This window comes from Micromonospora sp. DT228, assembly GCF_049841595.1.
Lineage (GTDB): Bacteria > Actinomycetota > Actinomycetes > Mycobacteriales > Micromonosporaceae > Micromonospora.
Window position 1 is genome coordinate 105,771 of sequence record NZ_JBNCKO010000006.1, and the last position, 112,871, is coordinate 218,641.

Genomic DNA, 112,871 nt, shown 5'->3' on the forward strand with positions numbered 1-112,871 from the left:
GCGGCACCCCCGCCGGCGGCCGCCCCCCCCCCCCCCCCCGGCCCGCGCGCGCCGTGGCCGCCCCCCGCGCCCGTCTGTTTCCCGCAGGGGGTACGCGGGCCGACCCGATCGGTCGTCGCCGATCGGCTACGGTCACCGGCATGACCTGGGATGATCTCGACGCCCACCTGGACCGGGTGCCCGGCACCGTCTCGGCGTACGTGGGACGGCTCGACGCGCCGCCGACCTGGACCCGCCACCCGGACGCCGCCCACTACGCGGCGAGCACCATGAAGGTGGCGGTGCTCGCCGCGCTGCACCGGGCCGCCGAGGCGGGCACGCTGGACCTGGACGCGCCGGTCCCCCTGGTCAACGAGTTCGACTCCGCGCAGTCCGGCGCGCCCCGGTTCTCCTGCGCGCAGCCCTACGACAACGACGACGCCGTCTGGGACCGGCTGGGTGGCACGGCGTCGCTGCGCTGGCTGGCCGAGCGGATGATCGTGCGGTCCAGCAACCTGGCCACCAACCTGGTCATCGGACACGTCGGGTTGCCCGCCGTGGCCGAGGTGTGGGCGCTGGTCGGTGCCCGCGGCAGCGGCACGGGTCGGGGCATCGAGGACTTCGCCGCCCGCGCGGCCGGCATCACCAACACGGTCACCGCCGCCGACCTGGCCGCCCTGCTCGGCGCGCTGGCCACCGGGGCCGGCGCCCCGGGCCGGCTCGCCTCGCCGGCGGCCTGCTCGGCCATGCTGGACGTCCTGCTCGCGCAGGAGCACCGGGAGGACCTGGCCGCCGGCCTGCCCGAGGGCACCCGCATCGCGCACAAGAGCGGTTGGGTACGCGGTGTGCGCCACGGCGTCGGCGTGGTGCTGCCCGCCGACGCCCCGCCGTACCTGATCGCCGTCTGCACCACCACCGACCTGGCCGGGGGCGACGACCAGGTCGAGGACGACGCCTGCCTGCTGCTCGCGCACGTCTCCGCGCAGGTCTGGGCCGCCCGCCACCAACTCTGACCCTGGATCCGTCCGTCCGGTTACCCTGCTCCCACCCCCACCCCGGAGCCGTCGATGCCCCGCAGTCGCGCCGTGTTGATCGCCTTCCTCGTCGTGACGGCCGCGAACCTGCTGGCCAACGCCACCGGCGGCGGCCTGGCCTTCCTGCTCACCAAGCCGCTGCTGATGCCGCTGCTGGCCGCGTACCTCTGGCGGGCCAGCACCGAACGCGGAGCCCGACCGGACCGGCTGGTGCTCGCCGCGCTGGCCTTCGCCACCGGCGGCGACGTCGCCCTGATGATCGACGGCACCGGCTGGTTCCTCGCCGGCATGGCCTGCTTCCTCGGCACGCACCTCTGCTACGTCGCGGCCTTCACCCGGCACGGCGCCGCGGCCGCGCTGCGCCGTGCGCCGCTGGTCGCGGTTCCCCTGGGGTACGCGGTGCTGACCGTCGCCGCCCTGGCCTGGATGTGGGCGGGGCTGACCGACGTCGGGCTGGCCGTACCGGTGGCCGCCTACGCGATAGCGCTGGCCGCCATGGCCACCACCGCCGCCCCCCAGGGCTGGCGGGTCGGTCTCGGCGCCGCGCTCTTCCTCGGCTCCGACCTGCTGATCGCCGCCGGGGTGGCCGAGGTGGCCCAGCCACCCGGCGCGCCGGTGCTGGTCATGGCGACCTACGCCGCCGGCCAGGCGCTGATCGTCACCGGCCGCGCCGCCCGCACCGGCACGCCCACCGACGCACCTGTCACTCCAGCAACTGCGCCCGCAACGCCCTGAGGTCGGCGTCGGTGAGCCCCAGCCCGTCGCGCAGGTACGCGTCGAACGAGCCGTGCACCCGACGCACCTCGGCGTAACCGGCGTCGAGGTACTCGGCGCGGACCTCCAGCACCGGCACCACCGCGTCGACGTCCAGCTCGGGATTGCGCCGACGCATCGCCTCGACGATCACCGCCCGCAGGCTCTCGGTGAGCTCGTTGTTGCGCAGGTAGTCGGCGCGAATCGCCGCCTCGTCCACCCCGAGCGCCGTCAACAGGATGACGGTGAGCCAGCCGGTGCGGTCCTTGCCGGCGGAGCAGTGGTAGACAATCGGCAGGTTCTCCGGCCGCGTGGCCAGCCGTACCGCCTCGGCGAAGCCGACCCGAGCCGACTCCCCGGTGACGAACCACCGGTAGATGGCCGCCATCGCCCCCGCCGTGCCCTGCCGGGCCAACTCCGCGTACGCGTCCAGGTCGTGGCCCAGCAGCACCGCCGAGACGTACGTGAAGACCGGGTGCTCCGGGTCGTGCACCGGAAGGCACACCACCCGTGGCTCGCCGGCCAGCCGATCCGCCGGGGCGACCGCGATCTCCGCGGGGGCGCGCAGATCCAGCACGCACGCCGGCCCCAGCTTCGCCAGCACCGGCAGGTCCTCGTCGGTCAGCCGACCCAGCGCCGGAGTCCGGATCAGCTGTCCCACCCGGACCCGCCGGCCGCCGGCACCGACGAGCCCGCCCAGGTCACGCGCGTTCGGTGCGCCCACCAGCTCCAAGCCCTGCCCGGTCATCCGGTCCCCCTCCCTACGCTGCTGCCGCGTATAGGGTGCCCTACATGACGATCTCGGAGGTACGCACCCACCGGGTTTCCGCCCCCTTACACACCCCGTTCGTCACGGCGCTGCGACGTACCACCACAGTGGACACACTCGTCGTCGAACTCGTCGACTCCGACGGTCGGTCCGGCTTCGGCGAGGCGCCCCAGGTCTGGCAGGTCACCGGCGCGTCGGTCGCCGGCGCGCGGGCGTGCGTCCGCGAATTGCTCGGTCCGCGGTTGATCGGTCGTGACCCGGACGACCTGGTGACCCGGTGCGCCGAGGTGCAGCGCGCGGTGGCGGGCAACGAGGCGGCGAAGGCGGCGGTGGATGTCGCCCTGCACGACCTCGCCGCCCGGCGGCTGGGCGTACCCCTGGTGCGGTTGCTCGGGGGCACCACGCTGCGGGTGCCGACGGACGTCACCCTGGCGGCGGGCGACGCGGTGGACCTGGCGGCGGCGGCGCGGCAGCGGCAGGCCGACGGGTTCGGCGTGCTCAAGGTGAAGGTGGGCACCGACGCGAGCACCGACCTGGACCGGGTACGCGCCGTCCGCGCGGCCGTCGGCCCCGGAGTTCGGATTCGGCTCGACGCCAACCAGGGCTGGTCGCCCCGGGAGGCGGTCCGGGTGATTCGTGGCATCGAGGACGCCGGGCTCGACGTGGAGTTGGTCGAGCAGCCGGTGCCCCGCTGGGACCTGGACGGGCTGGCCTGGGTCAGCGACCGGGTGTCCGTGCCGATCCTGGCCGACGAGGCGGTCTTCGGGGTCCGCGACCTGGTGGAGGTGATCCGCCGTCGGGCCGCCGACCTGGTAAACGTCAAGCTGGCCAAGTGTGGCGGGCTGCACCCGGCGCGTACCCTCCTCGAACTGGCCTCCGCCCACGGGCTCGGCACGGTTGTCGGTTCGATGATGGAGAGTCAGGTCGGCATCGGGGCGGCGGCGAGCCTGGTCGCCGCGTACGGCACCACAGCGGTCTCCGACCTGGACGCCGCCTGGTGGCTGGCCTGGTCGCCGGTGCAGGGCGGGATACGGTACGACGGGGCTACCGTCGTGCTGCCGAATGCCCCTGGCCTGGGCATCTCCGGGCTGACTGAAGCAAAGGTGCAGGCTCGCGCTTGATGAGTGTTGGTTTCTTTCATAGGGTGCCCCTGGACAACCGACTCGATCTGGGGGTTGACGTGAAGCTGCAACCGGGCCGCGAGGCCGTCGTTCGCGTCGCGGTGGCAACACTGTGGACCTCGCCCGAGGCGGTCCGTCCGGTCGATCGCCCGGCGCTGACCGCCGGCGCCGACATCCCGGCCTGGGTCTCCGGTCTCAGCACCGAGCAGCAGGTCGGCGACTGTGTGCTGAGCCAACTCCTGCTCGGCGAGCGGGTCCTCGTCAGCGAGCTACGACCGGACGGCTGGGCCCGGGTCGTCGCCGTCGAGCAGCCAGCCGCCAAGCTGGACCCGCGCGGCTACCCGGGCTGGCTCCCCGCCGACCAACTGGCCGCGGCCGACCCGGTCACCCGCACCGACGCCCCGGTGGTGGTGGACGCCACGGTCACCGCGCTGCACGCCGCCCCGGGCGGGCCTGTGGTGTTGCCCGGCGTCGTCGTCGGCACCCGCCTGGTGCCGGCCGGCCCCGCCCGCGATGACTGGCGGCCGGTGCACGCCCCGGGGCAGGCCGCGCCGCTCTGGCTGCCCGACAGCCACCTGGTCCCGGCCTCGGCCGCCGCGCCGACCGCCGAGCAGGCGCTCGCGGTGGCGCAGCGGCTGCTGCACGTGGCCTACATCTGGGGTGGTCTCTCCGCACACGGCATCGACTGCTCGGGGCTGGTGCACCTGGCCTGGCGGCGGTTCGGGGTGCTGCTCCCCCGCGACGCCGACGACCAGGCCGTCGCCACCACCCCGCTGGCGTTGGGGGCGGAACGCCCCGGTGACCTCTACTTCTTCGCCCGACCCGGCCGCAAGATCCACCACATCGGCATCGTCACCGCCCCACCCGGGACCGACGGGGAGCGGCGGATGCTGCACGCCTGCTACCGGCGGCGGCGGGTCATCGAGGAACCACTGCCGGCCGATCGGACCGCCACGCTTGTCGGCGCGCACCGGGTCTGACGGCGGGGGCATCCTCGACTGATCGGCCCACACCGGGGTCGAACCGCCAGGGCATCCTCGGCTAAGCAACGCGCACCCGGGTCGGACCGCCAGGGCATCCGCCGCTTGTTGCCGCGCACCGGGTCGGACCGGCCGGGCGCATGGGGCGCCCGGCCGGTCTCCGGTCAGCGACGGGCGTCGGCCAGCTCGCGGCGCCGGTCCCGGGAGGACTTGATCAGGCTGGCGGCGGTGGCGATGCCCAGGGTGCCGAGAATGACCAGCAGCGACAGCCAGATCGGGATGTGCGGCGCCCAGCCGACGTGCTCGCCACCGTTGATGAACGGCAGTTGGTTGTCGGCCAACGCCTCCAGCACCAGCTTGACCCCGATGAAGCCGAGCACGACGGCCAGGCCGTAGCTCAGGTAGATCAGACGGTCGAGCAGGCCACCGAGCAGGAAGTAGAGCTGACGAAGGCCCATCAGCGCGAAGACGTTCGCGGTGAAGACCAGGTACGGCTCCTGGGTGATGCCGAAGATCGCCGGGATCGAGTCCAGTGCGAAGATCAGATCGGTGGTGCCGATCGCGATCATCACGATCAGCATCGGGGTGAACAACCGCTTGCCGGTCGAGTGGGTGGTGAGCTTCGCGCCGTCGTACTCCTTGGAGATCGGCAACGCCTTGCGGCTCCACCTGATCAGCACGTTCTCGGAGAACTCGTCCTCGTCCGGCTCGCCCTGCCGGGCCAGGTTGACAGCGGTGTAGATCAGGAACGCGCCGAAGATGTAGAAGACCCAGGAGAACTGCGAGATCAACGCCGCGCCGGCGGCGATGAAGCCACCGCGCATCACCAGGGCCAGCACTATGCCGACGAGCAGCACCTTCTGCTGGTACTGCCGAGGCACCCCGAAGCGGGCCATGATGATCACGAAGACGAAGAGGTTGTCCACCGAGAGGCTGTACTCGGTGAGCCAGCCGGTGTAGAACTGCCCGGCCGGGCTGGCACCAGCGGTCAACCAGACGCCCGCCCCGAAGAGCAGGGCGAGCCCGACGTAGAAGGCGACCCAGAGGCTCGACTCCCGCACACTCGGCTCGTGCGGGCGCCGGCCAATGATCAACAGGTCAACGAGCAGGACCGCGGTCAGTACGACAAGCGTCCCCGCCCACACTAATCCGGACACGTCCAACGTTCATTCCTCCGGCAGACACGCGGCGTCGGGCACACCGTACGCCCCCGCTCGGGCCGGTGTGCCGCTGTCGCTCACTCTGGTGACTGTCGGAGGTCTCTTCCGCCGCCGCCCGCGAACGGAAACGGCGACCTACGGAGCCGGGTCGGGTCGCCGTGGTTCCGACGATCGACCGTGCTGACGACTCCGTCGCGAAGGAATACTCCCCTCCTCGGTGACCATTGTTGCCCACCACGCCCCGTGATCACACCCCGGGCACCCGGTGTCGCTGAACACCACCCGCCCGGGAATCCCGCCGCACACCCGCTGGGGTGTCCTAGGAGGCTAGTGCAGGTCGGGTGCGGCTATCGGATCGCTGAGCGACCAGCCGCCGGCCAGCAGGTCGTCACACGCGCGCACCGCCCGGGCCAGCCGCTCGGCGTGCGTACCGACCAACTCCACCACCGGCACCCCGCACCCGGCCAACTCGCTCCGGAACCGCTCGGTCATCCAGGCCCGCAGGTGCTCGCCGTCGCGCAGCCCGTCGTCGGTGAAGGGCACGTCCCGGTGATCCGTCAGCAGGTACAGCGCGGGCCTACGGGCCGCCGCCCGCACCTCCGGCGACGTGCTGCCCAGGTAGCGCTCCTCCCACACCGCCGTGGCCCGCGCATCGGTGTCGCAGATGAGCAGCGGACCGCCGATCCGGGCCGCCGCGTCCTCGGCCGCCTGCTGCTCACGCACCACCGCGCGGAAGTCGCCCCGGTCCCAGGTGACGTCGAAGACGGTCGCCCCCGGAACGCGCTCCCGCAACCGGGCCAGCTTGTCGGCGGTCAACTCCCGGCCGTACTCCGGCACCCAAGGCGTGCCGTAGTGCGCCGCCAGCGCCGCGGCCATCGTGGTGGTGCCTGTCGACTCCGCGCCGACCACCACCACCCGCCGAGCGAACCAGGCGCGCACCGGCGGGCTCAGGAACCGCCAGTGACCCGCCGGATCCGCGCGGACGGCGGTGCCGGAGACCGGCACGGTTCGCCGATCCGGATCCACCGACACCCCTACGGCGTCGAAGCGGCGAGCCAACTCCGCCCCGTACGCCTCGGACGAGACGACCACGTCCACCTTCCGGGGACCGACCGCGTCGCGGAACACCGCACAGTGCGCGTCCCAGACGGCCGGGTCGTCGTAGTCGACCGGGTGATCGTCGTACCTGCCGACGAAGCGCACCCACGGGGTGTCCGCGTGCACCTCACGCAACCAGTCGAGCCGCAGCGCGAGCGGGATGGACTCCCGGCGCGAGGGCGCGACGACGACGGTGACCTCGGCGCAGCGGGCCGCGGCGGCCGCGATCAGCGCGTGGTGCCCGGCGTGCGGCGGGTAGAACTTGCCCACCACCAACCCGTGCCCGAACTCTCCGTCGGCGTTCACGCGCTCACCGGCGCCGGGCCGGGCGGGACCGGGGTCGGCCTGTCGACCCGACGCAGATCCGCCCGCCAAGCCCGCAACCCGAGCACGCACAGGGCAAGGAAGACCAGGTAGAGCACGGCGGTCAGGTGCAGTCCCTTGTACGCGTACAAGGGGATGTAGATCAGGTCGGCGGCGATCCAGAGCCACCAGCTCTCCACCCGCTTGCGGGTCTGCCCGTAGGTGGCCAGCAGGGACAGCGCCGTGGTCACCGCGTCCGGCAGGGGCACGGTCGAGTCGGTGGCCCGGTCCAGCAGGGCCCACAGCCCGCCGGTGAGCAGCACCCCGACGATCGCCAGCAGCAGCCACTCTCGGCGCCCGGTCCGGCTCACCGTGAGCCGGCTCCGCCGTTCACCACCGAACAACCAGTGCCACCAGCCATAGCAGCCGAGCGCGACGTAGACCACCTGGAGCCCCGCGTCGGCGTACAGCCCCGCGGTCCAGAACAACAGCATGAGCAGCACCACGTTGGCGATGCCGACCGGCCAGTTGGCGATCCTCTGTCGGGCCACCAGCCACACGTTGAGCACACCTGTCGCGAACCCCAGCAGCTCCGCCCAGGTGGTGGCCGTGCCGGCCACCTCGAATGCGGTACCGGTGAGCCAGTCAATGATCACGACCCCACCCTAGGGGCCCCCTGGGGGCGTCGCCGACACCGGAACGGACCCCGCGACACCGCCGAACCGGCCCCCCGTGAGAGGCTTTCCGACATGGTGCTTGAGGTCGCGCTGATCGACGTACTGCCCGGACACGAGGACGCCTTCGCCGCCGCCTACGCCGAGGGTCACCCGGTGCTCGCCGGGGCGACCGGCTGCCGGTCCGTCCGGATGACACGGGGAATCGAGTCGCCGACGCGCTTCGTGCTGCTCGTCGAATGGGACTCGGTCGAGGCGCACGAGAAGAACTTCCGGGCCACCGAGCGGTTCGCGCAGTGGCGGGCGTTGATCGGGCCACACTTCGCCGGGCCGCCCCTGGTCGAGCACTTCCTCGACGTGCCGGCCTGAGCCTGCTGTCGTACCCCGCGGTTATCGTGCCCTGCGCACGCGCCGGCCGTCGGTCCCGACGGGCTCGGGGGCGCCGGGCCCGGTGGCCGCGCGGCGCGGTTCCTATTCGCCGACGCGGCGCGCCAGCAGGGTGATCGTCTCCTCCGGTGACAGCGCGGCCGCCAGCAACGCCTCGGTCATCCGCTGGTAGCGGTCGACGTCGAGCACGGTGGCCAACCGCACGTCGGTGGTCAACGCCTCCAGCATCACCGTCCGCGGGTCCGCCGGGTCGGGAAAGGCATAGCAGGAGTACGGGGTGAGCGGGTGCAGCCCGCCACCGGCCACCCCGCGGGGCAGCAGCCGCACCGTGACATGGGACAGCCCGGTCACGGCGACCAGATGCCGTAACTGTTCGCGCCAGACCTCGTCCGGCAGGTCGCCCGGGTCGCAGACGGTCTCGGCGAGCACCGCCGTGTAGCGCGGCGGATAGGCCCGCCGCAACACCTCCTGCCGCAGCGCGCGGGCGCGCACCTCGGACTCCACATCGAGCTCCGGCGTGAACCGCGCGCCGGCCTCCACGAACACCCGGGTGTACGCGGGCGTCTGGAGCAGCCCCGGCACGACCGCCGGCTGGTACTCGACGATGTCGGCGGCACCCGCCTCCAACTCGGCGTACGTGCGCTGCCGTTCGCTCATCTCGCCGAGCGTCTTCCACCAGCCGCGGCTGGTCGCCGCGTCCCGGGCGATCACGATCAGCGCGTCCCGGGCGGGCGAGGGCACCTTGTAGATGTCCAACAGATCGAGCACGTCCGCGAGATCCGGACGGCTCTGACCCAGCTCGATGCGGGACAGCTTCGACGTCGAGGCCCAGCCCAGCCGGTCGCAGACCTGCTCCAGGGTCAGCGCCTCGCGCCGACGCAGCTGGCGCAACTCAGCGCCGAGACGTGCACGTCGAATGACAGGACTCGTTGGCAGCGGCATCCCGGCCTCCCCAACGAGGGAGCGTACGCAGGACGATCACCCAGTGCAATAGCTCGCTCGCTCACCGCAATCAGGTCATTCGGCGCGGCCGGCGATCTGGACCGACCGTTCCGGTGTGGACGGCCTGCCCGGCGGACCGCTCCACGAGGCCCACCGACCGACCCGGCCGGGGCTCAGCGCCGACCCGGCCGGGGCTCAGCGCCGACCCGGCCGGGGCTCAGCGCCGACCCGGCCGGGGCTCAGCGCCGACCCGGGCTCAGGGCCGACCCGGGCTCAGGGCCGGTAGGTGCCGAAGGCCCAGACGTTGCCGGCCAGGTCACGGGCGGCGTAGTCACGGGAGCCGTAGTCGGTGTCGAACGGTTCCTGGGTGATCTCGGCCCCGGCCGCACGGGCCTGGGCACAGTGGGCGTCGATGTCCGGCACGGCCACGTACACCGACCAGTGGTCGTGAGCCGGCCTGGGCGTCGCGTCGGCCCGACCGCCCAACATGATCATGCCGCCGTCGAGGACGAGTTCGGCGTGCGCGACAGTGCCGTCCGGTGCGTCGTGCACGGCGTGCACCTGGAAACCGAAGGCAGTGCAGAGCCAGTCGATCGCGGCGCGGGGATCGGGGTAACGGAAGATGGGGTAGACGGTTCGCATGACCACAGTGTGCGGCCGCCAGCCCGTAGCCGGATTGGACGAATGTGACCTCGGCGGGGCGTTCGGCAACCGGGCGGTGCGTCAGCCGGCCAGGGTCGACCGGGCGGTGCGTCAGCCGGCCAGGGTCGACCGGGCGCTGAGCAGCGCGGCCGGGGTCGCCCCCGCGAACTGGTGAAAGTCCCGGATCAGGTGCGACTGGTCGTAGTAGCCGCAGCGCGCCGCCACCGCGGCCCAGTCCACGGCCTGCGCCCTGGCGGATGAGGTCGCGGACGGTCCCGGGCCGGACGGGTCCGCGTCGGCCGCGAACGGGCCGGCGTCGCTCGGCGGTCTGGCACCCGGGGCGAGCACGGCGTGCGACCCCACGTCGCTCAGCGCCGTGCACGCGTGCTGGAAGCGCAGCAACCGCGCAACCATCTTGGGTGGCAGCCCGATCTCCTGCCGGAACCGGGACGCGAGGTGCCGCCGGCTCCAGCCCAGCTCGTCGGCGAGCACACCGACGCCTTCCTGGCCACCGCTGGCCACCAGCCACCGCCACGCCCAGTCGAGCCGGGCGTCCGCCGGCGGCGACGCCGCCAGGCGGCCGGTGAGCACCCGGTCGAGCAGGGCGAAGCGCTCTGGCCAGGTTGCCGCGTCGGCGAGCTGGCCCCGCAGCCGATCCAGCCAACGGCCCGGGAGCTGCCCGACACCCACGGCACGATTTGTCAGCTCGCTCAGCGGCAGACCGAGGAGCCGGCGGGCGGTCAGTGGAGCGAGCAGCAACTCGACGCCCTCCCCCACACCCATCGTGCGCGTGGTGCACCAGCCGTCGAAGGTGCCGGCCACGAACGAGTCGACCCCGCTGGCGCCGCGCTCCGCGCTGCGCGGGTCGGTCACCTCCAGCGGGGCGCCCCAGCCCAGGATCAGCACCACGAAGACGCCCGCCGACTCCCGGCGGACCAGTGGGAGGTCCGCCTGTTCCCGATAGCCGACGTACCTGTCGACGAACGGGCGCAGACTGACCTCGGGCAGCCCGAGGACCATCTCCCCGACCGGTGCCACAGCGGTCATCCTCGCCCCACCCTTCGCCCGCCCGGGTCGGCTGTGCCCGGCGGGATGCCGGTCACGCCCCGCCGCTTGTCGTCACTTCACGCCGGCGGCGTCCATGCCGCGCAGCTCCTTCTTCAGGTCGGAGACCTCGTCACGGATCCGGGCCGCCAGCTCGAACTGCAGCTCGCGGGCGGCGGCCAGCATCTGGTCGCTGAGCTCCTGGATGAGCTGGGCGAGGTCGGCGCGGGCCATCCCCTCCCGCGAGGTGGTCGTGGCGGCGCCCCGGCTCCGGCTCCGGGTTTCCTTGACCGGCGCCTTGCCCCGGGAAAGCTGACGCACCGCGCCACCGACCCGGGAGTTTTCGGTGTCCTCCGCCTCGCGGTAGATGTCGTCCAGGATGTCGTGGATCTTCTTACGCAACGGCTCCGGGCTGATCCCGTGCGCCTCGTTGTGCGCGATCTGCTTGGCCCGACGCCGATCGGTCTCGTCGATCGCCGCCGCCATCGACGGCGTGATCTTGTCGGCGTACATGTGCACCTGACCGGAGACGTTACGGGCGGCCCGCCCGATGGTCTGGATCAGCGACCGGCCGCTGCGCAGGAAGCCCTCCTTGTCGGCGTCGAGGATCGCCACCAACGACACCTCGGGCAGGTCGAGGCCTTCACGGAGCAGGTTGATGCCGACCAGCACGTCGTAGTCGCCCTTGCGCAGCTCGCGCAGCAGCTCCACCCGGCGCAAGGTGTCGACCTCCGAGTGCAGGTAGCGCACCCGGATGCCGTTTTCCAGCAGGTAGTCGGACAGGTCCTCGGCCATCTTCTTGGTCAGGGTGGTGACCAGGACCCGCTCGTCGCGGTCGGTACGCAGTTTGATCTCGTGCATCAGGTCGTCGATCTGGCCCTTGGTCGGCTTGATCACGACCTCCGGGTCGACCAGACCGGTGGGCCGGATGACCTGCTCGACGAACTCGCCCTGCGCCTGCTCCATCTCCCACGTGCCCGGCGTCGCGGACAGGTAGACCATCTGGCCGACCCGCTCCAGGAACTCGTCGAAGCGCAGCGGCCGGTTGTCGGCTGCGCTGGGCAGCCGGAAACCGTGGTCGATGAGCATCCGCTTGCGGGACGCGTCGCCCTCGTACATGCCGCCGATCTGCGGGATGGTGACGTGCGACTCGTCGACCACCGTGAGGAAGTCGTCGGGGAAGTAGTCGAGCAGGGCGTGCGGCGGGCTGCCGGGCAGCCGCCCGTCCATGTGCATCGAGTAGTTCTCGATGCCGGAGCAGAAGCCCACCTGCCGCATCATCTCGATGTCGTAGGTGGTGCGCATGCGCAGCCGCTGCGCCTCCAGCAGCTTGCCCTGCCGTTCCAGCTCGGCGAGGCGGTCGGCCAGCTCCACCTCGATGTCACGGATCGCCCGCTCCATCCGCTCCGGGCCGGCCGCGTAGTGCGTGGCGGGGAAGATCACCAGCTGGTCGACCTCGCGGACCACGTCTCCTGTCAGCGGGTTGAGGTAGTAGAGCTTCTCCACCTCGTCACCGAACAGCTCGATGCGGATCGCCAGCTCCTCGTACGCCGGGATGATCTCCAGCGTGTCGCCGCGGACCCGGAACGTGCCGCGCTGGAAGGCCATGTCGTTGCGGGTGTATTGGATGTCGACGAGCCGGCGCAGCAACTGGTCACGGTCGAGCTCATGCCCGGTCTGCACCTTCACCGCCCGATTGAGGTATTCCTCCGGGGTGCCCAGACCGTAGATCGCCGAGACGGTCGCCACCACGATCACGTCGCGGCGGGTGAGCAGCGACATCGTCGCCGAGTGCCGCAGCCGCTCGACCTCCTCGTTGATCGAGGAGTCCTTCTCGATGTAGGTGTCGGTCTGCGGGATGTAGGCCTCGGGCTGGTAGTAGTCGTAGTACGAGACGAAGTATTCGACAGCGTTGTGCGGCAGCAGCTCGCTGAACTCCTTGGCCAGCTGCGCGCAGAGCGTCTTGTTCGGGGCGAGCACCAGGGTCGGGCGCTGCAACCGCTCGATCAGCCACGCGGTGGTGGCGCTCTTGCCGGTGCCGGTCGCGCCGAGCAGCACTGTGTTGCGGTCGCCGCGCCGAACCCGACGCTCAAGATCGTCGATGGCTGCCGGCTGGTCGCCGGCCGGCTGGAACTCACTGACGACCTGGAAGCGGCTGTCGAGCCGGGGAATGTCGAGCGCCATGCCGTCAACGGTACGCCGGAGGTCCGACAGGTTTGGCCGTCACGCCAGGTACGTGATCAGCTTCAATATTCCCATTGTGTGGCCCATGTCACCCGGACTACCCTCTCCATGTAGGCCGCTCGCGGCGGCCGATCGGGCCGGTGGCCAGGCCGTCATCACGGCCGGCTGCCCCCGGCACTGCGGTCGCAGCACCCGGCTCGTCCGGCGTGCGCACCCGTGTGGTCGCGCTCGAGGCGCAGACCGGCCGCCGCGAGCGCCCCATGCTCGTCACCCCGGCGCCTCCCCGCCCGTTTCACATCCGTGGACACCTCTGCGACCCCGCCGCCCGACACCACCACGGCCACGCCCCGACCGGGCGGCACCGACAGGCGCAGCACCTCCGCGGCGGGCAAGCCCGGCAACCCGGCCGCCGGACGGCCCGGCGCCCGTCGCCGCGGCGCCACCGGCCGGGGCTCCGACAGGCCCCCGAGGACCACCCGGCCCGACGACACCGACTCGGCCGCCGACACCACCGACACCACAGGTCCCGACCCGGCCGGCCGCCGCCGGCGACGTACCGTGCTGATGGTGCTCGGTCTGACCGCGGTGACGTCCGCGACGGCGTTGGTGCTCGGGTTGTTGAGCTGGGCGCCCGACCCACCCGAGCCCGCCCGGCCGCTGACCGCCGCCGAGGGCGAGCGGCTGGCCGCGCTGCGGGTCACCAACCTGCGGGATCTACGCGCCGGGGTCCGCGTCACCGCCGGCGTCGACGCGGCCCGGATCGAGCTGGTGGGCTGGGTGGACTGGTCGCGGTCCCTGCTCTACCTGGACGTGGGCGGGCCCGGCGCGGGTGCCGAGCGCGGGCTGGCGCAGAGGGCCGGGTCGGTGCTGGTGATCCGGCCCGACCCGGCGGCGGTGCCCACCCCCGCCGCGCCTCCGCTGGTGCCTCCGACCGATCGGTGGCGGCTGCACCGCCTGCCGCCCGAGGCGAGCCTGGCGCCGGTGCTCGACCTGCTCCTCGGCCTCGCGGCCGACCGCCCGGACGCGGCACCGGCGGTGCCGCGCGGCGCCGCGCGCTGGATCGCCCGGGACACCATGGCGGGCGGCCCGGTGGACGTCCTCCAGGCACCGCTACCCGCAGGGACACCGGCCGCGGGTAGCGCCCCGGCCGGCAACACCACAGCCGGCGGCACCACGGCGGGCAGCACCACGGCGGGCAGCACCACGGCACAGGAGCCGGGTTCCTCGTCGACGGGCACCGAGCCGGACGGGCAGACCCGGTACTGGCTCGACCAGGACGCTCGGCTGCACAAGCTCGTCACCCGGTTGCCCGGCGTCGGCCCGGTCACGGTGACCCTGCACCGGGCGGACCGGCCGACCCTGCGGCCGGTGGACGCCCTCGGCGGCCGGCCGGGCCTCCCCCGCGCGCTGAGCGACGCCGAACAGCGTCGACTGGACCGGCTGCCGGTCCGGCTACGCGCCCAGGGCGGGGCGGGGGTCACGCTCACCGCGCCGACGGGCACGAACACGAACCTGCGGGGCACCGGCTGGATGAGCTGGACCACGCGTACCGCGTACCTCGCGGTCGCCGACCTGGGCGTACCGGATCGCCGGAGCCTGCTGCGGCGCGACGCCGCCGGTCTGGCCCGAGCGGACCTGCCGGCGGCGGCCGCTGGTGGCGGCACGGCGGAGGCGCCGGGGCGGCCGCCGCTGCCGCCCCCCGCCGGGGCGTGGCGGGTGTCCCGATCCGCCGGCGACGACGTGGGCCTACTTGTCGACGCCGCGCTGGCCGCCGGGTCGGTCGGGCCACGCGGCACGGCCGTGCGGGTACGCGAGGACGTCAGCGCCGGGCGGACCGTGGACGTCGTCGAGGTGGGCGCGGCAGCCGCGCGGCTGCGCTACTGGATCGACCGTGACGGGTCGCTGCGGCGGCTGGAGCTGCGCACCAGCGGCAACGCGTGGGCTCAACTGGATCTTCACCCGGCCGCGGTGCCCCGACTTGCCCCGGCGCCCCGACCGCCTGCCAAACCTCGGCCCTCCCCCGTTCGGCGCGGTGCCCGTTGAGCGGTGCGCTCAGGGCCGCCAGCCGGTCTGCGTGGCCCACTGCTCGGCCCGCAGGTACTCCTCGTCGAACCACGGGTCCCGGGCCGTGCCGGAGTCGCCGGCGGCCGGCGCCGCGTCGACCAGGTCCCGCTTGAGTTGCAGGTACGCGGCCCGCTGATCCGGGTCGGCACGCAGGTGGTCGCGCATCAGCAACGCGTACCGCCAGCCTGGCGACCCCTCCAGCCGCACGTGCAGGCGAACCGGGCGGGCCGGATCGGCGCTGCCGTGCAGCCGCTTCTCCCACCGACCGCTGCCGGCCGGGCGCGGATCGTCCCACCACTGCCCCGGCACCCGCGGGAAACCGGCGTTCGCCAGCCGGTCGGCCAACGCCCCGTCGGCGTCCGTGAGGCTGGACACGGCCACCTGCACGTCGATGACGTCCTGGGCGGCCAGGCCGGGCACCGCGGTCGAGCCGATGTGGTCGATCCGCAGGGCGTCCGAGCCCAGGGTGTGCCGAATCCGGGCGGCCAGCCGCGCGTACTGCTCGGGCCAGCCCGCGTCGATCCCCGTCGGGTCGTCCCCGTCCGGTTGGGCCACCCGCCGCTGACGCAGGTTGTCCTCGTAGGGCCGCAGCCGTTGCCGCCAGAGCGCGTCGACGGCGTCGTGCAGCGCCGCGAGGCTCCGGTCGTTGCCGAGCACCACGTCGGCAGCCGCCCGGCGACGGGCGTCGTCGGTCTGGGCGGCGATCCGCCGCTCGGCCTCCACGCGACCCATCCCCCGGTCGCGCACCAGTCGTTCCAGTCGGGTCGGCACGGCCGTCTGCACCACGATCACCAGGTGGTACGTGGGCGCGAGACCCACCTCGACCAGCAGCGGCACGTCGTTGACGACGATCGCGTCGGGAGGCGCCGCGGCGGCCAACTCCGCGGTGCGGGCCCGCACCCGAGGATGCGTGATCGACTCCAACCGTCGGCGGGCGGCCTCGTCGGCGAACACCACCGCGCCCAGTGCGGCACGGTCCAGCGCGCCGTCGGCGTCCAGCACCGCGTCGGAGAAGGCGGCGACGATCTCGGCCAGCCCGTCGCTGCCCGGTGCGACGACCTCCCGGGCCACCCGGTCGGCGTCGATGAGCACCGCTCCCCGTTCGACGAGCCGCGCCGCCACCGCGCTCTTGCCCGACCCGATCCCGCCGGTCAATCCCACCCTCAGCACCCGACCAGTCAACCGGATCCACAAGCCCGCCGCCAAACCCACCCGCAACCCGGCGGCACCGATCCGCGATCTTGCACTTTCTGTCCCGACACAGGGCGCATATCACCTATACCGACAACCGAAACTGCAAGATCGGCGCGAACTGCGGGCAGCCCGGCCCGCGGCTCGCGCCCGGGGGCGTACGGCGGGTACGGCGAAGGCCCCGCCCCCGACGATCCGGAGATCGCGGGGGCGGGGCCCGTCGTCGTTCAGTCGTTCAGCGGGTCACTTACCGCCGGCGAGCTTCTCCCGCAGTGCGGCGAGCGCCTCGTCGGTGGCCAGGGTGCCGGCCGGCTCCTCGGCCTGCCGGCTCGGGGCCGGGCTGGACGAGGAGGTGGTGCCACCGCCACCGGTGCCGCCCGCGGCCGGAACGACCGGGGTCGGGTTGGCGGCAGCCTCGGCGTCGGCGGCCCGAGAGGTCTGCACCTGCTTGGTGTGGGCCTCCCAGCGCTGACGAGCCTCGGCGTACTGGTTCTCCCAGGTCTCGCGCTGCTTGTCGTACCCCTCGAGCCACTCGCCCGTCTCGGGGTCGAAGCCCTCCGGGTAGATGTAGTTGCCCTCGGTGTCGTACGTCGCGGCCATGCCGTAGAGGGTGGGGTCGAAGTGCTCCTCGCCCTCGACGAAGCCCTCGTTGGCCTGCTTGAGCGACAGCGAGATCCGGCGACGCTCCAGGTCGATGTCGATGACCTTGACCATGACCTCGGAGCCGACCTGGACGACCTGCTCCGGGATCTCCACGTGGCGCTCGGCCAGCTCGGAGATGTGGACCAGGCCCTCGATGCCGTCGTCCACCCGGACGAACGCACCGAACGGCACCAGCTTGGTGACCTTACCCGGCACGATCTGCTGGATCGCGTGGGTGCGGGCGAACTGCCGCCACGGGTCCTCCTGGGTCGCCTTCAGCGACAGCGAGACCCGCTCGCGGTCCAGGTCGACGTCCAGGACCTCGACCTCGACCTCCTGGCCCACCTCGACAACCTCGGACGGGTGGTCGATGTGCTTCCAGGACAGCTCGGAGACGTGCACCAGACCGTCGACGCCGCCAAGGTCGACGAAGGCGCCGAAGTTGACGATCGAGGACACGACGCCCTTGCGGACCTGGCCCTTCTGCAGCTTGTTGAGGAACTCGGTGCGCACCTCGGACTGCGTCTGCTCCAGCCAGGCCCGGCGGGACAGGACCACGTTGTTGCGGTTCTTGTCCAGCTCGATGATCTTGGCCTCGAGCTCCCGCCCGACGTACGGCTGCAGGTCGCGCACACGACGCATCTCGACCAGGGACGCGGGCAGGAAGCCGCGCAGCCCGATGTCGAGGATGAGGCCGCCCTTGACCACCTCGATGACCGAACCGCGGACGACACCGTCCTCGTCCTTGATCTTCTCGATCGTGCCCCAGGCCCGCTCGTACTGTGCCCGCTTCTTGGAGAGGATCAGACGACCCTCCTTGTCCTCCTTCTGGAGGACCAGGGCCTCGATGTGGTCGCCAACCGTCACAACCTCGGCGGGGTCCACGTCGTGCTTGATCGACAACTCCCGAGAGGGGATGACACCCTCGGTCTTGTAGCCGATGTCGAGCAGGACCTCGTCCCGATCGACCTTGACGACGGTGCCTTCGACAATGTCGCCGTCGTTGAAGTACTTGATGGTCTCGTCGATCGCGGCGAGGAATGCCTCCTCGGAACCGAGATCGTCGTGGGTGACCCGGGTGGCGCTCGAGGGGGCCTCGATGCTGCTCGTCATGTGGGCGGTTGCTCCGGTCGGTGGGTTGTCACAGCAGGCTGGTGTCGCAGTGACCTGTTCGCGCCAGCGGATCCGTCGCCGGGCACACCGAACGATCGCCTAGTGAGATCATGATGTGGCTCCGTCGACCGCGTGCCTGCTCCCTGCCGAGGCAACGCGATCCGCGAGCGCATCGTCTAGCCTACCGTGCGCATTACCACAGCGTGCAAGCCCTCCCGGCTTCTCTGTGTGCGGTGACCTGCGAAAGACGAACAATCGCCCGGAAAACACCCCTGCTGTCTCGTGCGTCACAGCAGCCCCAGCGGTCGCCTCGATCTCCTGGAAACCGGCGTGTCCCCACGGTCCGGACACCCCGAGCGCACCGAAACCGAGTCGATCACACGGTGCCGCGCGAGGAGTCGCACAGATCTTGGACGCGCCGCCGCACCCAACGGGTGGGTGGGGCCTAGCGTGAGCGCGTGGATGACGACAGCCGGGTCACCCGGCGCCGGGTGGGTGACGCCGAGGCCCGGCGGGCCAACCGTGGCTGGTGGGACACCGACGCCGACGACTACCAGGCTGAGCACGGCGCGTTCCTCGGCGACGTGGACTTCGTCTGGTGCCCGGAGGGCGTGCGCGAGGCCGACGCCCGACTGCTCGGTGACCTGCCCGGCCGACGAGTGCTCGAGGTCGGCTGCGGTGCGGCCGCCGCCGCCCGCTGGCTGGCCACCCAGGATGCCCGGCCGGTCGCCTTCGACCTGTCCGCCGGCATGTTGCGGCACGCCGCCGAGGCCGCCGACCGCACCGGGGTACGCGTACCGCTGGTGCAGGCCGACGCGCTCGCCCTCCCGTTCGCCGACCAGGCGTTCGACCTCGCCTGCACCGCCTTCGGCGCCATCCCGTTCGTGGACGACTCGGCGGCCCTGCACGCCGAGGTGCACCGGGTGCTGCGCCCCGGCGGGCGGTGGGTGTTCTCGGTGACGCACCCGATGCGCTGGATCTTCCTGGACGACCCCGGCGAGGGCGGGCTGACCGCCGTGCACTCGTACTTCGACCGCTCCCCGTACGTGGAGCAGGACGAGTCCGGCGTCGCCACCTACGTGGAGCAGCACCGCACCCTCGGCGACCGGATCCGGGAGTTGGTCGGCGCGGGGTTCCGGCTGCTGGACCTGGTGGAGCCGGAATGGCCGGAGGGGCACGAGGGCCTCTGGGGGCAGTGGAGCCCGTTACGCGGTCGACTCTTCCCCGGCACCGCCATCTTCGTCACCGAGAAGCCCGCGGAGTGAGCGCGTCGCACCCGCAGTCCGCCCTGTGTCGCATCGACCGCCGGTAGGCTCGTCCCATGAGCGCCGAGCCCATCCCGACATCACCTGGCCCCTGGTGTCCGGACCCGATGCGGCAGCAGCGTGCCGACTACACGCTGGAGGACCTGCGCACCCTGCCGGACGACGCCCCCCGCGTCGAACTCGTCGACGGAGTAATCCAGGTGACGCCCTCCCCCACCCTGGGCCATCAAGACATCTCGTTACTGCTTGCGCACTGGCTGCTGCAACACGTGCCGGCCGACCTTCGGGTCGTGCAGGCCGTCGGAGTCGGGCTGAGTTCCAACACCAGCCGACAGCCCGACGTTCTGCTGCGGCGGGCCGGCGTGTCTCCCTCCCGATCCTCGCTGCGTCCTTCGGACGTGGTCCTCGCTGTGGAGATCGTCTCGCCGGGCACGCGACGGATCGACAGGTTCGCGAAGCCCGGCGAGTACGCCGCCGCCGGCATTCCGTTCTACTGGCGCATCGAGCAAGATCCGGTGCACGTCTACGCGTACCGGATCGGCGACCGGGTGGGACCCGGCGGTGAGCGGCAGTACGAGTTGGTCGCCGACGGCGCCGACGTGATCGAGCTGGCCGAGCCGTTCGACATCAAGCTGCCGATCGCCGAGATCACCCCGTAGCGCCTCCCCGGACCGGCCGTTTCGCCGCGCCGGTGTCGGGTAGCCGAGGAGCATGGCCGAGCAGCGATTCCGCAAGGGCGACCAGGTTTCCTGGTCGGCCCACGGCAGCCGCGCGTACGGCGTGGTGCAGGAGACGATCACCGAGCGGACGCGGATCAGTGGGCGGGCCGTGAACGCGGCTCCCGACGACCCGCAGTACCTGGTCCGCAGTGACGGTACGGGCCGCGACGTGGCCCACCGACCCGAGGCGCTGCGTCATGAGCAGAAGTAACGAAGGCCGGGACACCTATCGGGAGTTCACCGAGGCGGTGAACATGAAGCCCGGTGAGCTGTCCACGTGGCTGGAGACCGACGAGTCCAAGCAGGTTGGCTGGCACAAGGGCGGCCGCTCCGGTGGCGGCGAGTCCGTCGGACACGAATCCGGCCGGAAGATCATCAACCTGCTCCGGCGCAAACGCGGCGACCTGTCCGAGGGCGACTACAAGCACATGCGCAAGGTGGTCGGCTACGTACGCCGGCACATGGCGCAGCGTCCCTCCGGCAACGTCCGCGACACCAGGTGGCGCTGGTCCCTGATGAACTGGGGCCACGACCCCACGAAGTAGCCGGTTAACCGCAGCAAGATCCGCGCAACTTCGGTGAAGGTGGTGCCTCACAACGCCACGACACAGCACTTTCCCCGAAGTTGCGCAGATCTTGGAACGGCGCCCACACCGGCGGGCGAGGACCGCGACCAGGGCGACCCGGTCAGGGGTTCCGGGGCAGCCCGACCCACGCAGGGATCAAGCCTGACCGCCCGGAGTGGGTCGGGCTGCCCCGGAACCCCCACACCGCAACCAACAACGGAAAATCAGTGATCGGCGCTGTTCCAGTCGCGCCCGTCGCCGACCGACACCGACAACGGCACCGACAGCGGGTACGCCCCGCCCATCTCCCGCCGGACCAGTGCCTCCAACGCCTCCCGCTCACCGGGGGCGACCTCGAAGACCAGCTCGTCGTGCACCTGCAACAGCATCCGTGACCGCAGCCCGGCCTCGCTGAGCGCGGTTTCGACGTGCAGCATCGCCACCTTGATGATGTCGGCCGCGGAGCCCTGGATCGGGGCGTTGAGGGCCATCCGCTCGGCGATGTCGCGGCGCTGCCGGTTGTCGCTGACCAGGTCGGGCAGGTAGCGGCGGCGACCCAGGATGGTGGAGGTGTAGCCGTCCTGGCGGGCCCGGGCGACGACCTGGTGCAGGTAGTCGCGCACTCCGCCGAAACCGGCGAAGTAGTTTTCCATCAGCCCACGGGCTTCCTCGGTGTTGATCCCGAGCTGCTGGGACAGACCGAAGGCGCTCAACCCGTACGCCAGGCCGTAGTTCATCGCCTTGATCTTGCGGCGCTGGTCGGGGGTGACCTCGTCGAGCGGCACCCCGAAGACCGACGAGGCGGTCGCGGCGTGGAAGTCGGCGCCGGAGTTGAACGCGTCGATCAGCGCGTCGTCCGAGGACAGGTGCGCCATGATGCGCATCTCGATCTGGCTGTAGTCGGCGGTGAGCAGGCACTCGTAGCCCTGCCCCACCACGAAGGCCCGACGGATCCGCCGGCCCTCCTCGGTGCGGATCGGGATGTTCTGCAGGTTGGGCTCGGTGGACGATAGCCGCCCGGTGGCCGCCACCGTCTGGTTGAAGGTGGTGTGGATCCGGCCGTCGTCGGAGACCGACTTGAGCAGCCCGTCGACTGTCGACTTGAGCTTGGCCACGTCCCGGTGGCGCAACAGGTGGGCCAGCACCGGGTGCGGCTGCTGCGCGTAGAGCCACTGCAGGGCGTCGGCGTCGGTGGTGTAACCGGTCTTGATCTTCTTGGTCTTCGGCAGGCCCAGCTCGGTGAAGAGGATCTCCTGCAACTGCTTGGGCGAGCCGAGGTTGAACTCCCGGCCCACCGCCTCGTACGCGCCCTGCGCTGCGGTCTTGACCTCACCGGCGAAGTGCGCCTCCAACTCGTGGAGGTAGTCGTTGTCGGCCGCGATGCCGGTGCTCTCCATGGTGGCCAGGACCCGCATCAGCGGCAGCTCGACACCGGACATCAGCCGGGCGGACTGCTCGCCGTCGCGGGACAACTCGGCGTCGATGGCGTCGGCCAGGTCGAGCGTGGCGCGGGCCTGGAGCATCAGGTTCTGCTCGGCCACGCCCTCGTCGCCGAGCCCGTCGAGGGTGAGCTGACCGGACTCCGGGACGTCCACCCGCAGCTCCCGGTGCAGGTAGCGCAGCGCCAGGTCGGTCAGGTCGTAGGACCGTTGGTCGGGGCGGGCCAGGTACGCGGCGATCTGGGTGTCGCGGACGATGCCGGCGAGCCGCCAGCCGTGCGCGGCGCAGGCCAGCACCGCCGGCTTGCTGTCGTGCAGCACCTTGGGCCGTTGCGCGTCGGCCAACCAGCCGGCCAGGGCGCCCTCGTCGGTGGCGTCGAGGCCGGTGGGGTCGACCCAGGCCGCCGCGCCGCCGGCGGTGGCCAGCGCCAGACCGGTGATCGAGGCGGTGTGCCGGCGGTTGGGGCCGGTGTCGAGCTTGACCGCCAACCCGACCGGGGTGCCGGCCGGCGCGTGCGTGCTCAGCCAGCCGGCCAGCGCGCCGGGCTCGGTGAGCACCTCGCCGGTGAGGTCGAAGCCCGACTCGGCCTCCGGCTCGACCGCCTCCAGGTACTGGTAGAGGCGGTCGCGCAGGATGCGGAACTCCAGCGTGTCGAAGACCTGGTGCACCGCCTCCCGGTCCCACCCGGTCCACCGGGCGTCCTCCGGGCGCAGCGGCAGCTCCAGGTCGGACACCAGGCAGTTGATCTCGTAGTTGCGGATCACGTCGGCCAGCCGCTCCCGCAGGCTGTCGCCGGCCTTGCCCTTGATCTCGTCGGCGCGGGCGATGACGCCCTCCACACCGCCGTACGTGGTGATCCACTTGGCGGCGGTCTTCGGGCCGACGCCGGGGATGCCGGGCAGGTTGTCGCTGGTCTCGCCGACGAGCGCGGCCAGGTCCCGGTACTGCTGCGGCGGAACGCCGTACTTCGCCTCGATCGCCGCGGGGTCCATCCGGGCCAGGTCGGAGACGCCCTTGCGCGGGTAGAGGACGGTGATCTGGTCGTCGACCAACTGGAACGCGTCGCGGTCGCCGCTGCTGATCAGCACCGTCATGCCCTGGTCACGGGCCTGGCTTGCGAGCGTGGCGATGACGTCGTCGGCCTCGAAGCCCTCCTTCTCCACCACCGGGATCTGGAGTGCGGCCAGGACCTCCTTGACCAGGCTGACCTGACCCTTGAAGTCGGTCGGGGTCTCGCTGCGACCGGCCTTGTACTCCGCGTACCTGTCGGTGCGGAAGGAGTGCCGGGAGACGTCGAAGGCCACCACGATGTGGCTGGGCTGCTCGTCGCGCAGCACGTTGATCAGCATCGAGGTGAAGCCGTACACCGCATTTGTCGGCTGGCCCGTCGTGGTGGAGAAGTTCTCCACGGGCAGGGCGAAGAATGCCCGGTATGCCATGGAATGTCCGTCGACGAGAAGCAGGCGCGGTGTCGTAGCTGTCACGGCAGCGACTCTAGTCCGTACGCCCGACAGAACCGCTCCCCGCCTCGCGCGGGGGACAGCGAGCGGTCGGCGTCGCGCTGGACACGGCCGCCCGGCTCGCCCACGCGCCCGCCCGTCCGAAACGAGACCGGCCGGCGAGGTGATCCTCGCCGGCCGGCCTCGTCGTCACGCGGCCTCAGGCAACGCCGAGGTACGCCTCCTTGACCGACGGATCGTGCAGCAGGTCCTGACCGGACCCCTCCTTCACGATCCGACCGGTCTCCAGCACGTAGCCGCGGTGTGCCCGCGACAACGCCTGCTGGGCGTTCTGCTCCACCAACAGGATCGTCATGCCCTGCTGGTTGATCTCCGTGATGATGTCGAAGATCTGCCGGATCACCAACGGGGCCAGACCCATCGACGGCTCGTCGAGCAGCAGCAGCTTCGGCCGGCTCATCAGCGCCCGTCCGACCGCGAGCATCTGCTGCTCGCCGCCGGAGAGGGTGCCACCGGCCTGCTTGCGCCGCTCGGCCAGCCGCGGAAAGAGGGTCAGCACCCGGTCCAGGTCGGCGGCGACGCCGGCGGAGTCCCGCCGGGTGTACGCCCCCATGTCCAGGTTCTCCAGCACCGTCATGCCGGGGAAGATCTGCCGACCCTCCGGCGACTGGCACAGCCCCCGGACCACCCGCAGGTCGGCGCGGAGCTTGGTGATGTCCTCGCCATTGAACGTGATCTTCCCGTCGGCGAGTGACCGGGTCCCGGAGATGGCCCGCATGGTGGTGGTCTTACCGGCGCCGTTCGCGCCGATCAGGGCCACCACCTCACCCTCGTTGACGGTGAGGTTGATCCCGTGCAACGCCTCGATCCGGCCGTACGCGACGGCGACGTTCTCCAGCTCAAGCAGCGTCATCGGCGGGCTCCCCCAGGTACGCGGCGATCACCTTCGGATCGCGGCTGACCTCCTCGGGCGCACCCTCGGCGATCTTGCGGCCGAACTCCAGCACCACGATCCGGTCGGTGACCCCCATGACCAGGCGCATGTCGTGCTCGATGAGCAGGACGGTCAGGCCCTTGTCACGGATCTGCCGGATCAGGGCGAGAAGCTCCTCCTTCTCCGCCGGGTTGAAGCCGGCGGCCGGCTCGTCCAGGCAGATCAGCTTCGGCTCGGTGGCCAGCGCTCGGGCGATCTCCAGTCGGCGCTGGTAGCCGTACGGCAGGTTGCGCGCCTCGTCGTTGGCCCGGTCGGCGATCCCGACGAAGCGCAGCAACTCGAGCGCCTTGGCCTCGGCCGCCCGCTCCTCCAGGATGTGCCGGGACAGACCGAAGATCTTCGCCGCCGACAGGCGCACCTGCTGCCAGGTCCGGACGATCCCGGACGCGGCGGTGACCTGCGGCAACTCCTCCGGCTTCGGGCGCACCCGGTAGAGCCGGAACAGCGCGCCGGGCACGCTCGTCTTGTGCCGCGAGTCGGTGCCGACCATCACGTTCTCCAGCGCCGTCATCTCCGGGAAGAGACGGATGTTCTGGAACGTGCGGGAGATGCCCAACTGGCTGATCTGGTGCGGCTTGCGGCCGGTCACCCGCTGGCCGCGGAACCGGACGGCCCCCGAGGTCGGCTTGTAGACCCCCGTCATGACGTTGAAGCTGGTGGTCTTACCGGCACCGTTGGGCCCGATGAGGCCGAGGATCTCGCCCTCGTAGATCTGGAAATTAATCTTGTCGAGGGCGACCACACCGCCGAAGCGGAGCGTGACGTCGTCGACTTCGAGCAGCACCGACCGAGGCCCCGGTTGGGTGGGGATCTTCGGCGTCGCGGTGCTGGTGGGCTGGTCAGACATGAGCGGGCGCCTCCTCTGCCTCTGCCGCGCGGTCCTTCAACTCGCGGGCACGCCGCCGACTCGGGACCAGGCCCTGCGGACGCAGGATCATCACCAGGACCATGGCCAGACCGAAGACCAGCCACCGGTAGTCGGCGAAGTCGCGGAACCGCTCCGGCAGGTACGCCAGCAGCACCGCGCCGAGCGAGACGCCGATCATGTTGCCGGATCCACCGACCACGACCATGGCGACGAACAGGATCGAGAGGTTCGCGTTGAACTGGGTCGGGTCGATGAACGCGTTCCGGCTGCCGAACAGGAAGCCGGACAGGCCGCCGAGCGCCGCGCCGATGGCGAACGCCCAGAGCTTGAACTTGAACGGGTACACGCCCATCACCGCGGCGGCGTCCTCGTCCTCCCGGACGGCCAACCAGGCCCGACCGACCCGGCTGTGCTCCAGCCGACGGACCAGGAACACCATGACCAGCACGAAGGTGATCGCCAACCAGTACCAGGGCTTCGCGTCGATCAGACCGAAGACCTTGTTGTCCGGCGACGGCGCGCCCTCCGGGCCGGGGATGGCCGAGATGCCGACCGGGCCGTTGGTCAGGCCGGTGGCGTTGCGGGCCACGATCCGGATGATCTCGCCGAAGCCGAGGGTCACGATGGCCAGGTAGTCACCGCGCAGGCGCAGCGTCGGCCAGCCCAGCAGCACCCCGGAGATCATCGTCAGCACGATCGCGATGAACAGGCAGATCGCCCAGGTCACCGCCCAGGTCGGCGGCAGGTTGAACTCCTGCTGGATCCACTTGACCACGGGCGAGTTCACCGAACCGAACAGCGCAACGCTGTACGCCCCGATGGCGAAGAAGCCGATGTAGCCGAGGTCGAGCAGGCCGGCGAGGCCGACCACCACGTTCAGGCCGATCGCGACCAGCACGTAGATGGCGCAGATGAAGAGCACACCGGCCCAGTTGTTACCGCCCTCGATCGAGTCGGTACGCAACCAGGTCAGGCCCGGGATGCCGAGCAGTGGCAGGTAGTAGAGGATCGCCACGAAGGCGGCGAGCCCGAGGGCCTGCTGCCACTTCGTGAGCGCCCGCCAGCGGTCGCCGATGGAGGTCAGCATGCCGACCCGGCGGCGGTCTGCGGAGCGAATCTTGTCGATCATGCGCGGGCCCTCCCGAGCGACTCACCCAACAGGCCGGTGGGCCGGAACATCAGCACCACGATCAGCACCACGAAGGCGATGACGTCCTCCCAGTTGGACGCGAAGAGCGTGGCGCCGTACACCTCGACGATGCCGAGGAAGAGGCCACCGAGCAGCGCGCCGCGCAGGTTTCCGATGCCGCCCAGGACCGCGGCGGTGAACGCCTTCAGGCCCAGCACGAAGCCGATGCTGTTCTGGGTGAAGCCGAACCGCATGCTCCACAACAGCGCGGCGGCGCCGGCCATGATGCCACCCAGCACGAAGATCAGCATGATCACGCGTTCCTGGTTGACGCCCATCAACGCGGCGGTCTCCGGGTTCTGGGCCACCGCCCGCACACCCCGGCCGTAGCGGGTGCGGTTGATGAACCAGTCCAGCACCGCCATCATCGCCACCGCCGCGACGAAGACGATCAGCTGAATGTTCGTGATCGCCGTGTTGCCGATGGTGAACAGGGTTTCCTGCTGGATGATCGTCGGCATACCGACGATCTGCCGGGGCCGGCCGAACGCCTCCGGCAGCACGCCACCGAGCAGCTTCGGCAGCACCTGCCCGAAGAGCTCCACGAAGACCAGCGACAGACCGATCGCCGTGATCAGGAAGATCAGCGGCGGCGCGTTCTTACGCCGCAGCGGCCGGTACGCGATCCGCTCCAGCGCCAGAGCGGTGCCGCCCGAGGCGACTGCCGCGACGACCAGGCCAAGCACCAGGAGCAGGATCGCCTGGCCGATGGGCGGGTTATTTTGCACCCCGAGCTGGGTCCACAGGATCAGCACCGAGAAGGTGCCGACCATGAAGACCTCGGAGTGCGCAAAGTTGATCAGACGAAGGACGCCATAGACGAGGGTGTAACCAAGGGCGATCAGGGCGTAGATGGCGCCCTTGGACAGGCCATCGACCGTGTGCTGGCCGAGATGGCCGATCAGTTCATCGAAATGCACCGGGGGTCTCCTTGAATCGAGTGCGGCCGGGGTGAGACACCCCGGCCGCACTCCATTTCGTGGGCGTCAGCTGAGCTTGAGCTCCTGCAGCGCCTCGATAGCCGTGCCCTTGATCTGGTAGGCCCAGATGACGACCTTCGAGGGGTCGACGTCGCCCTTGGAGTCGAACTTGATGTACTTCGACACACCCTGCTTGTCGTACGCCTTGACGAACGCCAGGATGTCCGCCCGGGTCTTCTTGCCGGCCTTGAAGGCGTCCAGGAAGATCGTCGCGCCGTCGAAGCCCTCGGCACCGTAGGAGCCCGGCGGGATGCCGAACTTCTTCTGGTAGTCGGCCGAGAAGGTGCCGCCGGCCTTGTCAGCCGGGAGGCACGGGCAGGTGATGATCGCGCCCTCGGCGCCGCCGGAGGCACCCGCCGGGAACGCCGGGTCGTAGAGACCGTCCGGGCCGACGAACTTGGCCTGGACACCTGCGGCACGCATCTGCTTCACCAGCGGAGCGGCCTCACGGGTGTAGCCGCCGTAGAAGACGAAGTCAGCCTGCGCCGACTTGATCTTGGAGATGGTGGCGTCGAACTGCGCCTGCCGCTCCTGGATCTTGTCCTTGTTCACGATCAGCGGGCCGAGCTGCTTGCCCAGCTCCTCGGTGATGCCCGCGCCGTACGCGCTGGCGTCATCGACCAGGAAGACCTTCTGCGCGTTCTGCGTCTTCAGGTAGCTCGCCACCGCGCCGGCCTGCGTGCCGTCGTTGCCGACCACCCGGTAGAAGGACGTGTTGCCCTTCTGGGTCAGGTCCGTGCGGGTCGCCGACGGGCTGACCATCGCCAGGCCAGCGGCCTGGTAGATCGGCATCGTCGCGTCCGACTCACCGGAGAAGTGACCACCGATGACACCGAGGAACGAGTTGTCCCCCGCGATCTGGTTCGCGAACGGCGTCGCCACCGCAGGGTCACCCTGGGTGTCGAACTGCTGCATGGTGACCTTGCAGTTCGGGTTCGCCGCGTTGAACTGCTCCAGGGCGAGATTCGCACCGTTGAGCGACGGGATCACCAGACCCGCGTTGTCACCGGTGAACGCGCCGAAGATCGCGATCTTGCCACCGCAGTCACCGGACGCGGCCTTATCGTCGCCGCCACCAGAATCCTGGCAACCAGCCGAGACCACCAGGGTCGCGGCGAGCGCAACCGCGCCCAGCGCCCGTACATAGCTTCGCCTCACGGCTTCCTGACCTCCTCCAGATGCGGACGCGGCTGACCCGTTGCGACGGCGACAGCAGCAGACCGCAATTCCACCCACCCCGCAGGGACTCCCCCTGCGTTACGGCTCGTGATGGCGGAGCGTACCGACACGACATACCGTCCCGGAAGGCCTGAAGGCTGGGTCTGCGAAACCGTTACGAAGACGTGGGCAATCATGTCGATGCCCGTAACAGGTGAATCCGTCAATCGGTCCTTAAGCCCGCGCCCGGGCGCAGTCCGCCCGCGCTCACGGGGACCCCTGCCCGCCGAAAAAACCCCCGCTGAGCAGCGGAAGCAGCGTCAACTCTGGCGGCCGGGGGTGGCACCTCGGGGCACCGTCGGCTTTCAGACTCCCGGGCCGGCGGCCCACCACAACCCGGCTCGCGTGCCGTCGTCCGCCGCCAACCACCACCGGTCACCCACCGCCACCAGCGTCACGTCCCGATCGACGCCCGCCGGCACGTCGAGCGGCATCGTGACCTCCCGCCACGACCCACCCCGATCCGTCGACACCCACACCGAGTGCCGCGCCCCGTCGGTCACCGCGGCGAACAGCCGATCCCCCGACGACACCAGCGACGCCACCGCCTGCACCCCGGCCCCGGCCCACCGCCCGAACGTCCCACCGGCCACCCAGCCCCCGGCCTCCTGCCGCCACGCGCCGAACGTCCCCCCACGCAGCCCGACCGCCACCGGCACCCCGCCGACGAGCGTCACCCGCTGCAACTCCTCGTACTCCGACCCGCCCGGCAACACCGTGCGCCGCCACGAGCGCCCGTCCGGCGACGACCACACCGCCGGGTCACGGTCGATCCGACCGGCCGGCAGCATTCCCCCCACCGCCAGCCAACCCGCGGACGTCGCCACCGCGTCGAACGCCCAGGTCACCCCCACCGCGTCACTGGCCAACTCCGGCGCGCCCTCGACCAACGCGAACTCCGCCGCGTCCGGCGACGACACCCAGGAGGCCGCACCCGCCGAACGGTTACCGACGATCAACCAGCCCGCCGCACCGGCCGTCAGTCGGGAGACGTTCACCGCCTTCGGCCCGCCGTACGTCTCGAACGACGCCTGCACCTCGACGAACGCGCCATCGGCCACCTGACGCCACGTGCTCACCCGCGGGTTGCCGTGCGCGCCGCCGACCTTGGCGCCGATCAGCGCCGCCCTCCCGTCCCGGCAGGCCGCCGACAGGAACACGTTCTGCCGACCGTAGAAGGAATCCGGCCGCACCGGCCGCACCGTCCAGGTCGCACCGTCCACACTGGTCCACGCCGCCGGTCGGGTGCCGCCCTGGGCGTCGAGCACGCCACCGACCACGAACCAGCGACCCGCGCACGCCGTCGCGTCGCGGATGAGAGGACGGCCCGCGCCACCGGGCGGCGCCGGCAGCGCCAGGGGTTGCCAATCCGGCCGCAGCGCCGGCGCGGCGACCGGCGTCGACTCGGCGTCGCCGGGCGCCCTCGGCCCGTCGCACCCGGCGAGCAGCAGCGCGAAGAGGCCGGACACCGCGATCACCCGTCGGACGGACACCGGCCGATGCTAACCACCGCAGGCCGCGCGCGGTGGCCCGGCGCGGCCGGTTCGCGCGGGTCGGGGACTCAGACAGTCGGCTGCTGCGACACCTCGCCGCCGGCGGTCTCCGCGAGGATCCGCTCGGCGACCTCTTTCATGGTCATCCGGTGGTCCATCGCCGTGCGCTGGATCCACTTGAACGCCTGCGGCTCGGTCATCCCGTACGTGGTCATCAACGCGCCCTTGGCGCGCTCCACCGCCTTGCGGATCTCCAGGCGGTCGGTCAGGCTCGCGACCTCCGCCTCCAGGGCCGCGACCTCGGAGTAGCGCGACAGCGCGATCTCCACCGCCGGGACCAGGTCGCTCTTCTGGAAGGGCTTCACGAGGTACGCCATCGCGCCCGCCGCCCGCGCCCGCTCCACCAGGTCACGCTGGCTGAACGCGGTCAGGATGATCACCGGAGCGATCCGGGCGCCGGCGATCCGCTCGGCGGCGGCCAGCCCATCCATGATCGGCATCTTGATGTCGAGGATGACCAGATCGGGCTTCAGCTCCTCGGCGAGGCGGACGGCTGTCTCGCCGTCACCGGCCTCCCCCACCACCTCGTAACCCTCTTCGACAAGCATCTCGGCGAGGTCCAGCCGGATCAGCGCCTCATCCTCGGCGATCAACACGCGCCTGCGCTCGGCATCCGTCGGCATCTCAGCCACCAGCCCTACCCCCACCAGTTCGAACGCGTCACCCGCCCAGCCGGGTGTCACCGCCCTCAGCGTAGTAGGTAACCTATGGGAGGCCACCACAGCATTCGGCCAAGCGTCCCCGTATTCCAACCGGCAGAGAAGCGGAGCTCAAACCTCCGACAGTGTGGGTTCGAATCCCACCGGGGGCACCAAAAGTGTCGTACGGCTGTTCCAAAATCGTGCTGTGCACCCATCTGAACTGCGCGTACGGGCCCGCGCCCTCCGCGCTCGCGGACACAACATCCACGAAGTAGCTCGCACGCTCTCCCTGCCGTACGCCACGGTCTGGCACTGGTGCGTCGATCGACCCGAACCGGTGAAGCGCGGCACGGAGCTACGGTGCTTCCGATGCCGGCCGGATGTCGAGAATCCGACGGAGCCCGCCGCCTATGCCTACCTGCTCGGTCTCTACCTGGGCGACGGTCATCTGGCCATGTCACCGAAGGTCCCGGTGCTCCGAATCGCTTGCACGGCCATCTATCCGAATCTCACCGACGCGTGCGAGGCCGCCATGCTCGCAGTGCTCGCCGCGCGTGTGCAGAGGATCCCCAAGCAGGGCTGCATCTCGATCGAGAGCAGCGGCACCCACTGGCCGTGCCTGCTCCCGCAGCACGGCCCCGGCAAGAAGCACGAGCGCCCCATCGTCCTGACCGACTGGCAGCGACCAATCCTCGAACGACACCCGGGCGATTTCCTGCGTGGGCTGTTCCACTCCGACGGCTGCCGCACTGCCAACCGAGTCACCACCCGAGGGCGGCATTACGTCTATCCGCGCTACATGTTCGTCAACGAGTCGGCCGACATCATGGCGCTGTGCCAGTGGGCGCTCGACCTGCTGGGCATCGCCTGGCGGATGAACCGGCGCAACTCGCTCTCGGTGGCGCGGCGGGCTGCGGTCGCCGCGCTGGACCGGCACGTCGGCCCGAAGACCTGAGCCGCGCCTCGCGTGGGTCGTGCCGATCGTGGGAGCCTGATCGACGCGCGGGCGGATGGCCGGTTACCGGGTCGACGACAGGGGTGGGAACTGATGCGGGTGGTCATCTTCGGCGCGACAGGCATGGTCGGCCAGGGCGTGTTGCGGGAGTGCCTGCTCGCCGAGGACGTGCGGGAGGTGGTGACCGTCGGCCGGCGGCCGACCGGCCGGCAGGATCCGAAGCTGCGGGAGCTGACGGTCGCGGACGTGGGCGAGCTGGACCCGGTGCGCGGCGAGCTGACCGGCGTGGACGCCTGTTTCTACTGCCTGGGGGTCTCCTCGCTGGGCCTCGACGAGGCGGCGTACACGAAGGTCAGCTACGACTACCCGCTCGCGGCGGCGCGACTGTTGGCCGAGGTGAGCCCGCAGGTCACGTTCGTCTACGTCTCGGGTCAGGGGACCGATTCGTCGGGTCGGGGCCGGGTGATGTGGGCGCGGGTCAAGGGTCGCGCCGAGAACGCGATCATCGAGCTGCTGCCCAACGGCTACGCGGCGCGACCGGGTTTCATCCAGCCGACGTACGGGGCGGTGTCGAAGACCCGGTGGTACCGGTTGGCGTACGCGGTCACGCGCCCACTCGTCCCGGTGCTGCGGCGGTTGCTGCCGAACCAGGTCACCACCACCGACGGGATCGGTCGCGCGATGCTGCGGGTGGCCCGGCAGGGCTCGCCGACGCGGGTGTTGGGCAACCGCGAGCTGCGGTGACCGGCCGCCGGTCAGGCGATCGTGGACCGGCCGCCGGTCAGGCGATCGTGGACCGGCCGCCGGTCAGGCGATCGTGGTGAGGGCCTGGGCGAGGTCGGCGCGCAGGTCCTCGGGGTCTTCCAGGCCGACCGAGAGGCGCAGGAGACCGGCGGCGGGTTTGGCGTCGCCGTCGACGGGGCGGTGGGTGAGCGAGGCGGGGTGCTGGATCAGGGTGTCCACGCCGCCGAGGGACACCGCGTGCGTGATGAGCTGGCAGGCGCCGGCGACGGTGGCCGCGGCGGGTGCGCCGCCGCGTACCTCGAAGGCGAGCAGGCTGCCGGGTCCGGACATCTGACGCCCGACCAGCGCCGCCGGGTCGTTCGCCGAGGGGTGGTGCACCCGGTGTACGGCGGGGTGGCCGGCGAGCCAGCCGGCGAGCTTCTCGGCGCTGGCCTGTTGGGCGCGCACGCGCAGCGGCAGGGTCTGCAGGCCGCGGTGCAGCAGGTAGCCGCCGAGTGGGTGCAGGATCGCGCCGGTGACCGCGCGGACCTGGCGTAGTCGGGTGGCCCAGGTGTCGTCGCAGGCGACGACGCCGGCGAGGACGTCGCCGTGCCCGCCGATGCTCTTGGTGGCGCTGTGCAGGACGAGGGCGGCGCCGTGCCGGGCGGGTTGTTGCAGGACGGGGGTGGCGACGGTGTTGTCGACGAGCAGCGGGACGTCGCCGGCCGCGGCGGCGAGGGCGGCGATGTCGACCAGGTCGAGGGTGGGGTTGGCGGGCGTCTCGGCGATGACGAGCGCGGTGTCGGGTCGGATGGCGGCGGCGACCTCGTCGGGGCGGGCCCAGGTGACGGTGGTGCCGAGCAGGCCGGTGGCGAGGACGTGGTCCGTGCCGCCGTAGAGGGGTCGGACGGCGACGACGTGCCGGCGGTCGTCGCGGGCGGCGGCGAGCAGGGTGGCGGTGAGGGCCGCCATGCCGCTGGCGAAGGCGACAGCCTGTGCGGTGCCTTCCAGCTCGGCGAGGGCGCTTTCGAAGCGGGCGACGGTGGGGTTCCAGAGTCGTTGGTAGACGGCGCCGCCCTCGCTGGGGAGGGTGCCGCCGGTGGCGAGTTGTTCGTACGCGGCGCCGCCGTCGTCGACCGAGGGCAGTGGGTTGGTGGTGGACAGGTCGATGGGCGGTACGTGCACGCCGAGGGTGCGGAGGTCGTCGCGACCGGCGTGTACGGCCCGGGTGTCCATCGTTGTCATGCCGGGTAGCGTCGAACATCTTCCGCCTGCGAAGCAACGGCTCGGCAGATGATTCTGTCGGGCGCGGTGGTTTCAGCGAAGGATTCGGGCGAGGATGGCCGGATGTCTCCTGAGCCGAACGATGTGCGGCCGTATCCGGCCCTCGACGAGGTGGACCGCGCCATCCTGAGCGAGCTGGCCGCCGACGGCCGCCTGCCGAACAACGCCCTCGCCGAGCGGGTGGGGGTGGCGCCGTCGACGTGTCTGACGCGTACCCGGGCGCTGCGCGAGCGTGGTGCGATCCGTGGTTTTCACGCCGAGGTGGATCCGGCGGCGCTCGGCCTGCCGTTGCAGGCGTTGGTGTCGGTGCGGTTGACCGCGCACGAGCGGGCGGCGGTGGATGCCTTCCGGGCCCGGTCGGTGCGGCTGCCGGGGGTGGTGTCGGTGTTCCACGTGGCCGGCGCGGAGGACTACGTGCTGCACGTGCGGGCGGCGTCGGGTGACGCGCTGCGCGACTTCGTGCTGGACCATCTGGCGGTGGATCCGGTGGTGCAGCACACGCAGACCAGTCTGATCTTCGAGCAGGCGCGCGGGATGGGCTGAGCGGCGGGTGAGGTGGCCGACGAAAACCCGCATGCCGGAACAAAGCCGGTCGGTGACGGGTTGGCTGACCGTGTGATCACCGTACCGTTGTCTGTTCTTGATCTTGCCCCGGTCGCCAAGGGCACCACCGTCGGCGCGGCCCTGGAGGCCACCACCGAGTTGGCCCGCCGCACCGAGGAGTTGGGCTACCACCGGTTCTGGGTGGCCGAACACCACAACATGCCGGCGATCGCCAGCTCCGCCCCCGCGGTGCTGTTGGCGCACCTGGCGGCGAACACGTCGACGATCCGCCTCGGGTCGGGTGGGGTGATGCTGCCCAACCACGCGCCCCTGGTGGTCGCCGAGCAGTTCGGCACCCTGGAGGCCCTGCACCCGGGTCGGATCGACCTGGGCATCGGGCGGGCCCCGGGCACCGACCAGGTGACCGCGCTGGCGTTGCGGCGCACCATGGAGGGCCTGTCCGCGGAGGGTTTCCCGCGTGAACTGGCCGACCTGATGAACTACTTCAGCGGGGCTAAGCCGGGGCAGATCGTGGCCACGCCGGGCCGCGGTGAGCAGCCGGCCGTGTGGCTGCTGGGCTCCAGCGGCTTCAGCGCCCAGCTCGCCGGCCTGCTGGGTCTGCCGTTCTCGTTCGCGCACCACTTCAGCTCGGCCAACACCCTGCCGGCGCTGGCGCTGTACCGGCAGAACTTCCGGCCGTCGCAGTGGCTGGACAAGCCGTACGCGATGGTGGCGGTCAACGCGGTGTGCGCGGAGACCGACGAGCGGGCCGAATGGTTGGCCGGGCCGAGCGCCCTGTCGTTCCTGAAGTTGCGCTCCGGGCGGCCGGAGCCGCTGTCGACGCCCGACGAGGCGGCGGCGTACCCGTACTCCGAGATCGAGCGGGAGTTCGTCCTGCAACGCCGCGACGGTCAGGCGATGGGCTCGCCGGAGACGGTGCGCCGGCAGCTCACCGAGCTGGTGGAACGCACCGGCGCGGACGAGCTGATGCTGACCACGCTCGTGTACGACGTCGCCGACCGGGTGCGGTCCTACGAGTTGGTTGCCGAGCAGGTGGCGGGCGGTCTGCACCGGGACGCATGAAACACGATCTTCACGTCAGCGTCACCCTGGCGACCCCGACGCTGCCTAATGTTGGTGCCGGTGGTGGTACGGCATTCCCGGTCGGGACGGGTCGGGAATGCCGCGGTGTGGCGCACCGGGCCGGAGCTGAGCGGATTCCGCGGCTGCGGCCCGGTGCCTGCCACCCTAGGCGACCCCGCTCGGGATCACCAGGGGTCAGATCAACGTAGGTAGATGTTCGGGGTGGGTGGGCTGGCCATCTGGTCGCCGATGAAGAACCCCGGGTGTGGCGGCTGGTTGTAGGCGGTGTTCTGCCACGCGATCGCCACCCGATACTGCGGGTCGTGCATCAGGGTGTGGATCCGGGTGCTTGTCGGCGTGGGCGTGCTGTAGATGCGCAGGGCCCGGCTGTCGGTGGTTCGCCAGATCACCTCCTCCCGCCAGTCACCCAGGATGTCGCCGGAGAGCGCCGGGGTCGACTTGGTGCCGTTGTTGGACGCCACCGAGCTGCCGGTGAGCAGCCGGGTCTCGCCACCGGTGCCGTACTTGTCGATCTTCGTGCCGTCGAGCAGCTCCCGCACCGGGTCACCGTCCCACCAGGCGAGGAAGTTCGCCGACGACGGCTTGCGGCCGATGTTCTGACCTCTGGTGTTCGCCAGACCGGCGACCGCTGACGACCACGACTCCGCACCGGGGCTGCCGGCCCAGATGTCGGCGGAGACCCCCCGGCCGTTGTCACCCGAGGCCGGTGTGGACCAAAGGATCTGACCGGTACGCGCGTCGGCGAACCAGGAGCTGGGCTTGCTGGCGTCCTCGTCGACCTTGAACACCTCCAGGCCGGCGCGGCCCGGGTCGAGGTCACCGACGTGCATCGCGTCGCCGTGCCCGTTTCCGGTCGAGTAGAGCAGTCGACCGTTGTCGTCGATGGTGGCCGCGCCGTAGACGATCTCCTGGCGGCCGTCGGCGTCGACGTCGGCGACGGAGAGCTGGTGGTTGCCCTGGCCGGCGGCGGCGCCGTTGCCGGAGGCGTTCGAGTCGAACGTCCAGCGCTTGGTCAGCGTGCCGCTGCGGAAGTCCCACGCGGCGATGACCGCGCGGGTGTAGTAACCCCGGGCCATGATCAGCGAGGGGCGCTGCCCGTCCAGGTACGCGGTGCCGGCGAGGAACCTGTCCACCCGGTTGCCGTACGAGTCGCCCCAGGACGACACCGTGCCGCGCGGCGGGTCGTAGGAGACGGTCGAGGCGATCGCGCCGGTCTGCCCGTTGAACATGGTCAGGTACTCCGGGCCGGACAGCACGTAGCCGCTGGAGTTGCGGTAGTCCGCCGACGACGAGCCAATGAGCTGGCCGGTGCCGGAGCGGGTGCCGTCGGCGGTCTTCATGGCCACCTCGGCGCGGCCGTCGCCGTCGTAGTCGTACACCTGGAACTGGGTGTAGTGGGCGCCGGCGCGGATGTTGCGGCCCAGGTCGATCCGCCACAACCGGGTGCCGGTCAGTGTGTACGCGTCGACGTAGACGTTTCCGGTGTAGCCGGACTGGGAGTTGTCCTTGGCGTTCGACGGGTCCCACTTGAGCACGATCTCGTAGGTGCCGTCACCGTTGAGGTCACCGACGGAGGCGTCGTTGGCGCTGTAGGTGTATGCCTCCCCGCTGGGGGTGGTGCCGCCGGCCGGGACCTGCAACGGCACGTCCAGGTAGCCCGCGCCGAACTGCAGGGCCGGCGCCGACGCCGCCTGCTCGACGCCGCCGACCACGGCCCGCACGGTGTACGCCGAGCCGGCCGCCGCGCCGCTGTCGAGGTAGCTTGTGGCGCCGGTGATCGGGCTGGCGTTGACCCTGGTCGAGCCCCGGTAGAGGTGGAACGCCACCCCGGAGGTCTCGGTGCCGAGCAGCCGCCAGGAGACCAGGTTGCCACTGCCGGAACGGACGCTGATCAACCCTCGGTCCAGGTTCTCCATCTGCTTCGCCCCGGCCGGCGGCGTGGTGGGCGGTGGAGTGGTGGGCGGTGGCGTGGTCGGGGGTGGCGTGGTGGGCGGTGGCGTGGTCGGCGGCGGGGTGGTCGGTCCGTCGGTGGCCGGGGCGCCGGTGCAGGCGGTGCCGTTGAGCGCGAAGCTGGTCGGCACCGGATTGCTGCCGGTCCACGAAGCGTTGAAGCCGAACGCGGCGGCGCCGTTGGTGGCGATGGCGGCGTTGTAGTCGACGTTACGTGCGGTGACCTGAGCGCCGGACTGGGTGACGGTGGCGCTCCACGCCTGGGCGACCTGCTGCCCGGCGGCGTACGACCAGGTGAGGGCCCACCCGTCGACCGGGTCGCCGAGATTGGTGACGGTGACGTTGGCGCCGAAGCCGCCCTGCCACTGGTTGGTGATCTGATAGTCGACCCGGCAGCCGACGGCGGCGGCCGAGGCGACCACCGTGCCGAGGGTGCCAGCCACGACGGCGGCCGCCGTCGTGCCAGCGAGCAGGATCAGCCGATGTCTGGACGGGTGCATGGACTGCCTCCGAGGATCCGCGGATGATCGCGGCGGCCCACCGGCCCTGCCCAGGACGCGCGATGGACCCGTCCCGCCGCCACGGCGGCGGACGGCGATCTGATCGGGGGTAAGACGCCCTGGAACTCGCGGATCCGACTCACCGCGCATCGTAGGGCAAGCGCTTTCCGGATCGCAACATCGATGACCGTTGTTCGATGCCGTACCGGCCCTGCCTCGCCTTGGCTTGCCTCGCCTTGGCTTGCCTCGCCTTGGCTGCTGCGGGCGCACGCCCGCCCCGGGGTGGCGCTGGCCGACCGGGGCGGGGGGCGGGTGGGGGCGGCTTCAGCGTGGGGTGGGCGTACCCGTGGCGGCGAGATCGGCCTCGACCGCGCCGGCGGAAGCAACGTCGGGCGACTCGGCGGACGCGGTCGCGGCGGGGGAAGCGCTCGCGGCGGCTACGGCAGCCTCGGCGCGGACCCGGCGGGTGCGGCGAAGGGCGCGCACGGCCAGCACCAGGGCGGCCAACCAGCCGGCGGCCAACAGGGCGTACATGACGGGGCGGACCGGGCCGTCGAGTCCGGTGGAGCGGATCAGCGTGCGGGCGTTGGTCAGCACGATCACGCCGCCGATCGTCGCGCCCAGCAGTTGGGCGGGCACGATGCGCACCAACCAGGCGGCCAGGGGGGCGGCGATGAGCCCGCCGATCAGCAGCGCGGCGACGGTCGGGAGCAGGAACCCTTCGGAGCCCAACCCGATCAGGAAGCCGACACTGGCCGCACCGGCCACGACGAACTCCGCGGTGTCCACCGAACCGATCACCTTGCGGGGCTCCATGCGGCCGGAGACCAGCAGCGCCGGGGTGGCCACCGGCCCCCACCCGCCGCCGCCGGTCGCGTCGACGAAGCCGGCAACCAGGCCCAGGGGTCCGAGGAAACGTCCGCGTAGCCGGCTGCCGACCCGGTCGGTACGCAGCGGTCGGGCGAAGCGAACCAGCAGGTACGCGCCCAGCGTGAAGAGGATGCCGGCCATCCACGGGGCGGCTACCTCGGTCGAGATCGAGCTGAGCAGGGTGGCACCGGCGAAGGCACCGATGGCGCCGGGCAGGGCGATGCGGGTCACCACCCGCCAGTCGACGTTGCCGAAGCGCCAGTGCGCCACCCCGGCGGCCAGCGTGGTGCCGATCTCGGCCAGGTGCACCGAGGCCGAGGCGGCAGCCGGGGCGACCCCGGCGACCAGCAGCAGAGTGGACGAGGTCAGCCCGTACGCCATGCCGAGCGAGCCGTCGATCAGCTGCGCGACGAGCCCGACCAGAGCGAGGACCAGTAGCTTGCGCACGAGCGCCCCCTGACTTTTCGGCATCTCCTATCGACTTGGTCGACAATGCGGCACGGGGCGGCCGGGGTCAAGCCTCAGATCGGTGGATGGGACACCACCGGGCGACGCGACCGGGGCGCGGCCTACATTCACGGCCGGCGGCCCACGTGCAGGGCGCTAGCCGTGCGACGGAGCGGCCGACATGACGCTGACAGCGCCGGCCGGGGAGCGGGTCGGCGCTCAGATCCAGGCGCGTGGGTCGGCGACCAGCTCGGTGATCCGCGCGGGCAGGGTGCCCGCGGCCACGTCGGCGACGCTGACCAGTTCCAGGATCTCCCGTTCGCTGGCCCGCAGGGCGATCCAGACCTCTTGGAGCGCGCGGGCGGGGCCGTGGTAACCGAGCTGCTCAGGGCGCTGCCCGCGGACGTGGGCGAGCGGCCCGTCGATCACCCGGATCACCTCGGCGAGCGAGATCTCCTCGGCCGGGCGGGCCAACCAGTAGCCACCCTCCGGGCCGCGCTGGGCGTGCACGATGCCGCCCCGGCGCAGTTGCAACAGGATGCTCTCCAGGAACTTCGGCGGGATCTCCTGGGCACGGGCGATCTGGTCGGCCGTGACGGGCCGGCCGCGCCCAGGACCACTGGCCGTCGCGGCAAGCTCGGCGGCCGCGCGGAGGGCATAGTCGACCCGGGCGGAGAGGCGCATGTCGGCAAGGTTAGCCCCCGGTCAACCGGCCGGGCGGGCCACCCTCGGCCGATCGGATTAGGCATCGATGGGATCCGTGCAATTCGTGCCGGTTGCGGCCGTCGTCGAGGACCAGTCAATGTGCGTCATGATCCATCGTAAGGTGGGGGCCGGAATGGCGGCATGGGACGTCCTTATGCTGGGCGGGGGCGTGACCGGCAGTCCGTTGCGGCGGCGTCGGGCAGCACATTGATATACATCGGGGGGAAGGCAACACGATGACCGATATCGCCACACGCACCTGGGATGGCATGACCATCCCGGTCGCTGGCACCTATCTTCTCGATCAGGCGCACAAGCGGATCGGTTTCCTGTCCCGGCACATGATGGTGAGCCCGGTGCGTGGCGAGTTCGCCGAGGCCACCGCACAGATCTTCGTGGCGGAGGACCCCCTGCTCTCCTCGGTGACGGCGACCATCTCCACGCCGAGCATCACCACCGGCAGCATCGACCGGGACACGCATCTGAAGAGTGCCGACTTCCTCGACGTGGAGCGCTATCCCACCCTCGAATATCGAAGCACCGGCATCAAATGGCAGGGCCAGGAGGATCCCATCTTCCAATGGGCCCGCCTGCGTAGCCACCGGCTCGGTGGGCGCGGCCGGAGTCCGATTGTTCCGCCGCAGTCCGAGGGCGTCCCCGGGCGATTCGTGCTGACCGGTGAGTTGACCGTGAAAGGAATCACCAGGGCCGTCGACCTGGAGGTGAATTTCGGCGGCGCTCGTCGCGATCCGTACGGGCAGAACATCTTCGGGTTCAGCGCGACGGCCGAGATCGACCGCGAGGACTATGGCCTGCTCTGGAATGTCCTCTTGGAGAGCGGCGGGGTCCTGGTCGGCAAGACGGTGCAGATCGAGATCGCTGGCGAGGCCATCCACCAGGCCTGAGCGGTGTGAGCACCGCCCGGGGTCTGGTGGGGAGGCAGCGCAGCGTCAGGCGCGAGCGCAGCGTCAGGCGCCCACGCGGCGCAGCAGGCCCTCCTGGACGGCGCTGGCGATCTGCTGGCCGTCCGTGGTGAACATCCGGCCGGTGGCCAACCCACGAGCGCCGGACGCCGATGGGCTCAGGCAGTCGTAGAGGAACCACTCGTCGGCGCGGAACGGCCGGTGGAACCAGAGCGCGTGGTCCAGGCTCGCGCCGACCAACCCGCCCGGCCCCCACACCTCGCCGTGCGCGGAGAGCACCGAGTCCAGCAGGGTGAGGTCCGAGGCGTAGGTGAGCGCGCAGGCGTGCAGCAGCGGATCGTCGGGCAGTTTGCCGTCGATGCGCATCCAGACGCGCTGGTGCGGGTCGGCCGGCCGGTCGCCGGGACGAACCCAACCGGGCTCGCCGACGTAGCGCACGTCGATCGGCCGCGGGATCTGGCCCCAGATCCCGAGCCGCTCCGGGTAACGGGAGAGCCGGTCGGTCATCGTCGGGACGTCCTGCGGCGGCGGCACGTCCAGGGGGGCCGTGACCTGGTGGTCCAGGCCCTCCTCGGCCCGCTGGAACGACGCCGACATGAAGAAGATCGGCTTGTCGTGCTGGAGGGCGACCGCGCGGCGGACCGAGAAGGACCTGCCGTCGCGGATGTTCTCCACCTGGAACGCGATCGGCTCGGCCGGGTCGCCGGGGCGGACGAAGTAGCCGTGCAGCGAGTGCACGAACCGCTCCGGGTCGACGGTGCGGCCGGCGGCGACCAGGGCCTGGCCGGCGACCTGGCCGCCGTACACCCGTTGTGGGCCGACCGGGGGGCTCATCCCCCGGAAGGCCATGTCCCCGGTCGGGTCGAGGTCCAGCACTTCCAGCAGCTGGTCGACAGCCGCCTGGCCGACCGCGACCCGACCGTCGCTCATTGCAGCGCCCGCGCCGACGCGGCGTCGACAAGCGAGCCGAGCTGGTGTACGCGCAACGTGTTCGTCGAGCCGGGGGTGCCGGGCGGGCTGCCCGCCACGATCACCACGTAGTCACCGGGGTTGGCCCGGTCGAGGCCGAGCAGCGCCTGGTCGACCTGGCGGAACATGTCGTCGGTGTGCTGCACGAACGGCATCAGGAAGGTCTCCACGCCCCAGGTGAGGGCGAGCTGGTCGCGCACCTCGGGGACCGGCGTGAACGCCAGCAGCGGCAGGTCGCAGTGCAGGCGGGACAGCCGTCGGACGGTGTCACCGGTCTGCGAGAAGGCGACCAGGGCCTTGGCGTTGATGGCGCGGGCGATCGACGAGGCGGCGACGGTGAGGGCGCCACCGTGGGTACGCGGGTCGTGCTGCAGCCGGGGCACCCCGATCGAGCCGGACTCGGTGGTCGTCACGATCTTGGCCATGGTGCTGACGGTCAGCACCGGGTACTTGCCGACGCTTGTCTCGCCGGAGAGCATGACCGCGTCCGCGCCGTCGAGCACCGCGTTGGCGACGTCGGAGGCCTCCGCCCGGGTGGGCCGGGAATTCTCGATCATGGAGTCGAGCATCTGGGTGGCCACGATGACCGGCTTGGCGTTCTCCCGGCACAGCTGCACGGCGCGCTTCTGCACCAGGGGGACCTCGTCCAGCGGCATCTCGACACCGAGGTCACCGCGGGCGACCATCACGCCGTCGAAGGCCAGCACGATGGCCTCGAGGTGGTCCACCGCCTCCGGCTTCTCGACCTTGGCCAGCACCGGCCGGTAGACGCCCTCCTCGGCCATGATGTTGTGGACGAGCTTGATGTCCTCGGCCGAGCGGACGAAGGAGAGCGCGACCAGGTCGACGCCCAGGCCCAGGGAGAAGCGCAGGTCCTCGGCGTCCTTCTCCGACATGGCGGGCACGCTGACCGCCACGTTGGGCAGCGAGACGCCCTTGTTGTTGGAGACCGGGCCGCCCTCGGTGACCAGGCAGCGGATGTCGTTGCCGGTGACGTCGGTGACCTCGACGGCGACCCGGCCGTCGTCGATCAGCAGCCGGTCACCGGGCTTCACCTCGTAGGGCAGCTTGCGGTAGGTGCAGGAGACCCGCTCCTTGGTGCCGAGAATGTCGTCGCCGGTGATCACGACCGAGTCTCCGGTGCGCCAGTCGTGGGGGCCGTCGGCGAACTTGCCGAGCCGGATCTTGGGGCCCTGCAGGTCGGCGAGGACCGCCACGGGCTTACCTGCCGCCTCGGACGCCTCCCGGACCAGTCGGTAGACCGCCTCGTGGTCGGCGTGGCTGCCGTGGCTGAAGTTGAGCCTCGCCACGTTCATGCCGGCCTCGACAAGACCCCGGATGCGCTCCGGGGACGAGGTGGCGGGACCCAGGGTGCAGACGATCTTTACGCGGCGTGTCACGCCCATCAGGCTAGTCTCTCCTTCAGGTCGGACTCGGGGCCGACCCATTGCAGGCAGCGGAACATGTGTCCAACAACGCGCGGCGCGCGTCGGGCCGGCGGGCGGAACCGCACCGGGAACGTTGTGGCGACGGGCAACGGCGACCGCGCGCCGGGAATCGTACGCCTCCGTCGGGGTGCGCCGTCGGGGTGCTCCCGAGGAAGGCTCACCGTGGGTGCACCGACGGCGGCAGGGTGGGCACCGCGGTCAGCAGGTCATGAGGGTCGTAGCGGCGCTTTGCCCGGCGTAGCCGCGCCCAGTTCGCGCCGTACGCGAGCCGGACCCGGTCGGTCTCCTCCGGGGCGAGCAGGTTGGGGTAGCCACCGGGCAGGGCGTGCGGGGCGAGCGCCGTCGAGGTGCGCTCGGCCCACTCGCGGTGCGGCCCGGACTGCTCGCCGGGCGGCCAGACCGCGATGATCTCGGCCATCAGGTGGTCGGTGCGCAGCCCGAACGCCGTGTCGGCGAGTCGGACCCGGGTGGCCGCACCGTGGAAGTGGTGCACGGCCAGCGCCGAGAACGGCGAGCTGACCTGCCGGGCCGCGTCGACGAGCACGTCGGCCACACCGTCGGTGAGAGCGGGCAGCCAGCGCGTACGCAACAGGTAGTGATTGCCGTCGACCATGCCGCCGTCGAACATCCGCAGGGCGTCCGCGTACGGCATCGGGGCGACCTGGTCGACGAGCGGGGTGCCCAGGGCGCGCAGCCGGTCCATCCACGGCAACCCGGCGTCCAGGTCCGGCCCGCTGTAGAACGGGCAGACGAAGAACACCGGCTCGCCGGCCGGGCCGGGCAGGAAACCGGTCATCACGGTCAGCTCGTCCGGAGCCTCGGCGATGAGCGCCCCGTAGCCGCGTAGCACGGCCGGCGCCTCGGCCAGCGCGAACATGATCATGCCGGCCAGCACGCCGGGCAGCCGATGCGCGCGGAACCGCAACTCGGTGACCACGCCGACGTTCCCGCCGCCGCCGCGCAGCGCCCAGTACAGCTCGGCGTCGTGTCGGGGATCGGCGGTGACCCGGCGGCCGTCGGCGAGGACCACCTCCGCGCCGAGCAGATTGTCGAGCGTCAGGCCGAACCGGCCGCAGAGCGGGCCGTACCCGCCGGCGAGGCTGAGCCCGGCCATCCCCACGTCCCCGACCGTGCCGGTGGGCACCACCAGGTCGTACGGTCGGGTGGCGGCGAGCAGGTCGGCGGCCGTGACGCCGCCGCCGACGGTCACCGTGGCCGCGTCCGGGTCGACCCGGACGGCGTTCAGCCCGGTGAGGTCGAGCACCAGGCCGCCGTCGCGCAGCGCCCGGCCGGCCCAGTCGTGCCCGCCGGAGCGGCCCGACAGGGGCAGGTGACAGTGGGCGGCGATGCGGACCGCGTGGGCCACCTCGTCGGCGTCCCGACAGTGGGCTACCAGGGCGGGCGAGCGCTGCACCGCGCCGTTCCAGAGCCGGGTGGTGGTGGCGTACGCGGGATCACCGGGCTCGTACAGCCGGTCGCCGAGCAGGGCGCGCAGCCGGGCGGTGGCCCTCGCGACATCGGGGGTGGCGGCGGAGATCATGGCGACTCCTCGACCGGGGCCGCCCCACGCTCCCGGGTACGCCCCGGTGGCGGCCCTCGCAGGGCGCGACCGTAACACCGGCACACCGCCGAACGCCGTCGTCATCACGACAACCGCCGATTGACCGACAGCTCAGCTCTCGGTCTTGATCAGGGGGAACTCCAGCGACCCGGCCGGGCAGAGGAAGGTCAACACGTCCACCCGGTAGAGCCCGGCCTGCACCGCCGGGTCGGCCTCCAACACGCTGCGGACGTCGTCGACGCTGCCGGTGCGGGCCAGACCGAAGCCGATCGGTGGCTCCGGCTCGCGGGCCGGCCCGTCCACCGAACCGGCGACCAGGATGATGCCGCTTCGCTGGAGCGCCTGCATGTGCTCGGCGTGCTCGGCCTGTAAACGCTGCACGGTCTCGGCGGGCAGGACCCGTCCGGCCGCGCCGGGATAGATCACGATGCACTCGTACGTGTCGAGCGCGAAGTTGACCTGCGGCACTCCCGCCATGGGTGCTCCCTCCGCCGTCGCGCCGAACGGCACCGGCCCCGCCAGCGTCGCACGGACGCCCCTGTCGGACCGGGCGCTTGCCGGCATCTGACCCCGGCGGCCGGGTGACGTGTCCGCGCACACAGTCGGGTGACGCCCGGTGTACCGGCCGAGTTCCGGGGGATGATCTGCCAATGGCGACAAACATCAGTGAGCAGCCCGCGAAGGCGTCCGGCACCTACCGGATCGGCGGGGACGTCACCGTCAACCGGCTCGGTTACGGGGCGATGCAGATCACCGGCCCCGGTGTCTGGGGTGACCCGAAGGACCCGGCGGAGGCGGTCCGGGTGCTGCGCCGGGCCGTCGAGCTGGGCGTGACGTTCATCGACACCGCCGACTCGTACGGGCCGTTCGTCTCGGAGATGCTGATCCGCGAGGCCCTGCACCCGTACGCCGACGACCTGGTCATCGCGACCAAGGCCGGGCTGACCCGCTCCGGCCCGGGCGACTGGCGTCCGGTGGGCCGCCCGGAGTATCTGCGCCAGCAGTGTGAGTTGAGCCTGCGCCACCTCGGCCTGGACACGATCCCGCTCTACCAGCTGCACCGGATCGACTCGAAGGTGCCGCTCGCCGACCAGTTGGGCGAGCTGGCGCTGTTGCGGCAGGAGGGCAAGATCCGACACATCGGGGTGTCCGAGGTGAGCGTGGCGCAGATCGAGGAGTCGCGCGCGATCACCACGATCGCCTCGGTGCAGAACCTGTACAACCTCGCCAACCGCAGCGCCGAGGACGTGCTGGAGTACTGCGAGCGCAACGACCTGGCGTTCATCCCGTGGTTCCCGATCGCCACCGGTGAGCTGGCCCGCCCCGGCGGGCCGCTGGACGCCATCTCCACCGCGCACGGCGCGTCGCCCGCGCAGCTCGCGTTGGCCTGGCTGCTGCGCCGGTCGCCGGTGATGCTGCCGATCCCCGGCACGTCCTCGGTGGCGCACCTGGAGGAGAACGTGGACGCGGCCGACGTACGGCTCACCGACGACGAGTTCGAGTCGTTGGCCAAGGCGAGCTGACCCTCCGGCGCGGACGCCGCCGGTGTCAGTCGGCGGCGTCCGGACCGGGCTCCCGGGCGGCCCGCAGCGCCTCGGTCGCCTGGGCCAGCAGGCGAGCCGAGTCGGTGCGTCCACTCACCTGTAGTTCCACCTCGGTGTCGCCGGCCTGGATTCGGACGCTGGCCTCGGTGCGCTGCTGGTCGACCCACGACTGCAACAGGTTGAACAGGCCCGGGAGCAGCCCCTGCGCCAGCACCGCGATGATCACCGCGTCGGTGAAGCCCGGCCGTCCCCCGCCGCCGCCGGCCTGCCGGACCACCGGCCGGTACTGCGGGTTGCGCTGGATCCAGTCGAGCAGGGCGACGGGTGGCGCCTGCCGGTGCCGCGGACTGATGGTCAGCCGGACCGGCTGCCGCGCGGCGGTGTCACTGTCGGTCACTGTTGCTCCCGGTCAGTTGGTGGCGGGGCGGAAGGCGATGGTGTCCCCGTCGGCGGTGGCGACGCCCCCGACGGTCAACGTGTCCTCGTCGGTGAACGGTGTGTTGGTGCCGAAGTAGGCGTTGGTGCCGCTGACCTGCACCCTGCCCCGGGTCTCGCTCGGGGTGGTGACCTGCGCGCTGGCCGGGCCGGTCAGTTCGACGGCGATCTTCGGGTATTCCAGGATCTTCCAGGTGACCTTCTGCGCGGCGCCGCCGTAGTAGCGGAACGGGCAGCCCGGCGGCGCGACGACCGTCTGCTTGGCGCACTCGTCCAGCCAGGCGCGTACCTGGGCCTCGACGGCCTCGCCGGCCGTCGGCTTGAGCACCGGGGCCAGTTGGAGGGTCGCCGCGCTCTGCCCCGGGCCGACCGCCACGGTCTCGCTCGGCGTCTCACTGAGCGCGCTGGCCGGGCCGGTCGCGGTGTACTCACCGGGCAGCAGCACCAGCGCGGGGCCCTCGGCTGCGCCCGGCAGCGCCACCCCGTTGAGTTGCGCCCCGGGGCCGGCGATCGGGGTGTCGAGCGGAGTCAGCCCACCGCTCACCTGCCAACCGTGGAAGAGCCCGAGGGTGGTCTCGTCGTCGCGGCGCAGGGCCATATCTGTGGTGCGCCGCTCACCGGCCAACCGGTACGCCACGGTGGCGGTGGCGCTGTCGCCGTCCCGGTCCAGCTTGGTGATCCTGACGTCGGTCGGTGGTCGGTAGCCCTTGGCGCGCAGCAGTTGGGCGAGCAGCTTGCGGTCGGTGACACCGCCCTGCCCGCTCAGGAGGTCGAGCGCGGCGTCGCTGTCCCGGTCGGCGAGCGCGGAGAAGTATCCGTCGACAGCCGCCTGCGGTCGGAAGAACGCCCACTGCACCACGCCGAGCCCGCCGGTGCCGACGCAGGCCGCCAGCACGAGGACGCCGACCAGCAGCCAGGTGCGACGGGTGCCGACCGGGCCGGAGTGGCCGAACAGCCGCTCGACGGTGACGGGCTCGTCCGCGCCGGCGGGCACCCCCGCCACGGACGCCCGCTCCAGCGCGTCGAGCCGCAGCTCGTGCGGGGGGTGGGTGGCGCAGACCGCCTCGTCCCAGCCGCTGCGGCCGGTCTCGAAGGACAGCCGCCGCTCCAGGACGCGCCGCATCCCGTCGACGTGCCCGGTGAGCACCGCGCCGAGGTCGGCCCGGTACTCGGCCGCCCGCACGTCGCGGGCGTGCAGTGGCAGCACCACGTAGCGCATGGTGAGCAGCACCGGCCAGAAGAACAGGAAGACCACGAAGTTGGTGCCCGGGTGCGGGAACGTCCGCATCAACCAGGTCGGCAGGGCGTGCGCGAGGGTCAGCGGCAGGCCGACACCACGGACGAAGGCGCTGGTGATCTCGTCGCCGGTGCGCCAGTGCACCAGCTCGTGGCTGAGCAGCGCGGCGACCTCGTCGTCCGGCTCGGTCAGCACCGCGGTGGTGACCACCACGTGCCGCGCGTACGTGCGGGCGTTGCTCAGGACCGGGTCGTCCTCCATCAGCAACCGGGGCACGCTTGTCAGGCCGAGCCGCCGGGCGCACTCGTCCAGCACGGGGCGCAGCCGCGCGTACTCCCGGCGGCTGGGCTGGCGGGCACCGGAGACCACGAGCAGGCGCGGTTCCAGCAGCACCCGGTAGAGGGTGTAGAGCACCCCGATCAGCGCCGCCGCGGCCACCGTGCCGACCAGGCCGGTGGCCAGCGCGATGGGGCCGTCGGTGGCGCCCAGCCAGGGCACCACCAGCACGGAGAGGAAGCCGATCAGGAACCCGGCGACGAAGCCGGTCACGCCGCCGAGCACCCCGCCGGAGCGGGTCAGGAACGCCTCCAGCACGGCGCCGATCACCGGGGCGTCGCGCAGCACCTGGGGCACCTGGTCGTCAGCGCCCAACGCGCCGGCGAAGAGCCCGGTGACGGCAAAGGTGAGGCCGCCCCAGAACGCCAGGAGCAGCGCGAGCGGCAGGTAGAACCAGGTGGCGACGAACGCGCCGAGCACGCCCCGCCAGTCCCGCAGGATCCCGGCGCGCAGCCAGACCAGCGCACTCGGATAGCCGGGCGGCCGGTCGGCGAAGCCGCCGGTGGTCGGTGGGGCGGCGGCGGTCGGTGGCTCGGCCGCCCGGACGTCGAGCTGCGGCACGGTCGGCGGGGTGCCCTCCGGCGGCACGGTGTGCGGCTCGGTCATGCGCGCTGCTCCTCTGGGACGTCACGTCTGTCGCGATTGGACAGCGGCAGCAGGTTATCGAGCACGTCTGATGTCCGGCACCCCCTTTCCCAGGAACGTCGCCCACCCGACATTCACCGTCGCGCACCCCGGGGTGGTGAGTGCGAATGGCATGCTGTGGCCGTGGTCGCCGACGAACCCCCCGAGCGCCAGTTACGGGTGATGCCGTGGTGGCTGGTGCTTGTCGGCCTGCTGGTCGCCGCCGCCCTGGGCTGGCTGGTGCTGGGCCTGCTGCTCGCCGAGGCCGACCGGGCCAGCCAGCCGGACACCCGCGCCACGCTGCGCATCGACGCGATCCGCACCGGCCTGACCGTGGTCGCCGGCACCGGCGGAGGGTTGGCCCTGCTGCTGGCCGCCCGACGCCAGTGGATCACCGAACGCGCGCAGCGGCACCAGGAGAGCGTCGCCGCCCGCGACCAGGCCCACCGGGACCGGGTGCAGGCGCACGCCGAGTCGGTGGCCGAGGCGGCGCAACGCCAGCAGGACCGGCAGTCCGCAGCGGCCGAGCACGACGCGGCGGAGCGCCGGTTGACCGAGCTCTACACCCGGGCCGTCGAGCTGCTCGGCAACGACAGCGCGGCGGTACGCCTCGGCGGCCTGCACGCCCTGGAACGCCTCGGTCAGGACAATCCTCGGCAGCGCGCGACGATCGCTGCGGTGCTCTGCGCGTACCTGCGAATGCCGGCGCCGGACGGCGAGCCGCGCGAGACGGAGGTCCGGCGCACCGCGCAGCGCGTGCTCACCCGACACCTGCGCGCGGACGACGCGACCCACTGGCCGGAGCTGACGCTCGACCTGACCGGCGCCACGCTCGTCGACTTCGACGCCACGGGCTGCACGCTCGTCGACGCGACCTTCACGGCGGCGGCGTTCACCGGTACGACCACCTTCGCGGGCGCGACGACCCGGGGGCTGCTCCTGCTCGGGGCGACGACCTTCGGCGACGTGGCCTTCGAGGGTCTCGCAGCCGACGGTGAGGTCCTGCTGGACGGCGCTCGCGTCGGCGGTCTGGCCAGCTTCGACGGGGCGACGTTCACGGGTGGCCTGTCCTGTCGGCGGTCCACCTTCGCCGGCCTGACCTCATTCCGCCGAGCGACGTTCGGTCAGCCGACCAGCTTCGACGCGACCCGCTTCGAGGACGCCGCCACGTTCCGGGAGGCCGTCTTCGACGCCTCGCTGTCGATGGAGCACACCGAGTTCGGCCGGTCGGCCAACTTCCACTCCGTCCGCTTCGGGAGCATGGCGCTGTTCCGCTGGACCGTGTTCGGCGCGGAGGCGTTGTTCGACCGGGCCCGCTTCACCGACGCCGCGAACTTCGGCCGGGCCCGGTTCCACAGCATGACTAGCTTCCGCGACGCACAGTTCAGCCGGCCACCGCAGGTCGACCAGGCCCGGGCGATCGTCGACCTCGGTCACCGCTGGCCGGCGGGCACGGTGGTGGAACGGCTCGACGACGAATGGCTGCTGCTTGTCGACCGCTGACGCCTGGCTAACGGGCGGCCGCTGGTCAGCGGGCGGGGGTGCTCTGAGCGGCGGGTGGGGGCGCTGGTCAGCGGGCGGGGGCGCTGGTCAGCGGGCGGGGGCGCGTAGGCCGTCCAGGGCGACGCCGAGCACCCGGTCGCGCTGCTCGGGCGACGGGAACTGGGCCAGGGTCAGGCCGCTGATCAGGCGTATCACGTCGTCGAAGCTGACGTCGGCACGGACCACGCCGGCCTCCTGGGCGCGGCGCATCAGCGGCTCGCCGGCGGCGTAGATCTCCGTCCGGCAGCTCGCGAAGATCTCCGAGTCGTGCAACAACTGCTCGGCGAGCGCCCGCTTGGTGGCGACGTACGCGACGAACCGGTGCAGCCAGGCGACGAGCGCGTCCCACGGGGGCAGCTCGGCGAGGTCCTCGGCCGAGCGGCTCAGCGCCCGGACCTCCTCGACGTAGACGGCCTCGAAGAGGTGCCGTCGGCTGGGGAAGTTGCGGTAGAGCGTGCCGATGCCCACGCCGGCGCGTCGGGCCACGTCCTCCAGGGAGGCGGCGGCGCCGTTCTCGGCGAACGCCTCGCGCGCCGCCACGATCAGGGCGTCGTAGTTACGCCGCGCATCGGCCCGCTTGGGCCGCTGGGCGAAGACCTCGGGCGCCTGCCCCGCGCTGGTCATGACGTGCGTCACCTCAACCTGGTTGCATCCGGAGGCAACCCTCCGCTAGCTTAGTGGAGGCACCCCTCCGGAAACCCCGGAGGCCCGCCTCCGGTTAGCTTACCTCGGTACCCGCCCGATCGCCGCCTGGCCACCCGATCGCCCGGACCGACAGCCCTGCCCGCCGCAGACGGCGGGCTCAGTACGTACTCAGGGAGTTTTCTCTCGTGGCAGTAACCTCCCGGCGCAGCTCGCGCCGGCTCACCTTCACCGTGCTCGCGGCCGGTGCCGGGTTCTTCGCGATGCTCCAGTCGCTGATCACCCCGGTGCTACCGACCATCCAGCAGGATCTGCACACGTCCCAGAACACCGTGACCTGGGTCCTGACCGCCTACCTGCTCTCCGCGTCGATCTTCACGCCGATCCTCGGACGGGTCGGCGACATGGTCGGCAAGGAGCGGATGCTCGTCGTCTCGCTCGCCGCGCTCGCGCTCGGCTGCCTGCTGGCCGCCATCGCGCCGAACATCGGCGTCCTCATCCTCGCCCGGGTCGTGCAGGGCATCGGCGGTGCGGTCTTCCCGCTGTCGTTCGGCATCATCCGTGACGAGTTCCCGGCCGCGCGGGTCTCCACGGCCGTGGCTGCCATCTCGGCGATCGTGGCCGTCGGCGGTGGCCTGGGCATCGTGCTGGCCGGCCCGATCGTCACCACGCTCGACTACCGCTGGCTGTTCTGGATCCCGATGGTCGTGGTCGGGCTGACCGCCGTGGCCGCCCACCTGTTCGTCCCCGAGTCGCCGGTCCGCACCCCCGGGCGCATCGACTGGCGCGCCACCCTGCTGCTCTCCGGCTGGCTGGTGGCGCTGCTGCTGCCGATCAGCCAGGGCGCGGCCTGGGGTTGGACCTCCACCCGGGTGCTCGGTCTGCTGGTGCTCGCCGTGGTGCTGCTGGTCGGCTGGCTGGTCGCCGAACTGCGGTCGAAGAACCCACTCATCGACATGCGGATGATGCGGCTACCCGGCGTCTGGACCACAAACCTGGTCGCCCTGCTCTACGGCGCGTCGATGTTCTCCGTGTACGCGTTCCTCCCGCAGTTCGTGCAGACCCCGACCGCCGCCGGTTACGGCTTCGGGGCGAGCATCAGCCAGGCCGGTCTGCTCATGCTGCCGATGCTCGTCGCGATGTTCGTCGCCGGTCTCGTCGCCGGCCGACTCCAGGCCGTGTTCAGCGCCAAGGCACAGCTCGCCACCGGCGCCGCGTTCAACGTGGCCGCCTCGGCGATGCTCGCCGCCGCGCACGACACCCGCTGGGAGGTCGCGATCGCCGGCGGCCTGGTCGGCCTCGGCATCGGTCTGGCCTTCGCGTCGATGGCCAACCTGATCGTCGCCAGCGTCCCGGCCAGCCAGACCGGCGTGGCGACAGGCATGAACGCCAACATCCGCACCATCGGCGGCGCGATCGGCGCCGCCGTGGTCAGCGGCGTGATCACCGCCCACCCGCAGGCCAACGGTCTGCCCCGGGAGGCCGGCTTCACGACCGGGTTTCTCGTCCTCACGGCCATCGCCCTGGCGGCCGCGCTCGCGGCCCTCGCCGTCCCGTCCGCCCGGCGGGCGTCGGCCGGTCGCCGGCCGACCACCGCGGCGATCATCGAGTCGGAGCTAGCCGGCGAGTTCGCCACCATGCCCGCGACCCGCTGAGGATTCGTGGCGAAGCCCGGGCGGTTCGCCGCCCGGGCTTCGCCATGTTCCGGAGTACGCTGGCCGCTCCCCCACCCCATGTCCGTCGTCTTTCAGGATGCGCCCATGTCCGAGTTGTTGACCGCCGACCGCATCGAAGAGATCGGCAACCTGGGCTCCACGAGCCCGGACCCGGCCGCGCTCGTCGCCGAGTTGGTGGGTGCCGTCGACGAGGGGCGCGTCGCCGATCCCGACGACACCGGGTTCGCCCTGCTGGTCGCCGTGGACATCCTGGAGCAGGCCGGCGACCTGGCCGACGCGCTCACGCTTGCCACCCGCGCCGTCGCCGAACAGCCCGACGACAACGCGTACGCGCGAGGCGTGCGCGGCGGCCTGCTGCTGCGCCTCGGGCGGACCGACGAGGGCATGGCCGAACTGACCGCCCTGCGTCCGCTGCTGGAGACCAGCCCCACGTCGATGTACCTGATCGACGAGCTGGCCGAGTCCGGCCACGCCGACACGGCTGTGGAGTGGCTCACCGCGGCACTGGACGCCATCCTGGAACGGACCCGCGCCCAGCAGCACGTGTCCGAGGATGCCCAGGACGAGGCCGCCGCAATGATCTACGGCCTGGCCCAGCACCGACACGACCTGCGCGAAGAGCAGGGCCTACCGCACGACGAGTACGACAACCTCGCCGACCGCCTGCGCGCCGCGAGCGACCACGCACTCGACGCCCTCGACGACGGCCCGGCGACGCTGCTGTTCTGGCCGCAGAAGGAGCTCACCGCGCTGCTGCTGCGCTGGCCCACCCTCGTCGACAGCTACGCCGCCACCTGGGACGAACACCGCGCCCAGACCGAACGCGGACTCGTCGTCACCTCCGAGATGGGCGGCACGGACCTGGGTGTGGCCGTCGGCACGGTCGCCGGGCTGGCGGCCTTCGCCGACAGCGAGGGCAGCGACCCCACCGACGAGGAAACTCAGGACGCGTACGCCGACTCACTGACCGGCCCCGACGACCTGCGGGCCTGGCCGCCCGGCCGCAACGACGCCTGCTGGTGCGGATCGGGCGCCAAGTACAAGAAGTGCTGCCTGCCGCGCTCACGCGCCTGACCGGCCGGACGCCGCGGGCGCTCCCCCGGGTGCCGTCGCAGTGGTTCGTTCCGGGCTGCGGTGGTTCGTTCCGGGCTGCGGTGGTTCGTTCCGGGTGCCGCGGTTCGTTCCGGGGTGCCGTCGCAGGCGGTCGTTCAGGAGGCTTCGCGGACGCGCAGGTCGGCCAGCCACACCTCGGCCAGGTCGCTGAGCTGGACGCCGAGGACCTCACTGAGGCAGACCACAGTGCCGAACGCGGGTGCCGGGAGCCGACCCACCTCGATCTTGCGGAGGGTCTCCGGCGAGATGCCGGCCGCCAGGGCCACCTCGACGAGAGGACGGCTACCTCGCGCGACCCGAAGCGCCGCACCGAGACGTTGGCCCGCGGCGATCTGCGCGGGGGTGAGCGGTGGGCGAACCATGTGAGCAGGATAGGTCTGCCTCGGCGGAGCGGCAACGCCATCCGGGCGGGCGCGCCGAGGCGTGGTATAAATATACCGCTACGGACAGGGAGGGTTGGTCGTGATCGAGCTGAAGTCCCCCGAGGAAATCCAACGGATGGCCGTGACCGGCCAATTCGTCGGCGAGTTGCTGGCGGAGCTGCGTGAGGTCGCCGCCGTCGGGGTCAACCTGATGGATCTGGAGCACCACGCGCGCCGTCGGATCAAGGAGCGGGGCGCCGAGTCCTGCTACTGGGACTACTCGCCGTCGTTCGGCCGCGGCCCGTTCCGCAACGTCCTGTGCCTCTCGGTCAACGACGCCGTGCTGCACGGCCTGCCGCACGACTACGTCCTGCGCGACGGTGACCTGCTGAGCATCGACATGGCGGTCGGGATCGACGGCTGGGTCGCCGACTCCGCGCTGTCCGTCATCGTCGGCACCCCCACCCCGGAGGACCTCAAGCTGATCGAGGCCACCGAGGTCGCGTTGACCGCCGCGATCGACGCCGCGCAACCCGGCAACCAGCTCGGCGACGTCTCCGCCGCCATCGGCGAGGTCGCCCACCGCTACGGCTACCAGGTCAACAACGAGTTCGGCGGGCACGGCATCGGTCGCACCATGCACGAGGCCCCGCACGTCGCCAACAGCGGCCGGTCCGGCCGGGGCATGAAGCTCAAGCCCGGCCTGACGATCGCGATCGAGCCGTGGTTCTGCCGCAGCACCGACAAGATCAGGTTCGACGAGGACGGGTGGACGATCCGGTCCGCGGACGGCTCACGCACCGCCCACTCCGAGCACACCGTCGCGATCACCGAGGCCGGCCCCCAGGTGCTGACCACCCGCCCCGGGCAGGGCACCCGCCCGGCCAACCGCAGCGGACAGCCCACCGCGACGTCCTGACCGACGCGCCTCCGACCAGCCCGCCCCCACGAAGGAGACAATGCCGTGACGGCGCAGGAGCAGCACGAGACGATCGAGGACAGCCCGGTCGGGTGGGTCGCCGAGCACATCCGGCGCTACGTGCAGACCGACGGCGCCAACGGCGACACCTTCTACGGCGTACCGTCGCTGCTGCTCACCACGCGCGGACGCCGCACGGGCAAGCTACGCCGCACCGCGCTGATGTACGGCCGCGACGGCGACGACCACCTACTGGTGGCGTCAAACGGGGGCGCCAACGCACACCCCGCCTGGTATCTGAACCTGAGCGCCGACCCGACGGTCGAGGTGCAGGTGGGCGCGGAACGGTTCACCGGTCGGGCCCGGACGGCGACGGGCGAGGAGCGGGCCCGGCTGTGGCCCGTCATGACGAAGGTCTTCCCGACGTACGCCCGCTATCAGAAGGGCACCGACCGCGAGATCCCCGTGGTCGTGATCGAGCGGGCGCCCTAGCCAGGGAACTGGATGACAGGAAGGTCACCGCCGTCGCCGTACGCCTTGACCTCGCTGGTCAGCACCGAGGCATCGTGCTCCAGGACAGCCATCACGGCAGCGGCTAGGTCAACTCGACCGGTGACCACGCGCCAGTACGCCAACTCCTGCCAATCCTCACCCCAGGTGGGCAGCACCGCGCAGGCGGGACGTTCGAGCAGTCGGTGCAGCGCCAGACGATCGCTCGGATCGTCCACCACGGCCAGGACCTCGGCCGCGACCACAGCCGGCACACCGAACCGGACCCCGTCGTGGGCCACCTCGTGGATTGGCTCGGCAACATCCATGGATCCGGCCACGTAGGCGAGCAGCGCGGAACGATCCAGTATCAGCCGGACCGAGGGCGCGTCGGGACTCGTCATGCCGCCGGCGCCTGGCTGCCGGAGCCGTCGAGCATCTCCGCTGCCGCGCGACGGGAACGGTCACGCAGCGCGGCGCGTCGCCCGGGCGACCATTCCTGCTCGACCTGAGCGCGTTGGGCCCGGGCACGGGCCTGCCCCTCCGCCGTCACGGTCATGCCCCGGCGAGCCAGTTCGGCATCGAGATCCTCGGCACGCATCCGTGCCCGAATCGTGTCGACCACATACGCGCTGGCGTTGGGCTCACGCTCCAAGCGCTCCGCCACATCCTGCGGAAGCGAGAACGACTTCTTGCTCACCGATCCGGTCATACCAGCGAGCCTACCGAATCGCACCGGTTACCCATAGCGACACGCCGGTCACCTGTTCTGACGCCGCCTGCGCGTGCTCAGGTGTCCGTGGGTTGGGCGGCACGCGACGACAGGGCTTCCGCGATGGCGGCGATCCGGTCGCACATATGTCCTATGACCCAGCTCGCCATGCTTATAGGATCGAAGTCGACTCGACACCACATCCCAGAGTCAGCGGAGCGTCCAACCGATCGCTAGTCTCGAAGCCAGGCCAAGGTAGGGGGTGTTACCAGATGGCTACCGCTCACGATGTCGCAGCGGCGGTGCTCAGCAAACTCGGCAGTGTCACCGCGATGAAACTGGAAAAACTCGTCTACTACTGCCAGGGGTGGCATCTGGCGCGCGAGGGAGCCTTGTTGTTCCCCGAGCCGATCGAAGCTTGGCGGGAGGGCCCCGTCGTTCCACCTCTCTACCGACACCACCGTAGGCAGCTCATCGTGTCTGAGTGGCCACACGGGGAGGCCGCACGCCTGACACCAGACCAACACAGGACCGTCCAGTGGGTCACTGATGAGTACGGCAAGTTTTCGGCGAGCGAGCTGTCCCTCATGACGCACAACGAGCTGCCCTGGAGGGCTGCCCGCGGTGCGCTCCCCGAGTCGGCCAGCTCGTCGGCAAGGATAAGCACCGACCTTATGCAGACCTACTATGCGCGGCAGATCGCGAACACGGAGACCGCCGTCGGTCTAGCCACCGCGAACGCCGCCCTGGAAGGCAAAGAGTTCGACCAGGACTGGCAGGACAAGCTCCGCGATGTGGCATCGGGTTTGATCAGCGCGGACGAGCTGGTCTCTCAAGAGATTGCTCGCCTCAAGGGTGCATGATCCGTACTGCTGGCCAGGGGCCGCCTGCCTCAAGAACAAGTTAGGAATCACGGATCCCGTCATCCTTCGGGAGGCGGAGTTTCGCCTGACCTCGATTCGGGAGGTTCAAGCATCCCGAATGATGATCCCGGGCAGCTACGGCCTCGACCACCTGCAGGCGTTCCATCGGAAGTTGTTCGGCGATCTGTATGACTGGGCCGGGCAGACCAGGACCGTCGACATCAGTAAGCCGGGAGCGCGCTTCTGCCACTGGCGATACATCGACGACCAAGTGAGCACGATCCTCAGCGGACTCAGCAAGGACGGCTTCCTTCTCGGCCTGAAGCACGAAGCGTTCGTCGAGACACTCGCCCACTACTACGGCGAACTGAACGTCTGTCACCCCTTCCGCGAGGGCAACGGCCGAGCGATCCGATCCTTCCTCCGGCAGCTCGGCGCCGCCGCAGGCTTTCTGCTTGACTGGTCGGAGCTAAGCGAGGCTGACAACATCGCAGCGTGCCGCGAGCACCTGACCAGCACCGACACGAGCTTACTTGTCACGGTTCTGCGTCCGGTCGTCCGCCGCTTGAGCTGAAGCCGCCGGTGGCGGAAGGCGTTCTTTCGCAGTCTCGTGCCCGTACGGCGTGTGGCACATGAGGGCTCATCCCGCAGCGAAGGGCCACGGGCTCGTCCGATGGCAGATAGCCGATGCGGAAGCCACCCAGTTATCCACTGCCCTCGACGATGGCTCAGCCAGGCGGGTCACCTCGCCGCCTCCATCGTTGCCTCCACCCGATCGAGATAGTCCCACCACTTCTCATCGTCCCGGCGGCATGAGGACAGCAGGTTCGCGGCGACGACGAATGCCAGGATGATGACGTTTTCACTGGGGACTGCCACCGTGAACGGCTCACCCCTCATCAGTCTCATCAAGAAGTCCGCCACCTCGCGGTGGGTTGGTTGGGCCCAGGATTCTGCTTCGGCGACTTCCTTAGCCACCGCTGAAATCTGATCGTCGCTCGGCCGACCCTCATGGATGTCGACCATCAGGAAGCCGACAAGGCCCAGCGCAAGTTCGACGGTTGCGGCAGCCGTGTCGGCGTCATTGAGAGCGCGCAAGCGCTCATCGAGCTGTGCGAAATCGCGCTGCACGGCGGCATGGATTATGGCCCGCATCACGGCTTCGGCGGAGCTATTGATCTTCACTTTGATTCCTCTCTTGGCGCCTCTTCAACCATGACTTGCCGGCGCTGACTGTGGCCGCCGTCGCCAAGAGCGTCCCGGCGACCGCCTTCGGCAGCACTGGCATAAACTCAGCGACTGTTGCCCAAGCGGCCCCACCAGCCGACGCCCAGAAACCGACTGCCTCCGCGCTCACCCGTTCCCGCCGGCTGGAGGGCTGTGCAATGTCTTGCGCATCAGCGTTTCGGCGAGCACGAGCACCCTCCCGGCGATTCGGAGGGTTTTCAGACTGCCGGGGGACATGAGGACGGATGGTCGGAGTCACCACTGCGGGTGGTTGGTGGGTTGCGCTGCCACCACCCGTGGTCAGTTTCCCAGCGCTCGGACCTTGGCGATCGTCTCCTGCACGTGCTGCTTGGCCGGGTCGCCGCCCTGGGACGCCTGCGCGAGCGCCTGACGATACGAGTCGATCATGCCGACCAGGGGGCCGGCGGCCACACCTTCAAGCGCACCGGCGACGAGCGCCCGCGCCTCGGCCGCGTCCTGGGCTGCCGCTGCGGTCTTGGCCTTCGCCTCGTCCAGCTTCTGCGACGCCGCCGCCAACCTCGCGATGATCTGTGCTGCACTCACGCGCACCTCCCCCTGATCGACCATCGCCTCCACCACCGCACCGGCAGAGACCACATCGGAGCGTACGAGATCCGCGCACCCAGCGCGACCGGCCGCTCTCTCCCGCGTCACCTCGTGCCAGAGATCGTCCCCAAGCGAGCGAGTCTGACGAAGTGTGACTACGAGACCTCGATCAGGCCGGGCAACAACCTAGATCTTGGACAGTTTCCGTTACGCGCTAACGGAAACTGTCCAAGATTGCCGCAACGCGGAACCGAGAGGCGGCGTCGGACCGGTCGGACGTTCAGCGGTCGGCAACGAACACCCCGAGCCCGTGAACACCTTGCACCCAGCCCTGAGTCTGAAGGACGAGGATGGCTTGCCGAACCACGGTCGTCGAAACACCGTGCTGAGCCTTGAGCTGCACCGTGGAGGGCAACTGGTCCCCCGGCGCAAGCTCCCCTGACTCGATCTGGCCCCGGATGTGGTCCGCGAGCCGTTCCCACTTTGGTTTGACGGGCATATGGACTCCCAGGTCTGCCCCGTCATTTGATCACGCGCTACTACTCGTGACAAGTAACGTGTTGTTGTGCTTGCTATCCGTGACTAGTTGTGTAAAGTTCGAAGCGGCTGGCTCCCAGGTCTGCAAACCCGGAGCTGGTCGTTCCCACCGCGCAGGAAGCGCCCGGTCGGTCGGTCCCCCCGTTCGGCCGGGCGTCCCGGGGCGTGCCCGCACGCCGCCCCGACGCAGGAGCCGTGAGCAGCTAGGAGACAACCCCCGACGGGAGCCACCCGATGCCCGAGCGACCCGACGAACCCCCCACCGACCCCCCAACCCCAGCCCCAGCCCCAGCCCCAGCCCCAGCCGAGAACCGCCATCGCCTCGTGTCCGATCAGGACGTCGAGGATGCCGACGACGTCCTCTTCGCCCATCCACCGCGGGTGGTCCGTCGCTGGCTGTGCGAGTGCGGCGCCGACTACCCCTGCACCGATGTGCGCTTCGCCCTGCTGGTCAAGTCCAGTGCCGAGGCGGGCGAATGAGCGCCGACGCTCTGGACGACCTACGTGCGGCTTGGCTGGCCACCATCTCCGCCGCCGATCGGGCCGGCGCACAGTTGCACGGGGCGGGGCCGCCCGGCTGGCGAATGCCCTGGCAGGACGCGGTCACGGAGTGCTGGCGCGCGCTGAGCCTGGTCTACGCCGGCTTGGCCGCCGATCGGGAGTCACCGGGAGGCTCGATCGGGGACCTGCTCGCCGGCCTGCACACCGCTCGGATCGACGCGGACCGGGCCGCCGCGCTGGCCGCTCGGGTCCGCTGGCGGTTGGGTGCGACCGAGGACCGGCTGCGGCGTACCCGGGAGGTGGCGGACGTGGTCGCGGCCCGGCACCTCGCGGCGGCGATCACCCGATTGGACCTTGTCGTTGCCCGGCTCGCGGTCGGCGGGTGCCGGATCGAGCGTTCGGTGGCGGCGCTGACCGGATGTGCGGTGACGGCACCTCCCGAGCACTCGGTGCCGACACCGATCGAAGAGCCGGCGACACCTCCCGAGCGATCGGTGGCGACACCTACCGCGGAGCCGGCGGCACCGCCTGCGCCGCCCCGCTCCACCAGCCACGACGACACCGACCACGCCACCGACGCCGACCACGACAGCGCCGCCGGCCGCGCCGACGTGATCGCCCACGGCTGCCGGTCGGCGAGCGCGCTGGTGACCAGGCGGCATCGACTGACCAGGCCGAGCCCATACAGGAGAGCACTCACGATGATCAGGGAGCGACGATGGTGACCGACCCGGACGCGGCCCTTCGCGACCTGCTGACTGGGCGGCTGCGGGGCCACGAACGCCGGCTGGACCGGTTTGCCGAGTCGGACTGGCGGCGGTACGGGGACCTGCTCGCCGGTGCGCTGTTGGTCGCGGTCCGGCGGCGCTTCGTCGCGGGGCAGGATCGCGCGCCGGTGATCCGCTTCGTGGCGTCCGCCCGAGAACGCTACGACGCGACCGGGCGCGACGTCGACCCGGTGCTGGCCGAGGCCCTGGTGTGGGCGGCGCTCGGTGAGCGTTCGCCGGTGCCCCACGACGCGGCGGCGATCGTCGCGCGGACGGTGCTGCTGCTCGGGCTGCTCGAAGACGAAGGCCTCACCGACCGCGAACTCGACGAAATCCTGGTTACCGCCGCACACACCGCCGACGGTTCGCCGCAGGGCACGGATCGCGATCGGGCAGGCGCACCAGTCCAGTCCGACCGGCAGTGAGCGCAACGGGGGCGGAAGATCGACTCGGTTTCCTTGAAGGCGGGGTGTCCAAGCGGCCCGGACACCCCGCCTTCCTGAAACCCGAGTCGATCAAGCCGGGCGCGAGTCGGGCGGGACCGCGGCGGGGCTCAGCGCAGGCCGCGTACCAGCAACAGATAGGCGCAGTACGCCATCGGCACCAGCAGAAAACAGATCAGGAATCCCAGCGGCAGATATCGCGGCGGGGTGCCGGCGACCATGGCCGGCCGCCCCCACCGGCCCAACACCAGATACCCACCGAAGAACGCCACCGCCGGCAACCCCGCGCAGATCCACGCGCCGAGGGTGAACCCGTCCACAATGCCCACGCCGGAGGCGAGCACCAGGGCCAGCATGACCACCCCGGCAGCGGCCCCACAGCCGGCGTAGACGGCGACCGCCCGCGCCAGCGGCGACCACGTCGGCAGGAGCGCCGGCCGCTGGGCCAGCAACTCCGCCTGCTGCCCGTGCCGGTCGGCCTCGTCGGCCATCCGCCGGGCCAGCTCCAGCTCCACCACCGGGTCGACCGCCGCCGCTCGCTGCGCCGGCACCCCGGCGCCCGCCGGGCTCACCGCCGTCGGCAACGCCAGCCGCGCCTCCCCCGCCGGCACCTGGGGGTACGCCCCGACCCCCGCCCGCCCCGACCCGCCGGCTGCGCCGCCGGATGCCCCGTCCCCGGTTCCGGCTGCGGTGAACGGGCCTGACCCGGCAGCGGAGCCAGGGCCGAAGAAGCCCGCAGCGGAGCCGGAGCCGGACCCGCCAGTGGAGGCCGGACCGGACCCGGCAGCGGGGCCCGGACCGGACCCGGCAGCGGAGCCCGGACCGGACCCGGCAGCGGGGCCGGAGCTGGACGGTGGACCGGGCCAGGCGCCGGTCTCGTCAGCCGTCCACGCCCTCTGTCCCGCCCCTGGGCCCGAGGCAGGGGCGGGGCCCGAGGCAGGGGCGGGGCCGGCTTGGGGCTGGTCGACGCCGATGGCGTGGCCGAGTTGGTCGAGGCGCTGGCCCTGGGCGGTCAGCCGCTGGTGCAGGTAGTCGACGGCGGCGTGCAGGTCACGGCGGCGCGCGGACTCGGCGGCGGCGTGCTGCTCCCCGGCGCGGTGCTGCTCGGCGAGCTGTCGGGCCAGCGCCGCGTACTCCTCGAAGGACACCGTCACCGCTCCCCGTCCGGCTCGTCTGCCTCGCCGGCGAAGTCCGGCTCGTCTGCCTCGCCGGCGAACGGGACGATCAGTCGGGTGCGCTGGTCGTGCCGGTCGATCAGCAGCGCCCGGTCGGCGCGGGGCGTGTAGGTCAGGTCGTGCGTGCCGAGGTGCAGGGCCAGCTCGCTTCCGGGCACGTTGAGCGCCACCAGGCAGGCGACGTCGTCGCGGTTCTGGGTGCCGCCGAGGTCGTCGGCGAGCCGGCGCAGCCCACGCCACCAGCCGAGCAGGTGCACTCCCTGACCGGGGCCCTGACGCAGGAGGGTACGCAGGTCGTCCAGGCCGGAGCGGAAGGTGCTCGGGTCGGTGGCCCCGAGGACCGGCGCGGCGGCGTCCATCCCGAACACCACGAGGTATTCCCGGCCGGCGGGCTCGGCGGCCAGCGCGGCGATGCGCTCGCGCAGCCCGGCGGCGTCGAGGCGCCGCACCTCGTGGCCGGCGGCCCGGAGGGCGGTTTCGGTGTCGTCGGCGACACCGGCGGCGGCGGTGACCAGGGAGGCCACCTGGAACCGGACGTCGCCGGGGTGGTGCTGGCGGGCCAGGCTGAGCGTCGCGGCGCGCAGCACGTCCGCGCCGGCCGGCGCGGTGCCCACCACGGCGAGGTGCCGGCCGGGGGTGGCGTCCATCAGGAACAGCGCGGTGGTGCCGTGCACGTCGACGGTCCGGCCGACCAGGGCCATCGGACGCCGGCCACCAGGGCGCAACCCGGCGAAGGTGGGGTCGTCCTCGACCCGCGCGGCCTCGTACCCCTTGAAGACCGCGGGTGCCCGCGAGCCCGCCGGCCGGGCCTGCCACAGGTCGTGGCGCAACGCGGCCAGGTCCGCCGCCGCCGCGTGCGCGTCGGGGAAGCGCAGCACCGTGTCGGCGCCGACCGCGCCGGCGGCGGTGTTGATGACGGCGGAGCCGATCGGCAGCGCTGCGGCGGCGGTGTTGAGCTGGTCGAGCACCCCACCACCGCCGGGCAGAGCCACCCGCAACGCGAACTGCCCGAAGATCGCCTCGGCCCGCCCGTAGAGGGCCTCGATGCCGGTCATGCTCTGGCTGGCCAGCACCAGGTGGATGCCGTACGAGCGGCCCTTGCGGGCCAACTCCTCCAGCAGGTCCACCGCCGCACGGGCCAGCGCGTCGTTGCCGGCGAGCAGCACGTGGAACTCGTCGATGACCGCCACGATGCGCGGCAGCGGATTGTCCCGGGGCAGGTCGGCGAGTTTGGTGACACCGTGCCGCTTCAGGGCGGTGGCCCGGCGTTGCGCCTCCCGGCGCAGCTCGCGCAGGACGGCGAGACCGTACTCGCGGTCGGATTCGATGCCGACGGCACGGGCGTGGGGCAGCCAGGACGGGTCCCGACTCGTGGGCACGAACTCGGTGAAGCTCACGCCCTCCTTGAAGTCGAGCAGGTAGAGCTGCAACTCGGCAGGAGAGTATCGGGCGGCCAAGCCGTAGAGGACGTCGAGGAGAAAGACGGTCTTGCCGGCACCGGTACGCCCACCGACCAGCCAGTGCGGGGTGGCGTCGTCGAACGCGAGCGTCAGTGGGGTGTCGACGGTCGGCGCGGTACCGCCGGCCCGACCGATCACCGTGCGCAGGCCGTTGCCGGCCGACTCGACCCAGCGCCGCTCGGGCAGCAGGTCGGTGAAGGGCAGCGCGTCGGAGCGGCGGGCGGCGGTGGCCAGGTGTTCGGCGAGCGCGCGTACCGACGCGGACGGCGGGTCACCGTCGAGCAGCACGGGAGCGGTGAGACCGGTGCCGTCGGCGCTGAACGGGGCGCCGGGCGGGTCGCCGACGTGCGCGTACCCCTGGTTGAGCCGGATCGCGGTGGTGCCGCCCAGCGGCGTCGGGGTCTCGCCGGGCAGCCGGGACGGGTGGCCGGCGAGCAGCACGCAGACGGCGGCGGCCGGGCCGGCATGGGTGAGCGCGGCGAGCCGGGCGAGCTCGCGCGGCGGCGGCGCGGCGGTGGCGACCACCACCAGCAGGTGCCGGGCGACGGGCTGGGCGTGCTGTGCCGCGCGGGCGTGCCGCTCGGCGGCGTCGAGCAGCGCGGCCACCTCGGCCTCGCCGGTCGCCGGCGGGTTCAGCACCCCGGCGTCGAGCAACGGGCGCAGCGGGCCGAAGGTGGCACCCACCGCGGCGGTGTCGATGCCGGCGACCCGGACCTGACCGGGTGGCGCGGTGGCGACCAGCCGCAGCACCAACGCCCGCAACAAGCCGGCGACCTGCGGGTCCCGGACGTCGGCGTCCACCGCCAGGTGGTGGCCGCCGCCGAGCGGGACCAGCACCGGGAAGCCGCCGGCCACGGTGGATGCCGCGCCGATCCGTACGGCGGTCGGCTCGTCGGTCAGCGGCGTGACGCCCGGCGCGGGAGTGGCCAGGGCGCCACCGAGGTGGGCGAGGTGGGCCACCAGCTCGGCGGCGCCTGTCGGCGCGACGGCCGCCGGCGTCCCGCCGAGGGCGCCGCGGGCGGCGTCCAGGTGCGCTCGGGCCGCCCGGTGGGCATTGACCGCCTGCCCGTACGCCGACGCGAGCCTGCCCAACCTCTGCCCCCAACGCCAACGGCCGCCTGGTCCCAGGAACCCTAACGGACATCGGTGGCAACCGGACAGTCCCGTGCGGACGTGTTACACCGGACCGCACGCCGCCGGGGTGGACGCGTCGGCCACCCCGCAGCGGAACACCTCCACGGGCGCCGTCACCACGTCGGGCACCCGCTCCACCCGCATCAGGGCCAGCCGCTTGTCGACCGGCTCACCCGAGTCGGGGGTGAACCGGATCAGCCCGGCGACCCCCGGATAGCCCTGGCCGGCGTTCTGCCGGAGCACCTCGGCGTGCACGCCCACCGGGTTGACCGAGGTCGGCTCCCAGCGTTGCCGGGGATCGCCGTGGTGCAGCCGGGCGGCGAGGCTCTCCACCGCCCGGACCATCATCATCGACGCGTCGTAGGCGAGGCTGACCCGCTCGCCGACCTGTTCCTCCTCGGCGCCCGGCCGGCAGCGCGGCAGGTCGAGCAGGTCGTCGGCCTGGATCCAGGACAGGAAGCTGGCCCGGGCGTCGTCGCGCCGGTCCTGGGCGGCCCGCAGCGCCGCGCAGGTGGCCAGGGCCGCCTTGGAGACGTACGTGACGGGCAGGTTCCCGGGCGCGGCGGCGCGCAGCCCCGGGTTGGCCATGTACCGGTTGGCCGAGTCGTCGGCCACGAGGTGGCGGGGCGGGTTGCCGCCGCACTCGCGCAGCGCCCGCAGGAAACCGTCGAACTCCGACCATCGGCCCGCGTAGAAGAGCAACCCGGCGTAGCCGCACTCGTCGGTCAGCCGCTGCCCGGTGCGCCACTCGTCGAGGCGGGTGATCCGGGGGCCGAACTGTTGTCGGAGCCCGTCGACGAGGGTGCCCACGTAGAGGTCCTCGGTGAGCGTGCTGCCCTCGAGTGTGGTGTAGAAGACGTGCGCCTCGTTGACCTTCAGCACCTGCTGGGCGTACGCGTCGACAAGCTTCACCTGGTCCTTGTTCGGTGCGGAGATCTGGAGGTAGAGGCGGGAGTTGGCGTCCATCTTGTCGGCGGAGAGGGTGGGCGCCAGCACCGGCAGCCCGACCTGGTTCAGTTCGCGCAGCGCGCGGGCGGTGCTGGTGCGGCTCTCCACCAGCCCCACCACCCCGAGCACCGTGGGGTCGTCCCGGGCCAGCTCGGCCAGCATCGCCACGGCCCGGTCGGCGTAGATCATTTGGTGGCCACCGTTGGCCACCACGATCCGCAGCAGCGCGGCGCCGTCGGCGCCGGCCGACTCCTTCAGCAACGCGTACTGGGCGGTGGCCATCCCTTCGAGCTCCTCGCGCTCGGAGACGTACGACTCCTCGTCCGCGCGGGTCCGGTTGCCGGTGAGCGTGCCCAGGTAGACGAGGGTGAGGAAGGGCCGTCGTCGGTCGCTGCGCTGCCAGACCTCCTCGGCGGCGCGGTTCTGCGCGAAGATGCGCTCTTGAACGGTGCGCAGCCGGTCCTGGCCGGGGTCGTTGTTGAACACCTGCGCCGCGCTGTCGCTGTAGCCGACACACTCGCCTTCGCCGACCACCTCGACCGAGACCCGGCCGCCGGTGAGCGAGGGGTGGCAGCCCGGCCCCCACCGGCTGCCCACCCACACACCACCCGCGGCGAGCAGCACCAGGCAGAGCGCGGCCGGCAGGAAGCGCCGCGACCACCAGGGCGGGTCGGGCGCGGAGAAGGGGCGCACCCCGGCACGGGAGGGTGGGCCGGTGTCGGTGTCGTCGGGGCGCAGCGCCACGAGCCAGGCGGCCGGGCGGCGCAGGCGGCGCATCTCCGGCAACGCCTCGGCCCACTCGTCGAACGCCTCGTCGGCCTCGGTCAACGGGTGCGGTTCGGGCAGCTCCGGTGGGGGTTGCCCGCCGGAGGCGACGATCAGCAGCGGGTCGTTGCGGCCGGTCTCGGTGCGGACGTCGCCGATCAGGCGGACCAACTCGCCGCCGACGTTGCCGGGAGCGACGTGATCGAGCAGCAGCGCCGGGTACGCGGTGCGCCGCCAGTCCGACGGGCGCCACGGCCGACGCCGGTACGCCTGCCGCAGGTCCTCCAGGAACGCGTGCAGCAGCAGCTTGTTGACCTGGTCAGGTTGCTCGCCGTCGCGCCAGCCGGCGGTGAGGCGCTCGGCGAAACCGAGGAATGTGACCGACTGCCGGGGCGCCAGGTACTGCTGGCGCATGAACCAGTTGTAGTGCCGCCCGAGCACCGGCACCCGGCCGGAGACGGCGGCCCGGAAGACCACGCTCGGCACGGCGCGGCGGACCAGCCAGAGCACCACCTGCGAGGCGATGCTCACCGCGTCACCACCGGAGGGCGGCGCCTCGGAGGTACGCGTCCCCCGGCGATCCCGCAGCCGGCGTACCAGGGCCGCCCGGCTGTCGTCGGCGTCGGTGCCGAAACTGAGGCTCTGGTGCATCAGCCAGTCGGCGAGCGGATAGTGCCGGAAGCGCAGCCGCGCGGCGCCGAACGCCTCCAGGGAGAGCTGCCGGTGCAGTTCGCGCAGCAACGCCGGCACGTCCCCGGCCCCCGGGGGCGCGTCGGCGTCCAGCACGGCGTGCGGCACCCGCCGCCGGGGCCCCTGGCCGAGGAACCGGCGCAGCGGCGCCATCAGATCCGAGGTGTCGGCGCGGACCAGCCAGAGCAGCGGCAGTCGCCGGTCACCGCGGCGGGGTCGTCGCAGCAGCCGTGCGAGCAGCGCGAAGAACTCCAGCCCGCCGGCCGGTAGCCGGTCCCGCCCACCGGGCGGCTGTCGCTGGCCGATCAACTCGCGCCTGGGCACCTCGGATCGCCGCACGCGTCACCTCCGATCCACACAGTGTGACCTTGCGCCGCAAGGCACGCCAGCGACCGGCGGCCGACCGTCCACCGGGGACGCCGACGACAGGCCGGGCGTATTGGGCCGCGACGTTCACCGTTGTCGATTAGGTTTGCGTGGCGAACACCCGATGGAGGGAGTCCACCCCGTGCGACGAATGTTCACGGCGGCCACCGCCGCCCTGACCCTCACCACCGCCGGCACAATGCTCGCCGGCACGCCCGGCCAGGCCGCCCCGACTGGGTGGGGGCGACCCGTCGTCACCGCCGCGCCGCAACCCGGCGCACCCGGCCTGGGCGACACCTATTTCCCCGACTACGGCAACGGCGGCTACGACGTCGAGCACTACGACGTCCGTCTGCGGTACGACCCAGCGTCCGACCAGATCAGTGGCACCACCACGATCATCGCCACCGCCACGCAGGATCTCTCGGCGTTCAACCTGGACTTCCTGCTCGACGTCGAGTCGGTGCGGGTCAACGGGTGGGCGGCGACCACCACCACCGCGGGTGCACACGAGCTGGTGGTCACCCCGGCCCGCACGGTGACCCGGGGCCAGCAGCTCACCATCGTGGTGCGCTACTCCGGCATCCCGTCGGAGACCCTGGTCGGCGGCTACACCGGCTGGACCCGTACCGACGACGGGGCCCTCGCCGTCAACGAGCCCGAGTCGGCGTGGTGGTGGTTCCCGAGCAACGACCACCCACTGGACAAGGCCACCTTCGACATCTCGGTGTCGGTGCCCACCGGCGTCGAGGTGATCAGCAACGGCGTGCAGCCGAGGCCGCCGGCGGCCGAGGCCGGCAACCGCACCAGGTGGATCTGGCGAACCACCTCCCCCACCGCCCCCTACCTGGCCTTCATGGCCATCGGGCAGTACGACATCGTCACCGACACCACCCCCGGCGGCCAGCCGGTGGTCAACGCGTACAGCACCTCGCTGGGTGCGCTCGGGCCGGCCGCACGGGCCAGCATCGAGCGGACCGCCGAGATCGTCGACTGGGAGAGCGGGATCTTCGGCCCGTACCCGTTCGAGGCGCAGGGCGGCGTGGCCGGCCCGGTCGACGGCATCGGCTTCGCGCTGGAGACGCAGACCCGACCGGTGTACGGGCCGGGCTTCTGGCGACGCGGCGCCAACACGTACGTGGTGGCGCACGAGCTCGCCCACCAGTGGTTCGGTGACTCGGTCTCGGTGGTCGAGTGGCGCAACATCTGGCTCAACGAGGGCTTCGCCTCGTACGCCGAGTGGCTCTGGTCCGAGGAGCAGGGCGAGGGCACCGCGCAGGAGGTGTTCGACTTCGCCTACGCCAGCTACCCGGCTGATGACGAGTTCTGGCAGGTGCTGCCCGGTGACCCGGGCGCGGACCGGATCTTCGACGACGCCGTCTACGACCGGGGCGCGATGACCCTGCACCAGCTACGGCTGGCCGTCGGCGACGACGCGTTCTTCGAGATCCTGCCGGCATGGACCGCCGAGCACCGGTACGGCAACGGCACCATCGAGCAATTCCAGGCACTCGCCGAACAGATCTCCGGGCTGGACCTGGACGACCTGTTCACCACCTGGCTGTTCACCGCCGGCCGACCCGACGTGGCCACCGCAGCCCGCAAGGCCACGGCCGCGCCGACCGAACCGAAGTCCTGGGCCAAGATCCGCGAGTCCCACGACATGCTGCCCCACTAAGGCCTGTTTCATCAGGGCGGTCGAGCCGAGGTGGAGTCCGGGCGGCGATCCGGCAAGGCGCGGTTTCGGTCGGATACCGGTGTTGTATCCGACCGAAACCGCGCCGGTCGTCGTCCGGGCCCGCCGCAGGCCGGCCAGTTCTTATGAACAGGCCTTAGGAGTCGCTGCCGACCGGAAGCGCCCGCCGCCACGTCGGAGGGCGCTTCCGGCCGCCCGACGGACTGCCCCCGGCGCGTTTCCGGCCGCCCGACGGACTGCCCCCGACGCGCTTCCGGCCGCCCGACGGACTGCCCCGACGCCCTGCCTCCCTTGGCGCGCTCCCGGTGCCCCACCGCTCCGGCGTTTGGCCGCCCTGCCGAAGCGCTGCCCCCGAAACCCGGCAGGCCCGACCACTTTGGTGCTTGCCTGTAGAGCTGCCCCAGCAATGGGGCAACCGGCCAACGGGCCCACCGGGCAACCGGCCAACGGGCCCACCGGCCCACCGGGCAACCGGCCCACCGGGCAACCGGCCCACCGGGCAACCGGCCCACCGGGCAACCGGCAACCGGCAACCGGCAACCGGCAACCGGCCACCAGCCCACCGGGCAACCAGCCCACCGGGCAACCGGCCACCGGCCACCCAGGCACCCGGCCACCCAGGCAACCGGCCACCCAGGCAACCGGCCACCCAGGCAACCGGGCAACCGGGCAACCGGGCAACCGGCAACCGGCCACCGGCCACCGGCCACCGGCCACCGGCCACCGGCCACCGGCCACCGGCCACCGGGCAACCAGGCACCGGGCCCACCGGCCACCCAGGCAACCAGAGCCATGACAACGGGCAAACCGGGCTGGGCCCGAACGTCGCTGCCCCATATCTGGGGCAGCTCTACAGGTACCGCAGGGGTATTGCTCACCCCGCCCGACCAGCTAGCTGACGACGCCCGTTCGGGGAACGGCGGGGGCAGTTGGCGCATCCGCCGTGCTTGCCTCGATGGCGCGGATGTGGCGGTAGGCGAACCAGAGCGGCGGGAACGCCCCGACCGCGAAGGACAGGTCGATGAGCGTCCAGAACCAGGGGATGTCCCGGATCGGGCCGCAGATCAACGCCAGGGGGACGATGCCCGCGCAGGCGATCATGCCGACCTGCACGACCCACACATTGCGCACCGGGTCACGCAGCGGCCCCCAGAACGCCACCGCCAGCACCAGGTGGGCGAAGGCCAACCAGTCGGTGCCGTAGAGCAGGAACGGGTAGTCCTCGCCGGCCGTCACCAGCCCGGTGTGCACGCGCTCGATCCAGTCGACCAGGGCGGGCAGTTGGCCGGCCAGCGGGTCCAGTACGCGCAGCAGCCAGCGCACCTCGATCTCCAGCGGAAAAGCGGTGGCACCACTCAGGAAAAGCCCGATCAGCACGATCCACAACCAACGGCGGGTCCACCGTAGGCGCTCCTCGATGTCCATGATCGCAGCGTAACGACGATCTTCGTGTCGTCAGGTCCCGCGAGCCGGCACCCCGGGGTGACAGCCGTCTCAGCGACGCGCCGCGGGTCCGGCGGTGGCCAACACCCCGAGGCGGGTCGCGCCCAACCCCGCGCCGGCGGGCGCGATGACGCAGACCGCCCCGGCGGGCCGGACGAGGCGGGCGGCCCGGAACGCCACTCGCCGTACCGGATGACGGGGGCGTGGCGCGACAAGCGCGAGGGCCGCGCGGGCGTGCTGGCGGTCCAGGGCGACGGCCGCCACCACCGTTGCGATCGCGGCGGCGGATCCGGCGAGCACGAGCGTCTGGCGCGGCCCGGCGTGTTCGGCGAGCCAGCCGAGCAGCGGAGCGCCGATCGCTGCCGAGACCGAGCCGGTGACCGCCAGCGCGGCGAGCACCCGGCCCCGCATCGCGCCGTCGGTGTCGAGTTGGGCGCGGGTGCCGACGGTGGTGTCGATGACCACCGCGGCGGCGGCGATCGGCAGGATCATCGCGGCGAAGCTCCAGGTTCCCGGTGCCAGGCCGGCGACAATCTGCAGCCCGCTGGCGAACAGACCCGCGGCGACCAGGGTCCGGTAGTCCAGGGACCGTCGGCGGGCCGCGACGAGCGCGCCCACCACGGTCCCGACCGCGAACACTGTCGACAGGACGCCGTAGCCGGACGCGCCGGCGTGCAGTGGCCCGTCGCTCATCGCGGCCATCGTCACCTGGTAGTTGCGGCCCAGGCTGCCCAGCACGAACGACAGGGCGAGCGCGAGCAGCAGCACCGGCTGCCCGCGCAGGTACGCGAAACCGGCGCGGACACCGTCGTGGGCCCGGCCGCCGCTCGGCGCCGTCACCATCGGCGGGGTGCCCGGACGTACCGCGAACAGCGCCACCACCACGGCGGCGAAGCTCGCCGCGTTGATGCCGAACAGCAGGGCTGGTCCGACGGCGGCCACCACGACGGCACCGAGGCTCATACCGAGGATGCGCCCGGCGGAGTTGGTGAGCGACCCGAGCGCCAGGGCGTTGCCGAGCGTCTCCCGGTCGACGAGGGTGGCGGCCCAGCGGCCCATCACCGGGCCCTCGATGGCCGAGACGGCACCGGTGCCCAGCGAGATCGCGAAGATCAGCGGCAGGCCGCCAACCCCGGTCAGGGCGACCGCCGCCAGGCCGGCGGCGAGCGCCGCGTGGGCGACCTGGGCGGCGATCAGCAGCGGGCGGGCGGGCAGGCGGTCGGCCAACACGCCGCCCCAGAGGCTGAGCAGCAGTGTGGGCGCCGCCTGGAGCAGCACGGCGAAGCCCATGGACGTCGCGGAGCCGGTTTCCTTCAGGACGTACCAGTTGACCCCGAGGACCTGCATCCAGGTGCCGATGACCGAGACGAATCCGGCGAGCGCCCAGATCCGGTAGTTGCGGTGGCGCAGCGCGGCGAAGGTGGCACCTCTGGCCACGACGAACCTCCAGCGATCGGCAGCATGATCATTCATGCCGATCGCAGTGCGGTTCGGCAGCCGGCAAGTCTTGCCGACTTAAACCTCTTTGCCCACATTTGTGAGCGGCTTCACGACGAACAACTCCATCCGGCAATCCGGCCGGCCGTCGAATCAAGGCTTCGACGGCCGGCCGGGTTGGAACAGGACGACACCAGCTAGCTGAGGCTGGCCCAGTCACTCCAGGGGCCGTTGACAGACGTCTGCCAGATCGAGTAGAGGGCATTGTTGCCACCGATGACGAAGGCCTGCAGACGACCGTCGCGATTGGACCCGAGAACCAGGTCTCCGCTGAGGTCGGTGCCGCCGCGACTGAGCCAGTCCGCCCACGGGCCGTTCGGGCTGGTCTGCCACTTGTGATAGAGCTTGCCGTTACCCCCCACCGCGAACAGCTCGAGCCGGCCGTCCGCCGACGAACCCACCACCGGCGTCTTCAGCTCGCTGCCACCCATCTTCAGCCAGTCCGACCACGGGCCGTTCGCGCTGCTCTGCCACATCGAGTAGAGCGCGCCGTCGCCACCGATCACGAAGACCTGCGAGCGGCCGTCCGCGTTGCGCCCGATCGTCAGCTCGTTCGTCAGGTTGGTCCCGCCGCGACTGAGCCAGTCCGCCCACGGGCCGTTCGGGCTGGTCTGCCACTTGTGGTAAAGCTTGCCGTCACCGCCCACCGCGAACAGCTCCAGCCGGCCGTCCGCCGACGAACCCACCACCGGCGCCTGCAGCTCGCTGCCACCCATGCTCATCCAGTCCGACCACGGGCCGTTCAGGCTGCTCTGCCACATCGAGTAGATTGCGCCGTTTCCGCCGACCACGAAGACCTGCAGACGACCGTCCGCATTGCGCCCGATGGACATTTCGCTGGTCAGGTCCGTGCCGCCCCGGCTGAGCCAAGCCGACCAGGATCCGTTGGGCGTGGTCTGCCACTTGTGATAGAGCTTGCCGTCGCCGCCGATGGCGAACATCTCCAGCCGACCGTCGCTGGACGGTGCGACGACGGGGGCTCTCAGCTCGGTGCCGCCGAGACTGATCCACGGGGTGAACGGACCGTTCACGCTGGTCTGCCAGGTGCTCTTCACCGCGCCGCCGTCGCGGACCGCGAAGGCTTGCAGCCGGCCGTCAGCGTTGGGCGCCACGGCAAGCCGGTCCACCGGCCGCACCTGGGTCTCGCCGCAGTTCGCGCTCTGCCGTTTGACCGTGTATACGGCGTTGTCATGGGTGATGCCGGAGGGCACCCCGTTGAACCACGACTCGATCTTCGCGCCGTCGCGCACCTGCTCGAAATGCAGGTGGGGTCCGCTGGAATCGCCGGTGCTACCGACCTTGCCGAGCTGCTGCCCGATCGTCACACGCTGCCCGACGGACACCATGGGTCGCTCCAGCATGTGCAGGTAGAGCGTCTGCCAGCCGTCACCGTGGTCGATCTTGACGTAGTAGCCGCCACCGGTCCCCCTCGGACCTTGGGGGTTGGACGGCGTGCGGTCGCCCAGGGTGCCGCTGATACCCGACCGTTCCACCCGGCCCCCGTAGGCGGCCAGGATCGGACGACCCCAGTCGTTTCCGGCGGTCGACGTCAGATCGATGTCATAGTCGTCATGGCCCACGTACGTGCTGAGGTTCCACGTCTCGCCGCAGGTGACGGGTAGTTGGAAGAACGGTCGGGGACCGGCTGCCTGAGCGCCGGCGGCACCGAGGCTCGCGCCGGTCAGCACCACAAGACCGATGGCTGCCGCCGCGGAGGCGCGCGCGGTGAAGCCTCGTACGAGATTAGCTAACAACAGTTCCCCCATGGGATCGACGAAGCCCGGTTGGGCATGGGGAGACGATGCCAGGAGGCTCAGGGAGAAAAGCTTGACGATTACTTGAAGGCGCTAAGTGTCAGCCGGCGCGGGAAGGCGGATCGCCCGGTGGACCGCGTCCAGCGGTTGGTGGTCAGGCGAAAGACCGCACGGCCTCTCGCCTGACCACCAGCGGTTGGATCAGGACACGGCCAGGGGCCGGGCGTCGGCGCGCACCGGGGCCGGCAGCGCACCGACACCGCCCAGATAGCCGTGGATGGCGGCGGCCGCCGCCCGCCCCTCGGCGATGGCCCAGACGATCAGCGACGCGCCCCGGTGCATGTCACCGGCCACGAACACCCCGTCGGCGTCGGTCTGCCAGTCGTCCCGGGCGTCGACGGCGCCCCGGGGATTGCGGGTCACGCCGAACTGGGCCAGCAACGGCTGCTGCTCGGTGCCCTCGAAGCCGATCGCCAGCAGCACCAGATCGGCCGGCAGCTCCCGCTCGGAGCCCGGCACCACGGTGACGACCCGCCGGCCGTCGCGCTTCTCCACGGTCACCTCGGCGATCCGCACCGCCCGCACCTGGCCGGTGCCGTCGTCCACGAACTCCTGCACCGCGACGGCGAAGACCCGCTCGCCACCCTCCTCGTGCGCCGGGTAGCTGCGCAGGACCCACGGCCAGGTCGGCCACGGATCCCGTGCCTCGTCCCGCCCCTGCGGCGGCTGCGGGTACAGGTCGAGCTGGTGCACTCCGGCGGCCCCCTGCCGGTGCGCCACACCGAGACAGTCGGCCGCGGTGTCACCGCCACCGATGATCACCACGTGCTTGCCCGCCGCGTCGATCGGGGTGCCGTCCGGCAGCAGCGCACGCGCCGGCCGGCCCTCGCCGGTGGCCGGGACGCCGGGCTCGCCGCTGGCCCCGGTGGCGACCGCGCGATTCGCCGCGACCAGGTGCGCCATGGCCTGGTGTACGCCCCGCAGCACCCGCCCCGGGGTCTCCGGGGTGTCCCGGCCCTGCAACGCGCCGCAGGCCAACAGCACCGCGTCATGCTCGGCGCGCAACTGCTCGGCGGTGACGTCCACCCCGACGTTCACCCCGGTGCGGAAGCGCACCCCCTCGGCGGTGAGTTGGGCCAGCCGGGCGTCGATGTGCCGCTTCTCCAACTTGAAGTCGGGGATGCCGTACCGGAGCAGGCCGCCTATCGCGTCGTCGCGTTCGTACACCGTCACCGCGTGACCGGCGCGGGCCAGTTGCTGGGCGGCGGCCAGGCCGGCGGGCCCGGAGCCGACGACGGCGACCGACCGACCGGACGGCGCCGGCACCGGGCGAGGGGTGAACCCGCGCGCCGCGGCGGCGTCGGCGATCTCCACCTCGACCTGCTTGATGGTCACCGGCTGGCCGCCGGAGATGCCGAGCACGCACGCCGCCTCGCAGGGCGCCGGGCAGAGCCGACCGGTGAACTCCGGGAAGTTGTTGGTGGCGTGCAGCGACTCCACCGCGGCGTCCCAGTTGCCGGTGCGGACCAGGTCGTTCCAGTCCGGGATGCGGTTGCCCAGGGGGCAGCCGTCGTGGCAGAACGGGATGCCGCAGTCCATGCAGCGGGTGGCCTGCTCACGGACCAGTGCCTCGCCGGCCGGCGGGTACACCTCGCGCCAGTCGCTGATCCGCACCGACACCGGGCGGCGGGCCGGCAGACGCCTGTCGTAGCGCAGGAAACCGTTCGGGTCAGGCACGTGCCACCTCCTGGGCCGCCACCCGCGGGGCGGGCGGCACCGGCGCGGCGGACGGCACGCTGAGCGCGCTCATCACCGCGTCATCGACGTCGCGGCCGGCGGCTTCGGCGGCCTTCATGATCTCCAGCACCCGGCGGTAGTCGCGGGGCACCACGGCGGTGAACTCGGCCACCGCCTCCGGCCAACGCTTGAGCAGCTCCTCGGCGACCGCCGACCCGGTCTCGGCCACGTGCCGCTGGACCAGCTCGTGCAGGAGCGACTGCTCCTGCTCGCCCAGCGGCGCCAGGTCGACAAGCTCCCCGTTGACCCGCGAACGATCCAGGTGGTGCACGTACGCCGTGCCGCCGGACATGCCGGCCGCGAAGTTGCGGCCGGTCGCGCCGAGCACCACGACCGTGCCACCGGTCATGTACTCGCAGCCGTGGTCACCGACGCCCTCGACCACGGCGACCGCGCCGGAGTTGCGGACCGCGAACCGCTCCCCCACCCGACCGCGCAGGAAGACCTCACCCGCCGTGGCCCCGTACAGGATGGTGTTGCCGGCGATGATCTGGTCCTCGGCCCGCTGCCCCGGCGCGGCGTCCGGGTCGAGGAACGGCGCGGCGGCGTCCGGACGGACGATGAGCCGGCCCCCGGAGAGGCCCTTGCCCACGTAGTCGTTGGCGTCGCCGTGCAGGCGCAGGGTCACCCCGCGCGGCAGGAACGCGCCGAACGACTGCCCGGCCGTGCCGTGCAGCACGAACTCGATGGTGTCCTCGGGCAGGCCGGCACCGCCGAAACGACGGGTCACCTCACCGCCGAGCATCGCGCCGACGCTGCGGTGCTCGTTGCGCACCGCCACCTCGACCCGCACCGGCGCGCCCTCCGACAGCGCCGGACGGGCCAATGCGATCAGCTCGTTGTCCAACGCCTGGTCCAGGCCGTGGTCCTGGGCGCGGATCCCACGCCGGGCCGCGCCGGCGGGCAGCTCCGGCAGGTGCAGGACCGGCGTCAGGTCCAACCCGTGCGCCTTCCAGTGCGTCAGCGCCGGGGCCACGTCGAGCAGCTCGGACTGCCCGATCGCCTCCTCGATGGACCGGAAACCCAGCTCGGCCAGGTAGCCCCGGACCTCCTCGGCGAGGAACAGGAAGAAGTTCTCCACGAACTCCGGCTTGCCGGTGAAACGCTCCCGCAGCACCGGATTCTGGGTGGCGATGCCGACCGGGCAGGTGTCCAGGTGGCAGACCCGCATCATCACGCAGCCCTCGACGATCAGCGGCGCGGTCGCGAAGCCGAACTCCTCCGCGCCGAGCAGCGCCGCGATCAGCACGTCCCGGCCGGTCTTGAGCTGGCCGTCGACCTGCACGGTGACCCGGTCGCGCAGCTTGTTGAGCAGCAGCGTCTGCTGCGCCTCGGCCAGGCCCAGCTCCCACGGGGTGCCGGCGTGCTTGAGCGAGTTCATCGGCGACGCGCCCGTGCCGCCGTCGTGGCCGGAGATCAGGATGACGTCCGCCTTGAGCTTCGCCACCCCGGCGGCGACCGTGCCGACGCCGACCTCGCTGACCAGCTTGACGTGCACCCGGGCAGCCGGGTTGACGCATTTCAGGTCGTGCACGAGTTGGGCGAGGTCCTCGATGGAGTAGATGTCGTGGTGCGGCGGCGGGGAGATCAGACCGACGCCCGGGGTCGCGTGCCGGGTACGGGCGATCCACGGCCAGACCTTGTTGCCGGGCAGCTGACCGCCCTCGCCGGGCTTGGCGCCCTGGGCCATCTTGATCTGGAGGTCGTCCGCGTTGACCAGGTATTCGCTCGTCACACCGAACCGACCGCTGGCGATCTGCTTGACCGCCGAGCGGCGCCGCGGGTCGTGCAGCCGGTCGACGTCCTCGCCGCCCTCACCGGTGTTGGACTTGCCGCCGAGACGGTTCATCGCGATGGCCAGCGTCTCGTGGGCCTCCGCCGAGATCGACCCGTACGACATGGCGCCGGTGGCGAAGCGCTTGACGATCTCGGTGGCCGGCTCGACCTCCTCGATCGGCACCGCCGGGCGCAGCCCGGTGCGCAGGGTGAACAACCCCCGCAGCGACCCGGCCTGCGCGGCGAGCGCGTCGACCTTCGCGGTGTACTGCCGGAAGACGTCGTACTGCCGGCTGCGGGTGGCGTGCTGCAACAGGAAGACCGTCTCGGGGTTGAACAGGTGCAGCTCACCCTCGCGGCGCCACTGGTACTCGCCGCCGACCTCCAGTCGGGCGGATGCTGCGGTGCCGGCCGGGGGCCAGGCCAGCGCGTGCCGGGCGGCCACCTCGGTGTGCACGCCGGCCAGGCCGACCCCACCGATCCGGCTGGGTGTGCCCCGGAAATAGCGGTCGACCAGCCGGGTGTCCAGGCCGACCGCCTCGAAGACCTGCGCGCCGCAGTACGACGAGACAGTCGAGATGCCCATCTTCGACATGATCTTCAGGACGCCCTTGCCGAGCGCCTTGGCGTAGTTGCGTACCGCCGCGGCGGGCTCCACACCGGCCAGCGCGCCGGTGTGGATCATGTCCTCGACCGACTCGAACGCCAGGTACGGGTTGACCGCCGCCGCGCCGTAGCCGATCAGGACCGCGGCGTGGTGCACCTCCCGGCAGTCGCCGGACTCCACGATCAGCGCCGCCTGGGTGCGGGTCTGCTCCCGCACCAGGTGCTGGTGCACGGCGGCGGTGAGCAGCAACGACGGGATCGGCGCCAGGTCGGCGTTGGAGTCCCGGTCGGAGAGCACCAGGATGCGGACGCCGTCCTCGATCGCCTCGGAGACGTGCCGGCAGATCTCGGTCAGCCGCGCCCTGATCCCGGCGGCGCCCTCCCGGATGCGGTACAGGCCGGACACCCGGACCGCCTTGAAGCCGGGCAGGTCGCCGTCCTCGTCGATGGAGAGGATCTTGGCCAGCTCGTCGTTGTCGATCACCGGGTGCGGCAGCACGATCTGCCGACAGCTCGCCGCGCCCGGGTCGAGCAGGTTGCCCTCCGGCCCGATCGTCGACGCCAGGCTGGTCACCAACTCCTCGCGGATGGCGTCCAGTGGCGGGTTGGTGACCTGGGCGAAGAGCTGATGGAAGTAGTCGTAGAGCAGCCGCGGCCGGGTCGACAACGGCGAGATCGGGGTGTCCGTGCCCATCGAGCCGAGCGGCTCGGCGCCGGTGCGGGCCATCGGCGCGAGCAGGATCTTCAGCTCCTCCTCGGTGTAGCCGAAGGTCTGCTGCCGGCGGCGCACCGAGTCGTGCGTGTAGACGGTGTGCTCGCGGGCCGGCAGGTCACCCAGCTCGATCAGCCCGGCGTGCAGCCACTCGGCGTACGGCTGGGCGGCGGCCAACTCGGACTTGATCTCCTCGTCGTGCACGATCCGGCCCGCCACGGTGTCGACCAGGAACATCTTGCCCGGCTGGAGCCGCCCCTTCGCGACGACGTGCGCCGGGTCGAGGTCGAGCACGCCGGCCTCGGAGCCGAGCACCACCAGCCCGTCGTCGGTCTGCCACCAGCGCCCCGGGCGCAACCCGTTGCGGTCCAGCACCGCGCCGACGATCTCGCCGTCGGTGAAGGCGACCGACGCCGGACCGTCCCACGGCTCCATGAGGCTGGCGTGGAAGCGGTAGAAGGCACGCTTCGCCGGCTCCATCCCCGGGTCGTTCTCCCAGGCCTCGGGGATCATCATGAGCACCGCGTGCGGCAGGCTCCGCCCGGCCAGGTGCAGCAGCTCCAGGACCTCGTCGAAGTTCGCCGAGTCGGACGCGGCGGGGGTGCAGACCGGGAAGACCCGCCGGATGTTGCCCGGCACGTTCGGCGAGCGCAGAAGCGCCTCGCGGGCCTGCATCCAGTTGCGGTTGCCGCGGATCGTGTTGATCTCGCCGTTGTGGGCGATGAACCGGTACGGGTGCGCCAGCGGCCAGGACGGGAACGTGTTCGTGGAGAAGCGGGAGTGCACGAGCGCGATGGCGCTGTCCACCCGCTCGTCGCGCAGGTCCGGGTAGAACGCCGGCAACTGGTCGGGGGTGAGCATCCCCTTGTAGACGATCGTCCGGCTGGACAGCGACGGGAAGTATGCCGGCACGCCCCGCTCGGCGGTCTCCCGTTCGGCCTGCTTGCGCAGGCAGAACGCCACCCGGTCCAACTCGATGCCGCTCAGCGCGGAGCCGGCCGGGCCGGCGGGTGAGTCGGTGAGCCGACGCGCGGCCACGAAGACCTGCCGGACCCGGGGCATCGCCGCCAGGGCGGTCTCGCCGAGCCCCTCCGCGGCGATCGGCACATCCCGCCAGCCGAGCACCTCGGCACCCTCGACCAGCGCGTACTTCTCGACCACCTGGCGGGCACGGGCCTCGCCGGCGTCGTCGTCGGGCAGGAAGACCAGCCCGGTGGCGTATTCGCCCGCCGGGGGCAGCGCGACGCCGGCCGCCGCGCGCAGGAACGCGTCCGGGACCTGGATCATGATGCCCGCGCCGTCGCCGGTGTTGGGCTCCGCGCCCCGGGCGCCGCGATGGTCCAGGCGGCAGAGCGCGCCGAGCCCGTTGGCGACGACCGCGTGTGAACGGCGGCCGTGCAGGTCTGCCACGAAGGCCACCCCGCAGGCGTCGTGCTCCTGCCTGGGGTCGTAGAGGCCCTGGGCGGACGGGCGGGCGCCGGGCATCGGGGACGCCTGCGGGCTGTGCGGGTGCGGCTGTGTCATTTCCGCGTACGGCTGAGCCACCGGGCCTCCTGTCGTCACTCAGGTTGATCACATGATGGGGACGACGTCGGCCCGTGGGTCTATTGAGTCTACGTTAGGGCCAGGCGCGCACTGCCACCCGAGATTGATCACACCGTCCAAGGGTTGGGACGTGTAGTCTCGCGCGGTGGATCCGCTACACAAGGACATCTTCGACCGGTTGGAACGCTTCTACGACGCGGTGCCCCGCGACGTCGCCGCCGCGGAGGAGCATGGCGCTCTGGTGCTGTTCGTCCGCGAGGGTGCCGGCTGGCCGTTCTACGCCCGCCCCCGCATCGGCGCCACCGAGCCGCCGTCGCTGGCCGACGTGACCTCGGTACGCGAGCGGCAGCGCAAGCTGGGTCTGCCGGAAGCCTTCGAGTGGGTGCACGAGACGAATCCCGAGCTGCTGGCGGTGGCCCGCTCGGCGGGGCTGCAGGTGCTGGAGGCGCCGCTGATGGTGCTCGACCCGGCCGCGCTGCCCGACCCGGCGACCCTGTCCGACGTGGCGGTGCGGGTGCTGGCCGCGGACTCCCCCGGCCTCGCCGCCGACGTCGCGGCCCGGCGGGCGGTGGCAGCGGTGGCCTTCGCCGCCGCCGGCACCGCGCCCGGTGCGGCCGGCCCGGCCGAACGGGACGCCGCCGTCACCGAGTTGGAGGTGGCCGCGCTCGACGAGGAGCGGACCCGGATCGCCGACGGCCGACGGATCTCCGCGCTCGCCGGCACATCGACCGATGGTGCGCTGGCCAGCGGCATGGCCATGCGCGTGGGCGACGTCGCGGAGATCGCCGGCGTGGCCACGCTGCCGGCCGCCCGGCGACGCGGGCTGGGCGCCGCGCTCACCGCCACCCTCGCCCGGGAGTTGCACAGGGCCGGCACCGACCTGATCTTCCTGTCCGCGGGCAGCGACGACATCGCCCGGGTCTACCTGCGGGTCGGCTTCCGCCGCATCGGCACCGCCTGCATCGCCGAACCCGCAGCCCTCCTCGCCTGACCACTCCCGGGCCGGGGTCAGGCTGGGGGCCGCCACTGGGCGGCGGAGGCGGCGGCGCTGGAGAGCAGCCGGGAGTTGATCGTGCCGAGTGCGGCGTCCCGGGCGCGCAACGCCAACCGGCCCCGGGCCTGGAGCACGGCCGACATCCGCCGGGTCTGCCGGACCACGGTCGTGGCCCGGGGGCGACGCACCCGGTCGTACGCCTGCACCGCGTCGGGCAGTCGCGCCTCGCGCAGCAGTGAGGCGAGCGTGGCCGCGTCCTCGAACGCGAGGCAGGCGCCCTGCCCGAGGTGCGGCGGCATGGCGTGCGCCGCGTCGCCGAGCAGCACCACCCCGCCCGGCCCGACTCCGAAGCCGTAGGCACGCGGCAGCGGACGCAGCTCGCGGACCTCCTGCTGGACCAGGTCGGCCGGGTCGGTGGCGTCGAGTAGCGCGCCGATCGGGGCGGGCCAGCCCGCGTACCAGCGGCGCAGCAGGGCGAGCTGGGTCTCCGGCGGTTCCGGACGAGGGGCGCCGGCGGCGGTGGCCACCCAGTAGATCCCGCCCCGACTGGACCCACCGGAGGAGCCACGATCGCCCAACGACGCGGCCACGAACCGGTAACCGGCGCCGAGGATCTCACCGGCCAGCGGTTGGTCGTCGGGCAGCCGCGGCGCCTGGTACCAGGGGATGACGGCCCGCCAGGCGGCGCATCCGGAGCTGACCACCCGGGACTCGGGGGCGAGCTGGCGGCGGATCCCGCTGTCCGTGCCGTCGGCGGCGACCACCAGGTCGGCCTCGATGGTGTGCCGTCCGTCGCTGACCGCGGGCCGTTCCCCCGGCTCGACCCGGACGTGCCGCACGGTCACGCCGGTACGCAGCTCGACCCGCTCACCGAGGCCCGCGATCAGCGCGTCGTGCAGGTCCTCGCGGTGCACCACCACCGGCATCCGGTCGGCCGGGATGGGTCGAGGCTGCACGAGCCAGTGCCCGTCCGGGCGACGGACCCCGCCGTCGGACAGCGGGGTGGCGATGGCGGCCAGACCCGCGCCGAGGCCGAGGGCCTGCAACGCGCGGACGCCGTTGGGCCAGAGCACCACGGCGGTCGGCTCGGGGCGAACTCGCTCGGCGCGTTCCAGCACGGTGACCTGCCAGCCGGAGCGGGCCAGCGCACCGGCCACGGCGAGGCCACCGACCCCTGCGCCGACCACCACCGCGCTTCGCATCGGTGCCGCCTCCGCTCAGCTGTCCCGGTCGGCGGGCCGTACGCCCGCGGCGTCGGCCCGGTCGGCACGCGGAGCCGACGGATCGTCCACCGACTCGTCGTCGGTCGACGGGCCCTCGACGGATGCCGCGTCGCCGAGTGGCTCGTTGCCCAGGTTGGCGTCCCGCTCCGGCGGGATGACGCCGGTGTCCTGCCAGGCGGCGTACTGCTCCTCGCTGACCACCCGATATCCCTCCGGGGCGGCGGCCCGCGCGGGGGTCTCCCGCTCCGAGAGGTCGACCTGGGACAGGTCGGACGTGGGGGACGGGGTCGGCGTCGCCGCCGCGCCCAGCGGGATCAGGTAGTCCTGTGGGCCGCGCACCCGGACGAAGTAGATCAACGCGCCGAGGAAGACCAGGCCGGCGGTCCAGACGTTGAGCCGGACGCCCAGAATGTGGTTGGCCTCGTCGGTGCGCATCAGCTCGATCCAGAACCGGCCGACGGTGTAGCCCATCACGTAGAGCGCGAACGCCCGGCCGCGGCCCAGCTTCAGCCTGCGGTCCAGGAGGAGGACCAGGGCGACGACGCCGAGGTTCCACAGCGCCTCGTAGAGGAAGGTCGGCTGGTAGAGGCCCGGTTCGAGGATCGGCTGCCCGGCGTCGTCCCGCAGCGCGTGCCCCGGATTGTCCGGGTCCATCCGGTGAATCTGCAGGCCCCACGGCAGTGTGGTCCGGCCACCGAACAGCTCGTTGTTGAACCAGTTGCCGACCCGGCCGACCGCCTGGGCCAGCGCCAGCCCGGGCGCCACCGCGTCGGCCACCACGCCGAACGGGATGCCGAGCTGCCGGGCGGCGATATACACACCGACCGCGCCACCGGCGACGGCGCCCCAGATGCCCAGGCCGCCCTCCCAGATGGCGAACGCCTTCATCGGTTCACCGCCGGCGCCGAAGTATTTCTCCGGTGAGGTGACGACGTGGTAGATCCGGGCACCGATGATGCCGGTCGGCACCGCCCAGACGGCGATGTCGAGCACCGCGCCGGGCGCGACGCCGCGCTGCCGAAGCCGGCGCTCCGTCACCCAGCAGGCCAGCACGATGCCAGCGATGATGCAGAGCGCGTACGCCCGGATCGGCACCGGCCCGAGTTGCCAGACCGCGGTGCTGGGACTGGGCAGGGCCGCCTGGGGGGACAGCGAGGCGAGGGTCACGGGTGCACACGCTACCGCTGCACACCCCCGTGGCGGCACCCCGGGCACGGGAGCCCGCATCTCGGTGACTTCTGGTTTGCGCCGCCGTACGCTCTTTGTCCATGAGCGCGCTCACCTGGGCGGTCGCCGCGGTCGTCACCGACGACGTCGGCCGGGTGCTGCTCTGCCAGCAGGGCCGGGGCACGCGCCGCTACGCGTTGCCCGGCGGACGACTGCGTCCGGCCGAGAGCCCGGTGCGGGCGGCCCTACGGGACATTCGCGCGGAGACCGGTCGGGCCATCGAGCTGATCGACCTGATCGGCGTCTACCACCTGGCCGGCCCCTCGGGGGAAACGTCGGCCGGACGGGTCGGGCCATCGCCGGACGTACTCGTGCACGTTTTCCGGGCCCACGCCACCGACGGCCGCCCGCCGGCCGACCCACCGCCGGGTTGTCGGTTGTCCTGGCACTCCCCCGACGCGCTGCCCGAGACGGTCACCCCACTCACCCGTGCCGCCGTCGCCGACGCGACCGCCGGCCGCTCCGGCGTGCTCCGCGACGTCCTCCGGGTGCCCGGCGCCGTCGAGGCCGCCCCGCCAGCGGCTCGCCCACCCGAGGAGGGCGCAACGGCAACCAGCCCGGAGAGCCGGCCGGCGACAAGCCAGGACGGCCAGCCGGGAGCGGGGCAGCCACCTGAGCAACGCGGCGAGGCCAGGGACCCCTCCCGGCGCCACTGACACATCCGTCGACGACCGAGGCCCGGCGCGTGGTCGCGGAGCCCTCGCCGCCCGGCCGCATGGTTCGTCGGACGGGCGTCCCGCCAGGAGCGCCGAAGGACCAGCGCGGACGAGGTCGGCGGCGGATCAGGCGGGTGGCGTCAGCGGGTGGGGTTGCGGACGCCCTCGGCGAGTTCGGCGCTGAGGGCACGCAGGGCAGCCAGCCCCTCCGCCTCGGTGGGAGCGTCGAGCAGACACCGGATCAGCGCGCTGCCGACGATCACCCCGTCGGCGTAGCCGGCGACGGTGCCGGCCTGCGCGCCGGTGCCCACGCCGAGACCGACACCCACCGGCAGGTCGGTGACCTCGCGGACCCGGGAGACAAGCGTCGGTGCGGCGTCCGAGGTGCCCGTCCGGGCTCCGGTGACACCCATGACCGCTGTCGCGTAGACGAAACCGCGGCAGTGCCGCACGGTCATCGCCAGCCGCGCGTCGGTGGACGACGGGGAGACCAGGAACGTGCGGTCCAGTCCGTGCGCGTCCGAGGCGGCCAGCCACTCGGCCGCCTCGTCGGGAATGAGGTCGGGGGTGATCAGACCGGTGCCACCGGCGGCGGCGAGGTCACGGGCGAACACGTCCACGCCGTACCGCTCGACCGGGTTCCAGTAGGTCATGGTGACCACCGGAGCGCCGGTGGCCGCCACCGCCTCGATGATGCGCAGGGTGTCCCTGGTGCGTACGCCGCCGGCCAGCGCGATGTCGCTGGCCTTCTGGATCACCGGCCCGTCCATCACCGGGTCGGAGTAGGGGATCTCCACCTCGATGACGTCCACACCGGCTTCGACCATGGCGGTCATCGCGGCGATGCTGCCGTCGACGGTCGGGAACCCGGCCGGCATGCAGCCGACCAGCAGGGCCCGTCCGTCGGCGCGGGCCTTGTCGAAGGCCACCCCGATCCGGCTCATCTCACCGCTCCTTGTCGAGGATGCCGAAGTAGTCGCCGGCGGTGTGCACGTCCTTGTCACCCCGACCGGAGAGGTTGACCACGATGGTGGGTTCCCGACCCAGCTCGGCGGCGAGCTTCGGGGCCAGCGCGACGGTGCCGGCGAGCGCGTGGGCGCTCTCGATCGCCGGGATGATCCCCTCGGTGCGGCAGAGCAGCTCGAACGCGGCCATCGCCTCGGTGTCGGTGACCGGGAGGTAACGCGCCCGGCCGGTGTCGTGCAGCCAGGCGTGCTCGGGCCCGACGCCCGGGTAGTCCAGGCCGGCGGAGATCGAGTGCGACTCCAGCGTCTGCCCGTCGGCGTCCTGCAACACGTAGGTGCGCGTGCCGTGCAGGACACCGGCCGATCCGCCGGTGATGCTCGCCGCGTGCCGGCCGGTGGCCACGCCGTCGCCGCCAGCCTCGAAGCCGTACAGCCGCACGTCCTCGTCACCGACGAACGCGTGGAAGATGCCCAGGGCGTTGGAGCCGCCGCCGACGCAGGCGGTGACCGCGTCCGGCAGTGCGCCGGTCAGGTCGAGGCACTGCTGACGTGCCTCGTCGCCGATGCCCCGGACGAAGTCGCGGACCATCGCCGGGAACGGGTGCGGACCCGCTGCGGTGCCGATCAGGTAGTGCGTCTCGTCGACGTTCGCCACCCAGTCGCGCATCGCCTCGTTCATCGCGTCCTTGAGGGTGCGCGAGCCGTTGGTGACCGGAACGACTGTGGCGCCGAGCATCCGCATCCGGGCCACGTTGAGCGCCTGCCGCTCGGTGTCGACCTGGCCCATGTAGACCACGCACTCCAGGTCGAACAGGGCGGCGGCGGTCGCGGTGGCCACGCCGTGCTGGCCGGCACCGGTCTCGGCGATCACCCGGGTCTTGCCCATCCGCTTGGTGAGCAACGCCTGGCCGAGCACGTTGCGCACCTTGTGCGCGCCGGTGTGGTTGAGGTCCTCGCGCTTGAGCAACACCCGCGCGCCGAGCTTCGCGGAGAATCGCCGGGCCTCGTAGAGCAGCGACGGCGTGCCCGCGTAGTCCCGCAGCAGCGCGCCGAACTCCGCCTGGAAGGACTCGTCCGCCATCGCCGTGCGCCACGCCCCGTCCAGCTCGTCGAGCGCGGCCACCAGGGCCTCGGGAACGAACCGGCCGCCGAAGCGGCCGAAGTGGCCGGCGGAGTCGGGCTGCGGGCCGGCCACCGGGGCCAGCGCGTCGGCGCTCATCGGAAATCCTCTCGGTCGGGGCGTCCGGTGCGAGGTCAGCGCACCGGCCGTGGCGTTGCCGGATGGTTGCCCGCGTTGACCAGCTCGGCGACCGCTTCGCGAGGGCTCTTCTGGGTGACCAGGCCCTCGCCCACGAGGACCGCGTCAGCACCCGCGGAGGCGTACCGGATGAGGTCGTGCGGACCACGAACGCCGGATTCGGCGATCTTGACGACGCTGCTGGGCAGGCCCGGCGCGATCCGCTCGAACACCGACCTGTCGACCTCCAGGGTACGCAGGTCACGGGCGTTGACCCCGATCACCTGAGCGCCCGCCTCCAGCGCGCGGTCGGCCTCTTCCTCGTCGTGCACCTCGACAAGCGCGGTCATGCCCAGCGACTCGATCCGCTCCAGCAGACCCATCAGCACGTTCTGCTCGAGCGCGGCGACGATCAGCAGCACCAGGTCGGCGCCGTGCGCACGCGCCTCGTGGATCTGGTAGCTGGAGACCACGAAGTCCTTGCGCAGCACCGGCACGGTGACCGCCGCACGGACGGCCGCCAGGTCGTCGAGCGAACCGCCGAACCAGCGCCCCTCGGTCAGCACACTTATCGCCCGCGCCCCACCGGCCGCGTAGTCGACCGCCAGATCGGCCGGATCGGCGATCTCGGCCAGCCGCCCCTTGGACGGCGACGAGCGCTTCACCTCGGCGATCACGGCCACGCCGGGCTTACGCAGCGCCGCGTAAGCGTCCAGCGGCGGCGGCGCGGCCGCTGCCAGTTCACGGATCCGCTCCAGCGGAACCTGCTCCTGGCGTCGGGCGACGTCCTCACGCACGCCGGCCAGAATCTCATCGAGCACGCTTACGGACGCTGCCTGACCGGCCTCGTCCCCCTCCGCGTGCGCATGCTCAGCAGTCACCAACGGACTCCCCTCTCCGGGCGTCATGGGCCGATGCTAGGGGCAGCCGACCGACACCGAATGCCGGGGGTATGGCGCTGCTCACGAAAAGGGCTCCGGCATAATGGCCGACTTGCCGTGAACGGTATGTCACGCAGCGCCACCTCCCGTATCGACAATCGTCACGCGGTATGGAGCATTGGCGGCCGTGGTCCGACCGTGCCGTCGCATCGATCATGCCACCAGTTCCGGACCGGCGCCCGACGACAACGGCGTCGATCGATGTTGTGAGCAAGCTCAAGGCCGAACGGACGGCCCCTGGTCACGGCCGAGGCGAGACAGTTGACCGGGCGGTCACGACGGCGAAACGTCAGCCGGCCAGCATCGTCCTCGGGCAGACTCGATGACGTGCCTGCCCCGACCATCGCCACTCCTCGTGCGAGGTGACCATGAGCATGTCCGAGCCGCAAGCAACCATCGGCCTGACGACCATCTCGCGGACGGTGGCGTCGCTCGCCGTCGGGGTGGTGCACAGCGTGGAACGCGCCGTGGTGGGCGAGGGTCGGATGCGCACGGCGCGGGGCAACGCCTGGGAGGCGGTCTGCGCCGACCGGGCCCGCGCCGACCAACGTGCCGAACTGAACCGCCTGGTGGCCGAGCTGACCGCCGCCCGCGCCGCCACGTCACGACCGCGGCGGGACCGTCAGCCCGTCGGCTGACACCCACCGGCCGTCGCCGTCAGTCGGCCGTCGGGTCCTCACCCCGATCCAGCGCGTCCCACGCCTCGGTGGTCCGCCGCCCGGCCATCGGCGCGGGCGACTCCGGCGTGCCGGTCGACGCCGGCGCGGCCTGCGGCGCGGTCCGGGCCGGCCGCTCGTACCGGGCGCCCATCGCCGGCCAGCCGCCACCGCGCGCGGCCGTCCAGAAACCGCCCGCGGCGGCCAGCAGGCCGCCGAGCAGGCAGAGCACCGGCCACTGCCGGTTCACCGAGCCGTCGACGTCGACAGCCAGCCCGTACCCACCGCCGGCCGCCACGGCCAGCGCGAGCACACCGAGCAGCGCGCCGAGCACCTGCCGGAGCCGGCCCCGGGTGGCCAGCACCGCGCCACCACCGGCCAACGTCACCAGGGCCAACGCCGGCAGCCAGGGCAGCAGCCCGGCCCCGCTGCGGGTGTCGCGTACCGGCGGCAACGGCGCCGGGCGCACGGTCAGCTCGACCGACCAGGTCCGCGTCGCGGCCCACAGCGCCAGGGCCGCGCCGACCAGGCAGAGGAGCACGGCGTACGCCAACTCACGCCGGCCCACGGCGGACCGCTCGCCACCCCTCACCGGTCTGGCCTCTCGTTCGCGACTGCGGGGCTCCGCCGCGCCGCACTCCTCGCGCTCACCGGTGCCGGCCTCTCGTTCGCGACTGCGGGGCTCCGCTGCGCCGCACTCCTCGCACTCACCGGGCCGGCCGCAACGTCTCGGCGGCGGCGATCGCCGCCAGCACGGCGGCGGCCTTGTTCCGCGTCTCCTGGTCCTCGGCGGCCGGGTCCGAGTCGGCCACCACCCCGGCGCCGGCCTGCACGTAGGCGCGGCCGTCGCGGATCAGCGCGGTCCGGATGGCGATCGCCATGTCCAGGTCGCCGCCGAAGCCGAAGTAACCCACCGTGCCGCCATAGAGGCCGCGGCGGACCGGCTCCAACTCCTCGATGATCTCCATGGCCCGGACCTTCGGCGCGCCGGAGAGGGTCCCGGCCGGGAAGGTCGCGGCGAGCGCGTCGAACGCGCTCTGGTCGTCACGCAACGTGCCGGTGACGGTGGAGACGATGTGCATGACGTGGCTGTACCGCTCGATGGTGGCGAACTCGGGCACCTCCACGCTGCCGGGCTGACACACCCGGCCCAGGTCGTTGCGGCCGAGGTCGACGAGCATCACGTGCTCGGCCCGCTCCTTGGGATCGGCGAGCAGCTCCGCGGCGAGCACGGCGTCGGCGGCGGGGGTGCCGCCGCGCGGCCGGGTGCCGGCGATCGGGTGCAGCAACGCGCGACGCCGCCCGCTCGCGCCGCCGGTGACCTTCAGGTGCGCCTCCGGGGACGAGCCGACGATGTCGAACCCGTCGAAGCGCAGCAGGTACATGTACGGGCTGGGGTTGCTGGTGCGCAGCACCCGGTAGACGTCCAGCGGGTCGGCGTGCGTCGACCGCTCGAAGCGCTGGGACAGCACGATCTGGAAGCACTCGCCGGCCCGGATCGCCTCCTTGGCGGCCTCCACCGCCTTCGGGTAGCCGCCGTCGGGCGTACGGCAGAGCACCTCCCCGGCCGGCGGACGCTCGACCGTGGAGATCATCGGTGGGATGGGCCGGGACAGCGCCGTGGTCATCGCGTCCAGCCGGCCCACCGCGTGGTGGTACGCGGCGGCGACCTGCGGGGCGCGGTCCGGGGCGTCCAACGGCGGCAGCACCGCGTTGGCGACCAGGATCGCCGAGCCGTCGTAGTGGTCGAGCACCACCAGGTCGGTGGCGAGCATCATGCCCAACTCGGGCACGCCCAGGTCGTCCTCGGTCAGCTCGGGCAGCCGCTCGAAGCGGCGAACCAGGTCGTAGCCGAGGTAACCGACCATGCCCCCGGTCAGCGGCGGCAGATCGTCGGACGGGTCGCCGACCGGGCCGGCGAGCGCCGCCACCGTCTCCCGCAGCACCCGCACCGGGTCACCCTCGGTGGGCAACCCCGCCGGCGGCTGGCCGAGCCAGGTCGCCACGCCGTCCCGCTCGACGAGCGTGGCGCTGCTGCGGACTCCGATGAACGAGTATCGCGACCAGGCCAGGCCCGCCGAGCCGACCCCCTGCTCGGCCGATTCCAGCAGGAACGTGCCGGGCCCACCGGCCAGCTTCCGGTAGACCCCGACCGGCGTCTCCGCGTCGGCCAGGAGCCGCCGGGTCACCGGCACCACCCGCCAGTCGGCGGCCAACTCGGTGAAGGTGCCCAGGTCGGGGCTGACGGTGCCGTCGGTCATGGCTGGGTCTGCCTTTCGTTCGCGGCTGCGGGGCTGCGCCGGGCCGCGCTGGGCGCGCTCACCGGGCCTCCGGGGCGGTGACGGGCAACTCGGTGAAGAAGCAGGTCCGGTGTCCGGTGTGGCAGGCCGCGCCGACCTGGTCCACGCTGACAAGGAGCGCGTCTCCGTCGCAGTCCAGCGCGACCGAGCGGACGTACTGGTGGTGCCCGGAGGTGGCCCCCTTGACCCAGTATTCGCGGCGGCTGCGCGACCAGTAGGTGGCCCGGCCGGTGGTGAGGGTGCGGTGCAGCGCCTCGTCGTCCATCCACGCGACCATCAGCACCTCGCCGGTGTCGTGCGCGCGGACCACCGCGGCGACCAGACCGTCGGCGGTGCGGCGCAGCCGGGCCGCGATGGCCGCGTCGAGTCGGGACGGGCGGGCCGACCCGGATGCCATCGGGTCGCTCGGTGCGCTGGGGACGCCGGTCGCCGGCGAGTCAGGTACGGACACAGTGTCCAAGTGTCCCGCACGTGGCGCGGGCACCGGCGACCGCTCCCGGTGCGGCGGCGGCGCGGGCACGTCGGGCCGGGCCAGCTGGGCCACGTACCGATCCAGCCGACCCTCGACAAGGGCGGCGGCCAGGTCCGCGCCGGCCACCTCGGCGATCTCCTCGGCGTACGGCCGGATCAGCGGCAGGGTGCCGGCGACGAGTCGGACGGCGGCGGAGAACAGCTGGGCGGTGGCGCCCGGTCGCAGGCCGAGGCAGAGCAGCATGTCCGCCCGGTAGCCCGGTGGGGCGACCGGCAGGTCCAGGGCCGCCGAGAAGGCCGCCCGGCGGGAGTGGACCCGCACCGACGGGTTGGCCGGGCGCAGCACCGATGGGCAGAGCCGGGCCAGGTCGGCGACGGCGAGCCGGACTCCGAGTCGGTCGTGGGCGGACCGGGCGGCCGCGGCCTTACCGAGCGTGGCGATCAGCTCCTCGAGTCGGGGTGGTTCGGCGGGCTGGCAGAGCACCGGCAGGTCGATGCGGGGCCGCCAGTGCGGGTCGGCCCAGAGCAGCCGCGCCGGAGCGGTGACCGGGAGCCCGAACGCCCAGTCGGCCGGTTCGCCGAGTCGATGCACCCAGGAGCGGACGTCGCGCGCGGCGACCGAGACGTGGGTGACCCGGCCTGCGGATTCGGCCAGGTACGCCTGCCGCGCGGCGTACGGCGCGCCACCCACCAGCACGTCGAGGTCGACGTCGCTGTGTGCGGTGGCGGCTCGGCGGGCGTGGCTGCCGCGCAGCAGGATGCCGACGACCGGCCGCTCGCCGGTTTGCCGCAACCGCGCGGCCCAGTCCTCGAGAAAACCGCTATTCGGTAACGGAGCGTGACCCACGGCGCCATCGTGCCGTACGCCCCATCAGCGCGCAATGCCCGTTGGCGGACTCGGTGTCCGGTCCGAAGCCTACTGCCCGTTCTATCGCCCGGTGCACGGTAGCTGGCCAATCGCCGGTCCTGGCCATTGCACCGGGGGCAGCATTTCATCTACCGTTGAGTTCAACGGATGATGAGTTTCTTGGGAGGTACGTGATGGACGACGCGATAGCCGTCCGTGACCTGGTCGTCGACCGGGGCGGGCGGCGGGTGTTGGACCGCATCAGCTGCCGGATTCCGCGCGGCGCCGTCACCGGGCTGCTCGGCCCCAGCGGCAGTGGCAAGACCACGTTCATGCGCGCCGTGGTCGGGGTGCAGGTGGTCAGCGGCGGGACGGTCACCGTGCTCGGTCAACCGGCCGGCGCCCCGGCGCTGCGGCACCAGGTGGGCTACCTGACCCAGGCGCCGAGCGTCTACGCCGACCTGACCGTCCGGGAGAACGCCCGCTACTTCGCGGCCCTCTACGGGCGCGGGCGGGTCGAGGCCGACCGGGCGATCGCCGATGTCGGGCTGGCCGAGGCCGCCGGCCAACTGGTCGCCACCCTCTCCGGCGGTCAGCGCAGCCGGGCCTCGCTGGCCTGCGCCCTGGTCGGGGAGCCGGAGCTGGTCATCCTCGACGAGCCGACCGTCGGTCAGGATCCGGTGCTGCGGGCCGACCTGTGGGCCCGGTTCCACGCGATGGCCGCCGCGGGCACCACCCTGCTGGTGTCCAGCCACGTGATGGACGAGGCGGCCCGCTGCGACCGGTTGCTGCTGATCCGCCAGGGGCGGTTGATCGCCGACGACAGCCCGGCCGCCATCCGCGCCGCCGCCGGTGTGGACGACCTCGACGAGGCGTTCCTGCGCCTGATCCGGGCCGGCGAGGCGGCTCCGACCACCACCGTCTCGCAACCCGGACAGGAGCAGTCATGAACCCCCGGATCCTGGCGGCCACCACCGGCCGCATCCTGCGTCAGCTCCGGCACGATCGGCGCACCATCGCCCTGCTCGTGGTGGTGCCGGCCGTCCTGCTCACCCTCGTCTACTTCATGTACGCCGACCAACCGACCCCACCCGGGCAGCCGACGACGTTCGACCGGGTCGCGCTGGTGCTGCTGGGCATCTTCCCGTTCGTGATCATGTTCCTGGTGACGAGCATCGCGATGCTCCGCGAACGCACCTCCGGCACCCTGGAGCGTCTGCTCACCACACCGCTGGGCAAGCTCGACCTGCTCTTCGGTTACGGCATCGCGTTCGGGCTGGCCGCCGCCGCGCAGGCGGCCGTCGCCGCCGCATTGGCGTACTGGATCTTCGATCTGGACACCGCCGGCAGCAGCTGGCTGGTGATCGGGATCGCGGTCGTCGACGCCGTGCTGGGCGTCGCCCTCGGGCTGCTGTGCAGCGCCTTCGCGCGCACCGAGTTCCAGGCAGTACAGTTCCTGCCAGTCGTGGTGATCCCCCAGCTGCTGCTCTGCGGGCTGTTCGTGGCCCGCGACGAGATGGCCGGTTGGCTCCAGGCGCTCGGTGACGCCTTCCCCCTGTCGTACGCCATCGAGGCGTTGCAGGAGGTGGGCGCCCACGCCGAGCCGACCGGCACAATGTGGCGGGACGTGGCGGTGGTGCTCGGCGCGGTGGTGCTGGCGCTGGTGCTCGCGGCGGCCACCCTGCGCCGACGCAGCGGGTGAGACCGCGGCAGCCGTGGGCCGGCCGGCCCACGGCTGCCCGGGTGGACGAACGAAGGGCGGCGATGACGCGGCGGACCGGCCGGCGACCCGGCAACCCGGACACCCGGGAGGCGATCCTCGACTCGGCGCGCACGACGTTCGCCGAGCGGGGCTACGACGCCGCCTCGATCCGCGCCATCGCCAGCACGGCAGGCGTCGACCCGGCGCTCGTGCACCACTACTTCGGCAGCAAGGACCAACTCTTCCTCACCGCGATGAACTTCCCGGTCGACCCCGGTCAACTGCTGCCGAAGGTGCTCACCGGCGACCCGGACGGGGCCGGTGAGCGCCTGGTGCGTACCTTCCTCGGCATCTGGGACTCCCCGGCCGGCGCGGCCGCCCAGGCGCTGTTGCGCTCCGCGGTGAGCAACGAGTGGACCGCCCGACTGCTGCGCGACTTCATCACCACCCAGGTGCTGCGGCGGGTGCTCGAACAACTCGACGTCGATCCGGCCCAGCTGCCGCTGCGCGGTTCCCTGGTGGCCACCCAGATGATCGGCCTGGCCATGATGCGACACGTGGTGCACCTGGAGCCGGTCGCCTCGGCCGACCCGGAGACCCTGGTCGCCGCGGTCGGCCCGACGATCCAGCGCTACCTCACCGGCCCACTGCCGGCCTGACCCCGGACGCCCCGCGATCTTGCACTTACTGTCCCGACAAGAATGGATAACCAACGCATTCCGGCAACCGAAAGTGCAAGATCGGCGCAGAGCAGGGGTGGGGACGGGGCCAGGGTCAGGGTGCGGTCAGCGCGGCGGGCGGGTGCCGGCGGGGAGGCGCAGCGGCGGCAGCAGTCGCGGCAGGTCGGCCGGGTCGGCGACCGGGCCGGGGAACGCCAGCCGGATCCGCCGTCGGGCGCCGGGGTGGCCGAGGGCGACCACCAGCCCGTAGCGGTCGATGCGCACCACCCGGGGCGGCCCGTCGGGGGTCTGCTCGGTCAGGCCGAGCTGCTGGCGCAGGTACGCGGTCACCTGGGCGCCGTGGCACTCGGCGAGGTCGGCGAGCAGGCGCGCCTCGACCGGGTGCACCGGGTCCGGCTCCGCCTCCGCGTACTCCCCCGGGTCGATCCGGCGCACGAGGCCGGCGCGCTCCCAACGGACCTCGACCACCTCGAAGCGGAACAGCCGGAACCGGGTGCCCAGGTCGAGCAGGTCGCCGGTCGGCTCCACCGCGGCGAAGTCGAGCGCCGCCTGGCGGGCCTCGTCGCCGTACAGCTCGCCGGCCCAGCCGGAGACCCAGGCCCGACCCAGACCTGGCGCGCCGGCGGCGGGTGGCAGGTCGAGCACGTCGAGCACCACCGCGACGTCGCTGACCCCGGCGGCCGGTCGCAGCGCGGCGGCCAGGTGGCTGGCCACCGGCACCAACAGCAGCACCCGCCCGTCCGGGTCGGTCACGTGCCGGGCGTGGTGCGGGCCCGGCCGGTGCGCGAGATGCACGAGACCGGGCAGGCGACCGGCGACGAGGGTACGGACGATCTCGGCGGGGTTGGGCCGCATGGCGCGACCTCCTTCGAAGGTTAGGCTTGCCTAACCCGGAGCCTAGAGCACCTCGCTGTCGGCGTCCACAAACCCCGCGCAGCCGGAGCGCATCACCGGGTCTGCTCCAGCCAGGAGGCGTAGAGCAGGCCATAGACCGAGTCGGCGTCGCGGACCAACTCGTCGTGCGGCCCGCGCTGCACCACCCGACCCCGGTCCACCACGATCACCTCGTCGGCGGCCTGCGCCGTGGAGAGCCGGTGCGCGATCGCGAGGGTGGTCCGCCCCCTGGTGACCGCGTCCAGGGTGCGTTGCAGGCGCACCTCCGTCGCCGGGTCCACGGCGCTTGTCGCCTCGTCCAGCACCAACAGGTCCGGGTCGGCCACGTACGCGCGGGCCAGTGCGACCAACTGCCGCTCACCGACGCTGAGCGCCTCGCCGCGCTCGCCGACCGGCGTGTCCAGACCCGCCGGCAGACCCTCCAGCCAGTCCGACAGGCCCAGCTCGGTGAAGGCCACGCTCAGCTCCTCGTCGGTCAGCTCCGGCCGGGCGAACCGGACGTTGTCCCCCACCGTCGCGTCGAAGAGGAACCCGTCCTGCGGCACCATCACCACCCGGGCGCGCAGCGAGTCGAACCGCACCTCCGCCAGCGGCACCCCGGACAGCAGCACCGCCCCGGCCGACGGGTCCATCAGCCGCGTCAGCAACTTGGCGAACGTGGTCTTGCCACTGCCGGTCTCGCCGACCACCGCCACCCGGCTCTTCGCCGGAATCTCCAGGTCGATGTCGTGCAGCACCGGCGGGCCACCCGGATAGGCGAACCGCACACCGGCGAACCGGATGTCCAGCGGCCCGGCCGGCAGCTTGCGCCCCTGCTCCCCCGGATCGGCCACGTCGGGGGCGACGTCCAGCACATCCAGCACCCGACGCCAGCCGGCGATCGCGTTCTGCGCCTCGTTGAGCACCTCGGTGGCGATCTGCACCGGCTGGATGAAGAGCGTCACCAGGAACAGGAACGCGGTCAACTGGCCGATCGACAGCGTGCCGTCCACCCCCAGCGTCACCCCGAGCACCACCACACCCGCCAGCGCGAGCCCAGCGGCCAGCTCGCCCACCGAGCTGCCCACGATGCTGATCCGGATCGCCCGCTGCTGCGCCAGCCGCTGCCCGTCGATGGCCTCGTCCAACCGCCGCTCGGTGCGGCCCGCGATCCCGTACGCCCGGATCACCGGCGCGCCCACCACGCTCTCGCCGATCGTGCCGAGCAGCGTGCCGGTGCGCTGACGCACCGTCGCGTAGGCCGAGCCCAGCCGGCGTTGCAACCGCCGGATCACGAACACCGCGGGCAGGAAGGCGGCCAGCACCACGAGCGTCAACTGCCAGGAGTACGCGAGCATGACGGCGGTGGTGACCACCAGCTGACCGAGGTTGACGAGCAGGATCACCCCGCCCCACTGGAGGAACTGGGTGATCTGGTCGACGTCGCTGGTGACCCGCGAGACCAGCGAGCCGCGCCGCTCCGACTGCTGGTGCAACATCGACAGGTCGTGCACGTGCCGGAACGCCCGCGTCCGGACGTTTGCCAACGCCGTCTCACTGACCGTGAACAGCCGGCGCATCATCAGATAGCCGCAGACCGTCGTGACCGTCAGGATCGCCGCGGTGACCGCCACCACCGACCAGACCACGTCGAGGTTCAGACCGCCGACGATGCCCCGGTCGATGCCCTGCTGCACGGCGACCGGCACGGCCACCCGGCCGATCATGTAGACCAACGCCAGGGCCAGGGTGCCGGCCAGGCCGGTCCGCAGCTCCGGTGAGAGCGCCAGACCCCGGCGCAGGGTCTGCCAGGTCGTCTCCTCCCGCTTGGCACCGTCCACAGTCGTCGTCACCGGATCCCGCCTCTCGTTCGCGACCGCGGGACTCCGCTTCGCCGCGTTCCTCCCGCTCACCGGTCCACCTCGATCTCCAGGCCCGAGGGCAACGGCGCGACCTCGTCGCCGTACGCGCTCTCCTGCGCGCGCTCGACCTCCGCCTGCTCGTAGGCGGTGACCAGGTCGACGTACCCGGGCACGGTGGCCAGCAACTCGCTGTGCGTGCCCCGGGCGAGCACCCGTCCCTGCTCCACGTAGATGACCTCGTCGGCGAGCGCGATGGTGGCCCGGCGGTACGCCACCACCAGGATCGACGCGACAGGCACCCCCGGCTCGGCCGCCGACGACCGCAGCCCGGCCAGGATGGCCGCCTCCACCCGCGGGTCGACAGCGCTTGTCGCGTCGTCGAGCACCAGCAGGCGCGGCCGCCCGGCGAGCGCGCGGGCCAGGGTGAGCCGTTGCCGCTGCCCGCCGGAGAGCGAGGTGCCCCGCTCGCCGACCATGGTGTCCAGACCGTCGGGCAGCGCGGCGACGAACCCGTCCGCCTCGGCCAGCCGCAGCGCCGCCCAGACCGCCTCGTCGTCGATGCCCGGCCGGTCCAGGGCGATGTTGGCGCGGACCGTGTCGTCGAAGACGAACGGCACCTGGGCGACCAGCGCCACGGCGCCGGCCAGCGAGGCGGCGGTCAGCTCGCGTACGTCCACCCCGTCCAGGGTGACGGCGCCGGAGTCCGGGTCGACGAGGCGCACCGCCAGCGAGGCGATTGTGGACTTGCCGGCGCCGGTGGGCCCGACCAGGGCCACCGTCCGACCGGCCGGCACCGTGAAGCCGACCTCGCCGAGGACCTGCGCGCCGGTCTGGTGCGCCTCGGCCGGCGGGTAGGAGAAGTGCACGTCGCGGAAGGTGAGGGTGGCCGCCCCGGCGCTGTCCTGGTCGAGCACGCGCTGCCCGTACGGCATCTCGCCGGTGGCGTCGAGCACCCGGCGGACGCGGTCCCAGCCGGCGACGCTGCGCGGCAGCTCGGCCAGCACCCACCCGATGGCCCGCACCGGGAAGGCCAGCACGGTGAAGAGGAAGGCCACGCTCACCAACTCGGTCACGCTTATCGCGCCCTGGCGCAGCCGGAACGCCCCGACCACGAGCACGGCGAGGGTGCCGAGGCTGGGCAGGGTCTCCAACAGCGGGTCGAAGACGCCGCGCAGCCGGCCGACCGCGATCAGCGAGTCGCGCAGCTCACCGGCGCGACCCGCGAACCGGGCGGTCTCCTGGGCTTCGCGGCCCATGGTCTTGACCACCAGGGCGCCGTCGAAGCTCTCGTGGGCGATGCCGCTGACCTCGGCGCGCAGGCGCTGCGCCCGAGCCTGTCGGGGCGCCATCCGGCGGGAGTAGACGACGTTGAGCGCGAACAGCGCGGGGAAGACCGCGAGGCCGACCAGGGCCAGCGCCCAGTCGGTGGCGAAGAGCGACACGATCGCGCCGACGAGCATCACGAGCGTGCCGACGGCGAACGGCAGCGGCGCGATCGGGTACCAGGCCGCCTCCACGTCGGAGTTGGCGTTGGACAGCAGGGTGCCTGTCGAGTTGCGGTGGTGCCAGGACAGCGGCAGCTCCAGGTAACGGCGGGTGACCCGGCGCCGGTAGGAGGCCTGGAGGCGGTACTGCATGTAGCCGGCGCCGAGCCGACGCCCGAAGATGCCCGCCACCCGCAGCACGCTGATCCCGAACAGCGCGGCCGCGGCCAACGCCAGGGTCCCGGCGCCCACCTCGCCGCGGGAGATGGCCGGCAGCGCCACCTCGCCGATGACAGTTCCGACGACCCGTGCGCTGACGATGATCATGCCGCCGAAGAGCACGCTGCCGACGACCGCGACCGAGAAGATCCGAGGCTGCTCGCGGATCGCCTGCCGCAGGACCCCCAACCCTCGGCTGAGCACGTCCCGACTTGTCTTGCTCGCCACGCTTTCCCCCGCCGTAAGCCGCAATTATCTCCCTCATCCTTACCGGTCCGGGCCAGCACTGCCGACCCGGTCGGGATATGTCGACCGTCACGTACCGGAGAACGGCGGGCGGCGGACGGCGGACGACGAGCCGACGGGCGGCGGCCGGCGGACGGCGGGCGACGAGCCGGCGGCCGGTGTCGCGCGCCGGCGAGCGACCGGGCCTACGATCGGCAGATGCCGCGGTACGCCCGAGCCGAGCGCGAGGCGCTGGCCGATCTCCTGCTGGCCCTCGGGCCGGACGCCCCGACGATCAACGAGGGGTGGATGACCCGTGACCTCGCCGCGCACCTGGTGCTGCGGGAACGCCGCCCGGACGCGGCCGGCGGGATCCTGCTGCCGCCGCTGCGCGGCTACGCCGAACGGGTGCGTCGCCGACTCGCCGCGCTGCCCTACCCGGAGCTGGTGGCGCAGGTACGACGGCCGCCGCTGTGGAGCCCGGTCAGCAACCCCCTGACCGACGAGCTGGCCAACACGATGGAGTTCTTCATCCATCACGAGGACGTGCGGCGGGCCGGCTCCGGGTGGCAACCGCGCGACCTGCCCGCCGGCCTGCAGCGCACCCTGTGGAAGCGTGCCGCCCCGCTGGCCCGGCTGGCCCTGCGCCGCTTTCCGGCGGACCTCTACGTGCAGGCGCCCGGTCACGGCGAGATCTCCGTCGGTCGGGGCGGGGAGCCGCTGCGGTTGGTCGGCGCCCCCGCCGAGCTGACCCTGTTCCTCTCCGGCCGGCAGCGGGTGGCGCGGGTCCAACTGGACGGCACGACCGCCGCCGCACGTCGCCTGCGGGCCGCCAACCTGGGCATGTGACTCCCTGAGCTGAAACGGTCACAAGTCAAGTGTGGCGTTGCCCACACCCAGCGAAACACGCTGATGTCTCCTCCCGTACGCTTCACCGCGCCGCTCCGCGCCGAGCGGTACGAAGTGGGGGCGCACTGTGCGGAAATTTGCGATTTCGGCGCTGCGGCAGCCCCCTTTTCGTGCGGGGCGCCATGGGGCCGCCGAGCAGGTGGCGGGCGAGAGCGTCGAGTGGGCGCGCGCGTTCGGGTTGGTCGATTCCAGCCAGCGTGTGCAGCGGCTGCACCGGGCCGACGCCGCCGGCCTGGCCGGCCGCGCCTGCCCGGACGGATCGGTGGACGGGTTACGCCTGCTCACCGACCTGATCAGCTGGCTCTTCGTGATGGACGACGCCTGCGACGAGGACGGCCTCGGCGCCGACCCGACCCGGCTGGGGCCGGCGATCAGCACGCTGATCGACGTGCTGGATCGCTGCGGCGACCCGGACGTCGTACCGCCCGCCGTCGGGCCGCTCGGTGACGCGCTGCACGACCTGTGCCGCCGCACCCGGCTGCACGACCACCCGGCCCTGCTGTTGCGGTTCGTCAGCCAGCTGCGGGAGTACCTGTTGGCGTTGCTCTGGGAGGCGGCCAACCGGGAGCGCCGGCGGGTGCCCGAGGTGGCGGAGTACGTGCAACTGCGGCGACACATCGGCGGCGTACGGCCGTGTCTCACGCTCACCGACCTGGCGGCGCCCCAGCAACTCGGGCCGACCCAGCGCGCCCATCCGGCGCTTGTCGCCCTCGACGTGCTGGCGGTGGACCTGGTCTGCTGGTGCAACGACCTCTTCTCCTACGGCAAGGAGAGCCAGGTGGACCCGGACGCGCACAACCTGGTGACGGTGCTCGCCCGGGACAGCGGCGCGGACGAGGCGAGCGCGCTGCGGGCCGCGGCGGACCGCTTCAACCAGGGGCTGGACGCGTACCTCGATGTCGAGAAGATGCTGTTGGCCACCGGGGACGACGGTCTGCGCCACGCGCTGGCCGCACGGCGCAACTGGGTCCGTGCCACCTACGACTGGTCAGTCGTGGCCGCCCGGTACGCCTGATTCGGCCGTACCGGACGGTGGGGTGCAGGGCCGGACGATCACCGGGACTAGCCGACGCACCACGCCAGGCAATACTCTTCGGTAACCATCATGACGTGACGACCGTCACGCCACCACCCCCGAAGGCGGCTACCGCGATGGCTCTCGATATATCGTACCGCTCCATCCCGGACATGTTCCTCAAGCGCGTGGCGGCCACCCCCGACCGGCACGCGTTCGCGTCCCCGAACGCCGACGACTCGGGGCCGGCCTGGTTGACCTGGACACAGGTCGCCCAGCGCGCCAAGGCGGTCGCCGCCGGCCTGCACGGCCTGGGCATCGGCCTGGAGGACCGGGTCGCGATTCTCGCCAACACCCGGCTGGACTGGGTGATCATCGACCTCGGCATCATGTGTGCCGGTGGGGCGACCACCGCCGTCTACCCGACCACCGAACCGGCGGACGCGACCTACATCCTCGCCGACTCCGGGTCGAGCGTGCTGTTCGCGGAGAACCCGGCCCAGGCGGCGAAGATCGCCGGCGCCGACCTGCCCGCGCTGACCCATGTGGTGCTCCTCGACGGTGCCGTCGACCCCGCCGCCGCGGTCCCGCAACTGACGCTCGCCGAGTTGGAGGAGCGGGGCGCCCACGCGCTGGCCGCCGAACCGGAACTGATCGACATGCTCGTGGCCGGCATCGGCCCCGACCACCTGGCCACCCTGATCTACACCTCGGGCACCACCGGCCGACCCAAGGGCGTCGAGCTGCTGCACGGCGGTTGGTGCTGGGAGGCCGTGGCACAGGCCGAGGCCGGGCTGCTGCTCGACGACGACCTGCAGTACCTGTGGTTGCCGCTGTCCCACTCGTTCGGCAAGACGCTGCTCTGCGGCGCCATCCACGTGGGGCTGCCCACCTACGTCGACGGGCGGGTGGACAAGCTCGTCGACCTGCTGTCGGTGATCCGTCCGACGCTCATGTGCGGCGCCCCCCGCGTGTACGAGAAGGTCTACAACCGGGCGGTGACCACCGCGCAGAGCGCGGGCGGCGCGAAGGCGAAGATCTTCGCCTGGGCTGTCCGGACCGGCAAGCAGAAGGTGGCCCTGGAGCAGGCCGGCAAGCCGGTGCCGGGCGGGCTGAAGCTGCGCTACGCGCTTGCCGAGAAGTTGGTGTTCAGCAAGCTCCAGGCCCGCCTGGGCGGCCGGATGCGGGTACTGGTGTCCGGTGCCGCTCCGCTCAGCCCGGAGATCGGCTCCTTCTTCGCCGCGGCGAACCTGCCGATCTCCGAGGGCTACGGCCTGACCGAGACCAGCGCCGGCAACTTCGTCAACCCGCCGGGCGGGCTCCAGATCGGCTCGGTGGGCCAGGCGATGGGCGACCTGGAGTGCCGGATCGACAGCGACGGCGAGATCCTGGTGCGCGGTCGGCCGGTGATGCGCGGCTACCACAACCTGCCGGAGGAGACCGCCGCCGCGTTCACCGAGGACGGCTTCTTCCGTACCGGCGACATCGGCACCCTGGACGAGCAGGGCTACCTGCGGATCACCGACCGCAAGAAGGACCTGGTCAAGACCTCGGGCGGCAAGTACATCGCGCCGTCGCACATCGAGGGGCTGTTCAAGGCCCTCTGCCCGTACACCTCGCAGGCGGTCGTCGTCGGCCAGGCGCGCAACTTCTGCACGATGCTGATCACGCTGGACCCGGACGCGATCCGGGGCTGGGTCGCCGGCGGGCCGCTGGAGGGGCGCAGCTACACCGAGATCGTCACCTCGACGGAGGCCCAGACGATGGTCGAGGAGTACGTCGCCCAGGTCAACGCCAAGCTCAACCGCTGGGAGCAGATCAAGAAGGTGACCATCCTGCCCCGCGACCTCACCATCGAGGACGGCGAGATCACCCCGTCGTTGAAGATCAAGCGGCGCGGTGTGGAGAGCAACTTCGCGGGCGAGATCGACAAGATGTACGCCGGCACCCTCGCCGAGCTGTGACGCGTCGCCGGTGGCCCCGCACCCACACCCGGGTACGGGGCCACCGGCTTTCCGTCGATGGGGCTCAGGCGATGACGGCCGGCTCCCGCCACCGCTGCGGCCCGGTCCGGTCCAGGTCGTAGCGGACCGCCGCGATCCGTCCGACGGCCTCCACCAGGTCCGCGGCGGGCAGGGTGAACGGCAGTCGCAGGAAACGCTCCATGGTGCCGTCCAGGCCGAACCGGGGGCCGGGCGCCAGTCGTACGCCGACCTCCTCGGCGGCCCGGGCCAGCGCGCTGGAGACCGGGCCGTCCAACTCGGCCCAGAGCGTCACGCCACCTCGCGGCACGGTGACCCGCCAGTCCGGCAGCCGGTGCGCCAGCGCGCCGAGCAGGGCGTCGCGCTGGCCGGTCAACTGGACGCGGCGGTCGGCGACGATGGCGTCGGCGTCGGCGAGCAGGTGCACCGCGACCAGTTGGTCCAGCACCGGGCTGGCCATGTCCACCCCGACCCGGACGGCGGCCAGCCGCTGCACCTGCGGCGCGGAGGCGCGCACCCAGCCGATCCGCAGGCCACCCCAGTAGGACTTGCTCATCCCGCCGATGCTGATCACCCGACTGTGCCGGTCGTGGACGGCGACCGGGGGCGGCACCTCGGTGCCGTCCAGCGCGAGGTCCACGAAGGACTCGTCGACGACCAGGTCGGTGCCGACGGCGTGGGCGGCGGCCACCACACGTTCCCGCAGCGCGGCGGGCATCAGGTGCCCCGTCGGGTTCTGGAACTCCGGGATCAGGTAGGCCAGCTTGGGCCGGGTCTGGCGGAGGCTGCCCAGCAGCAGGTCGGGCTCCCAGCCACCGCCGTCGGCGGCCAGGCCGTGGGTGGTGATCCGGGCCCGTCGGCCGGCCAGCGCGGCGAGCGCGTTGGGATAGGTCGGGGACTCGACCAGGACGTTGCCGCCGGGGGCGAGCGCGAGTCGCAACACCAGGTCCAGGGCGTGCTGGGTGCCGCTGGTGACCATGATCTGGTCGGCCGAGGTCGGCAGACCCCGGGCGGTGTACGCGCCGGCCACCGCCTCGCGCAGCTCGATGATGCCGGTCGGGTGGTAGCCGGCCCCGCCCAGATAGCGGGGTAGGTCCTCGGTGGCCGCCCGGGCGGCCGTCAGGAGTTGCGGCGGGGCGGCCAGCGCCGCGACGCCGAGGTCGAGCATGTCCCGGTCGTCGAGCGGGGTCCACAGGCCGGTGCTGGCCACCCGGTGGTTGCCGGGCAGCATCGTCCAGCTCCCGGCCCCCCGGCGGCTGGCCAGGTGCCCGGTCTCCCGCAACTGCCGGTACGCGGCGGTGACTGTGGTCCGGCTGATCCGCAGCGCCTCGGCCAGCTCCCGTTCGGCCGGGAGTCGGACTCCCAGCGGCAACCGGCCGTCGGCGAGCAGGCCGCGCACCGCCCCGGCCAGAGCGGCGTAGTCGGGGCTGCGCCGCCGGCCCGGCAGGGCGTGCCACTGGCCGAGCAGACGGGCCAATTGGCTGCCTCGTACCTGCCCAGTCATGACCACTCCTCGGATATTGGCATCTTCCTCGGCGAGGATTGGCACCTAGAGTGGCATGCATGGCACTGATTGGCAATCTGCGGCAGCGGCCGGTCCGGCGACTGGCGCAGCTCTATCTCGGGCTCGTCCTCTACGGCGTCAGCATGGCCCTGATGATCCGCTCCGCCCTGGGCCTCGACCCCTGGGACGTGTTCCACCAGGGGCTGTCCAAGCGGACCGGGCTCTCCTTCGGCACCGTCACCATCGCCGTCGGCGCGCTGGTGCTGCTGCTGTGGATTCCGTTACGACAGCGGCCGGGCCTCGGCACGGTCAGCAACGTCGTGGTGATCGGCCTCGTCGTGGACGCCACACTGGCCCTCCTGCCGACCGGTGGCCCGCTCGGCGTCCGGATCGCGCTGTTGAGCACCGGGATCGTCGCCAACGGTGCCGCCACCGGCCTCTATCTCGGCGCCCGCCTGGGGCCGGGGCCCCGAGACGGGCTGATGACCGGCTTCGTGGCCCGCCGGCCGGGCCGGTCGGTCCGGCTGGTGCGTACCGTCATCGAGGTCACCGTGCTGGCGCTCGGCTGGCTCCTCGGCGGCAAGGTCGGCGTGGGCACCGTCGCGTACGCGCTGGCCATCGGCCCGTTGGCCCAGCTCTTCATTCCGCTGTTCGCGGTGCCCGACGGCGCCGCGCCGGACGACCCCGCGCCCGCGCCGGGCAGCCCCGCGCCGGTCGCCCCCGCCGGCTGAATCCTCACCCACCGTCCGCGAGCCGGTACGTCGTGGTGGTGCGGCATACCAGATGGGAGGGTGGGTGTTCCCTTCCGCGACGCGCGCCGTCATCATCTCTGCATGGGGGAGAACGGTTGGCGCTGGACGGACGCCTGGATCTTCGTGTCGCTGGTGATCGCGAGCGGAGCGGGCCGGCACCGCCGGTCGGCGACGAGTCGACGGCCGGAGGGCGTCCGCCTGACCGACGTGCTCTCCACCGCCGACCACCTCAACCACGCGATTCCACAGCGGCACGAGGTGGAGGCCGCGGTCCAGCGGCTGGTCGGGGCCGGGCTGGTGAGCGTCGCCGACGGCTGGTTCCGGATCACCACCGAGGGTGAGCAGCTCTGGCGCACCCGCCCCCGGGCGGGCGTGGCGACCATGGTGGACACCGTGCAGGGCGTGCTGACCCGCCGACACGCGCCCGGCCGGGCCGACTGGAGCCTGGACGAGGCCGACCACGCGGCGGCCGTCCAGGAATACGCCGTCCGCTCGATCCCCACGCCCCGCCGGTCACCGGAGGGGCACTCCGGCGGGCACTGACCCGCTCAGCGCACCGGGTGGCCGCTGTGCCGCAGCGCGTCCTTGACCTCGGCCACGGTCAGCTCGCCGAAGTGGAAGACACTCGCGGCGAGCACCGCGTCCGCGCCCGCGCCGATCGCGGGCGGAAAGTGAGCCACCTCACCGGCGCCCCCGCTGGCCACCACCGGCACGTCCACCACCGCCCGCACCGCGGCGATCAGCTCCAGGTCGAAGCCGGCCTTGGTGCCGTCGGCGTCCATCGAGTTGAGCAGGATCTCCCCCGCGCCCAACTCGGCCCCCCGCTGCGCCCACCGGACCGCGTCGATGCCGGTGCCCCGCCGGCCGCCGTGCGTGGTGACCTCGAAGCCACTGGGTGTGCCGCCGCCGGGCGACCGACGCACGTCGAGGGAGAGCACCAGCACCTGCCGGCCGAACCGGTCGGCTATCTCGGCGATCAACTCCGGCCGGGCGATGGCGGCGGTGTTCACGCCGACCTTGTCCGCGCCGGCGCGCAGCAGCGTGTCCACATCGGCGACCTGGCGGACACCGCCACCGACGGTCAGCGGGATGAACACCGACTCGGCGGTGCGGCGCACCACGTCGAGCATGGTGCCCCGGTCGCTGGAGGAGGCGGTGACGTCGAGGAAGGTCAGCTCGTCGGCGCCGGCCCGGTCGTACGCGGCCGCCAACTCCACCGGGTCGCCGGCATCGCGCAGGTCGAGGAAGTTGACACCCTTGACCACCCGCCCGGCGTCCACGTCGAGACAGGGGATCACCCGTACCGCCACCGTCATGCCGCGAGCCTATCGCCCGCACGCGCGGCGACGACCGACCGGTGCGGCCGGTCACCGCCGCGCGTCGGATCGGGATTCACACCTTGACGAGCATCTTGCCCAGGTTCTCGCCGCGCAGCAGGCCGAGGAACGCCGCCGGGGTGTTCTCGATGCCGTCGACGATCGTCTCGTCGTAGGACAGCGCGCCGTCGCGCAGCCAGCCGGCGACGTCGCGGACGAAAGCCCCCCGCATGTCGTTGTGATCGTTGACCAGGAAGCCGCGCAGGGTGAGCCGCTTGCCGATGACGAGTGCCAGGTTGCGCGGCGCGGCGGGCGGCTCGGTGTCGTTGTACTGGGCGATCATGCCGCAGATGGCGGCCCGGCCGTGCAGGTTCATGGCCGAGATCGCCGCCTCCAGGTGGTCGCCGCCGACGTTGTCGAAGTAGACGTCGACGCCGTCCGGGGCGGCGCCGCGCAGCGACTCGCGGACCCCGTCGTGGTAGTCGAAGGCCGCGTCGAAGCCCAGCGCCCGCAGCCGTTCCACCTTGGCCGGCGAGCCGGCGCTGCCGATGACCCGGCCCGCGCCCTTGAGCTTGGCGATCTGGCCGACCAGGCTGCCGACCGCGCCGGCCGCGGCGGAGACGAAGACCGTCTCGCCGGGCTTCATGGCGGCGACCCCCAGCAGCCCGGCGTACGCGGTCAGCCCGGTCATGCCGAGCACGCTCAGGTACGCGCTGACCGGCGCGACGCTCGGGTCGACCGGCCGGGCGGCGGTGGCGTCGAGCAGCGCGTACTCCCGCCAGCCGAGCCCGTGCAGGACTGTGGTCCCGACGGCGGTGCCCGCCGCCTCGCTGGCCACCACCTCGCCGATCGCGGCGCCGTCGAGCGGCGCGTCGAGCGCGAACGGCGCGACGTAGGACTTGACGTCGTTCATCCGTCCCCGCATGTACGGGTCGACGGACAGGTACTGGTTGCGGACCACGATCTCGCCCGGTCCGGGCGTCGGGATGTCGGTGTCGACGATCCGGAAGGTGTCCTCGGTGGGCCAGCCCTCGGGGCGGCTGGCCAGGTGGATCTCACGATTGCCGGTCACGTGGTTCGTCCTCTCGTCCGCGGGTGGGGGCCTGGAGCCGCGCCGTCACGCGGCCAGGGTCTCGCGGACGGTCAGCGCGACGTCGATGTTGCCGCGGGTGGCGTTGGAGTACGGGCAGACCTCGTGGGCCTGCTCGACGATCTGCTCGGCGGTCTCGCGGGGAACGGCGGGCAGGTCGACGACGAGCCGCACGGTGAGCCCGAAACCGCCGCTGCCGTTCGGGCCGATGCCCACCTCCGCGGTGACCACGGAGCCGCTCACGTCGGCCTTGGCCCGGCGGCCCACCAGCCGCAGCGCGCTGTGGAAGCAGGCCGCGTAGCCGGCGGCGAAGAGCTGCTCGGGGTTGGCGGCCCCACCGGCGCCGTCCATCTCCTTCGGCACGGCCAGGTCGAGCGCCAGGGTGCCGTCGGAGGTCTCGACGTGGCCGTCGCGGCCGTCGCCGCTGGCGGTCGCGGACGCGGTGTAGAGAACCTGCATGAGAGTCACTGCTCCTTCTGTCGGTGGATGGTCTCGGTGACCCGGGTGAGGGTGTCGCGCAGCGCGACCAGCTCGCCGAGGCCCAGCCCGGTGGCCTGCGCGATGCGCAGCGGGACGTCGCAGACCCGCTCGCGCAGCGCCCGGCCCTGCTCGGTGAGGCCGACCTCGACCCGCCGCTCGTCGCGGGCCGACCGCCGCCGGGCCACCAGACCCGCCCCCTCCAGCCGCTTGAGCAGCGGGGAGAGCGTGCCGGAGTCCAGCCGCAGCTCGGCGCCCAACTCGGACACCGTGGGGGCGTCGTCGGGGCGCTCCCAGAGCACCAGCAGCACCAGGTACTGCGGGTAGGTCAGCCCGACCTCGTCGAGGATCGGCCGGTAGACGTCGGTGAGGGCGCGCGACGCGGCGTAGAGCGCGAAGCACACCTGCCGGCGCAGCACCAGGTCATCGGTCACCGCAGAACCGTAGCCCACAATTAGATTGTGCACAACTTATCGGACCGGAGGGGGCACGGCGCGCACCGCCGAGCCGACCTCAGCGATCGCCGAGGTACGCCTCCAACTCCACCTCGACCAGATGCTCCGGGTCCAGCAGACCGGCCACCACCACGAGCGTCGCCGCCGGCCGAACCACGCCGAAGACCACGTTGTGCGCCCGGCCCACCTCGTCGGCGTGCCGCCGGCCGGTCACGTACATCCTGGTCCGGACCACGTCACCCGGCTCCGCACCCACCTCGGCCAGCGCGTCCAACCCGATCCGCAGCGCCTGCGCGGTCTGCGCGGCGGCATCACCGACGTGCACCACCCGGCCGTCCACCGTCGAGGTGCAGCCGGACGTGAAGGCCCGATCGCCGGCCCGGACCACCCGCGAGTAGCCGTAGATCCGCTCCCACGGGCCACCCGAGGAGAGCCGGGTGACCGTCACACCTCGGCCAGGGTCCGCAGCGCCTCGGCCACCGTGAAAGCGCCCGCGTAGAGCGCCTTACCGGCGATCACGCCCTCCACCCCGATCGGCTCCAGGGTCGCCAACGCCCGCAGGTCGTCGAGCGTGGACACCCCACCGGAAGCGATCACCGGCCGGTCGGTGCGGGCACACACCTCGCGCAACAGGTCCAGGTTCGGACCGCGCATCGTGCCGTCCTTGGTGATGTCGGTGACCACGTACCGGCTCGCACCCGCCTTGTCCAGCCGCTCCAGCACCTCGTAGAGGTCGCCGCCGTCACGGGTCCAGCCCCGCGCGGAGAGGGTGTGACCACGCACGTCCAGCCCGATGGCCACCCGGTCGCCGTACTCCGCGACCACCCGGTCACACCAGACCGGGTCCTCCAGGGCCGCGGTGCCGATGTTCACCCGGGCCGCCCCGGTGCCCAGCGCCGCGCGCAGCGACTCGTCGTCACGGATGCCCCCGGACAACTCCACCTTCACGTCCAACTGCCGCACCACCTCCGCGAGCAGGTGCGCGTTGGTGCCCCGACCGAACGCCGCGTCCAGGTCGACCAGGTGGATCCACTCGGCGCCGTCCTGCTGCCAGGCCAGCGCCGCGTCCAGCGGCTCGCCGTAGATGCTCTCGCTTCCGACGGCGCCCTGCACGAGCCGGACGGCCCGGCCGTCGGCGACATCCACGGCGGGTAACAGGGTGAGGCTCAACGTCTTCTCCTCGATCAGGTACGGCGGTCCAGGGCGATCACGACGATCGCCGGAAGTACGAGCAGCAAGAGCACGATCAGCGCGACGCGCAGCGCCAGGTTGTCGACGAACGTCCAGATCAGAATCAACGCCGCACCGGTGAGCAGCACGATAGCGGCCCGCTCACCGCGGGTGTGCCGAGCCAGCCGCCCGGTTCGACCCCGTCGCACGCGCGGCGTCAACCGGCGGACCAGAGCGCGACGGCGCTGCCGGCGAGCGACTCGACGCTGCCGGACCGCCCGCTCCCGGGCCTGCTCCGCCTCCCGCTCCGCCCGTCGGCGAGCCCGTTCCCGGCTCACCGCGACGCCCGTCGGCCGGGCACCGCGCGACGACGCTCAGTCACCGCTGGGCAGCGTGGCAAGCCAGTTGCGCAGCAGCGCGGCACCGGTCTCGGCGGACTTCTCCGGGTGGAACTGGGCCGCCGACAGCGAGCCCCGCTCCACGGCGGCGACGAAATCCGTGTCGTGGTGGGCGGTGGTCACCGTGGCACCGGCAGTGGCCAGGGCCGCCGGGTCGCCCATCGCGTACGAGTGGACGAAATAGAACCGGCTCTCCTCCGACAGGCCACCGAACAGCACCGACTCCCGGGGCGCCCGGACCGTGTTCCAGCCCATGTGCGGCAGCCGGGTGGCGGCCAGCCGGGTCACCCCGCCCGGCAGCAGCCCGAGCCCCTTGGTCACCACACCGTGCTCGTCACCGTGCTCGAAGAGCACCTGCATGCCCACACAGATGCCGAGCACCGGACGACCGGCGGCCACCCGCTCGGCGATCACCGGGCCGGCGCCGAGCGCCTCGATCCCGGCCATGCACGCGGCGTACGCGCCCACCCCCGGCACCACCAGGCCGTCGGCGGCGGCCGCGGCGGCCAGGTCGTCGGTCACCCGGACGTCCGCGCCGGCGGCGGCAAGCGCCCGCTCCGCCGAGCGCAGGTTGCCCGAGCCGTAGTCGAGCACCACCACGGCGCTCACGCGTCGCCCCCCGGCAACAGCCGGAGCACCCCGGCGACCGTGGCGAGCGCCGCGAGCACGGCGGTGACAAACACCGCCGCCTTCGGCGCGCCCTGGCGGTACAGCGACCAGGCGCCGCCGACAAGCACCCCGGCCAGGATCAACAGCAGCGTCGGCAACGCAGCGCCCATCAGAGCGCGCCCTTCGTGCTCGGGATCGCGCCCGCCGCACGGGGATCGATCGCGGTGGCCTCACGCAACGCCCGGGAAACGGCCTTGAACTGGGCCTCCACCACGTGGTGCGCATCCGGGTGGCCGCCCGGCCGGGCCGCCCGCAGCACGTCGACGTGCAACGTGACCCGGGCCGCCTGACCGAAGGACTCCCAGATGTGCCGGGTCATGCTCGTCGCGTAGACCGGCCCGATGTACGGGGCCAACGCCGGCTCGTCGTGCACGACGTACGGCCGGCCGGACAGGTCCACCGCGGCCCGGACCAGCACCTCGTCCATCGGCACCGTCGCCGAGCCGTACCGCCGGATGCCGGCCTTGTCGCCCAGCGCCTGGTCGAACGCGGCGCCCAGGGCCAGGGCGGTGTCCTCGATCGTGTGGTGCGCGTCGATCTCCAGGTCGCCCACCGTGCGGACGGTCAGGTCGAAGCCGCCGTGCCGGGCGATCTGGTTCAGCATGTGGTCGTAGAAGCCGACCCCGGTGCTGATCTCGGCGGTGCCGTTACCGTCGAGGTCGATCTCGACGAGAACCTTTGTCTCCTTGGTGATCCGCTCCACCCGGGCGGTCCGGCTCATTGCGCTGTCTCCATTGCAGAAAGGAAGGCATCGGTCTCGGCCGAGGTGCCCGCGGTCACCCGCAGCCAGCCGGGCAGGCCCACGTCGCGGACCAGCACCCCCTGCGCCAGCAGGGCGCGCCAGACGGTGGTCTGGTCGCCGCCCACCTCGAAGAGCACGAAATTGGCGTCGCTGTCGGCGACCCGCAACCCGCGCTCGCGCAGCGTCGCCACGATCCGGTCCCGCTGCACCATGATCGCGCTCACCGTACCGAGCAGGGTGTCGCGGTGGGTCACCGCCGCACGGGCGGCAGCCTGGGTGAGCGTGGACAGATGATACGGCAGTCGGACGAGCTGCACCGCCTGCACCACCGCCGGGTCGGCGGCCAGGTAACCCAGCCGCCCGCCGGCGAAGCCGAACGCCTTGCTCATCGTCCTGGTGACCACCAACCGGGGGTGGCCGGGCAGCACCGCGAGGGCGCTGACCGTCCCGGGGCGGGCGAACTCGGCGTACGCCTCGTCCACGACCACCATGCCGGGCGCGACGTCGAGCACCGCCGCGATCACCGCCGGGTCCAGTGCCGTGCCGGTGGGGTTGTTCGGAGAGCAGAGGAAGACCACGTCGGGTCGGTGCTCGCGGACCTGGGCGACCGCCTCCCCGACGGTCAGACCGAAGTCGACGCCACGCCGCGCGGGCACCCACCGGGTGCCGGTGCCGAGGGCCAGCAGCGGGTGCATCGAGTACGCCGGGACGAAGCCGAGCGCGCTGCGCCCCGGCCCGCCGAACGCCTGCAGGAGCTGCTGCTGGATCTCGTTGGAACCGTTGGCCGCCCACACCTGCTCGACGGTGAGCCCGTGCCCGAGATATTCGGCCAGGTCGGCGCGGAGCGCCACCGCGTCCCGGTCCGGATAGCGGTTCAACTCCCGCAGCTCGGCCGCGAGCGCCTTGCTGATCGCCTCGACCACCGGCTCCGGCACCGGGTGGGAATTCTCGTTGGTGTTGAGCCGCACCGGCACG

Annotated in this window: 103 protein-coding genes, 1 tRNA gene and 2 pseudogenes (1 of these 106 only partly in view); 39 read left to right on the top strand and 67 right to left on the bottom strand. The window is 72.1% G+C overall.

Annotated features, from left to right (window positions below):
- Positions 1–140: 140 nt before the first annotated feature.
- Together ACLQ29_RS14645 and ACLQ29_RS14650 are read left to right on the top strand one after the other, a co-directional pair.
- The gene (locus ACLQ29_RS14645) at positions 141–992 is read left to right on the top strand and encodes a serine hydrolase (protein ID WP_425772123.1); all 852 of its coding nucleotides are present in this window, start codon (positions 141–143) and stop codon (positions 990–992) included.
- A 54-nt stretch (positions 993–1,046) separates the two neighbouring features.
- The gene (locus tag ACLQ29_RS14650; protein WP_425772124.1) at positions 1,047–1,748 is read left to right on the top strand and encodes a lysoplasmalogenase; all 702 of its coding nucleotides are present in this window, start codon (positions 1,047–1,049) and stop codon (positions 1,746–1,748) included.
- Here the strand turns inward: ACLQ29_RS14650 and ACLQ29_RS14655 are convergent.
- Entirely contained in the window at positions 1,717–2,514 is a 798-nt protein-coding gene (locus tag ACLQ29_RS14655) for a tyrosine-protein phosphatase (RefSeq protein ID WP_425772125.1), read from the bottom strand. The genes ACLQ29_RS14650 and ACLQ29_RS14655 overlap by 32 nt on opposite strands.
- Positions 2,515–2,558: 44 nt before the next feature.
- Between ACLQ29_RS14655 and ACLQ29_RS14660 the strand changes: the two genes are divergently transcribed.
- On the top strand, positions 2,559–3,656 hold the full coding sequence (locus tag ACLQ29_RS14660) for a mandelate racemase/muconate lactonizing enzyme family protein (RefSeq protein ID WP_425772126.1): 1,098 nt from the start codon (positions 2,559–2,561) through the stop codon (positions 3,654–3,656).
- A gap of 59 nt (positions 3,657–3,715) precedes the next feature.
- Positions 3,716–4,636, top strand: a complete 921-nt coding sequence (locus ACLQ29_RS14665) for an NlpC/P60 family protein (protein ID WP_425772127.1) — start codon at positions 3,716–3,718, stop codon at positions 4,634–4,636.
- Between the two features lie 164 nt (positions 4,637–4,800).
- Here ACLQ29_RS14665 and ACLQ29_RS14670 read toward each other — a convergent pair whose 3' ends face one another.
- From ACLQ29_RS14670 to pnuC, 3 genes are all read right to left on the bottom strand, one after another.
- The gene (locus tag ACLQ29_RS14670; protein WP_393363078.1) at positions 4,801–5,799 is read right to left on the bottom strand and encodes a TerC family protein; all 999 of its coding nucleotides are present in this window, start codon (positions 5,797–5,799) and stop codon (positions 4,801–4,803) included.
- A 324-nt stretch (positions 5,800–6,123) separates the two neighbouring features.
- Positions 6,124–7,200 carry an AAA family ATPase gene (locus ACLQ29_RS14675; protein WP_425772128.1) on the bottom strand — a complete coding sequence of 359 codons (1,077 nt, stop codon included), beginning with the start codon at positions 7,198–7,200 and terminating at the stop codon, positions 6,124–6,126.
- On the bottom strand, positions 7,197–7,853 hold the full coding sequence (gene pnuC / locus ACLQ29_RS14680) for a nicotinamide riboside transporter PnuC (RefSeq protein ID WP_425772129.1): 657 nt from the start codon (positions 7,851–7,853) through the stop codon (positions 7,197–7,199). The genes ACLQ29_RS14675 and pnuC overlap by 4 nt, the downstream gene beginning before the upstream one ends.
- A 93-nt stretch (positions 7,854–7,946) precedes the next feature.
- On the opposite strand from pnuC, the gene ACLQ29_RS14685 reads away from it, so the two are divergent.
- The gene (locus ACLQ29_RS14685) at positions 7,947–8,240 is read left to right on the top strand and encodes an antibiotic biosynthesis monooxygenase family protein (RefSeq protein ID WP_425772130.1); all 294 of its coding nucleotides are present in this window, start codon (positions 7,947–7,949) and stop codon (positions 8,238–8,240) included.
- A gap of 102 nt (positions 8,241–8,342) precedes the next feature.
- On the opposite strand, the gene ACLQ29_RS14690 is transcribed toward ACLQ29_RS14685, so the two are convergent.
- From ACLQ29_RS14690 to uvrB, 4 genes are all read right to left on the bottom strand, one after another.
- Positions 8,343–9,200: a helix-turn-helix domain-containing protein gene (locus tag ACLQ29_RS14690; RefSeq protein WP_425772131.1), complete on the bottom strand. Its 858-nt coding sequence runs from the start codon at positions 9,198–9,200 to the stop codon at positions 8,343–8,345.
- 273 nt (positions 9,201–9,473) lie between these two features.
- Positions 9,474–9,842: a VOC family protein gene (locus ACLQ29_RS14695; protein WP_425772132.1), complete on the bottom strand. Its 369-nt coding sequence runs from the start codon at positions 9,840–9,842 to the stop codon at positions 9,474–9,476.
- A gap of 111 nt (positions 9,843–9,953) precedes the next feature.
- Entirely contained in the window at positions 9,954–10,889 is a 936-nt protein-coding gene (locus tag ACLQ29_RS14700) for a helix-turn-helix domain-containing protein (RefSeq protein ID WP_425772133.1), read from the bottom strand.
- Between the two features lie 72 nt (positions 10,890–10,961).
- On the bottom strand, positions 10,962–13,070 hold the full coding sequence (uvrB, locus tag ACLQ29_RS14705; protein WP_425772134.1) for an excinuclease ABC subunit UvrB: 2,109 nt from the start codon (positions 13,068–13,070) through the stop codon (positions 10,962–10,964).
- A gap of 300 nt (positions 13,071–13,370) precedes the next feature.
- Here uvrB and ACLQ29_RS14710 point away from each other — a divergent pair, with 300 nt between their 5' ends.
- Positions 13,371–15,113, top strand: coding sequence for a hypothetical protein (locus tag ACLQ29_RS14710; protein WP_425772135.1), 1,743 nt, complete (start codon positions 13,371–13,373; stop codon positions 15,111–15,113).
- Between the two features lie 9 nt (positions 15,114–15,122).
- Here the strand turns inward: ACLQ29_RS14710 and coaE are convergent, their stop codons facing one another.
- Together coaE and rpsA are read right to left on the bottom strand one after the other, a co-directional pair.
- Positions 15,123–16,304, bottom strand: a complete 1,182-nt coding sequence (gene coaE, locus ACLQ29_RS14715; protein WP_425772136.1) for a dephospho-CoA kinase — start codon at positions 16,302–16,304, stop codon at positions 15,123–15,125.
- 264 nt (positions 16,305–16,568) lie between these two features.
- On the bottom strand, positions 16,569–18,080 hold the full coding sequence (rpsA, locus tag ACLQ29_RS14720; protein WP_357069728.1) for a 30S ribosomal protein S1: 1,512 nt from the start codon (positions 18,078–18,080) through the stop codon (positions 16,569–16,571).
- Positions 18,081–18,538: 458 nt separating this feature from the next.
- On the opposite strand from rpsA, the gene ACLQ29_RS14725 reads away from it, so the two are divergent.
- The 4 genes and pseudogenes from ACLQ29_RS14725 to ACLQ29_RS14740 all read left to right on the top strand — a co-directional run.
- Positions 18,539–19,345, top strand: coding sequence for a class I SAM-dependent methyltransferase (locus tag ACLQ29_RS14725; RefSeq protein ID WP_425772137.1), 807 nt, complete (start codon positions 18,539–18,541; stop codon positions 19,343–19,345).
- Between the two features lie 56 nt (positions 19,346–19,401).
- The gene (locus tag ACLQ29_RS14730) at positions 19,402–20,004 is read left to right on the top strand and encodes a Uma2 family endonuclease (RefSeq protein ID WP_425772138.1); all 603 of its coding nucleotides are present in this window, start codon (positions 19,402–19,404) and stop codon (positions 20,002–20,004) included.
- A gap of 52 nt (positions 20,005–20,056) precedes the next feature.
- On the top strand, positions 20,057–20,275 hold the full coding sequence (locus ACLQ29_RS14735) for a DUF2945 domain-containing protein (RefSeq protein ID WP_393363113.1): 219 nt from the start codon (positions 20,057–20,059) through the stop codon (positions 20,273–20,275).
- Positions 20,262–20,606: pseudogene (locus ACLQ29_RS14740) on the top strand (DUF3140 domain-containing protein); the annotation flags it as partial. The gene ACLQ29_RS14735 and the pseudogene ACLQ29_RS14740, both read left to right, overlap by 14 nt.
- A gap of 248 nt (positions 20,607–20,854) precedes the next feature.
- Here ACLQ29_RS14740 and polA read toward each other — a convergent pair.
- The 8 genes from polA to ACLQ29_RS14780 all read right to left on the bottom strand — a co-directional run bounded on the left by polA (position 20,855) and on the right by ACLQ29_RS14780 (position 30,964).
- On the bottom strand, positions 20,855–23,554 hold the full coding sequence (gene polA, locus ACLQ29_RS14745) for a DNA polymerase I (RefSeq protein WP_425772139.1): 2,700 nt from the start codon (positions 23,552–23,554) through the stop codon (positions 20,855–20,857).
- A gap of 175 nt (positions 23,555–23,729) precedes the next feature.
- A complete protein-coding gene (locus ACLQ29_RS14750; protein WP_425772140.1) occupies positions 23,730–24,443 on the bottom strand; it encodes an ABC transporter ATP-binding protein in 714 nt (237 codons plus the stop codon).
- The gene (locus ACLQ29_RS14755) at positions 24,430–25,371 is read right to left on the bottom strand and encodes an ABC transporter ATP-binding protein (protein WP_425772141.1); all 942 of its coding nucleotides are present in this window, start codon (positions 25,369–25,371) and stop codon (positions 24,430–24,432) included. The genes ACLQ29_RS14750 and ACLQ29_RS14755 overlap by 14 nt, the downstream gene beginning before the upstream one ends.
- Positions 25,364–26,521: a branched-chain amino acid ABC transporter permease gene (locus ACLQ29_RS14760; RefSeq protein WP_425772142.1), complete on the bottom strand. Its 1,158-nt coding sequence runs from the start codon at positions 26,519–26,521 to the stop codon at positions 25,364–25,366. Before ACLQ29_RS14760 ends, ACLQ29_RS14755 begins: the two co-directional genes overlap by 8 nt.
- Positions 26,518–27,501 carry a branched-chain amino acid ABC transporter permease gene (locus ACLQ29_RS14765; protein ID WP_425772143.1) on the bottom strand — a complete coding sequence of 328 codons (984 nt, stop codon included), beginning with the start codon at positions 27,499–27,501 and terminating at the stop codon, positions 26,518–26,520. The genes ACLQ29_RS14760 and ACLQ29_RS14765 overlap by 4 nt, the downstream gene beginning before the upstream one ends.
- Positions 27,502–27,567: 66 nt before the next feature.
- The gene (locus ACLQ29_RS14770; protein ID WP_425772144.1) at positions 27,568–28,719 is read right to left on the bottom strand and encodes a branched-chain amino acid ABC transporter substrate-binding protein; all 1,152 of its coding nucleotides are present in this window, start codon (positions 28,717–28,719) and stop codon (positions 27,568–27,570) included.
- A gap of 365 nt (positions 28,720–29,084) precedes the next feature.
- Positions 29,085–30,272 carry a hypothetical protein gene (locus ACLQ29_RS14775; RefSeq protein WP_425772145.1) on the bottom strand — a complete coding sequence of 396 codons (1,188 nt, stop codon included), beginning with the start codon at positions 30,270–30,272 and terminating at the stop codon, positions 29,085–29,087.
- Positions 30,273–30,340: 68 nt separating this feature from the next.
- Entirely contained in the window at positions 30,341–30,964 is a 624-nt protein-coding gene (locus tag ACLQ29_RS14780) for an ANTAR domain-containing response regulator (RefSeq protein WP_088991522.1), read from the bottom strand.
- Positions 30,965–31,069: 105 nt separating this feature from the next.
- On the opposite strand from ACLQ29_RS14780, the gene ACLQ29_RS14785 reads away from it, so the two are divergent.
- From ACLQ29_RS14785 to ACLQ29_RS14795, 3 genes are all read left to right on the top strand, one after another.
- Positions 31,070–31,146 (top strand) — tRNA-Leu (locus tag ACLQ29_RS14785).
- A 32-nt stretch (positions 31,147–31,178) separates the two neighbouring features.
- Positions 31,179–31,928 carry a transcriptional regulator gene (locus ACLQ29_RS14790; protein WP_425772146.1) on the top strand — a complete coding sequence of 250 codons (750 nt, stop codon included), beginning with the start codon at positions 31,179–31,181 and terminating at the stop codon, positions 31,926–31,928.
- Positions 31,929–32,021: 93 nt separating this feature from the next.
- Positions 32,022–32,672, top strand: coding sequence for an epimerase (locus tag ACLQ29_RS14795; protein WP_425772147.1), 651 nt, complete (start codon positions 32,022–32,024; stop codon positions 32,670–32,672).
- A gap of 63 nt (positions 32,673–32,735) precedes the next feature.
- On the opposite strand, the gene ACLQ29_RS14800 is transcribed toward ACLQ29_RS14795, so the two are convergent.
- On the bottom strand, positions 32,736–33,896 hold the full coding sequence (locus ACLQ29_RS14800; protein WP_425772148.1) for a trans-sulfuration enzyme family protein: 1,161 nt from the start codon (positions 33,894–33,896) through the stop codon (positions 32,736–32,738).
- Between the two features lie 102 nt (positions 33,897–33,998).
- Between ACLQ29_RS14800 and ACLQ29_RS14805 the strand changes: the two genes are divergently transcribed.
- Together ACLQ29_RS14805 and ACLQ29_RS14810 are read left to right on the top strand one after the other, a co-directional pair.
- Positions 33,999–34,478, top strand: coding sequence for an Lrp/AsnC family transcriptional regulator (locus ACLQ29_RS14805; protein ID WP_393363145.1), 480 nt, complete (start codon positions 33,999–34,001; stop codon positions 34,476–34,478).
- 60 nt (positions 34,479–34,538) lie between these two features.
- On the top strand, positions 34,539–35,561 hold the full coding sequence (locus ACLQ29_RS14810) for an LLM class flavin-dependent oxidoreductase (protein WP_425772149.1): 1,023 nt from the start codon (positions 34,539–34,541) through the stop codon (positions 35,559–35,561).
- A gap of 200 nt (positions 35,562–35,761) precedes the next feature.
- On the opposite strand, the gene ACLQ29_RS14815 is transcribed toward ACLQ29_RS14810, so the two are convergent.
- The 3 genes from ACLQ29_RS14815 to ACLQ29_RS14825 all read right to left on the bottom strand — a co-directional run bounded on the left by ACLQ29_RS14815 (position 35,762) and on the right by ACLQ29_RS14825 (position 40,033).
- Positions 35,762–38,032, bottom strand: coding sequence for a cellulose binding domain-containing protein (locus ACLQ29_RS14815; protein WP_425772150.1), 2,271 nt, complete (start codon positions 38,030–38,032; stop codon positions 35,762–35,764).
- A gap of 324 nt (positions 38,033–38,356) precedes the next feature.
- On the bottom strand, positions 38,357–39,349 hold the full coding sequence (locus ACLQ29_RS14820; RefSeq protein ID WP_425772151.1) for a sulfite exporter TauE/SafE family protein: 993 nt from the start codon (positions 39,347–39,349) through the stop codon (positions 38,357–38,359).
- 219 nt (positions 39,350–39,568) lie between these two features.
- Positions 39,569–40,033 (bottom strand): RrF2 family transcriptional regulator, encoded by a 465-nt coding sequence (locus ACLQ29_RS14825; RefSeq protein ID WP_357410768.1) that lies wholly within the window; start codon positions 40,031–40,033, stop codon positions 39,569–39,571.
- A gap of 257 nt (positions 40,034–40,290) precedes the next feature.
- Here ACLQ29_RS14825 and ACLQ29_RS14830 point away from each other — a divergent pair, with 257 nt between their 5' ends.
- Positions 40,291–40,959 carry a YceI family protein gene (locus ACLQ29_RS14830; RefSeq protein WP_393363159.1) on the top strand — a complete coding sequence of 223 codons (669 nt, stop codon included), beginning with the start codon at positions 40,291–40,293 and terminating at the stop codon, positions 40,957–40,959.
- Positions 40,960–41,022: 63 nt separating this feature from the next.
- Here ACLQ29_RS14830 and ACLQ29_RS14835 read toward each other — a convergent pair whose 3' ends face one another.
- The 4 genes from ACLQ29_RS14835 to ACLQ29_RS14850 all read right to left on the bottom strand — a co-directional run bounded on the left by ACLQ29_RS14835 (position 41,023) and on the right by ACLQ29_RS14850 (position 45,432).
- Positions 41,023–41,907, bottom strand: a complete 885-nt coding sequence (locus ACLQ29_RS14835; RefSeq protein ID WP_357809993.1) for an acyl-CoA thioesterase — start codon at positions 41,905–41,907, stop codon at positions 41,023–41,025.
- Complete coding sequence (gene pyk, locus ACLQ29_RS14840) at positions 41,904–43,352, bottom strand: pyruvate kinase (RefSeq protein WP_425772152.1); 1,449 nt, start codon at positions 43,350–43,352, stop codon at positions 41,904–41,906. The genes ACLQ29_RS14835 and pyk overlap by 4 nt, the downstream gene beginning before the upstream one ends.
- A gap of 199 nt (positions 43,353–43,551) precedes the next feature.
- A complete protein-coding gene (locus ACLQ29_RS14845; RefSeq protein ID WP_425772153.1) occupies positions 43,552–44,934 on the bottom strand; it encodes an FAD-binding oxidoreductase in 1,383 nt (460 codons plus the stop codon).
- 132 nt (positions 44,935–45,066) lie between these two features.
- Positions 45,067–45,432, bottom strand: coding sequence for a YciI family protein (locus ACLQ29_RS14850; protein ID WP_425772154.1), 366 nt, complete (start codon positions 45,430–45,432; stop codon positions 45,067–45,069).
- A gap of 173 nt (positions 45,433–45,605) precedes the next feature.
- Here ACLQ29_RS14850 and ACLQ29_RS14855 point away from each other — a divergent pair, with 173 nt between their 5' ends.
- The gene (locus ACLQ29_RS14855) at positions 45,606–46,478 is read left to right on the top strand and encodes an aldo/keto reductase (RefSeq protein ID WP_425772155.1); all 873 of its coding nucleotides are present in this window, start codon (positions 45,606–45,608) and stop codon (positions 46,476–46,478) included.
- Positions 46,479–46,503: 25 nt separating this feature from the next.
- Here the strand turns inward: ACLQ29_RS14855 and ACLQ29_RS14860 are convergent, their stop codons facing one another.
- Both ACLQ29_RS14860 and ACLQ29_RS14865 read right to left on the bottom strand, forming a co-directional pair.
- Positions 46,504–46,896, bottom strand: coding sequence for an effector-associated constant component EACC1 (locus ACLQ29_RS14860; protein WP_425761061.1), 393 nt, complete (start codon positions 46,894–46,896; stop codon positions 46,504–46,506).
- A 12-nt stretch (positions 46,897–46,908) separates the two neighbouring features.
- Positions 46,909–49,113, bottom strand: coding sequence for a M48 family metalloprotease (locus ACLQ29_RS14865; RefSeq protein ID WP_425772156.1), 2,205 nt, complete (start codon positions 49,111–49,113; stop codon positions 46,909–46,911).
- 162 nt (positions 49,114–49,275) lie between these two features.
- Here ACLQ29_RS14865 and ACLQ29_RS14870 point away from each other — a divergent pair, with 162 nt between their 5' ends.
- Positions 49,276–50,634 (top strand): pentapeptide repeat-containing protein, encoded by a 1,359-nt coding sequence (locus ACLQ29_RS14870; RefSeq protein ID WP_425772157.1) that lies wholly within the window; start codon positions 49,276–49,278, stop codon positions 50,632–50,634.
- Between the two features lie 87 nt (positions 50,635–50,721).
- Here the strand turns inward: ACLQ29_RS14870 and ACLQ29_RS14875 are convergent, their stop codons facing one another.
- Complete coding sequence (locus tag ACLQ29_RS14875; RefSeq protein WP_425772158.1) at positions 50,722–51,297, bottom strand: TetR/AcrR family transcriptional regulator; 576 nt, start codon at positions 51,295–51,297, stop codon at positions 50,722–50,724.
- Positions 51,298–51,503: 206 nt separating this feature from the next.
- Between ACLQ29_RS14875 and ACLQ29_RS14880 the strand changes: the two genes are divergently transcribed.
- Positions 51,504–52,970 (top strand): MFS transporter, encoded by a 1,467-nt coding sequence (locus tag ACLQ29_RS14880; RefSeq protein ID WP_425772159.1) that lies wholly within the window; start codon positions 51,504–51,506, stop codon positions 52,968–52,970.
- 105 nt (positions 52,971–53,075) lie between these two features.
- A complete protein-coding gene (locus ACLQ29_RS14885) occupies positions 53,076–54,065 on the top strand; it encodes an SEC-C domain-containing protein (RefSeq protein WP_425772160.1) in 990 nt (329 codons plus the stop codon).
- A 134-nt stretch (positions 54,066–54,199) separates the two neighbouring features.
- On the opposite strand, the gene ACLQ29_RS14890 is transcribed toward ACLQ29_RS14885, so the two are convergent.
- Positions 54,200–54,466 (bottom strand): helix-turn-helix domain-containing protein, encoded by a 267-nt coding sequence (locus tag ACLQ29_RS14890; protein WP_425772161.1) that lies wholly within the window; start codon positions 54,464–54,466, stop codon positions 54,200–54,202.
- 100 nt (positions 54,467–54,566) lie between these two features.
- Here ACLQ29_RS14890 and map point away from each other — a divergent pair, with 100 nt between their 5' ends.
- Positions 54,567–55,385, top strand: coding sequence for a type I methionyl aminopeptidase (gene map / locus ACLQ29_RS14895; RefSeq protein WP_425772162.1), 819 nt, complete (start codon positions 54,567–54,569; stop codon positions 55,383–55,385).
- A gap of 45 nt (positions 55,386–55,430) precedes the next feature.
- Entirely contained in the window at positions 55,431–55,877 is a 447-nt protein-coding gene (locus tag ACLQ29_RS14900) for a nitroreductase family deazaflavin-dependent oxidoreductase (protein ID WP_425772163.1), read from the top strand.
- Here ACLQ29_RS14900 and ACLQ29_RS14905 read toward each other — a convergent pair.
- Positions 55,874–56,278 carry a hypothetical protein gene (locus tag ACLQ29_RS14905; RefSeq protein WP_425772164.1) on the bottom strand — a complete coding sequence of 135 codons (405 nt, stop codon included), beginning with the start codon at positions 56,276–56,278 and terminating at the stop codon, positions 55,874–55,876. The genes ACLQ29_RS14900 and ACLQ29_RS14905 overlap by 4 nt on opposite strands.
- On the bottom strand, positions 56,275–56,586 hold the full coding sequence (locus tag ACLQ29_RS14910; RefSeq protein ID WP_210786230.1) for a hypothetical protein: 312 nt from the start codon (positions 56,584–56,586) through the stop codon (positions 56,275–56,277). Before ACLQ29_RS14910 ends, ACLQ29_RS14905 begins: the two co-directional genes overlap by 4 nt.
- A 272-nt stretch (positions 56,587–56,858) precedes the next feature.
- Here ACLQ29_RS14910 and ACLQ29_RS14915 point away from each other — a divergent pair, with 272 nt between their 5' ends.
- A complete protein-coding gene (locus tag ACLQ29_RS14915; RefSeq protein WP_425772165.1) occupies positions 56,859–57,449 on the top strand; it encodes a Panacea domain-containing protein in 591 nt (196 codons plus the stop codon).
- A 118-nt stretch (positions 57,450–57,567) separates the two neighbouring features.
- The gene (locus ACLQ29_RS14920; protein WP_393363217.1) at positions 57,568–58,023 is read left to right on the top strand and encodes a Fic/DOC family protein; all 456 of its coding nucleotides are present in this window, start codon (positions 57,568–57,570) and stop codon (positions 58,021–58,023) included.
- A 167-nt stretch (positions 58,024–58,190) separates the two neighbouring features.
- Here ACLQ29_RS14920 and ACLQ29_RS14925 read toward each other — a convergent pair whose 3' ends face one another.
- The 3 genes from ACLQ29_RS14925 to ACLQ29_RS14935 all read right to left on the bottom strand — a co-directional run bounded on the left by ACLQ29_RS14925 (position 58,191) and on the right by ACLQ29_RS14935 (position 59,742).
- Positions 58,191–58,634 (bottom strand): hypothetical protein, encoded by a 444-nt coding sequence (locus ACLQ29_RS14925; RefSeq protein ID WP_393363219.1) that lies wholly within the window; start codon positions 58,632–58,634, stop codon positions 58,191–58,193.
- Between the two features lie 342 nt (positions 58,635–58,976).
- Positions 58,977–59,264 carry a DUF6244 family protein gene (locus ACLQ29_RS14930; protein ID WP_425772298.1) on the bottom strand — a complete coding sequence of 96 codons (288 nt, stop codon included), beginning with the start codon at positions 59,262–59,264 and terminating at the stop codon, positions 58,977–58,979.
- Between the two features lie 259 nt (positions 59,265–59,523).
- Positions 59,524–59,742 carry a winged helix-turn-helix domain-containing protein gene (locus ACLQ29_RS14935; protein ID WP_196925434.1) on the bottom strand — a complete coding sequence of 73 codons (219 nt, stop codon included), beginning with the start codon at positions 59,740–59,742 and terminating at the stop codon, positions 59,524–59,526.
- Positions 59,743–60,104: 362 nt separating this feature from the next.
- Here ACLQ29_RS14935 and ACLQ29_RS14940 point away from each other — a divergent pair, with 362 nt between their 5' ends.
- Genes ACLQ29_RS14940 through ACLQ29_RS14950 form a run of 3 tightly spaced genes read left to right on the top strand, consistent with a single transcriptional unit; the run spans position 60,105 to position 61,473 of the window.
- The gene (locus ACLQ29_RS14940; protein ID WP_425772166.1) at positions 60,105–60,260 is read left to right on the top strand and encodes a hypothetical protein; all 156 of its coding nucleotides are present in this window, start codon (positions 60,105–60,107) and stop codon (positions 60,258–60,260) included.
- Positions 60,257–61,006, top strand: a complete 750-nt coding sequence (locus ACLQ29_RS14945; RefSeq protein WP_425772167.1) for a hypothetical protein — start codon at positions 60,257–60,259, stop codon at positions 61,004–61,006. The genes ACLQ29_RS14940 and ACLQ29_RS14945 overlap by 4 nt, the downstream gene beginning before the upstream one ends.
- Positions 61,000–61,473 carry a hypothetical protein gene (locus ACLQ29_RS14950; protein ID WP_425772168.1) on the top strand — a complete coding sequence of 158 codons (474 nt, stop codon included), beginning with the start codon at positions 61,000–61,002 and terminating at the stop codon, positions 61,471–61,473. The genes ACLQ29_RS14945 and ACLQ29_RS14950 overlap by 7 nt, the downstream gene beginning before the upstream one ends.
- 128 nt (positions 61,474–61,601) lie before the next feature.
- Here the strand turns inward: ACLQ29_RS14950 and ACLQ29_RS14955 are convergent, their stop codons facing one another.
- From ACLQ29_RS14955 to ACLQ29_RS14965, 3 genes are all read right to left on the bottom strand, one after another.
- Positions 61,602–62,639: a hypothetical protein gene (locus tag ACLQ29_RS14955; protein ID WP_425772169.1), complete on the bottom strand. Its 1,038-nt coding sequence runs from the start codon at positions 62,637–62,639 to the stop codon at positions 61,602–61,604.
- Positions 62,640–62,641: 2 nt separating this feature from the next.
- Positions 62,642–65,218 carry an FtsK/SpoIIIE domain-containing protein gene (locus ACLQ29_RS14960; protein WP_425772170.1) on the bottom strand — a complete coding sequence of 859 codons (2,577 nt, stop codon included), beginning with the start codon at positions 65,216–65,218 and terminating at the stop codon, positions 62,642–62,644.
- 84 nt (positions 65,219–65,302) lie between these two features.
- Positions 65,303–68,002, bottom strand: a complete 2,700-nt coding sequence (locus tag ACLQ29_RS14965; RefSeq protein WP_425772171.1) for a hypothetical protein — start codon at positions 68,000–68,002, stop codon at positions 65,303–65,305.
- Between the two features lie 169 nt (positions 68,003–68,171).
- Between ACLQ29_RS14965 and ACLQ29_RS14970 the strand changes: the two genes are divergently transcribed.
- Entirely contained in the window at positions 68,172–69,707 is a 1,536-nt protein-coding gene (locus ACLQ29_RS14970; protein ID WP_425772172.1) for a M1 family metallopeptidase, read from the top strand.
- A gap of 909 nt (positions 69,708–70,616) precedes the next feature.
- Here ACLQ29_RS14970 and ACLQ29_RS14975 read toward each other — a convergent pair.
- The 5 genes from ACLQ29_RS14975 to gltB form a co-directional block, all read right to left on the bottom strand.
- Positions 70,617–71,150 carry a hypothetical protein gene (locus tag ACLQ29_RS14975; protein WP_425759853.1) on the bottom strand — a complete coding sequence of 178 codons (534 nt, stop codon included), beginning with the start codon at positions 71,148–71,150 and terminating at the stop codon, positions 70,617–70,619.
- A 69-nt stretch (positions 71,151–71,219) separates the two neighbouring features.
- Positions 71,220–72,605 carry an MFS transporter gene (locus ACLQ29_RS14980; protein WP_425772173.1) on the bottom strand — a complete coding sequence of 462 codons (1,386 nt, stop codon included), beginning with the start codon at positions 72,603–72,605 and terminating at the stop codon, positions 71,220–71,222.
- Positions 72,606–72,802: 197 nt separating this feature from the next.
- Entirely contained in the window at positions 72,803–74,431 is a 1,629-nt protein-coding gene (locus ACLQ29_RS14985) for a peptidoglycan DD-metalloendopeptidase family protein (RefSeq protein ID WP_425772174.1), read from the bottom strand.
- Between the two features lie 189 nt (positions 74,432–74,620).
- A complete protein-coding gene (locus ACLQ29_RS14990) occupies positions 74,621–76,156 on the bottom strand; it encodes a glutamate synthase subunit beta (RefSeq protein WP_425772175.1) in 1,536 nt (511 codons plus the stop codon).
- Positions 76,149–80,834 (bottom strand): glutamate synthase large subunit, encoded by a 4,686-nt coding sequence (gene gltB, locus ACLQ29_RS14995; protein WP_425772299.1) that lies wholly within the window; start codon positions 80,832–80,834, stop codon positions 76,149–76,151. The genes ACLQ29_RS14990 and gltB overlap by 8 nt, the downstream gene beginning before the upstream one ends.
- A gap of 166 nt (positions 80,835–81,000) precedes the next feature.
- Here gltB and ACLQ29_RS15000 point away from each other — a divergent pair, with 166 nt between their 5' ends.
- Positions 81,001–81,846: a GNAT family N-acetyltransferase gene (locus tag ACLQ29_RS15000; protein WP_425772176.1), complete on the top strand. Its 846-nt coding sequence runs from the start codon at positions 81,001–81,003 to the stop codon at positions 81,844–81,846.
- Between the two features lie 17 nt (positions 81,847–81,863).
- Here ACLQ29_RS15000 and ACLQ29_RS15005 read toward each other — a convergent pair whose 3' ends face one another.
- Positions 81,864–83,051 (bottom strand): FAD-dependent oxidoreductase, encoded by a 1,188-nt coding sequence (locus ACLQ29_RS15005; RefSeq protein WP_425772177.1) that lies wholly within the window; start codon positions 83,049–83,051, stop codon positions 81,864–81,866.
- Positions 83,052–83,066: 15 nt separating this feature from the next.
- Positions 83,067–84,239: a prolipoprotein diacylglyceryl transferase gene (gene lgt / locus ACLQ29_RS15010; RefSeq protein WP_425772178.1), complete on the bottom strand. Its 1,173-nt coding sequence runs from the start codon at positions 84,237–84,239 to the stop codon at positions 83,067–83,069.
- 101 nt (positions 84,240–84,340) lie between these two features.
- Between lgt and ACLQ29_RS15015 the strand changes: the two genes are divergently transcribed.
- Positions 84,341–84,955 carry an NUDIX hydrolase gene (locus ACLQ29_RS15015; protein WP_425772179.1) on the top strand — a complete coding sequence of 205 codons (615 nt, stop codon included), beginning with the start codon at positions 84,341–84,343 and terminating at the stop codon, positions 84,953–84,955.
- Positions 84,956–85,095: 140 nt separating this feature from the next.
- Here the strand turns inward: ACLQ29_RS15015 and trpA are convergent, their stop codons facing one another.
- The 3 genes from trpA to trpC are packed head-to-tail and all read right to left on the bottom strand — an operon-like array spanning position 85,096 to position 87,978.
- Positions 85,096–85,899, bottom strand: coding sequence for a tryptophan synthase subunit alpha (trpA, locus tag ACLQ29_RS15020; protein ID WP_393363261.1), 804 nt, complete (start codon positions 85,897–85,899; stop codon positions 85,096–85,098).
- 1 nt (position 85,900) lies between these two features.
- Complete coding sequence (gene trpB / locus ACLQ29_RS15025; RefSeq protein ID WP_393363264.1) at positions 85,901–87,139, bottom strand: tryptophan synthase subunit beta; 1,239 nt, start codon at positions 87,137–87,139, stop codon at positions 85,901–85,903.
- A gap of 35 nt (positions 87,140–87,174) precedes the next feature.
- Complete coding sequence (gene trpC, locus ACLQ29_RS15030) at positions 87,175–87,978, bottom strand: indole-3-glycerol phosphate synthase TrpC (protein WP_334631255.1); 804 nt, start codon at positions 87,976–87,978, stop codon at positions 87,175–87,177.
- 488 nt (positions 87,979–88,466) lie between these two features.
- On the opposite strand from trpC, the gene ACLQ29_RS15035 reads away from it, so the two are divergent.
- On the top strand, positions 88,467–88,736 hold the full coding sequence (locus tag ACLQ29_RS15035; protein WP_393363266.1) for a hypothetical protein: 270 nt from the start codon (positions 88,467–88,469) through the stop codon (positions 88,734–88,736).
- Positions 88,737–88,755: 19 nt separating this feature from the next.
- On the opposite strand, the gene ACLQ29_RS15040 is transcribed toward ACLQ29_RS15035, so the two are convergent.
- The 4 genes and pseudogenes from ACLQ29_RS15040 to ACLQ29_RS15055 form a co-directional block, all read right to left on the bottom strand.
- On the bottom strand, positions 88,756–89,346 hold the full coding sequence (locus ACLQ29_RS15040; RefSeq protein WP_425772180.1) for a Trp biosynthesis-associated membrane protein: 591 nt from the start codon (positions 89,344–89,346) through the stop codon (positions 88,756–88,758).
- A gap of 115 nt (positions 89,347–89,461) precedes the next feature.
- Positions 89,462–91,015: an anthranilate synthase component I gene (locus ACLQ29_RS15045; RefSeq protein ID WP_425772181.1), complete on the bottom strand. Its 1,554-nt coding sequence runs from the start codon at positions 91,013–91,015 to the stop codon at positions 89,462–89,464.
- Between the two features lie 58 nt (positions 91,016–91,073).
- Positions 91,074–91,505 (bottom strand): phosphoribosyl-AMP cyclohydrolase, encoded by a 432-nt coding sequence (gene hisI, locus ACLQ29_RS15050; protein ID WP_393364502.1) that lies wholly within the window; start codon positions 91,503–91,505, stop codon positions 91,074–91,076.
- 180 nt (positions 91,506–91,685) lie between these two features.
- Positions 91,686–92,372 (bottom strand): annotated as a pseudogene (locus ACLQ29_RS15055) (phosphoribosyl-AMP cyclohydrolase); the annotation flags it as partial.
- Positions 92,373–92,566: 194 nt separating this feature from the next.
- On the opposite strand from ACLQ29_RS15055, the gene ACLQ29_RS15060 reads away from it, so the two are divergent.
- The 3 genes from ACLQ29_RS15060 (at position 92,567) to ACLQ29_RS15070 (ending at position 94,733) form a co-directional block, all read left to right on the top strand.
- The gene (locus ACLQ29_RS15060) at positions 92,567–93,322 is read left to right on the top strand and encodes an ABC transporter ATP-binding protein (protein WP_425772182.1); all 756 of its coding nucleotides are present in this window, start codon (positions 92,567–92,569) and stop codon (positions 93,320–93,322) included.
- Complete coding sequence (locus ACLQ29_RS15065; RefSeq protein WP_425772183.1) at positions 93,319–94,074, top strand: ABC transporter permease; 756 nt, start codon at positions 93,319–93,321, stop codon at positions 94,072–94,074. Before ACLQ29_RS15060 ends, ACLQ29_RS15065 begins: the two co-directional genes overlap by 4 nt.
- Positions 94,075–94,136: 62 nt before the next feature.
- Positions 94,137–94,733 (top strand): TetR family transcriptional regulator, encoded by a 597-nt coding sequence (locus ACLQ29_RS15070; RefSeq protein WP_425772184.1) that lies wholly within the window; start codon positions 94,137–94,139, stop codon positions 94,731–94,733.
- Positions 94,734–94,859: 126 nt separating this feature from the next.
- Here the strand turns inward: ACLQ29_RS15070 and ACLQ29_RS15075 are convergent, their stop codons facing one another.
- The 3 genes from ACLQ29_RS15075 to ACLQ29_RS15085 all read right to left on the bottom strand — a co-directional run bounded on the left by ACLQ29_RS15075 (position 94,860) and on the right by ACLQ29_RS15085 (position 99,420).
- Entirely contained in the window at positions 94,860–95,609 is a 750-nt protein-coding gene (locus tag ACLQ29_RS15075; RefSeq protein ID WP_425772185.1) for a DUF2470 domain-containing protein, read from the bottom strand.
- Positions 95,610–95,701: 92 nt separating this feature from the next.
- A complete protein-coding gene (locus ACLQ29_RS15080; RefSeq protein ID WP_425772186.1) occupies positions 95,702–97,480 on the bottom strand; it encodes an ABC transporter ATP-binding protein in 1,779 nt (592 codons plus the stop codon).
- A 56-nt stretch (positions 97,481–97,536) separates the two neighbouring features.
- Entirely contained in the window at positions 97,537–99,420 is a 1,884-nt protein-coding gene (locus ACLQ29_RS15085) for an ABC transporter ATP-binding protein (RefSeq protein ID WP_425772187.1), read from the bottom strand.
- Positions 99,421–99,636: 216 nt separating this feature from the next.
- Here ACLQ29_RS15085 and ACLQ29_RS15090 point away from each other — a divergent pair, with 216 nt between their 5' ends.
- The 3 genes from ACLQ29_RS15090 to ACLQ29_RS15100 all read left to right on the top strand — a co-directional run bounded on the left by ACLQ29_RS15090 (position 99,637) and on the right by ACLQ29_RS15100 (position 103,305).
- Complete coding sequence (locus ACLQ29_RS15090; RefSeq protein WP_425772188.1) at positions 99,637–100,266, top strand: TIGR03085 family metal-binding protein; 630 nt, start codon at positions 99,637–99,639, stop codon at positions 100,264–100,266.
- A 199-nt stretch (positions 100,267–100,465) separates the two neighbouring features.
- Complete coding sequence (locus ACLQ29_RS15095; RefSeq protein WP_425772189.1) at positions 100,466–101,341, top strand: terpene synthase family protein; 876 nt, start codon at positions 100,466–100,468, stop codon at positions 101,339–101,341.
- A gap of 137 nt (positions 101,342–101,478) precedes the next feature.
- Positions 101,479–103,305, top strand: a complete 1,827-nt coding sequence (locus tag ACLQ29_RS15100) for an AMP-dependent synthetase/ligase (RefSeq protein ID WP_425772300.1) — start codon at positions 101,479–101,481, stop codon at positions 103,303–103,305.
- 64 nt (positions 103,306–103,369) lie between these two features.
- On the opposite strand, the gene ACLQ29_RS15105 is transcribed toward ACLQ29_RS15100, so the two are convergent.
- Positions 103,370–104,827: a PLP-dependent aminotransferase family protein gene (locus ACLQ29_RS15105; protein ID WP_425772190.1), complete on the bottom strand. Its 1,458-nt coding sequence runs from the start codon at positions 104,825–104,827 to the stop codon at positions 103,370–103,372.
- Positions 104,828–104,886: 59 nt separating this feature from the next.
- On the opposite strand from ACLQ29_RS15105, the gene ACLQ29_RS15110 reads away from it, so the two are divergent.
- The gene (locus ACLQ29_RS15110; protein WP_425772191.1) at positions 104,887–105,558 is read left to right on the top strand and encodes a YczE/YyaS/YitT family protein; all 672 of its coding nucleotides are present in this window, start codon (positions 104,887–104,889) and stop codon (positions 105,556–105,558) included.
- 102 nt (positions 105,559–105,660) lie between these two features.
- Complete coding sequence (locus tag ACLQ29_RS15115) at positions 105,661–106,122, top strand: hypothetical protein (RefSeq protein ID WP_393363307.1); 462 nt, start codon at positions 105,661–105,663, stop codon at positions 106,120–106,122.
- A gap of 5 nt (positions 106,123–106,127) precedes the next feature.
- Here the strand turns inward: ACLQ29_RS15115 and hisF are convergent, their stop codons facing one another.
- The 11 genes from hisF to ACLQ29_RS15170 all read right to left on the bottom strand — a co-directional run.
- On the bottom strand, positions 106,128–106,895 hold the full coding sequence (gene hisF, locus ACLQ29_RS15120; protein WP_425759834.1) for an imidazole glycerol phosphate synthase subunit HisF: 768 nt from the start codon (positions 106,893–106,895) through the stop codon (positions 106,128–106,130).
- A 76-nt stretch (positions 106,896–106,971) separates the two neighbouring features.
- Positions 106,972–107,967 (bottom strand): NADP-dependent oxidoreductase, encoded by a 996-nt coding sequence (locus tag ACLQ29_RS15125; RefSeq protein WP_425772192.1) that lies wholly within the window; start codon positions 107,965–107,967, stop codon positions 106,972–106,974.
- Positions 107,968–108,012: 45 nt separating this feature from the next.
- Positions 108,013–108,444 (bottom strand): organic hydroperoxide resistance protein, encoded by a 432-nt coding sequence (locus ACLQ29_RS15130; RefSeq protein WP_425772193.1) that lies wholly within the window; start codon positions 108,442–108,444, stop codon positions 108,013–108,015.
- A 5-nt stretch (positions 108,445–108,449) separates the two neighbouring features.
- Positions 108,450–108,896, bottom strand: a complete 447-nt coding sequence (locus tag ACLQ29_RS15135; RefSeq protein WP_393363319.1) for a MarR family winged helix-turn-helix transcriptional regulator — start codon at positions 108,894–108,896, stop codon at positions 108,450–108,452.
- Between the two features lie 79 nt (positions 108,897–108,975).
- Positions 108,976–109,365, bottom strand: coding sequence for a RidA family protein (locus ACLQ29_RS15140; RefSeq protein WP_425772194.1), 390 nt, complete (start codon positions 109,363–109,365; stop codon positions 108,976–108,978).
- Positions 109,362–110,087, bottom strand: coding sequence for a bifunctional 1-(5-phosphoribosyl)-5-((5-phosphoribosylamino)methylideneamino)imidazole-4-carboxamide isomerase/phosphoribosylanthranilate isomerase PriA (gene priA, locus ACLQ29_RS15145; RefSeq protein WP_425772195.1), 726 nt, complete (start codon positions 110,085–110,087; stop codon positions 109,362–109,364). Before priA ends, ACLQ29_RS15140 begins: the two co-directional genes overlap by 4 nt.
- A gap of 14 nt (positions 110,088–110,101) precedes the next feature.
- Entirely contained in the window at positions 110,102–110,425 is a 324-nt protein-coding gene (locus tag ACLQ29_RS15150; protein WP_425772196.1) for a hypothetical protein, read from the bottom strand.
- Positions 110,426–110,461: 36 nt separating this feature from the next.
- Positions 110,462–111,094, bottom strand: coding sequence for an imidazole glycerol phosphate synthase subunit HisH (gene hisH / locus ACLQ29_RS15155; protein WP_425772197.1), 633 nt, complete (start codon positions 111,092–111,094; stop codon positions 110,462–110,464).
- Positions 111,091–111,264, bottom strand: coding sequence for a hypothetical protein (locus ACLQ29_RS15160; RefSeq protein WP_393363331.1), 174 nt, complete (start codon positions 111,262–111,264; stop codon positions 111,091–111,093). Before ACLQ29_RS15160 ends, hisH begins: the two co-directional genes overlap by 4 nt.
- On the bottom strand, positions 111,264–111,875 hold the full coding sequence (gene hisB, locus ACLQ29_RS15165; RefSeq protein ID WP_425759831.1) for an imidazoleglycerol-phosphate dehydratase HisB: 612 nt from the start codon (positions 111,873–111,875) through the stop codon (positions 111,264–111,266). The genes ACLQ29_RS15160 and hisB overlap by 1 nt, the downstream gene beginning before the upstream one ends.
- Positions 111,872–112,871, bottom strand: the 3' portion of a protein-coding gene (locus ACLQ29_RS15170) for a histidinol-phosphate transaminase (protein ID WP_425772198.1). 92 nt of this gene lie beyond the right edge of the window; only the last 1,000 of its 1,092 coding nucleotides appear in the window; its start codon lies beyond the right edge, outside the window; its stop codon occupies positions 111,872–111,874. The genes hisB and ACLQ29_RS15170 overlap by 4 nt, the downstream gene beginning before the upstream one ends.

What these genes read in the sequence shown, in the direction of transcription:
- ACLQ29_RS14645 (WP_425772123.1), top strand. Translation starts at nt 141, where the DNA reads ATGACCTGGGATGATCTCGACGCCCACCTGGACCGGGTGCCCGGCACC.
- ACLQ29_RS14650 (WP_425772124.1), top strand. Translation starts at nt 1,047, where the DNA reads ATGCCCCGCAGTCGCGCCGTGTTGATCGCCTTCCTCGTCGTGACGGCC.
- ACLQ29_RS14655 (WP_425772125.1), bottom strand. Translation starts at nt 2,514, where the DNA reads ATGACCGGGCAGGGCTTGGAGCTGGTGGGCGCACCGAACGCGCGTGAC.
- ACLQ29_RS14660 (WP_425772126.1), top strand. Translation starts at nt 2,559, where the DNA reads ATGACGATCTCGGAGGTACGCACCCACCGGGTTTCCGCCCCCTTACAC.
- ACLQ29_RS14685 (WP_425772130.1), top strand. Translation starts at nt 7,947, where the DNA reads ATGGTGCTTGAGGTCGCGCTGATCGACGTACTGCCCGGACACGAGGAC.
- ACLQ29_RS14690 (WP_425772131.1), bottom strand. Translation starts at nt 9,200, where the DNA reads ATGCCGCTGCCAACGAGTCCTGTCATTCGACGTGCACGTCTCGGCGCT.
- ACLQ29_RS14695 (WP_425772132.1), bottom strand. Translation starts at nt 9,842, where the DNA reads ATGCGAACCGTCTACCCCATCTTCCGTTACCCCGATCCCCGCGCCGCG.
- ACLQ29_RS14700 (WP_425772133.1), bottom strand. Translation starts at nt 10,889, where the DNA reads ATGACCGCTGTGGCACCGGTCGGGGAGATGGTCCTCGGGCTGCCCGAG.
- uvrB (WP_425772134.1), bottom strand. Translation starts at nt 13,070, where the DNA reads ATGGCGCTCGACATTCCCCGGCTCGACAGCCGCTTCCAGGTCGTCAGT.
- rpsA (WP_357069728.1), bottom strand. Translation starts at nt 18,080, where the DNA reads ATGACGAGCAGCATCGAGGCCCCCTCGAGCGCCACCCGGGTCACCCAC.
- ACLQ29_RS14730 (WP_425772138.1), top strand. Translation starts at nt 19,402, where the DNA reads ATGAGCGCCGAGCCCATCCCGACATCACCTGGCCCCTGGTGTCCGGAC.
- ACLQ29_RS14735 (WP_393363113.1), top strand. Translation starts at nt 20,057, where the DNA reads ATGGCCGAGCAGCGATTCCGCAAGGGCGACCAGGTTTCCTGGTCGGCC.
- ACLQ29_RS14750 (WP_425772140.1), bottom strand. Translation starts at nt 24,443, where the DNA reads ATGACGCTGCTTGAGCTGGAGAACGTCGCCGTCGCGTACGGCCGGATC.
- ACLQ29_RS14755 (WP_425772141.1), bottom strand. Translation starts at nt 25,371, where the DNA reads ATGTCTGACCAGCCCACCAGCACCGCGACGCCGAAGATCCCCACCCAA.
- ACLQ29_RS14760 (WP_425772142.1), bottom strand. Translation starts at nt 26,521, where the DNA reads ATGATCGACAAGATTCGCTCCGCAGACCGCCGCCGGGTCGGCATGCTG.
- ACLQ29_RS14795 (WP_425772147.1), top strand. Translation starts at nt 32,022, where the DNA reads ATGCGGGTGGTCATCTTCGGCGCGACAGGCATGGTCGGCCAGGGCGTG.
- ACLQ29_RS14800 (WP_425772148.1), bottom strand. Translation starts at nt 33,896, where the DNA reads ATGACAACGATGGACACCCGGGCCGTACACGCCGGTCGCGACGACCTC.
- ACLQ29_RS14805 (WP_393363145.1), top strand. Translation starts at nt 33,999, where the DNA reads ATGTCTCCTGAGCCGAACGATGTGCGGCCGTATCCGGCCCTCGACGAG.
- ACLQ29_RS14815 (WP_425772150.1), bottom strand. Translation starts at nt 38,032, where the DNA reads ATGCACCCGTCCAGACATCGGCTGATCCTGCTCGCTGGCACGACGGCG.
- ACLQ29_RS14825 (WP_357410768.1), bottom strand. Translation starts at nt 40,033, where the DNA reads ATGCGCCTCTCCGCCCGGGTCGACTATGCCCTCCGCGCGGCCGCCGAG.
- ACLQ29_RS14830 (WP_393363159.1), top strand. Translation starts at nt 40,291, where the DNA reads ATGACCGATATCGCCACACGCACCTGGGATGGCATGACCATCCCGGTC.
- ACLQ29_RS14835 (WP_357809993.1), bottom strand. Translation starts at nt 41,907, where the DNA reads ATGAGCGACGGTCGGGTCGCGGTCGGCCAGGCGGCTGTCGACCAGCTG.
- pyk (WP_425772152.1), bottom strand. Translation starts at nt 43,352, where the DNA reads ATGGGCGTGACACGCCGCGTAAAGATCGTCTGCACCCTGGGTCCCGCC.
- ACLQ29_RS14845 (WP_425772153.1), bottom strand. Translation starts at nt 44,934, where the DNA reads ATGATCTCCGCCGCCACCCCCGATGTCGCGAGGGCCACCGCCCGGCTG.
- ACLQ29_RS14850 (WP_425772154.1), bottom strand. Translation starts at nt 45,432, where the DNA reads ATGGCGGGAGTGCCGCAGGTCAACTTCGCGCTCGACACGTACGAGTGC.
- ACLQ29_RS14855 (WP_425772155.1), top strand. Translation starts at nt 45,606, where the DNA reads ATGGCGACAAACATCAGTGAGCAGCCCGCGAAGGCGTCCGGCACCTAC.
- ACLQ29_RS14865 (WP_425772156.1), bottom strand. Translation starts at nt 49,113, where the DNA reads ATGACCGAGCCGCACACCGTGCCGCCGGAGGGCACCCCGCCGACCGTG.
- ACLQ29_RS14875 (WP_425772158.1), bottom strand. Translation starts at nt 51,297, where the DNA reads ATGACCAGCGCGGGGCAGGCGCCCGAGGTCTTCGCCCAGCGGCCCAAG.
- ACLQ29_RS14885 (WP_425772160.1), top strand. Translation starts at nt 53,076, where the DNA reads ATGTCCGAGTTGTTGACCGCCGACCGCATCGAAGAGATCGGCAACCTG.
- ACLQ29_RS14890 (WP_425772161.1), bottom strand. Translation starts at nt 54,466, where the DNA reads ATGGTTCGCCCACCGCTCACCCCCGCGCAGATCGCCGCGGGCCAACGT.
- ACLQ29_RS14905 (WP_425772164.1), bottom strand. Translation starts at nt 56,278, where the DNA reads ATGACGAGTCCCGACGCGCCCTCGGTCCGGCTGATACTGGATCGTTCC.
- ACLQ29_RS14910 (WP_210786230.1), bottom strand. Translation starts at nt 56,586, where the DNA reads ATGACCGGATCGGTGAGCAAGAAGTCGTTCTCGCTTCCGCAGGATGTG.
- ACLQ29_RS14915 (WP_425772165.1), top strand. Translation starts at nt 56,859, where the DNA reads ATGGCTACCGCTCACGATGTCGCAGCGGCGGTGCTCAGCAAACTCGGC.
- ACLQ29_RS14920 (WP_393363217.1), top strand. Translation starts at nt 57,568, where the DNA reads ATGATGATCCCGGGCAGCTACGGCCTCGACCACCTGCAGGCGTTCCAT.
- ACLQ29_RS14930 (WP_425772298.1), bottom strand. Translation starts at nt 59,264, where the DNA reads ATGGTCGATCAGGGGGAGGTGCGCGTGAGTGCAGCACAGATCATCGCG.
- ACLQ29_RS14935 (WP_196925434.1), bottom strand. Translation starts at nt 59,742, where the DNA reads ATGCCCGTCAAACCAAAGTGGGAACGGCTCGCGGACCACATCCGGGGC.
- ACLQ29_RS14945 (WP_425772167.1), top strand. Translation starts at nt 60,257, where the DNA reads ATGAGCGCCGACGCTCTGGACGACCTACGTGCGGCTTGGCTGGCCACC.
- ACLQ29_RS14950 (WP_425772168.1), top strand. Translation starts at nt 61,000, where the DNA reads ATGGTGACCGACCCGGACGCGGCCCTTCGCGACCTGCTGACTGGGCGG.
- ACLQ29_RS14975 (WP_425759853.1), bottom strand. Translation starts at nt 71,150, where the DNA reads ATGGACATCGAGGAGCGCCTACGGTGGACCCGCCGTTGGTTGTGGATC.
- ACLQ29_RS14985 (WP_425772174.1), bottom strand. Translation starts at nt 74,431, where the DNA reads ATGGGGGAACTGTTGTTAGCTAATCTCGTACGAGGCTTCACCGCGCGC.
- gltB (WP_425772299.1), bottom strand. Translation starts at nt 80,834, where the DNA reads ATGACACAGCCGCACCCGCACAGCCCGCAGGCGTCCCCGATGCCCGGC.
- ACLQ29_RS15005 (WP_425772177.1), bottom strand. Translation starts at nt 83,051, where the DNA reads ATGCGAAGCGCGGTGGTGGTCGGCGCAGGGGTCGGTGGCCTCGCCGTG.
- ACLQ29_RS15015 (WP_425772179.1), top strand. Translation starts at nt 84,341, where the DNA reads ATGAGCGCGCTCACCTGGGCGGTCGCCGCGGTCGTCACCGACGACGTC.
- trpA (WP_393363261.1), bottom strand. Translation starts at nt 85,899, where the DNA reads ATGAGCCGGATCGGGGTGGCCTTCGACAAGGCCCGCGCCGACGGACGG.
- trpB (WP_393363264.1), bottom strand. Translation starts at nt 87,139, where the DNA reads ATGAGCGCCGACGCGCTGGCCCCGGTGGCCGGCCCGCAGCCCGACTCC.
- ACLQ29_RS15035 (WP_393363266.1), top strand. Translation starts at nt 88,467, where the DNA reads ATGAGCATGTCCGAGCCGCAAGCAACCATCGGCCTGACGACCATCTCG.
- ACLQ29_RS15045 (WP_425772181.1), bottom strand. Translation starts at nt 91,015, where the DNA reads ATGACCGACGGCACCGTCAGCCCCGACCTGGGCACCTTCACCGAGTTG.
- ACLQ29_RS15060 (WP_425772182.1), top strand. Translation starts at nt 92,567, where the DNA reads ATGGACGACGCGATAGCCGTCCGTGACCTGGTCGTCGACCGGGGCGGG.
- ACLQ29_RS15065 (WP_425772183.1), top strand. Translation starts at nt 93,319, where the DNA reads ATGAACCCCCGGATCCTGGCGGCCACCACCGGCCGCATCCTGCGTCAG.
- ACLQ29_RS15070 (WP_425772184.1), top strand. Translation starts at nt 94,137, where the DNA reads ATGACGCGGCGGACCGGCCGGCGACCCGGCAACCCGGACACCCGGGAG.
- ACLQ29_RS15075 (WP_425772185.1), bottom strand. Translation starts at nt 95,609, where the DNA reads ATGCGGCCCAACCCCGCCGAGATCGTCCGTACCCTCGTCGCCGGTCGC.
- ACLQ29_RS15090 (WP_425772188.1), top strand. Translation starts at nt 99,637, where the DNA reads ATGCCGCGGTACGCCCGAGCCGAGCGCGAGGCGCTGGCCGATCTCCTG.
- ACLQ29_RS15100 (WP_425772300.1), top strand. Translation starts at nt 101,479, where the DNA reads ATGGCTCTCGATATATCGTACCGCTCCATCCCGGACATGTTCCTCAAG.
- ACLQ29_RS15105 (WP_425772190.1), bottom strand. Translation starts at nt 104,827, where the DNA reads ATGACTGGGCAGGTACGAGGCAGCCAATTGGCCCGTCTGCTCGGCCAG.
- ACLQ29_RS15110 (WP_425772191.1), top strand. Translation starts at nt 104,887, where the DNA reads ATGGCACTGATTGGCAATCTGCGGCAGCGGCCGGTCCGGCGACTGGCG.
- ACLQ29_RS15115 (WP_393363307.1), top strand. Translation starts at nt 105,661, where the DNA reads ATGGGGGAGAACGGTTGGCGCTGGACGGACGCCTGGATCTTCGTGTCG.
- hisF (WP_425759834.1), bottom strand. Translation starts at nt 106,895, where the DNA reads ATGACGGTGGCGGTACGGGTGATCCCCTGTCTCGACGTGGACGCCGGG.
- ACLQ29_RS15130 (WP_425772193.1), bottom strand. Translation starts at nt 108,444, where the DNA reads ATGCAGGTTCTCTACACCGCGTCCGCGACCGCCAGCGGCGACGGCCGC.
- ACLQ29_RS15160 (WP_393363331.1), bottom strand. Translation starts at nt 111,264, where the DNA reads ATGGGCGCTGCGTTGCCGACGCTGCTGTTGATCCTGGCCGGGGTGCTT.
- hisB (WP_425759831.1), bottom strand. Translation starts at nt 111,875, where the DNA reads ATGAGCCGGACCGCCCGGGTGGAGCGGATCACCAAGGAGACAAAGGTT.